General features: G+C 60.9%; 104 protein-coding genes and 1 tRNA gene (1 of these 105 only partly in view). 75 read left to right on the top strand and 30 right to left on the bottom strand.

The genetic code is table 11. The features are described 5' to 3' along the window. From secD to ybaL, 3 genes are all read right to left on the bottom strand, one after another. Positions 1–526, bottom strand: the start of a protein-coding gene (gene secD, locus G9X64_RS20900; RefSeq protein ID WP_168310525.1) for a protein translocase subunit SecD. Its footprint begins 2,024 nt before the window's first position; 526 of the gene's 2,550 nt are visible here — the first part of the coding sequence; its start codon is at positions 524–526; its stop codon lies beyond the left edge, outside the window. Positions 527–609: 83 nt separating this feature from the next. After that, on the bottom strand, positions 610–990 hold the full coding sequence (locus tag G9X64_RS20895; protein ID WP_168310573.1) for a hypothetical protein: 381 nt from the start codon (positions 988–990) through the stop codon (positions 610–612). A gap of 54 nt (positions 991–1,044) precedes the next feature. Then, entirely contained in the window at positions 1,045–2,865 is a 1,821-nt protein-coding gene (gene ybaL / locus G9X64_RS20890; RefSeq protein ID WP_171377352.1) for a YbaL family putative K(+) efflux transporter, read from the bottom strand. A 34-nt stretch (positions 2,866–2,899) separates the two neighbouring features. Here ybaL and G9X64_RS20885 point away from each other — a divergent pair, with 34 nt between their 5' ends. Next, complete coding sequence (locus G9X64_RS20885) at positions 2,900–3,199, top strand: helix-turn-helix domain-containing protein (RefSeq protein WP_168310523.1); 300 nt, start codon at positions 2,900–2,902, stop codon at positions 3,197–3,199. 234 nt (positions 3,200–3,433) lie between these two features. On the opposite strand, the gene G9X64_RS20880 is transcribed toward G9X64_RS20885, so the two are convergent. Continuing rightward, positions 3,434–4,855: an ArnT family glycosyltransferase gene (locus tag G9X64_RS20880; protein ID WP_168310522.1), complete on the bottom strand. Its 1,422-nt coding sequence runs from the start codon at positions 4,853–4,855 to the stop codon at positions 3,434–3,436. Positions 4,856–5,480: 625 nt separating this feature from the next. On the opposite strand from G9X64_RS20880, the gene G9X64_RS20875 reads away from it, so the two are divergent. From G9X64_RS20875 to visR, 13 genes are all read left to right on the top strand, one after another. Next, positions 5,481–7,115, top strand: coding sequence for a globin-coupled sensor protein (locus G9X64_RS20875; RefSeq protein ID WP_168310521.1), 1,635 nt, complete (start codon positions 5,481–5,483; stop codon positions 7,113–7,115). A gap of 63 nt (positions 7,116–7,178) precedes the next feature. Beyond that, the gene (locus G9X64_RS20870; protein ID WP_003545491.1) at positions 7,179–7,475 is read left to right on the top strand and encodes an STAS domain-containing protein; all 297 of its coding nucleotides are present in this window, start codon (positions 7,179–7,181) and stop codon (positions 7,473–7,475) included. Then, positions 7,472–7,837 carry a chemotaxis response regulator CheY1 gene (gene cheY1 / locus G9X64_RS20865; RefSeq protein ID WP_017958972.1) on the top strand — a complete coding sequence of 122 codons (366 nt, stop codon included), beginning with the start codon at positions 7,472–7,474 and terminating at the stop codon, positions 7,835–7,837. Before G9X64_RS20870 ends, cheY1 begins: the two co-directional genes overlap by 4 nt. Before the next feature lie 17 nt (positions 7,838–7,854). Continuing rightward, positions 7,855–10,125, top strand: coding sequence for a chemotaxis protein CheA (locus tag G9X64_RS20860; RefSeq protein ID WP_168310520.1), 2,271 nt, complete (start codon positions 7,855–7,857; stop codon positions 10,123–10,125). A gap of 3 nt (positions 10,126–10,128) precedes the next feature. After that, a complete protein-coding gene (locus G9X64_RS20855; RefSeq protein WP_012756045.1) occupies positions 10,129–10,596 on the top strand; it encodes a chemotaxis protein CheW in 468 nt (155 codons plus the stop codon). After that, positions 10,593–11,501, top strand: a complete 909-nt coding sequence (gene cheR / locus G9X64_RS20850) for a protein-glutamate O-methyltransferase CheR (RefSeq protein ID WP_129417923.1) — start codon at positions 10,593–10,595, stop codon at positions 11,499–11,501. Before G9X64_RS20855 ends, cheR begins: the two co-directional genes overlap by 4 nt. Next, complete coding sequence (gene cheB / locus G9X64_RS20845; protein WP_168310519.1) at positions 11,498–12,541, top strand: protein-glutamate O-methylesterase CheB; 1,044 nt, start codon at positions 11,498–11,500, stop codon at positions 12,539–12,541. Before cheR ends, cheB begins: the two co-directional genes overlap by 4 nt. Continuing rightward, positions 12,542–12,931 (top strand): response regulator, encoded by a 390-nt coding sequence (locus G9X64_RS20840; protein ID WP_003556488.1) that lies wholly within the window; start codon positions 12,542–12,544, stop codon positions 12,929–12,931. Then, entirely contained in the window at positions 12,928–13,482 is a 555-nt protein-coding gene (gene cheD, locus G9X64_RS20835; protein ID WP_168310518.1) for a chemoreceptor glutamine deamidase CheD, read from the top strand. The genes G9X64_RS20840 and cheD overlap by 4 nt, the downstream gene beginning before the upstream one ends. Positions 13,483–13,498: 16 nt before the next feature. Next, entirely contained in the window at positions 13,499–13,888 is a 390-nt protein-coding gene (gene cheT / locus G9X64_RS20830; protein ID WP_003545510.1) for a chemotaxis protein CheT, read from the top strand. A gap of 209 nt (positions 13,889–14,097) precedes the next feature. Further along, the gene (fliF, locus tag G9X64_RS20825; protein ID WP_168310517.1) at positions 14,098–15,789 is read left to right on the top strand and encodes a flagellar basal-body MS-ring/collar protein FliF; all 1,692 of its coding nucleotides are present in this window, start codon (positions 14,098–14,100) and stop codon (positions 15,787–15,789) included. Between the two features lie 377 nt (positions 15,790–16,166). Then, a complete protein-coding gene (gene visN, locus G9X64_RS20820) occupies positions 16,167–16,913 on the top strand; it encodes a transcriptional regulator VisN (RefSeq protein WP_168310516.1) in 747 nt (248 codons plus the stop codon). Positions 16,914–16,921: 8 nt separating this feature from the next. Continuing rightward, on the top strand, positions 16,922–17,668 hold the full coding sequence (gene visR, locus G9X64_RS20815) for a transcriptional regulator VisR (RefSeq protein ID WP_168310515.1): 747 nt from the start codon (positions 16,922–16,924) through the stop codon (positions 17,666–17,668). A 91-nt stretch (positions 17,669–17,759) separates the two neighbouring features. Here visR and G9X64_RS20810 read toward each other — a convergent pair whose 3' ends face one another. The 6 genes from G9X64_RS20810 to motA all read right to left on the bottom strand — a co-directional run bounded on the left by G9X64_RS20810 (position 17,760) and on the right by motA (position 23,067). Next, positions 17,760–18,203 (bottom strand): BspJ family T4SS effector nucleomodulin, encoded by a 444-nt coding sequence (locus tag G9X64_RS20810; protein WP_168310514.1) that lies wholly within the window; start codon positions 18,201–18,203, stop codon positions 17,760–17,762. 5 nt (positions 18,204–18,208) lie between these two features. Then, the gene (flhB, locus tag G9X64_RS20805; RefSeq protein ID WP_168310513.1) at positions 18,209–19,288 is read right to left on the bottom strand and encodes a flagellar biosynthesis protein FlhB; all 1,080 of its coding nucleotides are present in this window, start codon (positions 19,286–19,288) and stop codon (positions 18,209–18,211) included. Positions 19,289–19,521: 233 nt separating this feature from the next. Continuing rightward, positions 19,522–20,562 carry a flagellar motor switch protein FliG gene (gene fliG, locus G9X64_RS20800; RefSeq protein WP_168310512.1) on the bottom strand — a complete coding sequence of 347 codons (1,041 nt, stop codon included), beginning with the start codon at positions 20,560–20,562 and terminating at the stop codon, positions 19,522–19,524. Between the two features lie 28 nt (positions 20,563–20,590). Next, the gene (fliN, locus tag G9X64_RS20795; protein ID WP_168276727.1) at positions 20,591–21,178 is read right to left on the bottom strand and encodes a flagellar motor switch protein FliN; all 588 of its coding nucleotides are present in this window, start codon (positions 21,176–21,178) and stop codon (positions 20,591–20,593) included. A gap of 65 nt (positions 21,179–21,243) precedes the next feature. After that, complete coding sequence (locus G9X64_RS20790; protein ID WP_168310511.1) at positions 21,244–22,194, bottom strand: FliM/FliN family flagellar motor switch protein; 951 nt, start codon at positions 22,192–22,194, stop codon at positions 21,244–21,246. Next, positions 22,195–23,067 carry a flagellar motor stator protein MotA gene (gene motA / locus G9X64_RS20785; protein WP_168310510.1) on the bottom strand — a complete coding sequence of 291 codons (873 nt, stop codon included), beginning with the start codon at positions 23,065–23,067 and terminating at the stop codon, positions 22,195–22,197. A 254-nt stretch (positions 23,068–23,321) separates the two neighbouring features. Here motA and flgF point away from each other — a divergent pair, with 254 nt between their 5' ends. The 13 genes from flgF to fliP all read left to right on the top strand — a co-directional run bounded on the left by flgF (position 23,322) and on the right by fliP (position 32,461). Then, positions 23,322–24,056: a flagellar basal-body rod protein FlgF gene (gene flgF / locus G9X64_RS20780; protein WP_168310509.1), complete on the top strand. Its 735-nt coding sequence runs from the start codon at positions 23,322–23,324 to the stop codon at positions 24,054–24,056. A 107-nt stretch (positions 24,057–24,163) separates the two neighbouring features. Continuing rightward, on the top strand, positions 24,164–25,564 hold the full coding sequence (fliI, locus tag G9X64_RS20775) for a flagellar protein export ATPase FliI (protein ID WP_168310508.1): 1,401 nt from the start codon (positions 24,164–24,166) through the stop codon (positions 25,562–25,564). Positions 25,565–25,566: 2 nt separating this feature from the next. Then, entirely contained in the window at positions 25,567–26,109 is a 543-nt protein-coding gene (locus G9X64_RS20770) for a flagellar protein (RefSeq protein WP_168310507.1), read from the top strand. A gap of 264 nt (positions 26,110–26,373) precedes the next feature. Then, entirely contained in the window at positions 26,374–26,766 is a 393-nt protein-coding gene (gene flgB, locus G9X64_RS20765; protein WP_003545529.1) for a flagellar basal body rod protein FlgB, read from the top strand. Between the two features lie 4 nt (positions 26,767–26,770). Next, positions 26,771–27,187, top strand: coding sequence for a flagellar basal body rod protein FlgC (gene flgC / locus G9X64_RS20760; protein WP_168310506.1), 417 nt, complete (start codon positions 26,771–26,773; stop codon positions 27,185–27,187). Between the two features lie 2 nt (positions 27,188–27,189). After that, positions 27,190–27,531, top strand: coding sequence for a flagellar hook-basal body complex protein FliE (gene fliE, locus G9X64_RS20755; protein ID WP_168310505.1), 342 nt, complete (start codon positions 27,190–27,192; stop codon positions 27,529–27,531). 19 nt (positions 27,532–27,550) lie between these two features. Beyond that, complete coding sequence (flgG, locus tag G9X64_RS20750; protein WP_168310504.1) at positions 27,551–28,339, top strand: flagellar basal-body rod protein FlgG; 789 nt, start codon at positions 27,551–27,553, stop codon at positions 28,337–28,339. Between the two features lie 16 nt (positions 28,340–28,355). Further along, on the top strand, positions 28,356–28,838 hold the full coding sequence (flgA, locus tag G9X64_RS20745) for a flagellar basal body P-ring formation chaperone FlgA (RefSeq protein WP_003545535.1): 483 nt from the start codon (positions 28,356–28,358) through the stop codon (positions 28,836–28,838). Then, on the top strand, positions 28,835–29,956 hold the full coding sequence (locus G9X64_RS20740) for a flagellar basal body P-ring protein FlgI (RefSeq protein WP_168310503.1): 1,122 nt from the start codon (positions 28,835–28,837) through the stop codon (positions 29,954–29,956). The genes flgA and G9X64_RS20740 overlap by 4 nt, the downstream gene beginning before the upstream one ends. Continuing rightward, entirely contained in the window at positions 29,953–30,495 is a 543-nt protein-coding gene (locus G9X64_RS20735) for a MotE family protein (protein ID WP_168310502.1), read from the top strand. Before G9X64_RS20740 ends, G9X64_RS20735 begins: the two co-directional genes overlap by 4 nt. After that, positions 30,492–31,208 carry a flagellar basal body L-ring protein FlgH gene (gene flgH / locus G9X64_RS20730; RefSeq protein ID WP_011650477.1) on the top strand — a complete coding sequence of 239 codons (717 nt, stop codon included), beginning with the start codon at positions 30,492–30,494 and terminating at the stop codon, positions 31,206–31,208. The genes G9X64_RS20735 and flgH overlap by 4 nt, the downstream gene beginning before the upstream one ends. Before the next feature lie 12 nt (positions 31,209–31,220). Beyond that, on the top strand, positions 31,221–31,727 hold the full coding sequence (locus G9X64_RS20725; protein ID WP_003545539.1) for a flagellar basal body-associated FliL family protein: 507 nt from the start codon (positions 31,221–31,223) through the stop codon (positions 31,725–31,727). Then, positions 31,724–32,461 carry a flagellar type III secretion system pore protein FliP gene (gene fliP / locus G9X64_RS20720; RefSeq protein ID WP_168310501.1) on the top strand — a complete coding sequence of 246 codons (738 nt, stop codon included), beginning with the start codon at positions 31,724–31,726 and terminating at the stop codon, positions 32,459–32,461. Before G9X64_RS20725 ends, fliP begins: the two co-directional genes overlap by 4 nt. A gap of 140 nt (positions 32,462–32,601) precedes the next feature. On the opposite strand, the gene G9X64_RS20715 is transcribed toward fliP, so the two are convergent. Both G9X64_RS20715 and G9X64_RS20710 read right to left on the bottom strand, forming a co-directional pair. Then, the gene (locus tag G9X64_RS20715; RefSeq protein ID WP_168310500.1) at positions 32,602–34,575 is read right to left on the bottom strand and encodes an O-linked N-acetylglucosamine transferase, SPINDLY family protein; all 1,974 of its coding nucleotides are present in this window, start codon (positions 34,573–34,575) and stop codon (positions 32,602–32,604) included. Positions 34,576–34,597: 22 nt separating this feature from the next. After that, positions 34,598–34,762 carry a hypothetical protein gene (locus tag G9X64_RS20710; protein WP_171377351.1) on the bottom strand — a complete coding sequence of 55 codons (165 nt, stop codon included), beginning with the start codon at positions 34,760–34,762 and terminating at the stop codon, positions 34,598–34,600. 241 nt (positions 34,763–35,003) lie between these two features. Here G9X64_RS20710 and G9X64_RS20705 point away from each other — a divergent pair, with 241 nt between their 5' ends. The 26 genes from G9X64_RS20705 to folD all read left to right on the top strand — a co-directional run bounded on the left by G9X64_RS20705 (position 35,004) and on the right by folD (position 60,532). Beyond that, positions 35,004–35,912 (top strand): flagellin N-terminal helical domain-containing protein, encoded by a 909-nt coding sequence (locus G9X64_RS20705; RefSeq protein ID WP_168310499.1) that lies wholly within the window; start codon positions 35,004–35,006, stop codon positions 35,910–35,912. A 278-nt stretch (positions 35,913–36,190) separates the two neighbouring features. Beyond that, a complete protein-coding gene (locus G9X64_RS20700; protein WP_168269007.1) occupies positions 36,191–37,102 on the top strand; it encodes a flagellin N-terminal helical domain-containing protein in 912 nt (303 codons plus the stop codon). A 247-nt stretch (positions 37,103–37,349) separates the two neighbouring features. Continuing rightward, positions 37,350–38,258, top strand: a complete 909-nt coding sequence (locus G9X64_RS20695; protein WP_168310498.1) for a flagellin N-terminal helical domain-containing protein — start codon at positions 37,350–37,352, stop codon at positions 38,256–38,258. A 299-nt stretch (positions 38,259–38,557) separates the two neighbouring features. Beyond that, positions 38,558–39,520, top strand: coding sequence for a flagellin N-terminal helical domain-containing protein (locus G9X64_RS20690; RefSeq protein ID WP_168310497.1), 963 nt, complete (start codon positions 38,558–38,560; stop codon positions 39,518–39,520). Between the two features lie 201 nt (positions 39,521–39,721). Then, complete coding sequence (locus G9X64_RS20685) at positions 39,722–40,351, top strand: hypothetical protein (protein WP_171377350.1); 630 nt, start codon at positions 39,722–39,724, stop codon at positions 40,349–40,351. Further along, positions 40,348–41,679 (top strand): MotB family protein, encoded by a 1,332-nt coding sequence (locus G9X64_RS20680; RefSeq protein WP_168310495.1) that lies wholly within the window; start codon positions 40,348–40,350, stop codon positions 41,677–41,679. Before G9X64_RS20685 ends, G9X64_RS20680 begins: the two co-directional genes overlap by 4 nt. A 4-nt stretch (positions 41,680–41,683) precedes the next feature. Next, positions 41,684–42,979 carry a chemotaxis protein MotC gene (gene motC, locus G9X64_RS20675; RefSeq protein ID WP_168314447.1) on the top strand — a complete coding sequence of 432 codons (1,296 nt, stop codon included), beginning with the start codon at positions 41,684–41,686 and terminating at the stop codon, positions 42,977–42,979. After that, the gene (fliK, locus tag G9X64_RS20670; RefSeq protein ID WP_171377349.1) at positions 42,976–44,409 is read left to right on the top strand and encodes a flagellar hook-length control protein FliK; all 1,434 of its coding nucleotides are present in this window, start codon (positions 42,976–42,978) and stop codon (positions 44,407–44,409) included. Before motC ends, fliK begins: the two co-directional genes overlap by 4 nt. Then, positions 44,357–44,914, top strand: coding sequence for a transglycosylase SLT domain-containing protein (locus tag G9X64_RS20665; protein ID WP_168314717.1), 558 nt, complete (start codon positions 44,357–44,359; stop codon positions 44,912–44,914). Before fliK ends, G9X64_RS20665 begins: the two co-directional genes overlap by 53 nt. Before the next feature lie 280 nt (positions 44,915–45,194). Then, a complete protein-coding gene (rem, locus tag G9X64_RS20660; protein ID WP_003545558.1) occupies positions 45,195–45,866 on the top strand; it encodes a transcriptional activator Rem in 672 nt (223 codons plus the stop codon). Between the two features lie 122 nt (positions 45,867–45,988). Continuing rightward, complete coding sequence (locus G9X64_RS20655) at positions 45,989–47,290, top strand: flagellar hook protein FlgE (protein WP_027666401.1); 1,302 nt, start codon at positions 45,989–45,991, stop codon at positions 47,288–47,290. 19 nt (positions 47,291–47,309) lie between these two features. Then, positions 47,310–48,797 carry a flagellar hook-associated protein FlgK gene (gene flgK, locus G9X64_RS20650; protein ID WP_171377348.1) on the top strand — a complete coding sequence of 496 codons (1,488 nt, stop codon included), beginning with the start codon at positions 47,310–47,312 and terminating at the stop codon, positions 48,795–48,797. 3 nt (positions 48,798–48,800) lie between these two features. Further along, complete coding sequence (locus tag G9X64_RS20645) at positions 48,801–49,853, top strand: flagellar hook-associated family protein (RefSeq protein WP_168310491.1); 1,053 nt, start codon at positions 48,801–48,803, stop codon at positions 49,851–49,853. A 34-nt stretch (positions 49,854–49,887) separates the two neighbouring features. Beyond that, positions 49,888–50,235, top strand: coding sequence for a flagellar biosynthesis regulator FlaF (flaF, locus tag G9X64_RS20640; RefSeq protein WP_027666404.1), 348 nt, complete (start codon positions 49,888–49,890; stop codon positions 50,233–50,235). Beyond that, positions 50,232–50,681 carry a flagellar biosynthesis repressor FlbT gene (flbT, locus tag G9X64_RS20635; RefSeq protein ID WP_003556571.1) on the top strand — a complete coding sequence of 150 codons (450 nt, stop codon included), beginning with the start codon at positions 50,232–50,234 and terminating at the stop codon, positions 50,679–50,681. Before flaF ends, flbT begins: the two co-directional genes overlap by 4 nt. Next, positions 50,672–51,115, top strand: coding sequence for a flagellar hook assembly protein FlgD (gene flgD / locus G9X64_RS20630; RefSeq protein ID WP_168314442.1), 444 nt, complete (start codon positions 50,672–50,674; stop codon positions 51,113–51,115). Before flbT ends, flgD begins: the two co-directional genes overlap by 10 nt. Before the next feature lie 98 nt (positions 51,116–51,213). Next, positions 51,214–51,480: a flagellar biosynthesis protein FliQ gene (gene fliQ, locus G9X64_RS20625; protein ID WP_009992823.1), complete on the top strand. Its 267-nt coding sequence runs from the start codon at positions 51,214–51,216 to the stop codon at positions 51,478–51,480. A 90-nt stretch (positions 51,481–51,570) separates the two neighbouring features. Further along, a complete protein-coding gene (flhA, locus tag G9X64_RS20620; protein ID WP_171377347.1) occupies positions 51,571–53,658 on the top strand; it encodes a flagellar biosynthesis protein FlhA in 2,088 nt (695 codons plus the stop codon). Beyond that, a complete protein-coding gene (locus tag G9X64_RS20615) occupies positions 53,655–54,407 on the top strand; it encodes a flagellar biosynthetic protein FliR (protein ID WP_171377346.1) in 753 nt (250 codons plus the stop codon). Before flhA ends, G9X64_RS20615 begins: the two co-directional genes overlap by 4 nt. A gap of 7 nt (positions 54,408–54,414) precedes the next feature. Next, on the top strand, positions 54,415–54,828 hold the full coding sequence (locus tag G9X64_RS20610) for a hypothetical protein (protein WP_151520224.1): 414 nt from the start codon (positions 54,415–54,417) through the stop codon (positions 54,826–54,828). A gap of 32 nt (positions 54,829–54,860) precedes the next feature. After that, entirely contained in the window at positions 54,861–55,424 is a 564-nt protein-coding gene (locus G9X64_RS20605) for a rod-binding protein (protein WP_168310486.1), read from the top strand. 11 nt (positions 55,425–55,435) lie between these two features. Then, positions 55,436–55,801, top strand: coding sequence for a hypothetical protein (locus tag G9X64_RS20600; RefSeq protein ID WP_003545575.1), 366 nt, complete (start codon positions 55,436–55,438; stop codon positions 55,799–55,801). Next, on the top strand, positions 55,801–56,340 hold the full coding sequence (locus G9X64_RS20595) for a hypothetical protein (protein ID WP_027666408.1): 540 nt from the start codon (positions 55,801–55,803) through the stop codon (positions 56,338–56,340). Before G9X64_RS20600 ends, G9X64_RS20595 begins: the two co-directional genes overlap by 1 nt. 403 nt (positions 56,341–56,743) lie before the next feature. After that, positions 56,744–57,583 (top strand): WecB/TagA/CpsF family glycosyltransferase, encoded by an 840-nt coding sequence (locus G9X64_RS20590; protein ID WP_171377345.1) that lies wholly within the window; start codon positions 56,744–56,746, stop codon positions 57,581–57,583. Between the two features lie 156 nt (positions 57,584–57,739). Beyond that, positions 57,740–59,512 carry a GumC domain-containing protein gene (locus G9X64_RS20585; RefSeq protein ID WP_171377344.1) on the top strand — a complete coding sequence of 591 codons (1,773 nt, stop codon included), beginning with the start codon at positions 57,740–57,742 and terminating at the stop codon, positions 59,510–59,512. Positions 59,513–59,632: 120 nt separating this feature from the next. After that, positions 59,633–60,532, top strand: coding sequence for a bifunctional methylenetetrahydrofolate dehydrogenase/methenyltetrahydrofolate cyclohydrolase FolD (gene folD, locus G9X64_RS20580; protein ID WP_020048498.1), 900 nt, complete (start codon positions 59,633–59,635; stop codon positions 60,530–60,532). On the opposite strand, the gene G9X64_RS20575 is transcribed toward folD, so the two are convergent. Continuing rightward, the gene (locus tag G9X64_RS20575; protein WP_171377343.1) at positions 60,533–61,558 is read right to left on the bottom strand and encodes a LacI family DNA-binding transcriptional regulator; all 1,026 of its coding nucleotides are present in this window, start codon (positions 61,556–61,558) and stop codon (positions 60,533–60,535) included. A 309-nt stretch (positions 61,559–61,867) separates the two neighbouring features. Here G9X64_RS20575 and G9X64_RS20570 point away from each other — a divergent pair, with 309 nt between their 5' ends. The 6 genes from G9X64_RS20570 (at position 61,868) to G9X64_RS20545 (ending at position 68,950) form a co-directional block, all read left to right on the top strand. Next, positions 61,868–63,229: an ABC transporter substrate-binding protein gene (locus G9X64_RS20570; RefSeq protein WP_168310482.1), complete on the top strand. Its 1,362-nt coding sequence runs from the start codon at positions 61,868–61,870 to the stop codon at positions 63,227–63,229. Positions 63,230–63,415: 186 nt separating this feature from the next. Continuing rightward, the gene (locus tag G9X64_RS20565) at positions 63,416–64,429 is read left to right on the top strand and encodes a carbohydrate ABC transporter permease (protein WP_129417954.1); all 1,014 of its coding nucleotides are present in this window, start codon (positions 63,416–63,418) and stop codon (positions 64,427–64,429) included. Between the two features lies 1 nt (position 64,430). Next, positions 64,431–65,594 (top strand): carbohydrate ABC transporter permease, encoded by a 1,164-nt coding sequence (locus tag G9X64_RS20560; RefSeq protein ID WP_168310481.1) that lies wholly within the window; start codon positions 64,431–64,433, stop codon positions 65,592–65,594. Positions 65,595–65,628: 34 nt separating this feature from the next. Next, the gene (gene bglA, locus G9X64_RS20555; protein ID WP_168310480.1) at positions 65,629–67,281 is read left to right on the top strand and encodes a beta-galactosidase BglA; all 1,653 of its coding nucleotides are present in this window, start codon (positions 65,629–65,631) and stop codon (positions 67,279–67,281) included. 50 nt (positions 67,282–67,331) lie between these two features. Continuing rightward, a complete protein-coding gene (locus G9X64_RS20550; protein ID WP_168310479.1) occupies positions 67,332–68,420 on the top strand; it encodes an ABC transporter ATP-binding protein in 1,089 nt (362 codons plus the stop codon). Between the two features lie 176 nt (positions 68,421–68,596). Next, on the top strand, positions 68,597–68,950 hold the full coding sequence (locus G9X64_RS20545; RefSeq protein ID WP_018445791.1) for a hypothetical protein: 354 nt from the start codon (positions 68,597–68,599) through the stop codon (positions 68,948–68,950). Between the two features lie 83 nt (positions 68,951–69,033). Here G9X64_RS20545 and edd read toward each other — a convergent pair whose 3' ends face one another. The 5 genes from edd to G9X64_RS20520 all read right to left on the bottom strand — a co-directional run bounded on the left by edd (position 69,034) and on the right by G9X64_RS20520 (position 75,997). Next, on the bottom strand, positions 69,034–70,857 hold the full coding sequence (gene edd, locus G9X64_RS20540; protein WP_168314433.1) for a phosphogluconate dehydratase: 1,824 nt from the start codon (positions 70,855–70,857) through the stop codon (positions 69,034–69,036). A gap of 74 nt (positions 70,858–70,931) precedes the next feature. Then, positions 70,932–71,630, bottom strand: a complete 699-nt coding sequence (pgl, locus tag G9X64_RS20535; protein ID WP_168314432.1) for a 6-phosphogluconolactonase — start codon at positions 71,628–71,630, stop codon at positions 70,932–70,934. Between the two features lie 10 nt (positions 71,631–71,640). Beyond that, complete coding sequence (gene zwf / locus G9X64_RS20530) at positions 71,641–73,116, bottom strand: glucose-6-phosphate dehydrogenase (RefSeq protein WP_129417961.1); 1,476 nt, start codon at positions 73,114–73,116, stop codon at positions 71,641–71,643. Between the two features lie 135 nt (positions 73,117–73,251). After that, the gene (locus G9X64_RS20525) at positions 73,252–74,550 is read right to left on the bottom strand and encodes an NAD(P)/FAD-dependent oxidoreductase (RefSeq protein WP_171377342.1); all 1,299 of its coding nucleotides are present in this window, start codon (positions 74,548–74,550) and stop codon (positions 73,252–73,254) included. A 10-nt stretch (positions 74,551–74,560) separates the two neighbouring features. Beyond that, entirely contained in the window at positions 74,561–75,997 is a 1,437-nt protein-coding gene (locus G9X64_RS20520; RefSeq protein WP_168310475.1) for a glutamine synthetase family protein, read from the bottom strand. An 88-nt stretch (positions 75,998–76,085) separates the two neighbouring features. Here G9X64_RS20520 and G9X64_RS20515 point away from each other — a divergent pair, with 88 nt between their 5' ends. The 4 genes from G9X64_RS20515 (at position 76,086) to G9X64_RS20500 (ending at position 82,600) form a co-directional block, all read left to right on the top strand. After that, positions 76,086–77,309, top strand: a complete 1,224-nt coding sequence (locus tag G9X64_RS20515) for a BaiN/RdsA family NAD(P)/FAD-dependent oxidoreductase (protein ID WP_171377341.1) — start codon at positions 76,086–76,088, stop codon at positions 77,307–77,309. 214 nt (positions 77,310–77,523) lie between these two features. Next, positions 77,524–77,667 (top strand): hypothetical protein, encoded by a 144-nt coding sequence (locus tag G9X64_RS20510; RefSeq protein ID WP_168310473.1) that lies wholly within the window; start codon positions 77,524–77,526, stop codon positions 77,665–77,667. A 311-nt stretch (positions 77,668–77,978) separates the two neighbouring features. After that, positions 77,979–80,510, top strand: coding sequence for a methyl-accepting chemotaxis protein (locus G9X64_RS20505; RefSeq protein ID WP_171377340.1), 2,532 nt, complete (start codon positions 77,979–77,981; stop codon positions 80,508–80,510). Positions 80,511–80,752: 242 nt separating this feature from the next. Beyond that, positions 80,753–82,600, top strand: a complete 1,848-nt coding sequence (locus G9X64_RS20500) for a methyl-accepting chemotaxis protein (RefSeq protein WP_168310471.1) — start codon at positions 80,753–80,755, stop codon at positions 82,598–82,600. Here the strand turns inward: G9X64_RS20500 and G9X64_RS20495 are convergent. Beyond that, positions 82,573–82,809, bottom strand: coding sequence for a hypothetical protein (locus G9X64_RS20495; protein ID WP_168310470.1), 237 nt, complete (start codon positions 82,807–82,809; stop codon positions 82,573–82,575). The two genes, G9X64_RS20500 and G9X64_RS20495, sit on opposite strands and share 28 nt — an antisense overlap. A gap of 90 nt (positions 82,810–82,899) precedes the next feature. Here G9X64_RS20495 and G9X64_RS20490 point away from each other — a divergent pair, with 90 nt between their 5' ends. Continuing rightward, a complete protein-coding gene (locus G9X64_RS20490) occupies positions 82,900–83,769 on the top strand; it encodes a LysR family transcriptional regulator (RefSeq protein ID WP_168310469.1) in 870 nt (289 codons plus the stop codon). Between the two features lie 142 nt (positions 83,770–83,911). Here G9X64_RS20490 and G9X64_RS20485 read toward each other — a convergent pair whose 3' ends face one another. Both G9X64_RS20485 and aceA read right to left on the bottom strand, forming a co-directional pair. Further along, positions 83,912–84,148 (bottom strand): SMc00767 family acetate metabolism repressor, encoded by a 237-nt coding sequence (locus G9X64_RS20485; RefSeq protein WP_168310468.1) that lies wholly within the window; start codon positions 84,146–84,148, stop codon positions 83,912–83,914. 21 nt (positions 84,149–84,169) lie between these two features. Further along, a complete protein-coding gene (gene aceA / locus G9X64_RS20480; protein WP_168310467.1) occupies positions 84,170–85,459 on the bottom strand; it encodes an isocitrate lyase in 1,290 nt (429 codons plus the stop codon). 189 nt (positions 85,460–85,648) lie between these two features. On the opposite strand from aceA, the gene G9X64_RS20475 reads away from it, so the two are divergent. The 5 genes from G9X64_RS20475 to G9X64_RS20455 all read left to right on the top strand — a co-directional run bounded on the left by G9X64_RS20475 (position 85,649) and on the right by G9X64_RS20455 (position 91,249). Then, positions 85,649–87,058, top strand: coding sequence for a helix-turn-helix domain-containing protein (locus tag G9X64_RS20475; RefSeq protein ID WP_168310466.1), 1,410 nt, complete (start codon positions 85,649–85,651; stop codon positions 87,056–87,058). Positions 87,059–87,183: 125 nt separating this feature from the next. Then, positions 87,184–88,281, top strand: coding sequence for a polyamine ABC transporter substrate-binding protein (locus tag G9X64_RS20470; RefSeq protein WP_168310465.1), 1,098 nt, complete (start codon positions 87,184–87,186; stop codon positions 88,279–88,281). Between the two features lie 90 nt (positions 88,282–88,371). After that, complete coding sequence (locus G9X64_RS20465) at positions 88,372–89,514, top strand: ABC transporter ATP-binding protein (RefSeq protein ID WP_168310464.1); 1,143 nt, start codon at positions 88,372–88,374, stop codon at positions 89,512–89,514. Positions 89,515–89,518: 4 nt separating this feature from the next. Then, positions 89,519–90,430 (top strand): ABC transporter permease subunit, encoded by a 912-nt coding sequence (locus G9X64_RS20460; protein ID WP_171377339.1) that lies wholly within the window; start codon positions 89,519–89,521, stop codon positions 90,428–90,430. 3 nt (positions 90,431–90,433) lie between these two features. After that, positions 90,434–91,249, top strand: a complete 816-nt coding sequence (locus tag G9X64_RS20455; RefSeq protein ID WP_171377338.1) for an ABC transporter permease — start codon at positions 90,434–90,436, stop codon at positions 91,247–91,249. A gap of 16 nt (positions 91,250–91,265) precedes the next feature. Here G9X64_RS20455 and G9X64_RS20450 read toward each other — a convergent pair whose 3' ends face one another. Next, positions 91,266–93,158 (bottom strand): AsmA family protein, encoded by a 1,893-nt coding sequence (locus tag G9X64_RS20450; RefSeq protein WP_171377337.1) that lies wholly within the window; start codon positions 93,156–93,158, stop codon positions 91,266–91,268. A gap of 275 nt (positions 93,159–93,433) precedes the next feature. On the opposite strand from G9X64_RS20450, the gene G9X64_RS20445 reads away from it, so the two are divergent. Next, the gene (locus G9X64_RS20445) at positions 93,434–95,386 is read left to right on the top strand and encodes an acetoacetate--CoA ligase (protein ID WP_171377336.1); all 1,953 of its coding nucleotides are present in this window, start codon (positions 93,434–93,436) and stop codon (positions 95,384–95,386) included. A 478-nt stretch (positions 95,387–95,864) separates the two neighbouring features. Here the strand turns inward: G9X64_RS20445 and G9X64_RS20440 are convergent, their stop codons facing one another. Continuing rightward, a complete protein-coding gene (locus tag G9X64_RS20440; protein WP_171377335.1) occupies positions 95,865–99,740 on the bottom strand; it encodes an ATP-binding protein in 3,876 nt (1,291 codons plus the stop codon). Positions 99,741–99,953: 213 nt separating this feature from the next. On the opposite strand from G9X64_RS20440, the gene G9X64_RS20435 reads away from it, so the two are divergent. After that, on the top strand, positions 99,954–100,403 hold the full coding sequence (locus G9X64_RS20435; protein WP_168310459.1) for a phasin: 450 nt from the start codon (positions 99,954–99,956) through the stop codon (positions 100,401–100,403). A gap of 130 nt (positions 100,404–100,533) precedes the next feature. Then, positions 100,534–100,610: transfer RNA gene (locus G9X64_RS20430), tRNA-His, on the top strand. A gap of 342 nt (positions 100,611–100,952) precedes the next feature. Here G9X64_RS20430 and G9X64_RS20425 read toward each other — a convergent pair. Next, positions 100,953–101,948, bottom strand: coding sequence for a nucleotidyltransferase and HEPN domain-containing protein (locus G9X64_RS20425; RefSeq protein WP_171377334.1), 996 nt, complete (start codon positions 101,946–101,948; stop codon positions 100,953–100,955). Positions 101,949–102,269: 321 nt separating this feature from the next. Between G9X64_RS20425 and traA the strand changes: the two genes are divergently transcribed. Beyond that, positions 102,270–106,907 carry a Ti-type conjugative transfer relaxase TraA gene (gene traA, locus G9X64_RS20420; protein ID WP_171377333.1) on the top strand — a complete coding sequence of 1,546 codons (4,638 nt, stop codon included), beginning with the start codon at positions 102,270–102,272 and terminating at the stop codon, positions 106,905–106,907. 482 nt (positions 106,908–107,389) lie between these two features. Here traA and G9X64_RS20415 read toward each other — a convergent pair whose 3' ends face one another. Together G9X64_RS20415 and G9X64_RS37395 are read right to left on the bottom strand one after the other, a co-directional pair. Then, positions 107,390–108,304: a nucleotidyltransferase and HEPN domain-containing protein gene (locus G9X64_RS20415; protein ID WP_168312557.1), complete on the bottom strand. Its 915-nt coding sequence runs from the start codon at positions 108,302–108,304 to the stop codon at positions 107,390–107,392. Positions 108,305–108,565: 261 nt separating this feature from the next. After that, positions 108,566–108,817 (bottom strand): Y4oE-related protein, encoded by a 252-nt coding sequence (locus tag G9X64_RS37395; RefSeq protein ID WP_512700256.1) that lies wholly within the window; start codon positions 108,815–108,817, stop codon positions 108,566–108,568. Positions 108,818–109,140: 323 nt separating this feature from the next. Between G9X64_RS37395 and G9X64_RS20410 the strand changes: the two genes are divergently transcribed. Beyond that, positions 109,141–109,824 (top strand): winged helix-turn-helix transcriptional regulator, encoded by a 684-nt coding sequence (locus G9X64_RS20410; protein ID WP_168312558.1) that lies wholly within the window; start codon positions 109,141–109,143, stop codon positions 109,822–109,824. 124 nt (positions 109,825–109,948) lie between these two features. Then, positions 109,949–111,190, top strand: a complete 1,242-nt coding sequence (locus tag G9X64_RS20405; protein WP_171377332.1) for an 8-amino-7-oxononanoate synthase family protein — start codon at positions 109,949–109,951, stop codon at positions 111,188–111,190. A gap of 48 nt (positions 111,191–111,238) precedes the next feature. Here G9X64_RS20405 and G9X64_RS20400 read toward each other — a convergent pair whose 3' ends face one another. The 4 genes from G9X64_RS20400 to G9X64_RS20385 form a co-directional block, all read right to left on the bottom strand. After that, positions 111,239–112,294 carry an extracellular solute-binding protein gene (locus G9X64_RS20400; protein WP_171377331.1) on the bottom strand — a complete coding sequence of 352 codons (1,056 nt, stop codon included), beginning with the start codon at positions 112,292–112,294 and terminating at the stop codon, positions 111,239–111,241. A 34-nt stretch (positions 112,295–112,328) separates the two neighbouring features. Further along, on the bottom strand, positions 112,329–113,099 hold the full coding sequence (locus G9X64_RS20395; RefSeq protein ID WP_168312611.1) for an ABC transporter permease: 771 nt from the start codon (positions 113,097–113,099) through the stop codon (positions 112,329–112,331). Positions 113,100–113,169: 70 nt separating this feature from the next. After that, a complete protein-coding gene (locus G9X64_RS20390; RefSeq protein ID WP_171377330.1) occupies positions 113,170–114,078 on the bottom strand; it encodes an ABC transporter permease in 909 nt (302 codons plus the stop codon). Position 114,079: 1 nt separating this feature from the next. Continuing rightward, the gene (locus G9X64_RS20385; protein ID WP_171377329.1) at positions 114,080–115,189 is read right to left on the bottom strand and encodes an ABC transporter ATP-binding protein; all 1,110 of its coding nucleotides are present in this window, start codon (positions 115,187–115,189) and stop codon (positions 114,080–114,082) included. Positions 115,190–115,343: the final 154 nt, after the last annotated feature.

Here is a 115,343-nt window from a genome sequence, read left to right as displayed (position 1 = left end):
AGACGCCGACCTGGTCGACGCGCTGGCGGATGACTTCAAGGCTCTGCTGGACGGCATTGTCGACATTGGCGGCGATGCCGGCCCGCGAGAAGCCGACGGTGATGGTGGCGCCGTTCGCCGTGACATCAAGATCCGCCTGGCCGGCGCTGAGGCCGGTGCTGATCGGGTTGGCAAGCGTCTTGAGTTCGGTGACGGCAGCATCGCTCTGTGAGGCATCGGCGAGCGTCACGACGATCTGGTTCTGGCTGCGGACCACGGCTTTCGGCTGGATGCCCTTTTCGCGCAGCACGCGGCGCGCGTCCTGAAGCAGCGATTGCAGCCGCTCCTTGGTCAGGTCGGCTTCGTCGACTTCCAGAACGAGGTGCGAACCGCCGCGAAGGTCGAGGCCGAGCGACACCTGCTCATGCGGCAGCCAGGCCGGCAAGCGCTGGAGGACGGATTGCGGCAGGACGTTCGGCAGGGCGATCAATAGGCCGAGTAGGATGATCACCGCATAGGTGACCACCAGCCATCGTGAAGTACGCATGTTGTATTCCTTGATATCGAGGGCCGGCGCTCGGGCGCTGGCGGCATGTCGTCAATGGTCGGAAGCGCCGATCGGCGCGAGCGTCAGGCAGCGGCCGGCGGTGCGCGCGGCTGATGGGTCCTGAAGACTGCGGCATGAAGCGAAGCTTCAAATGCCGGAAGAGGCGCGGCCATGGTCCAGCCGGAAAGATCGACAGCCGGGGCGGCGGCAAGGGCAAGCGGTCCGGCGTCATGCGCCGCCTGCTTTGGTGCAAGCTTGCGTTCACTGGCAAGCAACCCGCGCACGGCATCGCGCGCAGTCAGCTGCGCTGGCTGCGAATCCCGATCGGAAGAGGAAAGCGTATTGGCGGCGGCGGCCGGCGAGATCACCAGATTGCCGCCGAAAAGCAGGCCGAGATAGGCAAGGACGGCGACGAGGAGGGAAGCGGCGATACGGCTCGTCAGACGGCGCTGGTCCAGCTCCACCTTCTCCGTCCCGGCGATGTCACTCCCGTATCGGCTCAAAAGCGCGCCAATCTCTCATTCTTTTTCCGGCGGAGGGTCATCCGTCGGCATAATTGTATCAGGCCCATGCCCGTCTTCATAGGGCACACTCTCATGATGCACTTGAGCGAGCCGGTCAACCATGCCCAGCGCGATTTCACGCTCGCCCATGATGACGGTGTCGGCGCCATATTGCTTCAGCTCATCGACCTCGGCGTCGGAATGGGCGCGGGCGACGATGAGGATCGATGGATTGACGCTGCGGGCCTGCTCGGCGATGCGGCAGGCTTCGAAGGCGTTCGGGATGGCGATGGCAATGCTGCGGGCGCCAGAGAGATTGGCAAGGTCGAGCGTTTCCCGCATCACCGCATTGCCCGACAGAGTTTCGATACCCTGCGCCTTCAGCTCGCCGATGCGCTTGTCGGAGTCCTCGATGACGAGAAAAGGTGTGGCAGACGACTTGAGATTCTGTCCGACGATGCTGCCAACCCGCCCGTAGCCGACGAGAATGGAGTGGCCGATGAGGGCGGTCGGGTGCACCTCGTCGTCTTCGGGCGGTATCTCCTCCTGCGCTGCTGTTGCATCTGCAGTGGGAGCAGGATCTGCCACGACGTCTTCGCGCTTTGCACCATCCAGCAGCGGCCGCATGCGGTCGCAGAGGAAGAACAGCAGCGGATTAAGGATGATCGAGATGATGGCGCCGGCAAGGATCAGATCGCGGCCCTCCCCCGGCAGCAGCCCAAGTTCGACGCCGAGGGCGGCGAGGATGAAGGAGAATTCGCCGATCTGGCCGAGGCTTGCCGAAATCGTCAGCGCCGTGCCGAGCGGCTTCTTGAAGGCGAGCACGATCAGGAAGGCGGCGACGGATTTGCCGATGACGATGATGAAGATGGTGGCGAGGATCGGCAGCGGCTTGTCGATCAGGATGTTCGGATCGAACAGCATGCCGACCGAGACGAAGAACAGCACGGCAAAGGCGTCGCGTAGCGGCAGGCTTTCCTGCGCGGCTCGATGGCTGAGCTCGCTTTCGGCAAGCACCATGCCGGCAAAGAAGGCGCCGAGCGCCAGCGACACGCCGAAGAGCTTCGCCGCTCCGAAGGCGACGCCGAGTGCGATCGCCAGCACGCCGAGCCGGAAGAGTTCCCGCGAACCGGTATGGGCGATGCGGTGCATCGTCCATGGAATGAGCTTACGGCCGAAAACCAGCATCAGCGCCACGAACAGCGCCACCTTCACCAGCGTCATGGCGATCATGCCGCCGATGCCGAGATCGAGGTCGAACAGGTGGTTGAGCCCGGCCGAGAGCGGCTCGACAGGAGCGTGACCCTCACCGCCGATGCTGGCTGCGGCCGGGATCAGCACCAGCGCCAGCACCATGGCGAGATCCTCGACGATCAGCCAGCCGACGGCGATCCTGCCGCGCTCGGTTTCGACGAGGCGTCGCTCCTGCAGCGCCTTCAGGAGCACGACGGTGGAAGCGACCGAAAGCGCCAGGCCGAAGACCAGGCTGCCGCCGGTCGGCCAGCCCATGAAGGCGCCAAGCCCCCAGCCGAGCAATGTCGCGAAGGCGATCTGCACGATCGCGCCGGGCACGGCAATGCCGCGCACCGACAGCAGATCTTTCAGGGAGAAATGCAGCCCGACGCCGAACATCAGCAGGATGACGCCGATTTCGGCAAGTTCCGGCGCAAGATTCTGATCCGCCACATAACCTGGCGTATGCGGCCCCACAAGCACGCCGGCGATCAGATAACCGACGAGCGGCGGCATACGCAGTCGATGGGCGAAGGCGCCGAAGATGAAAGCCAGTACGAGGCCGCCGACGATTGTCGAAATCAAGGGCGTATCGTGTGGCATCGTTGTCTCCCGATCTGGAAATCCCGTTCCTAATATGACATATATGGTCTATATCGACCAATATGGGCAACTTGAAATCATGGGTCAAGGCGCAAGAGAAACAATTCTCACCCCCGCTCTCTGCCGCGCGGCGCGCGGCCTGCTGGACTGGACCCAGACCGACCTTGCCGCAAAGGCCGCCGTCTCGCGCAGCACCATCCGCGATTACGAGGGCCGACACCACGACATCCATCGCGCGACGGAGGCGCAGCTGCGCCTCGCCTTCGAGGAAGGCGGCGTAAACTTTGTAGAGATCGAAGGGGTGGGCATAGGCCTCTGCCTGGCCTCTGCTTAATTCCTTAGAGCCTTTCCGGATTAGATTGAAGCATTCTGCCGGAGCAGGTTTTCGCCAGGGCAAAGGCGATTGGCGAAGGGCATATCTCTGGTACGTCCGAGCCGATCGCCTTTGGCCGGCTTGGCCGTAGAGCTGGGCTACGACGCGCGCCGGCCGGTCGACCATCCGACTCCGTTTGAGCCAACAGAATGCTGCAATCTAACCCGGAAAGGCTCTAAATCGGAATCGATTGGCTCAGGGCGCTAGGCAGGCGGCAGAGACCTTGTAAACGGAGAGCGCTTTGCCCTTGTAATAGCCCTCCGTCGGCTGCCAGTTCTTCAGCAGCTCGGGCGTCTCGGTGGCGCAGCTGAAGGGACCGTCCGTCAGGAAAAGCACCTTGCCGGTGACGTCGGCCGGCAGTGCGAATTCCTGCTCGTAATAGCTCTCTGGAAGGCCCGCCGGCGCGCGCGCATAGATCCTGTAGGATGTGTCGCGCAGCGTATAGAAAAGATCGGCGACCATGTCGCGATTATTGGTGACGATGATGTCGGTGCCGGCCTGGCCGGCAAGTGCTGCGGCCTCGCGGCTGACCTCGGCGCGGCCGAGATAGCGCTTCATCAGCTCGTCGCCGTTCGGCAGCAGCAACTGATGCGGAAAAATCGTCGCCAGCGGAAAGAGCAGGCTGGCGATGCCGTTGATGGTCAGCGACAGCCTGAGCCCCTTCGGCCACATCCGGTAAAGCAGCCAGACGGCAAGGATGGTGCCTGCGACATAGGCAGTCACCGCCCAGTTGGCATAGGCCTTGGCGACCGTTGCCTGCAGCGTGATGAGCACCACCACCGGCATCGACAGCCAGACCAGCATCCTTTCCCGATCGTCGCTCCTGCCCCTGATCATGCGGTAGACCGCCCAGAGCATCGCGAAGAAGATAATCGGCCCGACGACGCCGAACTGGGCAGCGAAGAATTCAAGCCCGCGCCGGAGATTAATGCCGAGTTCGCTCCAATGGGCGATGTCCTGGGTATGCCGCACCGTCGTGTTGTCGTGCTGCAGGTTCCACCAGAGGTTCGGCAGTGCGACGACCGCCGCGACCGCGACCGCGATGATGAAATCCCGAATGGCGATGCGCGCCGCTGGAATGAGGAGGAGGGCAATCGCGCCGCCCGGAACGACGAACAGCACGGCATATTTCGTCAAAAAGGCGAGGCCGACGCCAAGGCCCATGACCAGCGCCAGCCCGACCGAGCGCCGCTGCGTCAGGCCGAAATAGGCAAGCAACGCGATCGCGATGAAGAATAGCAGGATCACGTCGGTCGAGAAGAACACCGAAGAAAGCGCCACACCGGGGAGCGTGATGTAGGTGGCGCCCGTCCAGCCTTCGATCTCCGGCCCGACGAAACGTTTTGCCGTCTTCATCAGCACCAGTGCCGCCGCCATATGGATCAGCGGTCCGAGCAGCCGGATCCAATAGATGGCGTTTGAGCCGGAAAGCTCGGTCATCGCCCGGATCACCCACGCAATCATCGGCGGCTTGGAATAATAGCCCAGGTCGAGGTTTTGCGACCAGAACCAGTACTGCGCCTCGTCGACGAAAAGGTCCGTCGTATCGAAATTGAGCATGACGACGCGCCAAAGCGTGAAGCCAAGAACGATAAGGAGACCAGATCTGGGGGACATGAACCGATAGTTCCGCTGACATGAAAGGCGCGAGTGCGATACACTAAAGGTGCCGGACTGCCAACGGGGAAGGGTGGGTTTTAGAACACCCGAAGGGCGCGGATATCGCGGTTTGCGGCGAGGGAATCGAGGCGGGCGACGGCTGCAAGCAGCGTCATTGCAATCACGCAGGCACCCAATCCGAGAACAATCATTGCTCTGTCCTTGTCGACGTCATGTCTTGGTTATCGACCGGCATATAACACGGAGCTTGCGTGTGCCTTGTAGCAGCCATGCAACTCCGCAACAGTATTTGCTGCGAACGGCCTTGAATTGCTTCAAAAGCCTGCACCGCGAAAGGCTTATTAACCTTCAAGCAAGGAATTAACCATAAACATTGGTGTACACGTCGGAATGGGAAGATGCACTCGTTCCCACCAGGCATGACGCCGTCCCGCCGTACCGGGTTGATCCGGTATCCATCTCTTCAGACAGCTCCGAAACATAGCTGATCAGGGGGTTTCGATCCGCCGGTTGTAACCGGTGGTGAGGACCGTCTTAACGCTTCGCGTTCAACGGATGCTGCGCAAGTTTTTGGCCGGGCCTTCGCCCGGAAAGTGGTTGGGGACAGGCGTTGAGGCAGGACATGCCATCAGATCAGGCTCGTGGAGCGCAGGCAGGCAGCTTGCGTGACCGCCTGCGCTTTGCCGGTCTCGATGCCGAACAGTGCGAGCTGGTGCGTCGGAACCGGCCGGCGCTCGAAGCGCATCTGAAGGCAGGCCTCAGGGATCTCTTCCATAGATTCCAGTCATTCCCCGATGCGTCGCGCAATTTCGAGAGCGAGCGTCAGGTCGAGCGCCTGCACGATCTGCAGTCCTCGCATTGGGACGTGCTGACGGATGCGCGGTTCGACAGCCTCTATGCCGAGCGCGTCAAGGTTCTCTCCGATACCGAGAGCAAGATGGGCCTCGACCCGCGCTGGCACGTGGCCGGCCACGGCGTCATGCTGGAGCATGTCGTTTCCGGCCTCGCCGAAGAGATCGCCGGCCGTCCGCTGCTGCCGTCGGCCAAGCGCCGCGCCCGCGAAATCTCCGATCTGATGACGGCGATCATCCGCATCGTCATGGTCGATGTGGAAATCGCCGTCTCGCTCCGCTTCAATGCGCTGCGCGCCGCCCAGAGCCGCGCGCTCGCTGGTCAGCGCGCCGACAACGAGGCCGAAATCGCTCGGATATTCGGCGATGTCATCGAAAGCCTGTCCGCACGCGACCTGACGCGGCGCGCGCCCGTCGACGGCGAAGGCGCCTATGGCGGCATCGCCGCCGCGCTGAACGGCGCGTTGGACGGCCTCCAGGCCGAGTTCACCGCCATCACCGAGCGCACGCTCAAGGCCGAAGCGGCGACAGGCTCGCTTGCCGGTCTGTCCAGGCAGTTCGCCGGCACGGCTTCCGGCCAGGCCGACCGGCTGCAGCTTTCAGCCGCTGCCCTTGCCGATATCGCGGGCAGTGTGCGCGACGGTGCCGCCGACAGCCGCGCTGCCGAACAGGCGGCCGCCACGACGCGCGCCGCCGTCGAGGAAAGCGGCGAGGTCGTCGGCCGCGCGATCAGCGCCATGGCCGATATCGAGCAGTCGGCCGAAAAGATCGGCCAGATCATCGGCGCGATCGACGAGATCGCCTTCCAGACCAATCTTCTGGCGCTGAATGCCGGCATCGAAGCGGCTCGCGCCGGCGATTCCGGCCGCGGCTTTGCCGTCGTCGCCCAGGAAGTCCGCGCCCTTGCCCAGCGTTCGGCCGAAGCCGCCCGCGAGATCAAGACGTTGGTGACGACGACCAAGGCGCAGGTCGACGCCGGCGTGCAGATGGTCGGCCGCACACAGGATTCGATCGGCAGCATCGTGCGTCAGGTCACCGATATCAACGCCGCTATCGCCGGCATCGCCACCCGAACCGGCGAACATGCCGCCAGCCTCGACAGCGTGACAGCCGACGTCAAAGGCTTGGGTGGCGAGGTGGCCGATAGCGCCGGCCTTGCGGAGCGCTCGGCCGAAGGCGCCGACCACCTCCACACCGTCATTCTCGAGCTCGGCCAGACGATTCGCGAATTCCGCATCGCCCGGGAAAACGCCACTGCCGGGCGCCCGGCGCCGGCGCGCGTGACACCGCCGCGCGCCCTTGACGGCGCGACCCGGCCGGCACCGGTCGTGGACGAATACGAAAATGACGATTTTGGCCTTCCGCAAGCGTTCGCAAGCGTCGGAGGTGGGCGGAATGTTTACTAACCTATCGGATGATTGCCTCAGCTCGTCTTTTCGGGCCGGGGACACGGGGACAAGGAAAAGCTGATGGCAGCAAAGAAGAGTGGCAAGACGCTGGATTTGACGGCGGTGCTCGACCTCAACGAGGCTTCCGCCTTGCGCGATAAACTCCTCTCGCTGCGGGGTAGCGGTCTTTCGATAGACGCTTCCGGCGTCGAACGGATCGGTGCTCTTTGCGCCCAGGTTCTGATGTCCGCCGAGAAGACCTGGGAGCAGGACAAGCAGCCGTTCACCTTCTCCAAGGTGTCCGACGCATTTCAGAAAACCATGCAGCTGGTTGGCGTCAATATTGACCACCTGCTTGCCAAGGAGATTCGGCAATGAAGAAAAAAGTGCTGACCGTGGATGATTCCCGCACCATCCGAAACATGCTTCTCGTGACGCTGAACAATGCCGGCTTCGAGACGATCCAGGCGGAAGACGGCATCGAGGGCCTCGAGATCCTCGAAGAGTCCAATCCTGACGTCATCGTGACCGACATCAACATGCCGCGCCTCGACGGGTTCGGCTTCATCGAAGGTGTCCGCCGGAACGAGAAATATCGGGCGATCCCGATCCTGGTCCTGACCACCGAAAGCGACGCGGAAAAGAAGAACCGCGCCCGCCAGGCCGGTGCCACAGGCTGGATCGTCAAGCCTTTCGACCCGGCCAAGCTGATCGATGCCATTGAGCGTGTAACCGCTTAAACCCAGGATTTGCTCCTATGGATATGAACGAAATCAAAGAGATCTTTTTCCAGGAGTGCGAGGAACAGCTCGCCGAATTGGAATCCGGTCTTCTGAAAATGAATGATGGCGATCGCGATCCGGAAACCGTCAATGCGGTGTTCCGTGCCGTCCATTCGATCAAGGGTGGCGCCGGCGCCTTCGGCCTTGACGATCTGGTCGCCTTCGCCCATGTTTTCGAGACCACTCTCGATTGCGTTCGATCCAACAAGCTTGAGCCGAACCAGGACGTCCTGAAGGTGATGCTGAAGTCGGCCGATGTGCTGGCCGACCTGACGAATGCTGCGCGCGACGGCGGCAGCGTCGATGAAAGCCGCAGCCGCGGCCTCGTCAAGGAACTCGAGGCGCTGGCCAACGGCGAATTGCCGTCTCCCTCGGCGTCAGTCGAGGCGCCTGCGCCAAAGGCCGCTCCGGCGCCGACCCCGAAGCCGACTGACGACAGCGGCTTCCAGCCGGTCCCCTTTTCCTTCGACGATTTTGGCGGCGAAGACGATGCGGGCGGCATGCCGACCTATGAAGTTATCTTCAAGCCGCGCTACGAACTCTATTCCAAGGGCAATGACGCCACCCTGCTGCTGCGCGATCTCTCGCGCCTGGGTGAAATGACGATCTATTGCAATACGGATGATCTGCCGGGTCTCGAGGAACTCGATCCGGAAGGCGCTTATTTCTTCTGGAACGTCACGATCAAGACGGACAAGGGCGAGGACGCCATCCGCACCGTCTTCGAATTCGCCGAGTGGGATTGCGAACTGACGGTAAAGCCGGTCGAAGAAGCACGAGCCGACGCGACGAGCAACGACGAACTGCCGATGGTGCCGGTTCCCTTCGATCTGTCGATCCTCGACGAAACGGGTGCAATGGAAGAGGTTTCCGCCTCAGACGCCCGGGCCGAGGAGACGGCCGCAGCCGTTGCTGCCGCCGAGACTGCCTCCAACGTCACGCAGATGGCCGCAGCCGCCGCCCGTGTCGAGAAGAAGGAATCGGCAGCCGCCGCAGCGGCCGCTGCAAGTGCTGCCGCCCAGAACAATGCCGCTGGCGCCGGCCAGACGATCCGCGTCGATCTCGACCGTGTCGATCGCCTCATCAACCTCGTCGGCGAATTGGTCATCAACCAGGCGATGCTGTCGCAGAGCGTCATCGAGAACGACACGACCGGCACCTCCTCGATCAATATGGGCCTCGAGGAGCTGCAGCAGCTTACCCGCGAGATCCAGGACTCGGTCATGGCCATCCGCGCGCAGCCGGTGAAGCCGGTCTTCCAGCGCATGTCGCGTATCGTCCGCGAAATCGCCGACATGACCGGCAAGTCGATCCGCCTGATCACCGAAGGTGAAAATACCGAAGTCGACAAGACGGTCATCGACAAGCTCGCCGAACCGCTGACCCACATGATCCGCAACGCCGTCGACCACGGCATCGAAACGCCCGAAAAGCGTGCGGCCGCCGGCAAGAATACCGAAGGCACCGTCCGCCTGACCGCCAAGCATCGTTCGGGACGCATCCTGATCGAGCTTGCCGACGACGGCGCCGGCATCAACCGCGAGAAGGTCCGCCAGAAGGCGATCGACAACGACCTCATCCCGGCCGATGCCAACCTGTCGGACGAGGAAATCGACAACCTGATCTTCCTGCCGGGTTTCTCGACGGCCGACAAGATCTCCGACATTTCAGGCCGTGGCGTCGGCATGGACGTCGTCAAGCGTTCGATCCAGGCGCTCGGCGGCCGTATCAACATCACCTCGAAGCCGGGCCACGGCTCGGTCTTCACCATGAGCCTGCCGCTGACGCTCGCCGTCCTCGACGGCATGGTGGTCACAGTCGCCGGCCAGACGCTGGTCGTGCCGCTGACGGCGATCGTCGAAACCTTGCAGCCGGAAGCGGCCGCGATCCACTCCTTCGGTGCGAACCACCGACTGATCTCGATCCGCAACTCGTTCTGCCCGCTCGTCGATGTCGGCCGTATCCTGAACTTCCGCGCCACCCAGGCGAACCCAGTCGAGGGCGTGGCGCTTCTGGTGGAATCCGAAGGCGGCGGCCAGCGCGCCCTGATGGTCGACGCCATACAGGGTCAGCGCCAGGTGGTCATCAAGAGCCTGGAAGCGAACTACACGCACGTGCCGGGCATTGCCGCCGCCACCATTCTCGGTGACGGTCGCGTCGCTCTGATCCTCGATGTCGACGCGGTTGTCGGCGCTTCGCGCGGCCAGTCGCTCAAAGCGGAAATGTCGTTAGCAGCGGTGGGATAAGGAATGTCGTACACTGTAAAAAATCTGAACGAGGGGGATCGCGAGCTGATCGCGTTCCGCATCGGGGATCAGGAATTTTGCGTGAACATCATGTCGGTTCGCGAAATCCGCGGCTGGACCCCGGCGACCGCGATGCCGCATTCGCCTGGCTATATGCTGGGCGTCATCAACCTGCGCGGCGCGGTGCTGCCGATCATCGATCTTGCGGCTCGGCTCGGCATGAAGCCGGCCGATCCGACCGCCCGTCATGTCATCATCGTCGCCCAGGTCCGGCGCAAGGTCGTCGGCCTGCTGGTCGATGCCGTTTCCGATATCCTGACGGTGACCGACGAAACCATCCAGCCGACGCCCGAAATCTCCTCGGAACTCGAGCGTCAATTTGCCCGCGGCATTCTCGCCATCGAGAAGCGCATGATCTGCCTGATCGAACTCGAATCCCTCTTTCCAGAGACCGAAAGCGAAGCCGCATGAATGTAATGGGCGCAAAAGATCAGAGGCAGGGATCCGACGAGGTCCTGGCAAGCGGAGAATATCCGCTGACACGCCGCGACCTCACCGAGATCGCCGCGATGATCTATTCGGATGCCGGAATCTTCCTCAACGAGACGAAGGCTTCGCTCGTCTATTCGCGCCTGTCGAAGCATATCCGCAATCTCGGCCTGTCCGGCTTCCGGGAATATTGCGACCTCGTCGCTTCGCCGGCGGGTGCTGCGCCGCGCCGCGAGATGCTTTCGCATCTGACGACCAACTTTACCCGCTTCTTCCGCGAAAACCACCATTTCGACCATTTGCGCGACCATGTCCTGCCGGAGCTTCTGCAGCGGGCGAGATCGGGCGGCAGGGTGCGCATCTGGTCGGCCGCCTCTTCCGACGGGCAGGAACCCTATTCGATCGCGCTGACGGTGCTGTCGCTGATGCCGAATGTCGCGGATTACGACTTCAAGATCCTGGCGACCGACATCGATCCGAAGATCCTCGCGATCGCCCGGGCCGGCGCCTATGACGAAAATGCGCTCGAAACCGTGTCGCCGGCCATGCGCAAGCAATGGTTCAGCGAAGTCGAGGTGCAGGGCCGCCGGAAGTTCCAGGTCGACGACCGCGTCAAGCGGCTGATCACCTACAACGAACTGAACCTGATGGCGCAATGGCCGTTCAAGGGCAAGTTCGACGTCATCTTCTGCCGCAACGTCGTCATCTATTTCGACGAGCCGACGCAGATGAAGATCTGGCAGCGTTTCGCCGGCCTGCTGCCGGAAGGCGGCCATCTCTATATCGGCCATTCCGAGCGTGTGTCGGGTGAGGCAAAACACGTCTTCGACAATATCGGCATCACGACCTATCGCTACACGGCCAAAGGTCTCGGGAGGAAGGCATGAGCGCGCCGGCAAGGGTTCTCGTTGTTGACGACTCGCCGACGATGCGGGGGTTGATCACCGCCGTGCTGAGTTCCGACCCCGAGGTCAACGTCATCGGCCAGGCCGGCGACGCGCTGGAAGCGCGCGAGGCGATCAAGCGGCTGAACCCCGACGTCCTGACGCTCGACATCGAGATGCCGAATATGAACGGTCTCGATTTCCTCGAAAAGATCATGACGCTGCGTCCGATGCCGGTGATCATGGTATCCACGATGACCCATCGCGGCGCCGAGGCGACGCTTGCGGCGCTGGAGATCGGCGCGTTCGACTGCGTCGGCAAGCCGGCGCCGGGCGAACTCAGGCCTTTCGGCGACCTCGCCGAGAAGGTCAAGGCCGCCGCGCGCACGCAACGCCAGTATTCCCAGCCCGTCGCCGCCGTCGCGCCACCGCCCTCGGTCGCCGATTTCCGCGTCGGCCGCAAGATCGTCGCGATCGGCTCGTCGACTGGCGGCGTCGAGGCGCTGATTGCCGTGCTGCAGAAATTCCCGGCGAATTGCCCGCCGACCGTCATCACCCAGCATATGCCGCCGACCTTCACCAAGAGCTTTGCCGAACGGCTGAACCGCCTCTGTGCGCCGGTGGTGCAGGAAGCGACCGACGGTGCCCGTCTCGAAATCGGCAAGATCTATCTGGCGCCCGGCGGCGAGCGTCACCTGCAGGTCAGCGGCGCCTCGGCGCCGTGCTGCCGTCTCGTTGACCGGGCGCCGGTCAACGGTCACCGCCCCTCGGTGGACGTGCTATTCGATTCGGTCGCGGAACTGGCGGGGCGTAATGCCGTCGGCGTGATTTTGACCGGAATGGGCCGCGATGGCGCCGCCGGATTGTTGAAAATGCGCCACGCCGGCGCCAGAACGCTCGGCCAGAACGAAAAAACCTGTGTCGTTTACGGAATGCCAAGGGTTGCTCATGAACTTGGCGCCGTTGAGCAGCAGCTGCCGCTGTCTGCCATCGGTGAAGAAATATTGAAAATGACAGCCGCCCGAAAGGAAGGGACCGAATAAATGTCGATCGCGGAGAAAATCAAAGTTCTGATCGTCGACGATCAGGTAACGAGCCGGTTGCTGCTCAGCGACGCGCTGACCCAGCTCGGTTTCAAGCAGATCACGTCGGCCGGCGACGGTGAGCAGGGCATGAAGATCATGGCCGAGCAGCCGCACCACCTGGTGATCTCGGATTTCAACATGCCGAAGATGGATGGCATCGGCTTCCTTCAGGCGGTTCGCACCAACCCCAACACCAAGAAAGCGGCCTTCATCATCCTGACCGCCCAGGGCGACCGCGCACTGGTGCAGAAGGCGGCCCAGCTCGGCGCCAACAACGTGCTCGCCAAGCCATTCACGATCGAGAAGATGAAGGCGGCCATCGAAGCCGTGTTTGGAGCCCTGAAATGATCACTGAGGGGGCAGCCCGCCGCGTGCACATCATTCAGGGCGAGTACAAGGTTCTGAACGATCCGAATGCGGTCCTCTCGACCATTCTCGGTTCGTGCGTGGCTGCGTGCCTCAGAGATCCTGTCGCCGGTGTCGGCGGCATGAACCATTTTTTGCTGCCCGGTTCGGCGACGTCGCCGACATCAGGCGGCGATGCCACGCGCTACGGCGTGCATCTGATGGAACTTCTGATCAACGGTCTTCTGAAGCAGGGCGCCCGGCGCGACCGGCTGGAGGCAAAGATCTTCGGCGGCGCGAAGACGATCTCGACATTCTCCAATGTCGGTGAGCAGAACGCGGCCTTCGCCATGCAGTTCCTCAGGGATGAAGGCATTCCGGTGGTCGGTTCCTCGACCGGCGGAGAGCATGGACGCAAGCTTGAATATTGGCCGGTCTCCGGTCGTGCCCGGCAATACCCCCTGACCGGCGCCGAAACGCAGAGAACCGTCGCTCTCGAGCAGCGCCCCGCCGCTCCGCAGAAGCCCGTCGAAACCAGTATCGAATTTTTTTGATGGCGAGGATTTTCATATGACATTTACCCAGATGATGGAGCCGCCTGCGCCAGTCGAAGCGCTGAGCGACATCCTGATGCGCATCGTGTCCGAACTGCACGATGTCGCCTACCTCATCGAGCGCATCGAGCCGCAGCTTCTCGAAATCGGCGGCGCCGAAATCCTGAACTCGCCGGATGCCATGAAGGTCATGCAGGGCATCGATCTGGCCGTGCAGAAATCGCGTGGTCTTGCCGAATTTATCGACACCATCACCGGCGAAATCCCGCACGGCTGGGCAGTCGACGTCGCAACCGCGCTCAGCCTCGTCAAGCTGGCGGAAATGCAGAAGGCATTGGGCGGCGCTACACGCCACGGCCATTCCCAGCCATTGAGCAAGGCAGCTGGCGACTTCGATTTCTTCTAGAACGTCTCCGTTTTTCTCCGAGTCACGGAAACGCTCTCTCCTTGTTCTTGCGCAATTCCGGACGTAAACCGCTGCGCACTTTTGCTGGAATTACCTTAGGCCTTTTCGCTCCCGCACGCTCTCACGAAACGCTCGCACAAGTTTCGCCGACTATTCGTCTGATGAGGCAATAAGCCTGCTTTGTCTTTGACGGATCGTGCGAGAACAGAATGAATCTGTTAAATCAATTAGTTCAGATCTTTAAGAACTTCGGTTCCCTGGGCCGAACACGCCTGATGATTCTCGGAGGCGTCGGTGCCGTTTCCATTGCAATCGTCCTTGCGGCCGCCCTTTTCGTCAACAAGCCGGCACAGGAAACGCTCTATGTCGGTCTGGACTCGCCGGATCTCAACCAGATCAGCATGGCGCTTGCCGAAGCCAACATCAATTTCCAGGTTGGCACGGATGGCTCCAGCATCAGCGTTCCCGCGGGGATGACGGGCAAGGCCCGCCTGATGCTTGCCGAGCGCGGCCTGCCGAACAGCGCCAATGCCGGTTACGAACTCTTCGACAATGTCGGCTCCCTCGGCCTGACCTCCTTCATGCAGGAGGTGACGCGGGTTCGAGCGCTGGAAGGCGAAATCGCCCGCACCATCCAGTCGATCTCGGGTATAACAGCCGCGCGCGTCCATATCGTCATGCCGGAGGTTGGAAACTTCCGGAAGGCGGAGCAGAAACCGACTGCCTCCGTCATGATTCGCGCAAGCGCCACCACCGGGCGCAGCGCGGCGACCTCGATCCGCCACCTCGTTGCCTCGGCCGTTCCGGGGCTTGACGTCGATGACGTGACGATCCTCGATTCCGCCGGCCAGCTGCTCGCTTCCGGCGACGAGGCGAGCAACAGCTCGCTGAACCGCTCGCTCAACATCGTCCAGAATGTTCAGCAGGAAGTCGAATCCAACATCGACAAGGCGCTGGCGCCCTTCCTCGGCATGGACAACTTCCGCTCCAGCGTCACCGCCGATCTCAACACCGACGCCCAGCAGATTCAGGAAACGACCTACGATCCCGAATCCAAGGTCGAACGCTCGGTCCGCTCGACGAAGGAAGCCCAGCAGTCGCAGCAGAAGCAATCCGATAGCGCGACGACGGTCGAGCAGAACATTCCGCAGGCGGCTCCCGAGGCCGGCGGTTCTGCCGGGCCCGAATCGCAGGACAAGTCCGACAAGCGCGAAGAGCAGACCAACTACGAAATCAACAGCAAGACGACGGCGACGACCCGCAACAGCTACAAGGTCGAAAAGCTTTCGATCGCCGTGGTGGTCAATAAGGGCCGCATCGCCAAGATGGTCGGTGAGCCCGCCGACCAGACCAAGGTCGACGCCTATCTTGCCGAAATGCAAAAGATCGTCGCTTCGGCGGCCGGCATCGACGCCAAGCGCGGCGACGTCGTCACCGTCACCGCCATGGACTTCCTCGAGAACCAGCTGCTTGAAGACGCCACCGGTGGCGTCCGCGTCATGGACATGCTGAGCCGCAACCTTGCCGGCATCATCAACTCGCTCGCCTTTGTCGCGGTCGCCTTCGTGGTGGTCTGGATGGGCCTGCGACCTCTGGTGCGCAGCGTCAGCGGCAACGGCAGCTCCCCGGCTTTCGGCGACGCGACGCCGGAAGCGGCCGGCCTCGAGCTGCCGGACTTCGCGCCTGCATCGGGCGCACCCGGCGGCGCTCTCATGGACGGCTTCGGGTCCGACTTCGGCTTCGACAGTACCGAGGATCTGCTCAGCCTCGGCGACGACGATGGAAACTTCAATCGTCGCGTCAAGGAAGGCCCGGAACGCAAGCTTTCCCGTATGGTCGAAATCAACGAGGAACGCGCCGCGAAAATCCTCAGGAAATGGGCGATCGACGACGCAGCGTAAAGGTAAGGCCGGGCAACCGGCCTTTTTTCATATCGGTACCGAACTCGATTACCTAACCGCTGTGCCGAAAAGCCGTGACTGAAATGCGGCTTTAGGGTGATGTGATGAGATGGACTCGCGTAAAACGCGAAGCAAGTTGCGATACCGCCAGAATCATCTTAGCCTCCTTATATCTTGAAGGCTGGAACGAGCGGTCGAATCAGTGCATTGGCGACAGCGAAAGTAAATCCCTAGAAGTCGGAGATGGTGATTTGCATCGGCTGGCTTACCCTTAGGTGATTCGAAATGGGATTCGAGCGGGACTTGGCCTGAATCCTTTACAGAAAAATTGCTGTTGCACCGAGTTCGATCGTTTCTCAGCCGCAGGACATTTGCCAATGGATATGAATGTAATTCAGGCGAGCAAAGGCGAGAGGCAGATGGCGAATTTCGCGAGTGCGGTGGTGCCGGATCTGTTGCCGCGCGATGAGCTGCTCCAGCGCCTCCACGGTGTCGCCAGCACCGGCAGGTTGCAGTCCGGTCTGCGCGCACTGACGGACTACGTGGGTGCTTCGCACTACCTTCTGGCGCGCTGTGATCTCATCCAGGAAAGTGGCCTCGATTTCATCGTTTCGTCGGACTGGCCTTTCGATCTGGTCAGGGACATCGCCAATGATCTGGTCCGCGGCTATGCGCGGTCGACGGAGCTGGAAAAATGCATGCAGGTGTTCCAGCCGAATTTTGCTCTTCTGCCTGACAGTGCCGAGATTCCGGATGGCGCCAGCCGCCAATATTGTTCGGTGACCTTCAATGTCGGCCGGTCGCGGCTGGCCTTGATGTTCCTGTTCGGCGAGGGGTTCATCCTTTCGCCGGAGCGCCTGCGGGATGTCGGCCTGCTTGCAGGTTATGTCGCGAGCTTCCTGCGCTGCGGTGGTACGAAGGTCGATCGCGATTTCGAATTGACCGACCGCGAGCTGGAATGCCTGTTCTGGATCGCCGAAGGCAAGACCAGCGACGAGATCGCGATGATCCTCGGAATCTCCCGCAATACCATCAACAACTACATCACCAGCGTGATGCGCAAGACGGCGACCAAGACCAGGTCCGAGGCCATTGCCTTCGCCGTCCGCAATAATCTCGTATAGGGGGATCCATGGGTTATCCAGCAGGCAGGACGATGAGCAGCGCCGAGCAGCTGCGCATGGTGCGTGTGAACAGGATTTCCAGCCGGTCCGATCTTTTCCCGCGGCTGATCGCGATGCAGAAGCTGGCCGACGCGCAAGGCTTCGCGATCTTCCGCGTCAACGGCTCGGGCCTTCCGGCAAAGCAGAGGCTTGTCTGCGAGCTCGAGAACTGGGGGTCTTCCAATGCCGGTTTCGGCAAGGCCTTCACGGATGCCTACGGCGATATTCTTCTCGATCATATCGACAAGTCGCTGCTGCCGCTCTCATGGGCCGGCGGTTACGACCGTGCGGCACCCGGTCCGGCAGACTTCTCGCCGTTCATGACGCGACTGCAGGACGGTATTCTGCCTTTTTCCGGCCTTGCCTTTCCGGTGCGGCTCGGCGCCGTCGGCAATGGTTTCATCCTTTTCACCGGCGATGAGATCGATCCCTCGAGCGATACCATCGTCGAGCTGCACGGTCGCTGCTGCCATATCATGATGGATCTGCTCTCGCTCGACGAACGCCGCACGGCTGCCGCCGAGGCGCTCAGCGAACGCGAGATCGCCTGTCTGCAGCTTGCCGGCGACGGACGCATCAGCGAAGAGATTGCCGACAAGCTCGGCCTGTCCGTGCACACCGTGAACGCCTATCTCGGCTCGGCGACCATCAAGCTCGATTCCGTCAATCGCATCCAGGCGATCGCCAAGGCGATCCGGCTCGGTTATATCAGCTGAACCCACGCAGTGCTTTACAGCGTCGCGCATCCTTTAAGACACGCAAAGGGTGCTGTAAGCCGAATAAAAGCTCGAATGTCTTGAAAGAAAGTCAGCCGGCCAGCGCCTGCGGCGGCTGGTTGACGCTGTAACGCGCTTCCCGAAGGCTCTTTTTGAGGAAGATGGTGTTCTCGTCCGGATCGGCCGAGGGCTCCTGGAAAGCGATATGGCTGATCTCGATGCCGGCATGATCTTCGGCAAGGGTGAGTTGTGCGTAGACGGTGACGCCGCGCGGCTTGATTTCCAGATCGAGAACGACTTCGGGCTTGCCGCCCCAATCCAGCGTATAATTGCCGCCCAGGCCGAAATTCACCGTGCCCGGATGAAAGAAAAGCTCCGCCGCCGAAGCGACGAGATCGGAAAGGTTGCCGTAATACTCGAAGCGCAGCAGGGAAATAAGGTCAGAAGCATCCAGAAGGCGCAGTTCAGTGGCGACCGGGCTGATCGCGTCTGCGAGGATCTTTTCACGCTGGGTAGAGTGGGGGCATTTTTTCATTCGGCTTATCTTACCCGTTTGTTCTTGGCGTCCGCAGCGTAGACCCGGTGGATGAGCTCCGCTACCGCCTTATAGAAGACTGACGGTATGACACTATCGATCGAGACTTGCGCAAACATGGAGCGCGCAAGTGGCGGATCTTCGAACACCGGTATGCCGTTCTTTTCGGCGATCTCCCTAATTTTGAGCGCAATCAGGTCCTGACCCTTGGCCAGCACCACCGGCGCATCGTTCTCTTCACGCGCGTAACGCAGCGCCACCGCATAGTGCGTCGGGTTGGCAATCACCAGCGTCGCGCGGTCAACGTTGGCGATCATGCGCCGGCGCGCCCGGTCGCGCATCAGCGAGCGCTGCCGGCTCTTGACGAAGGGGTCGCCCTGAGCCTGCTTGTTTTCTTCCTTCACCTCGTGCCGCGTCATCTTCAGCTCGGTGAACCAGTGATGGCGCGTCCAGAAAAGATCGGCAATGGCGACGATCGCGGTGGCGATCAGCATGACGATGATGATCTTGCGCATCGCCGCCATCATTCGCACCAGAATCGTCTGCGGATCGGAGAACATCGCGTCGATCGAGCCGAAATATTCGCTCCTGAGCACGAAGAACAGGATCACCCCGACGACGACCACCTTGAACAGCGATTTTCCGAATTCGACCAGGCCGGGCAGGCTGAAGAGCCGTGACCAGCCTTTGATCGGCGAGATACGCGAGGTCTGCGGGCGGATGCGCTCAAGCACCAGTGTCGGCAGATTCTGGAAGACGGAGGAGGCGACGCCGAACACCATGAACAAGATGAAGGCGGGCGCCAGCAGCGCGGCACTTGCCCAGCCGATCCGGACGAACAGCGCCAGGACATCTGGTCCCGTCTCGATCTTCCACTGGTCGGGCTGTTCGAAGATGTCGCGCAGCATTTCAGTCATGCGTCCGACGCTGTCGGGAAGGAAGAATACGAGGTAAATGAAGGTCGCAAGGATGGTCGCAAAGATCGAAAGTTCGCGCGAAGACGGTACGTTGCCCTTTTCCGCGGCATCGCTTTGCTTTTTCGCGGTTGGGGCTTCTGTTTTGCTGTCCTTGTCATCGTCTGCCAAGTCGCGGCCCTCCGTCAAAGAAATAAGCCGCAGCCAATGCATGTCGCCCAAAAACGTGCAGCGCTTTTGGGATGACGACATGCATCAGAACAAAGACTTAAAGCGCGTCGCAAGAACCGAGTTCTATGCGACACGCTTTAGCGCGCGGTCCGTTGCTGGAAGGGTAGTCGCCTGTGGCACGGCGATCAACAGCCACCGTTCGGCATGCCGGATTTGTCAACAGTCTCGACGTGTTAGGCGGCCGCCGAAGCGTCGCCTTCCTTTTCCTTGAGCTCGATCTGGCCGGAATTGGCCAGGCGAATCGCTTCCTGCGCCACGGCGCGGCGGGCAATCGCGATCTCGCGCGGATTGACGCCGCCCATGCCGCTCTGCAGATCCGATTCGATCATGCGGCGCTGGCGTGGGCTGATGGCGGAGAGAACCGATTCGCGGATCTCGGGGGGCGACCCGCGCAGCGCGACGGTGAGTACGTCCGCCGAGATGTCGTTGAGCAGCATGACGCGGCTGCGCTGCGGCATATACATGAGGTCCTCGAACAGGAAGATCTTCGGGCGAACCTTGTTGACCGACTCGCGGCTGATCGATTCGAGCGAGGTGAGCAGCGTGTCGACCTGCGGCTTGTCGAGTTCGTTCATCAGATCGGCAACCTTCGTCGAGCCGGCCGCATTGCGCTCTGCCTCGACCTCGGCAAGCAGCGTCATGACCTGGTTTTCGATGATCTGCGCAGCCTTCGGGCTGACCGCCTTCATGTTGACCGTTCTGTTCATGATGTCGGCGCGGCGGTTGTCGGGAAGCTGCAGCAGCACCTTGGCGCCGAAGGCGGAGGGCATCATCGAAAGAATATAGGCGACGGTCTGCGGATGCTCGCGCAGCAGGAACTGTGCGACGAACGTCGGCTCCGCCTCGCTGAGGCGATCCCAGATCGAGGTTTCGTAGGCCTGGAATGCAGTGCGGCGGCCGAGCAGGCTGTCGACCTCGTCGGGCGTCAGGCCTTCTTCAAGAATGGCCTCGATCGCCTTGGCGTTGTCCATCAGTCCGGCGCCCTCGGTGAAGAGGTCTTCGAACTCGGAGACGAGCAACAGGAGCTCGTCCGGCGGAATAGCGCGCAGCGACTGGGCGGATGAGATAATGGTCTGCAGTTCGGCCTGGGTGAAATATTTCAACAGCCGGCCGGCGACGCCCTTTCCCATGGCGAGAAGAACAGCCGCCGCCTTTTCAGCCTGGGTCAACGGTTTCCCGGCTAGTGCGCCGCCGAAATCGTCAAAGTCCATCATGGTCTAACCTCTCCGTCCCACACAGGGATCAGGCTTTTTTCGTACTCAAAACTTCAATCAGTTTCACACCGAATCGCGTGTCGTCGTTATCAAGCACCGTAATTTCACCGCGGGCAATCCTGCGGCCGTTCACCATGATCTCGACGGGTTCACCGATCTTCTTGTCGAGGGCGATCGTCGCCCCTTCATTGAGGTTCATCAGGCCGGAGACCTGCATGCGGCTGGTGCCGAGCATGATCTGGACGTCGATCGGGATGTCCATGATCAGGTCGAAGTTGGAATTCAAAGCGCTGCCGAGCGGGGCCGGCGACGCCTCGAAGGAGGGGCTGCTGCCGAAATCCATGCCGGCTGCCGGGCTGGCATCGCCGCCGCCGAAGTCGCCGCCGAAATCATCGCCGCCAAACGGGGTTTCCGAAGTCTCGCCACCAAAGGCCGCCAGATCCGTTCCTGCTGCGAACGGATCGCTCTGCAGGTCGCCGCCAAACTGCGACAGGTCGCCATCGGCATCCTGCTTCAGCACGCCGCGCAGATCGTCGATTGCCTGGTCGAGATCGGCTTCGCTGCCCGGAAGATCCAGGGAGAGGTCGCTGTTCTGCTGTGTTTTCTTCGTAGCCATGAAATCACTATTCCAGTTGAAACTTGCCTCAAACTGCCTTTGCAGCCCAAAAGCCAGAGAACCGATTAATTCATTAAATGACGGATGAGCTCGTCATCCGAGTTCATCGTATCCTTGACGCGAACCATGTAGTTTTCGCCTGAACGCCCGAACTCGCACACATACAATTCCTTGCTGTTGGCGCTGACCTCGACACGCACGTCGCCGTGGTCGCGGAACGGAATGACGTCGCCGACCATCAGCTTCGATATCGTGCGCAGCGTCAGATCCTGCAGCCTGATCCTGGCCTCGAGCGTGACATGTGAGCGGCGGACCTGGTCGCCGAGCTGTTCGGTCCATTCCGCTGAGTTGCTGCTGGCCTGGCGTTTCGGCTTCGGCGGCGTCACCTTTGTCTTGAGCAGTGCCGTCTGCGGAACGATCAACGAAAATTCCGAAACGATGCCGGCAAGCGTGATCGACATGTTGATGGCGGCCGCGAATTCATCCGGACGATCCTCCTGCGGCCGGGCGCGCATGTCATGGGAGTACGGGGCCGAAAGGCTCGGTTCGAAACCGCCCGGCGCGTTGACGGCCGATCGCAGCACCTTGGCGATCTTGTCGAAGACCATGACCGCCAGATCGAGCTCGATGATCGACAGCAGCCGGTCAGCCGGTTCCTCGATCGTATCGGCTGTGGCGCCGAGCAGATGCTCCATCAGCGTGATGACGAAGCCGTTGCCGCAGGCAAGCGTAATGTTTTGCGACCAGTTGCGCAGCGTCGCGTCGACGAGCGTGACGTTCGCGCTCAGGTCTTCGATCAGGTGGTTCTTGTAACCGATCTCGCAGCCGAGATAGTTGACCGTTACGTCGAGGCCGGTCTCGCTTTTGATGACGTCGGGAAAGAATTCGCTGTAGATTTCCCCGAAGGAGCTGCAGATCTTGGCGACCCTGCCTCTGTCGCCAAGCCCGCCTGTCAGCTTGGCGAGGAGGGCAGGATCCATTGCCGGTTTGTCATGCGAAGCATTGCTCATAGTCATTTAAGCCGCCTTGTTTTCGCCACCTGGGTTCATCATTTCCTGCTCGACCGCATCGATGGACGGACGCTCGTAAGCCGAGATCGTCTTGCGGCCGTATTCGAGAGCGACCTGCGGCACCGAACCGTTCATGTAGGCAAGCAGCGTCTGCTTGACGATGACGTAGAGGCGGTGCTGCTTGTTGCGCACGATCTTGATCTGGGAGACCAGCGGCGAGCAGACGCAGTAGGACAAGAGAATACCGAGGAAGGTGCCGACAAGCGCCGAGCCGATCAGGTGACCGAGCACTTCGGGCGAATCGTTGATGTGGGCCATCGCCTTGATGACGCCGAGAACGGCCGCGACGATACCGATCGCCGGGAAGGAATCGCCCATGATCTGGATCGCGTGGTAGGGCTTCATCTTGTCGTGCATGATGGTGTTAAGCTCTTCATCCATCAGCGCCTCGATCTCGTGGCTGCGGGCGTTGCCGATGATGATCAAGCGCACGTAATCGCAGATGAATGCCGTCAGTTCCTTGTTCTTCAGAACGGTCGGAGCCGATTGAAAGATCGTCGATTCGGCCGGATTGTCGATATGGGCTTCGATTTCGTTTCGCGACTTGGTGCGCAGGTCGCGCATCAGCGAATAGAGCACGCCGAGCGTATCGAGATAGTTGCGTTCCTTCGGCACGGCGTGTTTGAAGGCTTCGCCGAGCGCCTTGCCGGAATCCTTCACCACCTTCATCGGGTTCGCCATGATGAAGCTGCCGAGACCGGCACCGCCGATGATGACGAATTCGAAGGGCTGGAACAGAGCGTTCACGTCGCCGCCCATCGCCATGAAGCTGCCGATGACACAGCCGCAAGTCACTATAAATCCGATAATGATGTTCATCGTCAGCCCAATCTGAACGTTGCTTTTCTTTGAGACCGATAGGGTTTCTGCCTTGCGTGAGGCTGATGAAAGGCCCGATCGCGAGGCATTTCCGCGTGCCAGCTTCGCGCAAGCATCTACCGTCAGTCTAAAGGGGACGAATGGGTGCGCGCACCCGTTTCTGAGATGCCGCCTCAGCGAAATCCCGGCCGAACCACATGAGACGACGCCCGGCTTTTCGTTCCGTTCATCGCCAATGCTTGGAGCTTACCGACATGCAATCCGGTCTTTATGTTTCTCTGTCGTCGCAGATGGCTCTCGAAAAGCGTCTGACCACCATCGCAGACAACATGGCGAACGTGAACACGACCGGTTTTCGCGCCACCGAGGTGAAGTTCGACGAGATGGTGGCGGCCACCAGGAACAAGCTGAACACCAAGGTCGCCTTCGTTTCCCAGGGCAACGACTACCTGAACCAGGGAAATGGCGAATTGCAGCACACCGGCAACATGCTCGATTTCGCCGTCAAGGGTGATGCCTGGTTTGCGCTCGACACGCCGGCCGGCCAGGTTCTGACGAGGGATGGCCGCTTCACGATCAAGGATACCGGCGAACTTGTCTCAATCCGCGGATACCCGGTACTTGACGCCGGCGGCGCGCCGATCCAACTCAACACGACAGGCGGCGAGCCGGCCGTCGGCACCGACGGCATCATCTATCAGGGTGGCCGCCAGATCGGCTCGCTCGGGCTGTTCGAGGCCGATATCAGCAAGGGTTACCTGCGCTACGAAAACAGCGGCATCATGACCACCGACCAGCCGCGCGCCGTCGTCGACCGCTTCAATGTCGGTGTCGAGCAGGGTTATCTCGAAAACTCCAACGTCAACGCCATGCGCGAGATCACCCAGCTGATCGAGGTCAACCGCGCCTTCGAGAGCGTGTCATCGCTGATGCGCGACAGCGAAGATTCCTTCAAGGAAGCCGTCCAGACGCTTGGGGGCAGCCGCTAATGCATGTCGCTCAAAGTGTCCGGCGGTTTTGGGAGAACGACATGCACAAGAACAAACATCTAAAATACGTCGCTGCGCGCGACGTATTTTAGGGTGGGATTTGAAGCATGAGCACCACGCTACTATCAGCGGACGGCCTTTCTCCCAAGCTGGCGCATCTGGCGGGGCTCGTTGACCGATACGCATCGCCGGAGTTCGCGGTTGCCCATGGCGGCCGCGTGCAGACCATCGCTGCCGGCCACTACACGGTTCACGGTCTCTCCCGCCATGTTCGTCTCGGCGAGTTCGTGGCCCATAAATCGGCGACCGGCATTCATCTCGGCGAGGTCGTGCGCGTCGAGCCGGAACTGATCTATGTCTGCCCGATCGAACCCGGCGAGCCGATTGGCATCCACGATACCGTCATCCGCAAGGGCGCCTTCCGCATTTCACCGACGGACAGCTGGTGTGGGCGCACCGTCAACTCGCTCTGCGAGCCGATCGACGGGCTGGGGCCGATCACCGAGGGCCTCGATCGCCGCTCGATCTCCAATACCGCGCCGCCCTCGATGACCCGCAAGCGTGTCGAGACCGGCTTCAAGACCGGCGTGCGCGCGATCGACATCTTTTCGCCGCTCTGCCTCGGCCAGCGCCTCGGCATCTTCGCCGGTTCCGGCGTCGGCAAGTCGACGCTTCTGTCCATGCTCGCCCGCGCCGATGCCTTCGACAAGGTTGTCATTGCGCTCGTCGGCGAACGTGGCCGCGAGGTGCGCGAATTCATCGAGGATACGCTCGGCAGCAATATGAAGAAGGCGATCGCCGTCGTCGCCACCAGCGACGAGAGCCCGATGCTGCGCAAGATGGCGCCGCTGACGGCGGTCACCATCGCCGAGCATTTCCGCGACAAGGGCGAGAACGTCCTCTTCATCGTCGATAGCGTCACGCGTTTCGCCCATGCGATCCGCGAGGTGGCGACCGCCTCCGGCGAGCCGCCGATCGCGCGCGGTTATCCCGCCTCCGTCTTCACCGAACTGCCGCGCCTCTTGGAACGCGCCGGTCCCGGCCCCGAGGGCGCCGGCACCATCACGGCGATCATCTCGATCCTCGTCGACGGCGACAATCACAATGACCCGATCGCCGATTCGACCCGCGGCATCCTCGACGGTCATATCGTCCTGCAGCGCAGCCTCGCCGAAGAAGGGCGTTATCCCCCGATCGATCCGCTCGCTTCGATCTCGCGTCTTGCCCGCAAGGCCTGGACGCCGGATCAGGAAAAGCTGGTATCGCGGCTGAAGGTGCTGATCCATCGTTTCGAAGAGACGCGCGACCTGCGCATGATCGGCGGCTACCGTCAGGGTGCTGATCCCGATCTCGACATGGCGATCAAGCAGGTGCCGATTATTTACGACGTTCTGAAGCAGTCTCCAGGCGATCGCGACTCGCTCGACGCTTTCGCCGATCTCGCCGGCGCGCTCAAGGCTGCAGCCGGCATGGGCAATCAGGGCGGCCCTATTCAGAGGAGAGGCTAGACGTGGCTGATTTCGACGACGAACGTATCGCTTCCCTGAAGCCGCGCAGGAAAGCCGCCATCCTGGATCGGTTTCTGACCTTCGCCGGCCTGGCGCTTGCCGGCGCCTCCGCCTTCTTTCCCTGGTACGTCTTCTTCAACGCGGACAAATTCGGCATCAATGTCGCCGCCAGCGAGAATTCGCGTGAACTGCCGGATTGGCCGGCCCGCAACGTCTTCAGCGTCTCGCCGCTTGCCATGGTCAACAAGAACGAGGCGGACAAGAAGGCCCCGCCGATCGATCCGCTGACGACGGCGACGGTCTCCGATCTCGGCAAGGAGCGCGATGGCCGCGCCATACAGGAAAATCAGCCTTTCCCCGGCAAATCTTCCTTCCGCCTGCTGCATGTTTCCAACGGCCGGGCGCTGATCGAGGATCCGTCGGGCATGTACGTGGTGCGCATCGGCTCGATCCTGCCCGACGAAAGCCGCCTTGCGACACTCGAACAGCGCGACGGGAAATGGGTGATCGTCACCTCCAAGGGCGAGATCTACCAGAACAACTGAACTTGTCCACAAACGCCGAAGGCAACAGGGGCTCCGCCGCGAACCGGCCGCAGCCCCTTTTTTATTCCGGCATTCGTTGGACCGATTCCGATTTAAGGAATGACGTAGTAATTCAAAGAGTTACGGCGTCCTTGCGCGTCCGAAAGACGCGCGGCGCTGTCATAGCGGCGGCGTTCGGCGAAAACCGCCTCGAAGCCTGAATTCCCGTAAGTCCCACGCAAGATTACCGCACTAGGTTCGGGACAGTAAAAACGGAGAGTTCTCATGCAACCGATCCAACTTTTCGACTTGGCTTCGCGGCAGGCGGAATGGCTGACGATCCGTCAGCAGGTTGTTGCCGGCAACATCGCGAATGCCAATACCCCGAAATTCCGTGCCAAGGACGTTACGCCCTTTGACGCGGTGCTCGACAATTCCAATATCAACATGGCGCGCACCAATCCGGCGCATCTCAGCGGCAACGATTTCAGCGACAGCGGCGATATCGACGTCAAGGACGCCGCGCTCGACCAGGAAATCGGCGTCCAGGAATCCGGCAATACGGTCGGTTTGGCCGAAGAGCTCTCCAAGTCGGGCGATATCAAGCGCCAGTACGATCTGAACACCTCGCTGGTCAGTTCCTTCAACCGCATGATGTTGATGACCGTCAGGAGGTAAAGTCATGGATCCGCTTTCAGCAGCAATGAAAATCGCCGGTTCCGGGCTCGAGGCGCAGTCGACGCGCCTGCGTATCGTTTCGGAAAACATTGCCAATGCCCGCTCGACCGGCGACACGCCCGGTGCCGACCCCTACCGCCGCAAGACGATCACCTTCGGCCAGCAGATGGATCGTACCAACGGCGTCGAGACTGTCAACGTCAAGAAGGTCGGCGTCGACGAAGGCGACTTCAGCACTGAATTCGATCCCAGCAATCCGGCTGCGGACCAGAAGGGCGTCGTCAAACTGCCGAACGTCAATATCCTGGTCGAGATGGCCGACATGCGCGAAGCCAACCGCTCGTATGACGCCAATCTGCAGACCATCAAACAGACCCGCGATCTCATCTCCTCCACGATCGACCTCCTGAAGAGCCAATAATAATGATCAGCAGCGTCCAGAATGTCAGCAACCTTTCGATGACCCGTGCGCTCGGCGCCGTTGACACCGAAAATTCCGCCTCGTCGTCTGTCGCCACTATGCCGGGCGCCGCAGGTGCGCCCAATGGCATGAGCTTCGCCTCCGTCATGGGCAACATGGCGAGCGACGCGGTCAACAGCCTGAAGGGTGCGGAAAGCATGTCCTTTGCCGGTATCAAGGGCACGGCGTCGACGCGCGAAGTCGTCGATTCCATGCTCCAGGCCGAGCAGACGCTGCAGACCGCGATTGCCATCCGCGACAAGGTCGTCTCGGCCTTTCTCGAAGTCACCAAGATGCAGATGTAACTGATTTGAGGACGAACACATGAGAGCGCTCGCCATCGCAGCAACGGGCATGGATGCCCAGCAGACCAATCTGGAAGTCATCGCGAACAACATCGCGAACATCAATACGACCGGTTTCAAGCGCGCCCGCGCCGAATTCTCGGATCTTCTCTACCAGACCGAACGTGCCAAGGGTGTCGCCAACCGCGCCAACCAGGCCGTCGTTCCGGAAGGTGCCAATATCGGCCTCGGCGTCCAGACCTCGGCGGTCCGCAACCTGCATCTCCAGGGCGAACTGACCCAGACCGGCAACGATCTCGACGTGGCGCTGATCGGCAAGGGCTTCTTCCAGATCCAGTCGACTGACGGTACGACGCTTTACACCCGCGCCGGCGCTTTCAACAAAAACGACCAGGGCCAGCTCGTCACCATCGACGGCTACGAGGTCCTTCCCGGCATCACCATTCCGACGGGCTCGACCGAACTGACGATCAGCCGCTCCGGCCAGGTCTCGGCGAAGCTGCCGGGAGCGACGGAGGCGACCGAGCTTGGCCAGTTGACTCTTGCCGACTTTGTCAACGAGGCGGGCCTCCAGCCGCTCGGCGACAATCTCTTCCAGGAAACGCCGGCCTCCGGCGAAGCCGTCATCGGCAATCCTGACGAGGAAGGCTTCGCCTACATGAAGCAGGGTTACCTGGAATCTTCGAACGTCGACCCGGTGAAGGAAATCACCGAGCTGATCTCGGCCCAGCGCGCTTACGAAATGAATTCCAAGGTGATCACCACCGCTGATGAAATGGCCTCCATCGTCAGCAAGAACCTGAAGTAAAGGGAAGGGCCGAAACATGATGTTTTGCCGGGCAGGACACATCTCAGGATGGGTGGCGGCAGCCACGATCGCAGTCGCGGGCATTTTCCTGCCCGCGGACGTGGATGCAGGCATGGGTTATGCCGTCGTCCCGACGACGATCATCTATCCCGGCGACACATTGTCGTCGAGCCAGCTTCAGGAGGTCGAGGTCACCAATCCCAACCTCGCCGGCGATTATGCCAAATCCATTTCCCAGGTCGAAGGCATGGTCTCCAAGCGCACGCTGTTGCCGGGCCGCACGATTTCGGTTTCGGGCCTGCGCGAAGCCTATACGGTGACGCGCGGCTCTTCGATCCGTCTGGTCTTATCGCTCGGCGCGATGACGATCTCCGCCGCCGGCACGCCGCTCGAAGACGGCACGATCGGGCAAGTCGTTCGCGCGCGCAATATGGACTCCGGCGTTATCGTCAGCGGCACGGTGCTTGCGGACGGCACGGTCCATGTGAGGGCAAAATGAGATTGTTCTTCCGTTTCCTCACCCTTGTCGCGGTTCTCGCCATGAGTTTGGCTGATGTCGCGCCCGCCTGGGCGCTGACCTCCCGCATCAAGGATATCGCCTCCCTTCAGGCCGGGCGCGATAACCAGTTGATCGGTTATGGCCTCATTGTCGGCCTGCAGGGAACCGGCGACGGCTTCCGTGCCTCGCCCTTCACCGAGCAGTCGATGCGGGCGATGCTGCAGAATCTCGGCATCTCGACGCAGGGCGGTCAGTCCAACGCCAAGAATACCGCGGCCGTGATGGTCACCGCCAACCTGCCGCCCTTCGCAAGTCCCGGCAGTCGTATCGACGTGACGGTGAGCTCGCTCGGCGACGCGACGTCGCTGCGCGGCGGCACGCTCGTCATGACCTCGCTCTCCGGCGCCGACGGTCAGATCTACGCCGTCGCGCAGGGCGCCGTCATCGTCTCCGGTTTCCAGGCGCAGGGCCAGGCGGCGACCGTGACCGAAGGCGTCACCACCGCAGGCCGCGTGCCGGGCGGCGCGATCATCGAACGTGAACTGCCGTCCCGCTTCAAGGACTCGGTCAATCTCGTCCTGCAGCTGCGTAACCCAGACTTCTCGACGGCGATCCGTATCGCCGACATCGTCAACGGTTACGCCTCGGCGCGCTTCGGCGGCCCGGTCGCCGAAGCCAAGGATTCGCAGGAAGTCGTGATCCAGAAGCCGCGCGCGGCCGATCTCACCCGGCTGATGGCCGACGTCGAAAACCTCATCGTCGAAACCGACACGCCGGCCAAGGTGGTCATCAACGAGCGCACCGGAACGATCGTTATCGGCTCCGACGTCCGCGTTTCGCCGGTCGCCGTCAGCTACGGCACCTTGACTGTCCAGGTCACCGAGACGCCGCAGATCATCCAGCCCGAACCCTTCTCACGCGGCCGGACAGCCGTCCAGCCGCAGACCGATATCGCCGCCGAGCAGACCGGCGGGCGCGTCGCCATCATCGATGGTCCAGATCTCAGGACCCTTGTCGCCGGCCTCAACAATATCGGTGTGAAACCGGATGGCATCATCGCCATTCTCCAGGGCATCAAGTCGGCAGGCGCTCTGCAGGCGGAGCTTGTGCTGCAATGATAAAGATCATCAACCCTGACATGACGGTTCTGCAATTGCTGCGCCGGCTGGCGTTGCCGGCCGCGGGCCTCGTCCTTCTGTCGATCCCCAGCGCCTTCGCGCAGGAACATGCGTCGGCAGGCGACATCACCTCCCAGGATGAGATCAAGCAGTTCTGCACCAACATCGCCGAGCCCGCCCGCGACCAGCGTTACCTCCTGCAGAAGCAGGAATTGGAAAAGCTTCGCGCCGATATCGACGCCCGCATCGCGGAAATGGACAAGCGCAAGGCCGAATACCAGGACTGGCTGAAGCGCCGCGACGATTTCCTGAAGCAGGCCGAAGCCGGCCTCACCGAAATCTACAGGAAGATGAAGCCGGATGCGGCCGCACTTCAGTTGCAGGACATGAAGATCGAGGTGGCCTCCGCCGTGATCATGCGGCTCGGCCCACGTCAGTCGAGCCTCATCCTCAACGAGATGGACCCTGAGAAGGCTGCGGTCATCGCCAGCGTCATCGCCAGTGCGTCCGATCCCAATACGTCGAAGGATCCTTCATGAATATGCGTTTCCCGGCCGCGATCGCCGCCCTCGCACTCCTTGCAGGTTGCCAGTCTCCGACGGCGGTCAGCGAGATCGGCCGTGCGCCTGCCATGAGCCCGATCGGCAGCGGCCTCGCCTACGGCCAGACGCCGCAGATGGCGCTTTATCCAAAGCAGCCGCGCGCCGTGGCGCAGGGCTATTCGCTGTGGAGCGATTCACAGGCCGCCCTCTTCAAGGATGCGCGCGCGCTCAACGTCGGCGACATCTTGACCGTCGACATCCAGATCAACGACAAGGCCTCCTTCGACAACGAGACCAACCGCAGCCGCACCAATTCGAGCGGCATGAACTGGGATGTCAACGCTCAGATCTTCGGCTGGACGCCGGAGTCGAAGACCGACCTGACTTATGGCTCCGACACCAGCACCGACGGCAAGGGCAAGATCGAGCGCACCGATAAGCTCACCCTTCTGGTCGCCGCCGTCGTCACCGGCATTCTCGAAAACGGCAACCTCGTCATATCAGGCTCGCAGGAAGTTCGCCTGAACCAGGAGCTGCGCATCCTGAATGTCGCCGGTATCGTTCGTCCGCAGGACGTCAATGCCGACAACCAGATCTCCTACGACAAGATCGCCGAAGCCCGCATCTCGTACGGCGGCCGCGGCCGCCTGATGGAAGTGCAGCAGCCTCCGCGCGGCCAGCAGGCCGTCGATCTTTTCTCGCCGCTTTGAGGCTGAACGACGATGGCAGAGCCAGACGCAAGCGCAGGTCAATCGCAGAAGAAATCCGGCTCGCTGATGACGATCATCGGCATCGCCGTCCTGACCCTGCTCGGCGCCGGCGGCGGCTGGGCGGTCGGCACGATCGTCGCGCCCAACATCAAGGGCGCCAAGGAGGTCGAGCAGGCCAAGGATGCGGAGGCGAAGAAGAAGGCCGAGGAAGGCCTGGCGCGCATCTCGACCGAGGCCAACAACGTCGTCCAGCTCGAGCCGATCACCTCGAACCTCGCCTACCCCTCCGAAAATTGGGTGCGACTCGAAGTCGCGCTGCTGTTCAATGGGCCGCCGGATGTCAAGGTTTCCGAGGATATTCACCAGGATATCCTCGCCTATATCAGGACTGTTTCCCTCCAGCAGATCGAGGGGCCGCGGGGCTTTCAATATCTCAAGGATGACATACAGGAACGTGTTGACCTTCGCTCGCAAGGGCGGGTATCGAAGGTCATGTTCAGGACATTTGTCATCGAATGATTCGTCTCATAGTTTTCCTTGCCGCCATGATGGCGGTACCGGAACTGGCGGTGGCACAGCAGCTGCCGACTGACTTGTTGAATATACCGGTCGATGGCTCCGTCGCCGCCTGGATCATCCGCACATTCGGCCTGCTGACCATTCTTTCGGTCGCGCCGGGCATCCTGATCATGGTGACGAGCTTTCCGCGCTTCATCATCGCTTTTTCGATCCTCCGCTCAGGGATGGGCCTCTCCTCGACGCCCTCCAACATGATCCTGCTGTCGCTGTCGCTGTTCATGACCTTCTACGTCATGTCGCCGACCTTCGATCAGGCCTGGCAGAACGGCGTGCAGCCACTGCTTGCCAATCAGATCAACGAGACCGAGTCCGTCCAGCGCATTGCTGAACCCTTCCGCACCTTCATGGCGGCCAATACCCGCGACAAGGATCTGGCGCTCTTCGTCGATCTGGCGCGCGAGCGCGGACAAAACATCCAGACGACCGAACCGATCGACTACCGCGTGCTGATCCCGGCCTTCATGATTTCCGAGATCCGCCGCGGCTTCGAAATCGGCTTCCTCGTCGTGCTGCCGTTCCTCGTCATCGACCTCATCGTCGCGACCATCACCATGGCGATGGGCATGATGATGCTGCCGCCGACCTCGATCTCGCTGCCATTCAAGATTCTCTTCTTTGTGCTGATCGACGGCTGGAACCTGCTCGTCGGCAGCCTGGTGCGCTCGTTCAGCTGACCGGCTGCCGCCGCTTGGATATTCGCCAATGAAAGAACCCGCCGGACTGCTCTGGCGGGTTCTTTCATTATGCAGCAATTCAAAGTGCTACGGCGTCCTTCACGCGCCTGAAAGACGCGCGCTGTAGCGGTCGAAAAGCCTCACTCGGCCGCGAACGGCGCCGTGCGCGGCGGCAGCGCCGGAATGTCCATGTGATCGGGTGCAAGACCCTGCCTGGCGCGCTCGGCCATGATTTCATAGGCCTGCTCCAGATGGTCGCAGAACCGTTCGGCATCGAAGAGCGGCGCGATATAACGCTTCTCCTTGAGATGCGCCTTATACTCAGCGATCCGTCCGGGATTGTTAGCCAGCTCGACAGCCATATCCTCATAGGCCTGCAGGTCGGCCGCAACGAGATCGGGTAGGTCGATGGCCCTGAGCAGGCTCTCGCTGACGCGTGAGGCGAAGTTGGTGCCCTTGACAGTCAGGACCGGCAGGCCGCCCCAGAGCTGCTCCGAGGTGGTCGTATGGCCGTTGACGGGGAAGGTATCGATGCCGAGGTCGGCCGCCTGCTGACGGTCGATATGTTCTTCATAGGGCGCGCGCGGGCAGAAGATGATCCGCTTGGGCGAAATGCCGGCCGTCTGGAATTGCTTCAAGAGGTTCGTTTGGTTGCGCGGCGTATTTGCCATCAGCCAGAGCACGCTGTTCGGCGCGCGCTTGAGAATGCGGCACCAGCTGTCGATCGTCTCCGGCGTGATCTTGCGATTGCCGTTGAAGGACGCAAAGATGAAGGCCTCTTCCGGCAAGCCGAGCTTTTCGCGGGTGACGGGGCGGGGCTTCGGGCGATGCATCGGGTCGTTCGGCTGGTAGCTCTCCGGCAGCCGGCAGAACTTCTCGTGATAGAAGGGCTTTGCTACATCGGGCAATACCGAATGGTCGCCGATGACATAATCGAGGTCGATATTGACCGTGCTGCCGGGAAAACCGAGCCAGCCGACATGCACCGGCGCCAGCGGCAGGTTGAAGGCCGTCGCGCGGCTGCCTGACGTATGGCCCTTTAGGTCGACCATGATGTCGATATTATGCTGGCGCACCGCTTCCAGCACCGCCTGGTCGGAGAAGCCGTGAACGGTGACGATCCTGCCCCAGCGGCTGCGGTTGGTATCGTTGTGCTTCAGGAACTCCGGTTCGGTATGGCAGAAGAGCGTCACATCGAACCGGTCCTTGTCGTGCAGTTCTAGGATGCGCTGCAGGAGCTTCATCGTCGCGTGGCGATCCCAGAAGTCCGATGACATGTAGCCGATCCGGATCTTGTCCGACCAGCTGTGCGGCTGGCTGCGACGGAAGGACACCCGTTCCGGGTTGAGGGGCGTGGTGCCGATCGTCGCATACCGGTTGAAATCCTCGTTGCCGCACCAATGCAGATGATAGAACGGGTTGTCCTTGCGCAGGATCTCGATATCGCCCTTTGCAAGGGTGGCGTCGATCACTGCCTGATGCTTGCTCGCCTCTTCGAACTCGTTGAATTCCCGGGCGAAAACAAGATGAAGGAAGCGGAATGCGAGATTGCCGGGGAAACGTTTGAAGAGGTTGCGCGCCAGGGCCTGGTTGGTTGCGTCGTGCAGATCGTCGCTGAGAAGCAGGGCTGCCAGACGCATGTGATCGGGATTTTGGCTCTCCGACAGCACCGTCTTGAACGGGCGGATGATATCCCGCTGCTGGCGCTTCAGATAGATCGCGGTGATGATGAATGCGAGTTCCGGGTCTTCCTGCGCCTTGCTGAGGTTTCGCATGGCAATTAGCAAGGCATCGTCCTCGCTGCCGGTCTCGTAGTGCAGCTTGGCAGCCTGTTTCTGATATTCGTAGGCGTTCGGTCCTTCGCAGTTGCCGGCCAGGCCATAAGCTTTCGCGGCATCGGCCTTGAAGCCGAGCTGCACGAGGTTCTTGGCCAGCAGCGCATAGGTCTTGGCGTCCTGCTGAATATCCATGAGCTGGTTGAGCGTCGCCAAGGACTGTGTGTAGCGGCCCATCTGGTAATCCTTGGATGCCGCAGAGAACGAAACTTTGCTGTTCAAAACCCAACTCCGTGAAGGAAATGTTCTGGCATGGCTGTCGGTCGCCGAAGAGCCCATGGATCGTCCTCCCAAAACGGGGTCAGTCCGATGATGCTATCCCGGCATCTGCCATATTGGCATTCGAAGCTTGCTTGAAACCGGTGGCGCGATGACCGCCTGCTTTGTCCGGAAAGCCTTGACCGCCCCAGGAAAGCGCTCTTTTCGCCGGTAAAGTTCGCTTTTGCCGCTCGAATTCGGATGCCATAAATTGTCTTCAGCAGGCATTAACTAAGCCTTGTGAGAAGGCATTAACTATGCCCTGCGAGGAGCCTACAGGGAGTCTGTCATTTTAAGAAGTTGGCAAGCATTGGCTGCGAAATTGCCCTGGACATGACGGGTTTGGGCCAAACAAAAGGCGCCGAGTAGCATGAAGCTGGTCCGTCATCGCCGGTACTATAGTCCGGTATGTCCTCCTTTTTGTATCTTGTTTTCCAGGGGACAGACTTATGACAAGCATTAACACTAATTCTTCCGCAATGGCCGCTCTCCAGACGCTGCGTGCCGTCAACCAGGGCCTCAACCAGACGCAGAACCACGTTTCGTCGGGCTATCGCGTCGAAAAGGCTTCTGACAACGCGGCTTACTGGTCGATCGCGACGACCATGCGTTCGGACAACAAGGCACTCTCGGCTGTTTCCGACGCTCTCGGCGTAGGCGCTGCCAAGGTCGACACCGCTTACACTGCAATGGACAGCGCCATCGACGTCGTCAGCGACATCAAGGCCAAGCTCGTTGCCGCAACTGAAAACGGCGTCGACAAGGCCAAGGTCCAGGAAGAAATCGGTCAGCTGCAGCAGCAGCTCCTGAGCATCGCTCAGTCGGCTTCCTTCAACGGTGAAAACTGGGTTGCTGGCGCAACCGGCACCAAGAGCGTCGTTTCCTCCTTCGTCCGTGACGGCTCCAACGCCGTTTCGATCAAGACGACCGACTATGCTCTCTCGAGCGGTTCGCTCGGCAACGTCCTGTTCGGCATGACCACTGCCGGCGCGGTTGAAACCTCCACGGGTATCCTCGGCACCTCGTCGGGCGCGACCGGTTCGATCTACGCGATGAGCATCACCAACTTCACCGCCGGCCAGATCCAGTCGGCTTTGACCAACGTTGAAGCGGCTCTGAAGGCCATGACCAGCGCCGGCGCTGCTCTCGGCTCGCTCTCCAAGCGTATCGACAGCCAGGACGACTTCGTCAACGCGCTCAGCGACTCGATCGACTCCGGTGTCGGCCGCCTCGTTGACGCCAACATGGAAGAGGAGTCCTCCAAGCTCAGCGCTCTGCAGACCCAGCAGCAGCTGGCGATCCAGTCGCTGTCGATCGCGAATTCCTCTTCGCAGAACATCCTCTCGCTGTTCCGCTAGGACCGGCCCAAGACTTCCAAGTTTCGCGGCCGGGGTCATCCCCGGCCGCGAAATGTTTTAATATAAGGTTAATCAAAATCCTCCTAACTATCAGATATTTTTACGCTATTTCCAATTTGAATTTAGCTTTCCTTAACCATCTTGCTGTCATCTAGGCCCATCGAAACGGCGAGTTAACCCTAACAGGAATGGTTAACAGGCATGATGCTGATCGCTGTGGGCCGGCCGAAATCCGGAATGTCCCTTCTTAAAATCTGCCAACAAGGGGCACGCAAACTATGACGAGCATCAACACCAATAACGCTGCAATGGCAGCTCTCCAGACTCTCCGTGGCATCAATCAGGGTCTCCAGGAAACCCAGTCTCATGTTTCATCCGGCTATCGCGTCGGTAAGGCCTCCGACAACGCGGCTTACTGGTCGATCGCAACGACCATGCGCTCGGACAACAAGGCACTCTCGGCTGTTTCCGACGCTCTCGGCCTTGGTGCCGCCAAGGTCGACACCGCTTACTCCGCCATGGACAGCGCCATCGACGTCGTCGGTGACATCAAGGCCAAGCTCGTTGCCGCAACTGAAAACGGCGTCGACAAGGCCAAGGTCCAGGAAGAAATAAGCCAGTTGCAGCAGCAGCTCCTGAGCATCGCTCAATCGGCCTCCTTCTCGGGTGAAAACTGGGTTGCTGGCGCAACCGGCACCAAGAGCGTAGTTTCCACCTTCGTCCGCGACGCCTCCAACGCCGTTTCGGTCAAGACGACCGACTATGCTCTCTCGAACGGCTCCATGGGCAACGTCCTGTTCGGCATGACCACTACCGGCGCGGTTGAAACCTCCACGGGTATCCTCGGAACTTCGAATGGTGCGGTCGGCTCGGTCTTCGCGATGAGCATCACCACCTTCACGCTCGGCCAGATCCAGTCGGCTTTGACCAACGTTGAATCGGCTCTGAAGGCCATGACTAGCGCCGGCGCTGCTCTCGGCTCGATCTCCAAGCGTATCGAGCTGCAGGAAAACTTTGTCAACGCTCTCAGCGACTCGATCGACTCCGGTGTCGGCCGCCTCGTTGATGCCAACATGGAAGAAGAGTCCTCCAAGCTCAGCGCCCTGCAGACCCAGCAGCAGCTGGCGATCCAGTCGCTGTCCATCGCGAACTCTTCTTCGCAGAACATCCTCACGCTGTTCCGCGGCTAATAACCCTCGGAAATATCGGCCCGCCGGTCTCCGGCGGGTATACAGGAATAGAGCCGCGCTTCGATGGAGCGCGGCTTTTTGATTTCTATTAACCAATGATTAACCATAATGCTGTCTTCTGCGGTCAACGAGACGGCGGGTTAACCAAGTTTAAGAACCGGTTAACAGGCATGAGGCTGGTACCCCGTTCCCGGTAGCTTTCCGGAATGTCCCTTTTTTCCATCTGCCGACAAGGGGCAAACATTTCATGACCAGCATTTTGACGAACGTCGCGGCGATGGCCGCTCTTCAGACACTTCGCGGAATCAACGATAGCCTCGAGGATACGCAGAACCGGGTATCGTCGGGTTACCGCGTCGAAAAGGCAGCTGACAACGCCGCCTACTGGTCGATCGCAACGACCATGCGGTCGGACAATAAGGCTCTCTCGGCCGTTTCCGACGCTCTCGGCCTCGGCGCCGCAAAGGTCGACACCGCTTACTCCGCCATGGACAGCGCCATCGACGTCATCAGCGAAATCAAGGCGAAGATCGTCGCCGCGACCGAAAAGGGTGTCGACAAGACCAAGGTCCAGGAAGAGATCAAACAGCTTCAGGCACAGCTGATGAGCATTGCCCAGTCCGCATCCTTCTCCGGCGAGAACTGGGTGGCCGGCAATTCGACGAAGAGCGTCGTTTCGACCTTCGTCCGCGACGGCAACGGCAATGTTTCGGTCAAGACGACGGACTACGTCCTGAGCTCAGGCTCCATGGGCAACGTTCTCTTCGGCATGACCTCGGTTGGTGCGATCGAGACGACCTCCGGCATCATCGGCACATCAAGCGGTACGATCGGTTCGATCTACACGATGGACATCACCAGCTTCGGCTCGACCGAGATCTCCATGGCGCTGACGGCGATCGAGGCGGGCCTGGAAGCAATGACCAAGGCTGCCTCGCAACTCGGCTCGATTTCCACCCGCATCGACCTGCAGGAAAATTTCGTCGCTTCTCTCAGTGATTCGATCGACTCCGGTGTCGGACGTCTGATCGATGCCGACATGGAAGAGGAATCGAGCAAGCTGACGGCGTTGCAAACGCAGCAGCAGCTGGCCATCCAATCGCTGTCGATTGCCAACTCCAGCGCTCAGAACATCCTCACGCTGTTCCGCAGCTAAGTCGGAGCTGAAACTGGACCGAATCTTGCGCCATCGTCTGGCAGCAAATGAAATGCCTCCTGGACCGCGCCCAAAACGGTGCGGTTCTTTCTTTTATATCAATAGCTTGATCGATATGACGGTCGATGCGCCACGCTCAGTGTTGCGCTCTTGCCCAACAGGTTGATATCGAGTTACCTTCGCCTCGAGTTGATTTGCTTTTGCGATACACCGGCGGAAACCCTGCCGGAGGCATGATGCCACCTCAGTCGCCGCCGGGAATCCGGCCTGCCCTTTCACCTTATTCCGAGACCCTGTCGATGACCGTTAAGATTACCAGCGCGTCCGCGGTGAATGCGCTTGCGGTGCTGCGCAGCATCAACAAAGAAGCCAGCCAGACCCAACAGCAAGTGTCCTCGGGATATCGTATCGAGACGGCCGCCGACGATGCGTCGTACTGGTCGGTCGCGACCGTCATGCGCTCGGACAGCACCAATCTCGGTACGATCGGAGATGCGCTCGGTCTTGGCGCGGCCAAGGTCGATGCGACCTACACGGCGATGACCTCGTCGATCGACCTCCTAAGCCAGATTCGTGCCAAGCTGGTTTCGGCAAGAGAGCCCGGCGCCGATAAGAACAAGATCAACGCCGAGATCAGCGAATACAAGGAGCAGCTGCAGACGATCGTCGAATCGACGTCGTTTGCGGGGGAGAACTGGCTGCTGAACGGCGACGCGGCTGCGCCGCCGACATGGTCGGTCATCTCGAGCTTCGTGCGCGCTCCGACCGGCGAATATCAGGCCCGGACCATCGATTTCCCATCGTCGCAGACCATTCTCATTGACAAGAACAATGCGAATGGCGGCCTGTTGACCAAGTCGGTCGATGCCAACGCGATCAACAACAGCGGCGCGACGTCGCGCAACTACTACCTTTTGAACGCCAACTCGACCACGCCGGCGACAGGTACGGAAATTGCGATCGGCACGAACACGACCGATGCGCAACTCGTCGACATGCTTGATGTGACCGATGCGCTGCTTTCCTCGCTGACGACGACGGCCGCTTCTATCGGCGTGATGAAGGCGCGTATCGACGATCAGATAGACTACACCGCCGATCTGTCCGATTCGATCGACAAGAGTGTCGGCGCGCTCGTCGATACCGACATGGACGAGGCTTCGATCCGGCAGAAGGCGATCGAAACCCAGAAGCAGATGGCGGTCGAAGCGATCTCGATCCTCAACACGGCCGCAAGCAAAATTCTGATCCTGCTGGAATAGGGGTGGGCGCGACCACGGTTGGCCGGCGCCATTCATCCTCGCGCAAGTTTGACTGCCTAGTTTCCGGCACGAAGGCATCGTCCGAATCCGTGCCGGCGCAAGGTCAGCCCCTTGCCCGTTCCGAAGGGGATGCCGGCGCGCAGGGTCACTTTAAGCGGGGGCGGGTATGCCGCATGCCTCCCGAATGCTGGATGGTTTTTTATGAGCATTACGCTTTCCCGGTATTTGAAGGATTTCGGTGAACCGGAATCGTCAGCGCCGATCCTCGACATGAATGACTTCGGCGGCGACGATTTCCCCGAAATGCCGAACGAACCGGCGATCGACATCGAGGCGGAGCGCCGCGAAGCCTATGCGGAAGGTCATGCCGCAGCGACTGTGGAATTGACCGAGAGATACGAACGCGAGGCGCGGACGCTGGCGGAGGTCCATGCGCGGGAACTCGAGGAACTGAAGCTTCGCTACGAGGTCGAGGCGGCGGCGGTCATTGCGTCCCGCATCCGCGATATCGCCGAAGAGGTCGCTCAGCTGGTCAGCGCCGGCGCCGCTGAGGCGATCGCGCCTGTGATGACGGGCGCGCTCGCGGCCAAGGCTGCCGAAAGCCTCGCCGCCCTGCTGCGTGATGCGATCCTCGAAGGCGCGGCAGGAGCGATCGTCGTCAGGGGCCCGACCCGGCTTTTCGACATATTGAAGGCCGAGCTCGGCGAACATGCAGCCGCGGTTCGCCACTTTGAGACCGACGATATCGATCTTGCAGTCGAAATCGGTGATTCCGTCATCGTCACCCGTATGTCCGCCTGGGCGGCCAGCTTGAAGAAAGTTCTGGAATGAGCGAAGGCGAAAACCACCACCACGGCAAGAACGAGATCATCATCGTCAAGAGACATGGCGGCGGTGATCACGATGGCGCCCATGGCGGTGCGTGGAAAATTGCCTATGCCGACTTCATGACGGCGATGATGGCGTTCTTCCTGGTGATGTGGCTGGTCAATGCCGCCAACGAGGAGACCAAGGCCTCGGTCGCGACCTATTTCAATCCGATCAAACTCTCCGACGAAAAGCCGACCCAGAAGGGCCTGAAGAAGCCCGTCGACAACGCCGAGGGCGAGGAGAAGCAGGAGAAGTCGAAACAGAAGGAAGAAGATCCGAACGACGGCAAGGCCGCGGCGGATGGTGACGATCAGACATCGACCTCCGGCGACCAAACCAATTATTCCGAGGCCGATTTCTTCGAAAACCCATATTCGGTTCTTGCCGAAATCGCGCAGGAGGTCGGCCAGCAGGCCAATGTCAGCGCCAAGGGCGATGGCGGTGCCGCCGATTCCGGGCCGGCCACCGGCGCCGATGGCGGCGAGGCCTATCGTGATCCCTTCGATCCGGATTTCTGGACGAAGCAGGTCGAGGTCACGATGGCCGGCAAGCCGTTACCGCCTGGGAAGAGCGACGAGCAGGCGGTCGAGAGCGAGACGACCGAGATCGCCAAGCTTGAGGACGCCAAGCCGATACCGCTGACCACCGATCAGAAGGTCGCCCAGGAGACCAAAGAAACCAAGGAAACCAAGGGCGCGGTCGAGGCCAAGGACGGCAAGACGTCGGGTGGCAAGTCGCCCGAAGACAAGAAGGCCGAAGCTCAGAAGGACGCCGATCATCAGAAGGATGTGGACAAGAGTACCGCCGAGGCCGAGCAGAAGCAGCAGAAGGAAGCCGAGCAGCTGCAGGCGCAGATCGCCCAGCAGATCGGCGGCGTGGCCGGCAAGCTCGCCGAAGGCCTGACCGTGACGGCGTCCGAAGGCGGATTGCTGGTCAGCATCTCCGACCAGACCGACGATTCGATGTTCAATATCGGTTCTGCGGTTCCGCGCCAGGAGATGGTGCTCGCCATGGAAAAGATCGGCGCGATCCTGAAGGAGAGGGGTGGTGCGGTTGCCATCCGCGGCCACACGGACGGTCGCCAGTATAAGGGCACGCAGAACGAGAACTGGCGGCTTTCGATGGACCGCGCTCAGAGCGCCTACTACATGCTTGTGCGCGGCGGGCTTGATGAGAAACGCATCTCCCAGGTCTCCGGCTTTGCCGACCGTCGACTGAAGCTGCCGTCTGACCCGTTCAACGCGACCAACCGCCGGATCGAGATTCTGGTGCAGGCGGATCAAGGATAGTCGAATGGCGCGTCGGCAGCATCGTTACGTCGGATTTGTGGCCCTCGGCCTGGCGATGCTTTCGCCGGCCGCAGCCAATGCGCAGGACCCGGACGATCTCGCACCCTACAAGATGCTGCGCTCGCTGCAATTCGTGCAGGATTCCGTCGTCACCGGCGATCATTCGGCCGGCGAGATGCAGCGCTTCATGCTGGGCACGATCGACGAGCGGCTGCGCACCGTCAATCCTTCGATCTTCGACGACGACCGCAACGTCGACGCGGCGCTGATCTACACGATGAGCGGCGGCAATCCCCAGACGCTCGAATATCTGATCGCCCACGACGTCAACGGCTATTTCGACAACCGCGTCACCGATGTGCTGCGCAAATATCTGAGCGGCAAGGGGCTCCTCGTCGCCAAGACGCTGGAGGAGACGGCCAAGGAATATCGCGACAAGAAGATCGGCCCCTACCTTGCGCTGATCGGCGGCAACGTGCTGATCGCGACGAAACCGACAGACGCGCTGGATCTCTACGACCAGGCGCGTCTTGCCGCCCCGGGTACGATCGTCGAGGAGGCGGCGTTGCGCCGGTCAGTCGCCATTTGCGTCGACAAGGGGATGCTCGACAGGGGAATGGCCTATTCGCAGCGCTATGTCAGACGCTTCTTGCATTCGCCCTATGCCAGCCAGTTCGCCGATCTTTTCGTCACCCTCGTCGTCGGCCACGATCACGACGTGAAACCGCAGGATGTCATCGACATCCTGTCCTTCATGGACGCACCGCGCCAACGCGAGGTTTATCTGCGCATCGCCCGCGCCGCGGCGATATCAGGCAAGCCGGAGCTGGCGCGCATGGCAGTCGGACGTGTGCAGTCGCTGGGCGGCGGCACCGACAATGCTTTCGGTCCGCTGGCGGATTTCTATGGCGGCATGGCCGGCCTGCCCACGGAGGATATCGATCAGGCAGCGAAGAATGTCAGCGGTATCGACGGCAACGCGCTTTCGCCGCGGGATCAGGCGCTGCAGGAAGCGGCGCGATCCGTTGCCGAGCAGATCCTGCGCGCTCCCGACCCGGCAAGCTTGACGCAAGCCTCCAATCCTAACACTGATCATCAAGAAATCACTTCTGAAAAGGCTGCGGCGATAGCCACGCAACCGGGAGCGCCAGGCGCGCTTCCCGAGCCTGTTCCGGGAGGTGTGGCATCGACTGGCCAAAGCCAGGATACCGACCCCTCATTCAACGCATTTGTGACGACCAATCGATCCAAGCTCGACGAGATCGACGGTCTTCTGGCGCAGGAAGGCAACGAACAATGATGGATATAAGCGTCTCGGGCGGAGCCTCCGGTACGGAGACGGCTGCGGTTGCGAAATCCGCGCGGCCGGCCGGAAAAGGTGATGCAGCCGGCCAAAAGGACGGCTTCTCCGATGTGCTTGCCAAGGCAAGCGGCGGTACCGTCACAGACGAGGCCAATGATGCGCAGCCGGATCAGGGCGTGGTTGCCGATGCCAGTGCCGAGAAAGCGGCGCGGACGATCCGTAGCCGCAACAGCGCAAAGCCGTTGATCGACCTGAGCGATGCCGCGCTGAAGGCACAGGCGGAGGTGCAGCCGGAAACGATTGCCAGTGTTGAAAAGGCCGTGGCTAAGCCCATAAAGTCTGAGGTTAAAATGCCGGCCGAGCTCGCCTTCGGCAAGCCCGATCCGAAGGACAGTCCCGCAGACGAGGTCGCTCCGGCGGCCAAGGGTGGCAAACACACCAAGGCCGACGTGCTGGAAACCGATACTGACAAGGTCAGCGACCATGATGACGGCGGCATTTCCGATGTTCTGGGTCTGCTGAAGCAGGAGCCTGCCGACGGGACCGTGACTTTGCCGGCGACTACAGCGCATGACGTCTCCGCCAAGGTCGACGAGGCTGGAGCGGGCGACAAGAAACTCGACGGTATCGAAGCCAAGGCGGGCGGCCATGCGTCGGACGCTCTTGCCGCCGTCAGCGGCAACGTCGAGAGCGGCAAGGCGGATGATATCAAGGCCCCCGGATCGGAGACTGCCGAAGCCGCCGATGGCAAGACATTCAGGATCAGCCGCGCCGATGGCCGCGGCGTGTCGATGGATGTTCATATCGGCACGGATCAGGCCGGGCCGAAAGATGGTTCGAAGAAGGCCGATGTCGAAAACGTTTCGGTGCTCGAATCGCGCCGCTATATCGGCTTGATGCAGAATTCGAATTCCGCCGCTGTCACTGCCGCTCTCTCCGGCGATTCCGAATGGGCGCGCGCCATGGAGCCGAGCTCGGCGCTCTCCAACGCGGCGGAATGGACGAGCACCGGCAAGGTGGTCAATACGTTGAAGATCCAGATGAACCCGCTCGATCTCGGCCTGGTAACGGCGACCATGCGCCTGTCCGGCGACGCCCTCAACGTCGATCTCAAGGTCGAAACCGGGGCGGCCTATCGTCAAATGAAGGAAGATCACGGCAAGATTCTCGAAGCTCTGCGCAGCCAGGGTTACGCCGTCGAAAACGTCACCATCAGCATGGCGCCGGTCGAGCGTCCCGACGCTGGCAACCAGGGCCAGGCCTCCCAGCAGCAGTCGCTCCCTCAGCAGGGGCAGGGCGGCGAGGCGCGCGATCGCCAAAATCAGACGGCACAGCGGACGGACGGAGGCTTCAATGGCGCAGGTGATACCGGTATTGAAGACGCTCGTTCTGGCGGCAGCAGCGGCGCTGGCGGCGTTTACCTCTGAGGCGATCGCCTCCACCGGCGCCTGCGAACGCGAGATCCAGTCGGCAGCGGCCAAATACGGCATCCCGGAAGGCATCCTCTATTCGGTCGGTCTAACGGAGACCGGCCGCAAAGGCTCGCTCTATCCCTATGCCATGAACGTCGAAGGCAAAGCGATCTTTCCGCCCTCGGAGCAGGACGCGATGCGGCTGTTCGATGTCGCCCGCAACAGCGGCGCGAAGCTCATCGACATCGGCTGTATGCAGATCAACCATTACTTTCACGGCGAGAATTTCCGCTCCGCCGAGGAGATGTTCGACCCGCATCGCAACGTCGAGTATGCGGCAAAATTCCTCCGCAACCTGCATGACCGTCATGAGACATGGACGATGGCGGTAGCCAGATACCATGCCGGACCCAACAACGATCCGGCGCAGAAGCAATATGTCTGCCGCGTCATCTCCAATCTCGTCGCCACGGGTTACGGCAAGTGGACTCCCAATGCGAGTAACTTTTGTCGAAATTGATTCAACCAAAGATGGAAGTGGCGTATTGTGACCAAACTGTGTCACAATGTGGCAGGAATCCGGCGTGAATCCCCCGCGCAAGCCATATTTAATCGACCGTTAACTTTTCCACGAAATTTTGGTGTGTATAATCCGACATACCCACTAGATATAGATCAAATCGCTATCAAGATCTTAATCAATTATTAGTTTCTGCCATTAACTTTAACGAGTTGTCGCCGATTCGTGCGATTCGTACCCATAGATCATCGAAGTGCCACACTGATTCGGAGGCGGACGAATGATCGTAGTGGTTGATGAGCGTGAGCTCGTGAAGGATGGATACACATCTCTGTTCGGTCGTGAGGGCATTCCCTCCACCGGCTTTGATCCAGCGGAATTTGGCGAGTGGGTACAGACCGCTGCCGATTCCGATATAGCTGCAGTCGAGGCCTTTCTGATCGGCCAGGGCCAGCGCAACTTCGAACTGCCCCGGGCGATCCGGGATCGGTCGATGGCGCCGGTGATTGCGGTCAGCGACCAGCACTCGCTCGAAAACACTCTTGCGCTTTTCGATTGCGGTGTCGACGACGTGGTGCGCAAACCGGTGCATCCCCGCGAGATCCTCGCAAGGGCGGCTGCGATCCGCCGCCGGCTGAAGGCGATCACCAATTACACCGAGATCGGCGGGATCCGCGTCTTCTCGGATGGTCGTGACCCCGAGATCAACGGCGAGGTCTTCGCACTTCCCCGGCGCGAGCGCCGCATCCTCGAATATTTGATCGCCAATCGCGGCCGCCGGGTCACCAAGACCCAGATCTTCAACGCCATCTACGGCATCTTCGATGAAGAGGTCGAGGAGAACGTCGTCGAAAGCCACATCTCGAAGCTGCGCAAGAAGTTGCGCAAGAAGCTCGGCGTCGATCCGGTCGATTCCAAGCGCTTCCTTGGTTACTGCATCGATTGGGCCTGATTTCTCGGCCGGGCGGCGCCCGGCTGAACTTCGATATCCGGCCTCGCCGCTCGCATGACAGACAGCTTCACGCAAGGCCCGACAAATACTCTCGTGCATAACAGGTAAAACGAGGTTTTCAGATGAGCATTTTCGGCAGCATGAAGACGGCAGTATCGGGGATGAACGCTCAGGCCAACCGCCTCAGCACCGTCGCCGACAACATCGCCAACGTTAACACCACCGGTTACAAGGCTGTGTCGACGAGCTTCTCGTCGCTGGTTCTGCCCTCCTCGGGCGGCAATTACAATTCCGGCGGCGTTCAGACCTCCGTTCGTCAGGCCGTCTCCGACCAGGGTGATATCTCCTACACAACGTCGAGCACCGACCTTGCAATCTCAGGCGACGGCTTCTTCATCGTCCAGGGTCCTGACGGCACGCCGGTGCTGACCCGCGCCGGCGACTTTACCAAGGATGACGAGGGCAACCTCGTCAACGCCGCCGGCTTCATGCTGATGGGCTATTCCTACGATTCCGGCGCTCCAGCCGTCGTCGTCAACGGCTTCGATGGTCTCGTTCCCGTCAATGTCAACCAGGATGGTCTGACCGCCATTGCCTCGACATCCGGTATCTTCAAGGGCAACCTCGATTCCAACGCCAAGATCGCTCCGGTCGCTCCCGCGACGGCTCCAAGTGCAAACCTCGCCACGACGACGACCGATACCAAGAAGGTCTCGATGGTCGCCTATGACCGTCTCGGCAACAAGGTGATGTACGACTTCTACTTCACGAAATCCTCAGTCGCGGCAGCGCCGCCGCCGGCACCTCCGGCTACCGCTGCCACCTGGGAAGTGGCGATGTTCCGCAACGCCGATGCTGCGGTCGGCGGCGCGACCTCCTTCCCTTACTCCACCGCCGCTGTCGGCACCGGAGCGCTGACCTTCGACCGCGATGGCAAGATGACCTCGACCGGCGCCGTTAACATTGTCGATCCAGTGACTGGCCAGACGATTGCCATGGATTTCTCGGCCTTCACACAGCTCGGTGCCGACTTCTCCGGCACCGGTACGCCGAACGGCCAGGCAGCGACCCCGGTCAAGGACGTGACGGTTGACGGCGACGGCATCGTCTACGCGAAATACGAAGACGGCAGCACCAAGCCGCTTTATCGCATTCCGCTGGCCAATGTCGCAAGCCCCGACAAGCTGACGCTGATGAGCGGCAACGTCTACAGCGCCAACGGCCAGTCGGGCGTCACCGTCACCGGCTTCCCGCAGACCAACGGTCTCGGCACGATCAAATCAGGCGCTCTCGAAGGCTCGAACGTCGACCTCGCCGGCGAGCTGACCGAGATGATCGAATCGCAGCGCAGCTATACCGCCAATTCCAAGGTGTTCCAGACGGGATCCGACATTATGGACGTTCTCGTCAACCTCAAGAGATAAGCAAGGTACCGGGTAAGCCATGTCGCTCACGTCAGCACTTAATACCGCGCAGAACATATTCAACAATACGGGCACTCAGAGCAGTGTCGTGTCGAACAATATCTCGAATGCGGGCAACAAAGATTACGTGCGCCGGCAGGCGATGCTCACCACGTCCTTGAATGGCGCGCAGGTCGTCAAGATCGACCGCGCGCAGGAAGAGGCGCTGCTGCGCCAATATCTGAAGACATCCTCTCAGGACAGTGCCCAGCAGGCATTGCTCGGCGGTCTTGAGGACCTCAAGTCGATCGTGGGTGGCAACGACTACGAAACGTCGCCATCCACCTATCTCGGTGTTTTCCAGCAGAAGCTTCAGGCCTTCCGCACAACGCCGGGCAGCACCGTCGCCGCCCAGGGCGCCATCACCGCCGCGCAGGACGTCGCCAACTCGCTGAACAATGCCTCGCAATCCGTTCAGAACGTTCGCGCCGCTGCCGACAAGCAGATCGCCACCGACGTCGATAAGCTGAATACGCTTCTTAGCGACTTCGAGAAGGCCAACAATGCGGTGAAGACCGCCACGGCCTCGGGTGCCGATGCATCCGGCGCCCTCGACGAGCGTGAGAAGGCTCTCAAGCAGATTTCGCAGATCGTCGGCGTCAACGCAACGACGCGCGACAATAACGACATGGTGCTGAGCACGTCTGACGGGACGATCCTCTTCGAGACGATACCGCGCAAGGTGACGTTCAAGTCTCAGGATGTCTATACCGCGACCATCACCGGCAATTCGGTCTATATCGACGGTGTGGCACTTCCACGCGGCAGCGGCTCGACGACGACGGGGCAGGGAAGTCTTCAGTCTCTCCTCCAGGTGCGCGACGAAATCGCCCCGAACTTCCAGAAGCAGCTCGACGAAGTCGCCCGCGGGCTGGTCTCGCTCTTCAAGGAGCAGAACACGGTGGCCGGTCCGGCCTATGTGCCAGGCCTCTTCACCTGGAGCGGCGGCGCGGTCGATACCGGCGCCACCGCGGTTGCCGGCATGGCGGCGACCATCACGGTCAGCAACCGCGTCATCACCTCGCAGGGCGGCGATCCGATGCGCCTGCGCGATGGTGGCGTCAACGCCACCGGCCTCGTCCTCAACACGTCAGGCGCCAGCGGTTATACGACTGAACTCGATCGTCTCTATACCGCGTTGGGCTCCGACATCGATTTCGATCCAGCGGCGGGGACGCCGGTCGGGTTCGACGCCACGACCGGCATCGATTCAAACGTCAGCATCATGGAATTCGCCACGAATTCGCTCGGCTGGCTCGAGCAGTACCGCAGCAACGCCACGACGGCGGCGGAAAACACCTCTGCGGCGCTGTCACGCTCCGACGAAGCCTATTCCAACGAGACGGGCGTCAACCTCGACGAGGAGCTGACGTTGCTCCTCGACATAGAGCAGTCCTACAAGGCGGCGACCAAGATCCTCAACGCCGTTGACGAAATGTTGAAGTCATTGCTGGATATTGCGAGTTAAGCCATGAAGAGCTCATTTATTTCAAGTTCGGCCATTCAGAATGCGATGCGGTTGACGATCCGTCAGGCGCAGAACCAGATGACGAAGGCGACGATGGAAGCGACGACGGGAGTCTATGCCGATATCGGTGTGTCGCTCGGCGGCAACGCCGCCAGGAGCGTGGACTTCAGCCGCGAGGTCGACAGGATAGCGTCGATCAAATCAAGCAACTCGCTTGTCACCGCGCGCATGGAATCCTCGCAGCTCGGCCTTTCCAAGATGAAGGACGTCGGCGACGGCCTCGTTTCGAAGCTGACGGCGCTCCAGGGCAGCCACGATCCCGGCAGCATCACCGTCGCCATCCAATCGGCGACCAGCGCCCTGTCCACGATGATGGATACGGCCAACACCATGGTAAACGGCGAATATCTCTTCTCGGGCATCAATAGCGATGTGCAGCCGCTGACAGACAAGACGGCCGCGACGAGTGCCGCCATCGTCACGCAGTTGAATGCCTACGCCGCCGCTCTTGTCCCGCCGAAGGCAGTCAAGGATCTGACCGGCGCCGAAATGAGCACCTTCATCACCACGACAGTGGAGCCGATGTTCAGCCAGGCAGCCTGGACCGATCCGACGACTGGTTGGTCGCAGGCATCGAACCAGAACATGACGAGCCGCATCAGCAACTCCGAAGTGATCGAATCCTCGACCAATGCCAATTCCGAGGGCATGCGTTACTTCGCGCTCGCCTCAGTGATGACCTCGGCACTGTTGGGTCAGACCCTGAGCACCGATGCGATGAGCACGGTGTCCAAGCAGGCGATCAGCTATACGGCGAAGGCGACCAGCGGCCTGGTTACCCAGGCAAGCCAGCTCGGCCTTTCGCAGGAGCGTGTCAAGAAGTCCAACGACGCTCTCGACGCTCAATCGAACATCATCAAGAACAAGCTCGTCGATCTCCAGGGCGTCGATCCTTACGAAGCCTCGACCCTCGTCAAGACTTTGGAAACGCAACTTGAAACGGCTTACACGATCGTCTCGAAGATCCAGCAGTTGAGTCTTGTAAACTACCTTTGATGAGCAAAGGCGCGCAATAAAGAAGGATGCATGAATGTATCAGTTCTCATATGCCGAAGTCATGCAGGACTCGGTGGCCGACGCAAAAGAGCGGGAATGGCAGGTTCTTGACCGGTCCATAGATCTGCTGTCGTTGGCGCGCGAAAAGGAAAAATACGGCCGGGAAGCCATTGAAGCCCTGTTTTATACGCGCCGGGTCTGGATCAGCTTCATCGAGGATCTCAAACATCCCGACAACCAGCTGGAGATCGGGCTCAGGGCCAACCTCATCTCGATCGCGATCTGGATATTGAAGGAATGCGACAGGATCAGAAAACGTCAGTCTAATAACTACCAGGGCATCATCGACGTTACCACCATCATCAGGGATGGACTTAAATGAAAAGTACACTTCGCATTTCTCTGAAAGCCGGAGAAAGAATCTTCATCAACGGCGCCGTCCTGCGCGTCGACCGCAAGGTCGCGCTGGAATTCCTGAATGATGTGACGTTCCTTCTCGAAAACCACGTCCTCCAGCCGGAGGGCGCCACGACACCGCTGCGTCAGCTCTATTTCATCGCGCAGATGATCCTCATTAACCCCGAGGGCAAGGACCACTCGACGGCGTTGTTCCGCAAGTCGATCACCATGCTGCTCTCCTGCTTCAAAAACGAGGAGATCCTCGCTGAGTTGAAGCGCATCGATGCGCTCGTCTCGACGGGCCGCGCCTTTGACGCGCTCAAGGCGATCCGCGGCCTCTACGCGATCGAAGACAATATCCTCAACAACCACGAAATGCCGCCGACGATGGTCGAGCAGATTCGTAGGGAGATCGCACCATGGCGGTAGATGCAACATCGAACGTGAGCACGTCGAGCACGACAAGCACGACGAGTACGGCCCAGACGAAGGCGACGCTGAACTACGACAATTTCCTTCAGCTGCTCATCGCGCAGATGAAGAACCAGGATCCGACCGATCCGATGGATGCCAGCGAGCAGATGTCGCAGCTGGCAAGCTTCTCGCAGGTCGAACAGACGATCCAGACCAACACCAAGTTGGACACACTTCTGGCAAGCTCGAGCCTTACTCAAGCCAGCAGCTACGTCGGCAAATACATGGAAAGCGCCGACGGTAAGGTCAAGGGCACCATCGAATCCGTCAAGGTTTATTCCGACGGAATCATTGCGACAACCACGGCTGGCGGGAATATACTCGTGCAGGCGGGAATCACTATAGCCGACAAGGCGCCGACCACGTCGACCGACACCAGCGATACCTGATACCCACGGCGCCGCTGCGCGCATAACTGGGGTGATACCAACCAATGGCGGTCCGGCCACGGCAGGGCCGCTTCAAGGCGATATGAGGTTGCCTTCGGATGAATGAAGCTGATGCATTGGATCTGTTTCAGGCGGCAATCTGGACCGTCCTGATTGCCGCCGGTCCCGCCGTCATCGCGGCAATGGTGGTGGGTCTCGTCATTGCCTTGATCCAGGCGCTGACCCAGGTGCAGGAAGCGACACTGACCTTCGTGCCGAAGATCGTCGCGGTGCTGATCACGGTCGGGGTCACAGCACCCTTCGTCGGCTCGCAGATCTCGATTTTCACCAATCTGGTCTTCTCGCGCATCCAGTCTGGCTTCTGAGCCACCTTCGCGCAAGCTTCGCCATTTAACTCTCGATCCGAATTGGGCGGGCTGCATGTCCGCCTCCTCTCATGAAGAGACGGAATCGTCATGGCGCAACCACCTGCACTCCCCCTTCCAAAAGTCGCCCCGAGCCTGCGCGATGTCGGTTTTGCCCTCGGCATCATCGGCATCATCTGCATTCTCTTTCTGCCGATCCCGCCATTCCTGATCGATATGGGACTGGCCTTCTCGATCGCCTTCTCGGTGCTGATCCTGATGGTCGCGCTGTGGATCCAGAAACCGCTCGATTTCTCGTCTTTCCCGACCATTCTGCTGATCGCAACGATGACCCGGCTGGCGCTGAACATCGCGACGACACGCGTGATCCTCTCCCACGGTAATGAAGGCCATGACGCAGCTGGCGGCGTCATCGCCGGTTTTGCAAGCCTGGTGATGTCCGGCGACTTCGTCATCGGTCTGATCGTCTTCCTGATTCTCATCACCATCAACTTCATCGTCATCACCAAGGGCGCCACGCGTATCGCGGAAGTCGGCGCGCGTTTCACCCTCGATGCCATCCCCGGCAAGCAGATGTCGATCGACGCCGATCTCTCGGCCGGCATCATCGATGAGAGGGAAGCCCAGCGCCGGCGCAGGGAGCTCGAGGAGGAAAGCTCCTTCTTCGGTGCGATGGACGGTGCGTCGAAATTCGTGCGCGGCGATGCCGTCGCCGGCCTGATCATCACCTGCATCAACATCTTCGGCGGCATCATCATCGGCTATTTCCGCCACGACATGCCGATCGGCGAAGCCGCTGACGTCTTCGTCAAGCTCTCGGTCGGCGACGGCCTCGTCTCCCAGATGCCGGCTCTCATCGTCTCGCTCGCCGCCGGCCTTCTCGTCTCTCGCGGCGGCACCACCGGCTCCACCGACCAGGCAGTCGTCAATCAGTTGAGCGGTTATCCGCGTGCGCTTTCCGTCTCGGCGGTGCTGATGTTCATCCTGGCCTTGATGCCGGGTCTGCCGTTTGTGCCCTTCGTGGTCCTCGGCGGTCTTCTCGCCTTCGGCGCCTGGTTCATCCCGCGTCAGGTCGAGGCAGAGAACATGCTTCGCCGCGAGCAGGAAGAAAAGAAGGTCGTCCAGAACAAGGAACTGGAAAAGGATTCGGTCAAGGCAGTGCTGCGCACCTCCGAAATCGAGCTCGCACTCGGCAAGATGGTCTCGACGCGCCTGCTTGGCGCCCACCAGGAGCTCGCCTTCCGCGTCGGCAAGATGCGCAAGAAATTCGCCACGCAATACGGCTTCGTCGTGCCCGAGATCAAGGTGACCGACGATATCGCCATCGCTGAAAAGTCTTACCAGATCCGCATCCACGGCACGACGGTCGCTTCCAACCTGCTGCGCGTCGGCGAAGTCCTCGTCGTGACCGGTGCCGGCCGCCGGCCGAGCATTCCCGGCGACGAAATTCGCGAGCCCGCTTTCGGCATGCCTGCCGTCTCGATCCTCGAAAACTTCGCCGACGATCTGAAACGCGAGGGCTTCCAGCCGATCGACAACGTCTCCGTCGTGCTCACTCATATGAGCGAGGTCATCCGCAACAACCTGCCGCAGCTTCTGTCCTACAAGGACGTCAAGGTGCTGATCGATCGGCTCGATCCCGAATACAAGAAGCTCGCCGACGAAATCTGCTCGTCGCATATGTCCTATTCCGGCCTGCAGGCGGTGCTCAAGCTGCTGCTTGCCGAACGTGTCTCGATCCGCAACCTGCACCTCATTCTCGAGGCGGTGGCCGAGCTCGCCCCGCATGTCAGGAAGACCGAGCAGATCGTCGAGCATGTCCGCATCCGCATGGCCCAGCAGCTTTGCGGCGATCTCGCCGACAACGGCGTGCTGCGTGTGCTGCGGCTGGGCAGCAAATGGGATCTCGCTTTCCACCAGGCGCTGAAGCGCGACGCCAAGGGCGAGGTGATCGAATTCGACATCGATCCGCGCAGCCTGGAAGAGTTCAGCGAGCAGGCCACCAAAGTTATCCGTGAGTTCATGGATCGCGGCCTGCCATTCGCACTTGTCACGTCGCCGGAAACACGCTCCTATGTGCGCATGATCATCGAGAGGCTGTTCGCCACGCTGCCGGTCCTGTCGCATGTCGAACTGGCCAAGGGCATCGAGATAAAGATTTTGGGCTCTATTTCATGATAACAGACCCGCAAGGGACCGTTCTCGCGCTGTTTCTGGTTTTCTGCCGGATCGGCGGCTGTGTGCTGGCTCTTCCGGGTTTTTCCTCGGCGCGCGTGCCCCAACAGCTGCGCGTCTTCATCGCCAGCGCACTCTCGATCGCCGTCATGCCGTTGCTCTGGGATACTGTCTATCCGGCCGTTCACACCGGTGCCGGAACCTATATCGGCCTGATCTTCAGCGAATCGCTGATCGGCGTGATGTATGGCATGCTGGCGAGGATCTACACGCTCGGCATGCAGTTCGCCGCCTCGATTACCGCCATGATGGTCGGCTACACCCAGCCGGGTTCCGCCGACATCCTCGAAGACACGCCGGAGACCAGCCTGTCGGCCTTTATCACCTTTGCCGGCATGATGATCCTCTTCATCATGGATTTTCATCACATCGTTTTCCGCGCGCTGATCGATTCCTACACGACCATGCCATTCGGAGGCATGATGCAGATGCGCGCGACGCTGATCTCCTTTACCGACACGCTGGAGCAGACCACCTACATCATGCTGCGGCTGGCGAGCCCGTTTTTGATCTACGGCCTGATCTTCAACGTCTCGATCGGTTTCATCAACAAGCTGGCGCCGCAGATCCCGGTCTACTTCATTTCCACGCCCTATCTGCTGATGGGCGGGCTCTTCCTGATCTATTTCTCGATTGCGGCGATGGTCAGCCAGTTCGGCCAGTCCTTCGGCTCGATCTATATCGGGCGATGAGGCTGTCATGGTCGAAAAGAGCCGCTCCCAAAAGCTCAAGCGACTGCTCTCGGTGCAGCGGCATATCGAAAGAATGGCCGAGAACGACCTAGCCGAAACCAGCCGCCAGCGTGTCGAGGTCAATGTGGCGATGGACGACGTCATCCTCGCGCTCGGCTCGATGGACCCCGTCCACCATGCCTTCTCGCAGAATTACGCCGACCGATTCGGCAGGCTCAGCATCAAGGACCAGCAGCTGACCGGCATGCAGCAGATCCACGAGATGCGGCTGGCGCGCGAGCGCGCCAAGGGTGACCGCTTTGAAGAGGGCATGAAGGAAGCACTCGAGGCCGAGCGCCGCGAGGCCGATGACAACGCCGTCTACGATGTCATCGATCAGCAATTCGCAACGCCAGCCTCCAGCAAGCTTCAAAAACCATAGTCGTTACGATCTTAAATTCAGAGGATTGTAACGTGGCTATTTCGCCCCCCAGTGATCTGGTCCTGGACGTTGTCAAAGCTGCCGACCCCATGGAGGTTCAGGCGGCTCAGGAAAAGTTGAAGGCAAATCGTGCGGCCTTTGCCGCAACGAGCCTCGCCGAGAATGGCAAGGGCTTCTCCAATACGGTCGACGTTCTCGATCATGTCGGCCAGAAGAGCGGCCTCGCCAACATCCAGAACCGCACCAAGACCGAGGAAGTTCCGGAAAGCTACCGGAAGTTCGAGGCCATGGTCCTGCAGAATTTCGTCAAGTCCATGCTGCCGAACGAAAGCGAAGATGTCTACGGCAAGGGCGCGACCGGCGATATCTGGAAAGGCATGATGGCCGAACAGCTTGGCAACACCATGGCCAAAGGAGACGGCATCGGCATCGCCAAGCAGATGTACAGCGAGCAGTTGCGCCGCCAGGAAGGCAAGATCGTCAATGCCTCCACCGACGACGATGACCGCAACACCGCGCTCAGCATGATCGATGACTTCCAGCGCAAGACCTTTGGCACGCCGACGGCGGAAGCCAAGACGGCAAGCGACGCATAATCGAGGATACAATGGAAATAATTTCGAACGAATACAGGATCAAATCCGTTCTCGGACGCCTCGAAATGATCATCGACAATGAGAACACCCGGATCGGCAACGATCCGCAGTTCGATCTCAAGGTCTCCAATGCGCATAAGAGCCGCTGCCTCTACGAGCTGTCGATGCTTTTCCGCGATACTGATCCAGCCGAGCTTGCCGCTGCCCACCTCGATCAGCTGCATGGCCTGAAAAAGAAGCTGGTTCTCAATGCCCGTCGCGTCGAGGCGCATCTCGAAGCGGTTCGCGCTGTCGCCGACCTGCTGAAGAACGCAGTTCAGGACGCCGATGCCGACGGCACCTATTCCCAGGAACAATTCGCCGCGCGTGGAAACTGATGATCAAGCTCGTCCTCACCGGTGTCTGGGTTTGCGCCATCACCTTGGCATCGGTCTATTTCTCGGTGTACCTGGCGACCGCGCCGGCGCCCGCGGCAACAGATTCCAAGCAGAGCGCGCTCGAACTGGTGAAGGGTGAAACGATCACCGTGCCAATCATCGGCAACGGTGCGATTACCGGTTATTTCCTCGGCCGCGTTTCGTTCATGATGAACAAGGACATGCTGAAAGGCGTGACGCTGCCGCTGAGCGAGATGACGACGGACGAGCTTTTCAGCTTGCTGGTAGGCAACAAGATGGTCGATATCGCCCACATCAAATCCTTCGATCCGAAGGCTTTCCGCGAGGAGATCAAGAAGGGCATGAACGAGCGCCTCGGCGGCGAATACGTCGCCGACGTGATGCTGGAGCAGCTCGACTATCTCTCCAAGGAAGAGGTCAAGGAAAGCTCCGCCGGTCAGCCGAAGAAGGTGGGCGCGCCCGTCAAGATCGTCGAGACCGCACCGGCCGCCGAAGCACCGGCGCCAGCGGCCCATTAGATCCGGATGATTTTAGGCCGGATCGGCCTAAAATCTGAATCCGGCTCTAAATCAAAGACGTAGAGCATGATGCCGTCCGAAAGCCGCTGACACTTTTTGGCATCATGCTCTAAACATCATTCGATCATCGACGACAATCGGCGCCAGAGGGCGCCGTTTGTCGTTGGCGCGCGTGGTTAATAAACCACTTATACGAGCATAGAAATTCAAGGAATTTTCCTAAGGGTTGTTTGAAACCGTCCTGTTATATCAGCTGTCACAGCTTGGCATGCGCCGCTTATCCGGGATCGGAGCGACGCCCCCGGCGGGACGCGACCGGGTCCTTTCGAGACCTCCGGTGCGGAAATATAGGCTTGTTTTCCGGGATGTCGGGCGCATGCAGCACCCTCGGCAGGAGGTAGGAATGAATCTGATTGCAAACTTCGCGGTGCTCGCATCGCGGCGGACGATCTTCGATCTGCCGGTCTGCGATCTCGGCTGGGACGACGCCCTCGTTTTCATCAACGAGCTGGCCTCCATTCCCGTCGGCCAGACCGTGGTTTGCTTCGTCAACGCCCACAACATGCTGACGACGCTGCGCGACGACGAATATTACCGGATCATGTCGCACAATCTAGTGCTGCCGGATGGCATCGGCCTCAACATCGCATCACAGATCGCCCATGGCGCGCCGTTTCCCGCCAATCTGAACGGCACCGATTTCGTGCCGGCTTTCCTGACCTTCATGGAGGCTCCGCGCCGCATCGGTCTCATCGGCGGCAAGCGCTCGGTCGTCGAGGCGGCGGCGGAAAATTTCCGCAAGCACACGCCCTGGCACGAATTCGTCGTTGTTTCCGACGGTTACTTCGACAAGGTCGATTCCACTGAAGTCATCGAGGAGCTCGAGCACCAGAAGCTCGATATCCTGATCGTCGGCATGGGAACGCCGCTGCAGGAGAAATGGGTTCACCACAATATCCGCGCCGATCATGCACGCCTGGTGCTGACCGTCGGCGCTCTCTTCGACTTCGTCTCCGGCGCCGTCCCGCGTGCGCCGAAGACGGTGCGGATGATGCGCCTGGAATGGGCCTATCGCTTGCTGCAGGAGCCGGCGCGCCTCTGGCGCCGTTACATCATCGGCATCCCGGTCTTCCTCTTCCATGTTCTGCGCTACCGCTTCCGCCGGCGCGAAAGGATACTCAGCCATCCGGAAGAGCACGGCAGCGAGCTGCAGCCGCGGGCGGAGCGTAAGAAGGCGAGCTGACCTAATAGCGCCGCGTGTCTAACAGGACGCGCGGCTTAGCAATTCTTGCCCGCTGCGGTTAACCATTTCTTTGCCATGAATATTTAGAGTCACTTAATCATCTGCATTCGAGCGGATGAGCGAACTCGGCCATCATGTGCATGAGATGTGGCGCAAATGTACGATATCAGGGCCAGAAACAGTTTCCAGGATCGCGCAGCCGCAGGGCCGCGCGCCCATGACGATTCCTACGGGGCGCCCCAGTCGAGCCGGCCTGATATCGCGCCGCCCGAGGCCGAATTGCTGCGCGCCATCGGCCGCGCGCTGGAAGAACAGCGCGCAAGAGCGGCGCGCACCGCACCGCTGGTTGACCGCATCGAAACCATCCTCGGCAACCGCCTTCGGGCAGCCAACGACGTCGGCCATCCGCTTCTTCAGGAGCCGGCGGGCGATGAAGAACTGAGCGCTCCGACCGACGAGCCGATGATCTCGCCCGAACCATTGGCCGCGGTCCATGAAGAACCCGCCGAGCTCCGGCCGGCAGCGCCGCGGCGTCGAGCAAGCGGGATCGGCCTTGCGATGATGGTGGCCGCCGCGACGATCATCGGCGCGGGCTTGCCGGCGCTGCTCCCATCTTCGCCAGTCCTCTACCGTGCCGAGGCGACGCTTGCGGTGAAGAGCGATGCCGCAAGCCGCGCTGCCTTCACTCAGGCAGCAGTGAGAGGGCTGCTGTCGGCGAGGGTGGTTGCTTCGACGGTTGTCGCCCTGAAACTCGATCATGATCCCGAATTTGCCGGTGCCAGCGCCAATGCGCTCGGCGTCGCTCTCGATCTCCTCTCGGCGACCGGCGCTGCTGCGGATCCGGCTTCGCGCGCCGAGGCCACTTTGAAACATGCGGTCGAGATACTGCCCGATGCCGCCGCCGGCACCATCCTCGTCAGGGTGACGACTGCCGACAGCGGCAAATCCACGCGCATCGCTGCACGGCTTGCCGAAGCGGTGTCCGCAGCAGACGGAGCCGGCGGCAACGTCGAAACCGACGCCGCCTCGCGTAAAGCCTATGACGAGGTCAAGGCGGAGCTTGCCGCCTTCACGGCGAAGAGCGGCGAGGGCAACGTCAAGGTGGCGATCGATCTTCGCCGCCAGATCGACCGGCTTGATGCCGATCTGAAAGCCGCCGACCAGAACATCCTTGCCGCCAAGGCGCAGGCCGACCGGCTCAAGGCCGCAAAACTTGCCGAAGTGCTCGACGGTTCGCTGCCCTCCAATTTGCTTTCGCCGGCTCTGCAGGACTGGCGCGACAAATATGCCGTCGCCAAAACGACGCTTGCGCAGCTTTCGGCCGATCTCGGCCCGCGTCATCCGCGCCTCGTGCAGCAGCAGGCCGAAACTGACGGTCTGAAGGAGAATATGGGCAAGGAGCTTACCCGTCTTGCCCAGGCTGCCAACCTCGCCGCCAAGGCCGCCGTCGATGCACGCAAGGGCCTGAACGATCGCCGCAACACGCTGATCGCCCAGAGCCGGGACACCGGCGTCGATCTCTCCCGCCTGACCGAACTCAGCGACAAGGCGAATGCCGCGCGTTCGCGCCTGGCAGACGCCGCTTCCGCTTCGGCGGAAACGGCCGCCGACGGCCGTATCGTCCTTCTGAAGCCGGCGCTGGCGACGGCGGTATCGGCAACGGATGGCTGGATCGGCCGCTCGCTGATAGGGGCTGCCGCGGGCCTTGTGTTCGGTCTTGCCGCGGCTTTTCTGCTGCGCCTGCCTAAGACCGTCATCGCTCCCGCAAGGGAAGAGATGCCGGTATACCAGCCGCCGGCTTCTCCGCCGTCGGCACCTCAGCCCGTTCCGGCGCCGGTCGACGAAATGGAGCTGCTGCGCTCCGAAATCTCCGGCCTGCGCGACCGGCTTCGTGTTCATGGGCTCGAAGCGCGGCAGCCGCTGCGCTGAACGAACATTTCCTTGCAAGCTTGCTATTGCATTGCCGCTTTCCGACAGGATAGGGCGTTAGCGGGCAATTGACGCTCGCCGAGTATCCATAGATTGACGCGAAACAGGGCGGAGAGACGTGTGACGACAGTAATCGACGGAAAGAACGTAGCTGCATCGGTCATTCAGACGGTCAAGAGTGCGACGGCGGCGCTGGAAAAGAGCAGCGGCGTCACCACCGGCCTTGCGGTCGTCATCGTCGGCGACGATCCGGCAAGCCACGCCTATGTCGGCTCCAAGGGCCGCATGGCCAAGGAGTGCGGCTTCAAGTCCGTTCAGCACACGCTGCCGGCCGAAACGAAGCAGGAGGATCTGGCAGCTCTCGTCGCCACTCTCAACGCCGATCCGTCGATCCACGGTATTTTGGTGCAACTGCCCTTGCCGAAGCCGCTCGACAGCGAGGCGATCATCCAATCGATCCTGCCGGAAAAGGATGTCGACGGCCTGAGCGTCGTCAATGCCGGCAAGCTCGCCACCGGCGACCTGAAGACCGGACTGGTCTCCTGCACCCCGGCCGGCGCCATGGTCTTCGTCCGCCGCACCCATGGCGAGGATCTCTCCGGCCTAAACGCCGTCGTCATCGGCCGCTCCAACTTATTCGGCAAGCCGATGGCGCAATTGCTGCTCAACGCCAATGCGACGGTGACGATTGCTCATTCCAGGACCAAGAATCTCGCGGAGGTCTGCCGCAACGCCGATATCCTGGTGGCCGCTGTCGGCCGGCCGGAGATGGTCAGGGCCGATTGGGTCAAGCCCGGTGCGACGGTCATCGACGTCGGCATCAACCGTGTGGCGGCTCCCGAAAGAGGCGAGGGCAAGACCCGGCTCGTCGGTGACGTCGCCTTCGAGGAGGTCTCGGCGGTCGCCAGCACCATCACACCGGTTCCCGGCGGCGTCGGGCCGATGACCATCGCCATGCTGATGGCCAACACGGTCATCGCCGCCCATCGCACCGCAGGGCAGACACCGCCCCAGTTTTGATTACGGCCGCGGGGCAGGACCGGTCGAGGCCCTGACGATCAGCTCGGTCTTCCAGAGTTCCTGGTCGGGGAAGGGACCGGCCTGCTTTACCGTGCCGATCAGCCGCTGGGCGATGCGAACGCCCGCTGCCCGCAGTGAAGAGCGTGTCGTCGTCAGCGGCACCGAAAAGCTTTCCGGTTTCAGCAGCGGCAGCACGTCGTCATGGGCGATCAGCGAGATATCCTCACCGAGCCGCAATCCGGCTTGGTTGACTGCGCGGATCGCGCCGAGCGCCAGTACCGTGCTGGAGCAGAGGATCGCCGTCGGCCGCTCTGGCAATTGCAGGAAGTGTTCCATCGCCAGCAGGCCTTGTTCGTCCGTCATCAGCGCGTGGCTCATGCAACCCTCCTCGAGCGTGAGCCCGCGCTCGGCAAGGGCTGATATGACGCCGTTCTTCCTGCGGATGGCGAAATCGAGATGCATCGGTCCGTTCATCAGCGCAAAGCGCGTATGGCCGAGCTGCAGCAAGAGCCGCGTCGCATCGTAGAAGGCGCCTTCATTGTCGATGTCGAGATAGGGATAGTCCGGCTCCGAACCGAAGGACCGGCCGTGCACGACATAGGGCATGGAAAGCGATTTCAGCATGGCGAGCCGCGGGTCGTGGCCGCGCATATAGGCGACGAACAGGGCATCAACATTGCCGCTGATCGCAAGGCGGCGCAGCGCCGCCACCTCGTCATCCGGGTCGGCCGGCATGATCACGAAGTGGAAATCATGGCGCACGGCCTCTTCGCCGAGCCCGGCCAGGAATTCACCGAAATGAACGTCGGACTGGTGGCCGGGCGCCGTCGGCATGACGAGGCCGATCGAGCCTGCCTTGCCGGTCGCAAGCCGCTGCGCCGCCTTGTTCGGCCTGTATCCTGTTTCCTTGACCGCCTGAAGCACGCGCTCCCGGGTCGCCTCATTGACCTCGGGATAGCCGTTCAGCGCCCGGCTCACCGTCGTCTGCGACAGCCCCAGCAATTGCGATAGCTGTTTGAGATTCACCTGCTATGCTTCCTCCCAGCCCGCCCCGTTAGCCGTCTTGAAAAGGCCTGCCGCCTCCCAGCGACATCCAAAGCGCTTTCAATTATGTATCATCTGGCGCGCTTGACTCAAGAAAAATCGATCCATATTTCCCGATAGGCGCTGCTGCGCCGCGATATGCCGCGATATCCGGCATGTTCACAGCGGGTTTTCGCGAATTGACTTGACTCCATTCCACCGAAAGTGGAATGAGTTGGGTGTCAAAGCGCTTTGAAATTTCTTTATTGAGGGAATTCAGCGCAGTTGGGATTGTGATGGGAGGATGATCACATGAAAAAGTCATTTTTGATGGGCGTTGCCGTGGCAGCGCTTTTTGCCGGTGCTGCGTCTGCGGCCGATCTGAAATTTGCGCCGGGACAGGATGCCAAGTTCAACTGGAAGAGCTATGACGAATTCAAGGCTGCGCATGCCGATCTGAAGGGTCAGCCGCTGACGATCTTCGGGCCGTGGCGCGGCGAGGACGAGGCGTTCTTCATGAGCGTGCTTGCCTACTTCACCGAAGCCACCGGCATCGATGCCAAATACTCCTCTTCGGAAAACTACGAACAGCAGATCGTCATCGACACGCAGGCGGGCTCGCCGCCAAACATTGCCATTCTGCCGCAGCCGGGCCTGCTCGCCGATCTCGCCAGCAAGGGCTTCCTGACGCCGCTCGGCGACGACAATTCCAAGTGGATCAAGGACAATTACGGCGCCGGCGACAGCTGGGTCGGTTACGGCACCTACAAGGGCAAGGACGGCAAGGAAGCCTTCTACGCCTTCCCTTATAAGGCCGACGTCAAGTCGCTCGTCTGGTATGTTCCGGAGAACTTCGAGGAAGCCGGCTACAAGATCCCGACGACCATGGAAGAGCTGCATGCCCTGACCGACCAGATCGTCAAGGATGGCGGCGTCCCCTGGTGCATCGGTCTTGGTTCCGGCGGCGCCACCGGCTGGCCGGCGACCGATTGGGTCGAGGATATCATGCTGCGCATGCAGCCGCCGGAAGCCTACGACAAGTGGACGACCAACGAGCTGAAGTTCACCGATCCGGCCGTCGTCGCCGCGATCGACGAATTCGGCAAGTTCGCCAAGAACGAGAAATACGTCGACGGCGGCGTCGCGGCCGTGGCCTCGACCGATTTCCGCGACAGCCCGAAGGGCCTCTTCGCGGTTCCGCCGAAGTGCTACATGCACCATCAGGCCTCGTTCATCCCGTCCTTCTTCCCTGAGGGCACGAAGCTCGGCCAGGATGCCGACTTCTTCTACATGCCGACCTTTGCTTCGCATCCCGAACTCGGCAAGCCGGTTCTCGGCGCCGGCACGCTCGTCTCGATCGCCAAGGACTCGAAGACGGCCCGCGCCTTCATCGACTTCCTGAAGACCCCGATCGCGCATGAGGTCTGGATGGCGCAGTCGAGCTTCCTGACGCCGTATAAGAGCGTCAGCACCGAGGCCTATGCCAACCCGCAGATGAAGAAGGAAGGCGACATCCTGACCTCCGCCACCACCTTCCGCTTCGACGGCTCCGACCTGATGCCGGGCAAGATCGGCGCCGGCGCCTTCTGGACGGGCATGGTCGATTTCGTCGGCGGCAAATCCGCTGAAGAGGCCGCTGGCGAAATCCAGAGCGCCTGGGACGGCATCAAGTAATCCTCGAAATTATGCCGCCGGCTTACCGGCGGCATGGCTTGCATGACTGGCCGGGCTCGCAAAGAGCCCGGCCATCGCAGGATATATTGTGATTGGGCTATACAAACAGATTGACGGTGACCGGCGTTGACCCGTCACAATAAAAACCGGTCGGTATAAGATCAGGGGAAGCAGGGGAGGGACGAAATGCTGTCGCAGATAGTGTCCGCTTTGGGCGTCGTGGTCGTCGCGGTTTTCGCGTGCTCGGCCTATTTCTATTTTTCGAACAAGATCCTGGACCTCGCTCTGCCGGTGAAGGATGGCGACATCCGCGCCGCATCGCGCAATCTGAACCGGCGTGCACTTGTCCGGCCTTGGTTGTTCATCGGCCCGGCGCTCTTCCTGCTCATCGTCTATCTCGTCTATCCCGTCGTTGCGACCTTCATCCTCTCCTTCTACGATCGTGCCGGTCTGCAGTTCGTCGGCCTCGCCAACTACAAATGGGCGCTTGGCGACCGCGAATTCCGCCAGTCGATCTTCAACAACATCCTCTGGCTCGCCGTCGTGCCGGCCGCCTGCACCTTCTTCGGCCTCGTCATCGCCGTGATGACCGATCGCATCTGGTGGGGCAATATCGCCAAGAGCATCGTCTTCATGCCGATGGCGATCTCCTTCGTCGGCGCCTCGGTCATTTGGAAATTCATCTATGAATATCGCGGCGGTAACGACGTCCAGATCGGCCTGCTGAACGCCATCGTCCAGACTTTCGGCGGAACGCCGGAGGTGTGGATCTCCATTCCCTTCTGGAACAACTTCTTCTTGATGATCATTCTGATCTGGATCCAGACCGGTTTCGCCATGGTCATTCTGTCGGCCGCTCTTCGCGGCATTCCGGAAGAGACGATCGAGGCCGCCGTCATCGACGGCGCAAATGGCTGGCAGATCTTCTGGCGTATCATGGTACCCCAGATCTGGGGCTCCATCGCCGTCGTCTGGACGACGATCACTATCCTCGTCCTCAAGGTCTTCGACATCGTGCTGACCATGACCAACGGCCAGTGGCAGACGATGGTGCTGGCGAACTTGATGTTCGACTGGATGTTCCGCGGTGGCGGTGATTCCGGCCGAAGTGCCGTCATCGCCATCATCATCATGCTCGCCGTCACGCCGATCATGGTCTGGAACGTGCGCCGCGCCAATCGCGAATTGAAGGGCCACTGAGATGACTGCTATCGGAAGCTACTTCAAAATCGGCCCCGCCCGTCTCTTCGTCCACCTCGCCGTTTTGCTGATCGTCATCGTCTGGCTCATCCCAACGCTCGGCATCTTCGTCAGCGCGTTGCGTGACAAGGACCAGATTGTCGTCTCCGGCTGGTGGACGGCCTTCGTCGGCTCGACGCAGACCGTCGCCGTGCGCTTGGGCACGCCGGACCAACAACGGCAGGAAGGTACCACCTACGTCATCTCAGGCAATGTCCTGGAAGGACAGACCGGCCGTTCAGTCAAGGCCTTCGGCAATCGAGTGCAGCAGCCTGCAGCGTTTGACGCGGGCATGACGGCCGATCTGGGCGACGGTGAAACCCTGCAGATCAACAGCGACGGCAGTTATCGCTACGTGAAGAACGCCGCCTTTTCGCCCGACCAACGCCCGCGGCGCATCTATGCATCCGTCTCGGCGCCGCCGGAATTCACGATGCAGAATTACAAGACGGTTCTGACCGGCGAGGGCATCGGCCAATCCTTCATCAACTCGCTGACCGTGACGATCCCGGCGACGATCATCCCGATCCTGATTGCCGCTTTCGCCGCTTATGCCCTGAGCTGGATGGAGTTTCCCGGCCGCGCGCTCCTGATCGCGCTCGTTGTCGGCCTCATCGTCGTGCCGCTGCAGATGTCGCTGATCCCGCTGCTGCGTCTCTATAACGAGATCGGCAACATGCTCGGCCAGCCGTCGAAGACCTATCCCGGCATCTGGCTGGCTCATACCGCTTTCGGCATGCCGCTCGCCATCTATCTCTTGCGGGCCTATATCGCCGGCCTGCCGAAGGAGATCATCGAATCCGCCCGCGTCGACGGCGCGAGTGATTTCGAGATTTTCGTCCGCATCGTTTTACCTCTGTCCTTCCCGGCACTCGCCTCCTTCGCCATCTTCCAGTTCCTGTGGGTGTGGAACGACCTGCTCGTCGCCATGGTCTTCCTCGGCACCGACAAGGACCACATCGTGCTGACCGGCAGCCTGAACGCGCTGCTCGGCTCGCGCGGCGGCAACTGGGAGATTTTGACTGCGTCAGCCTTCGTCACCATCATCGTGCCGCTGCTCGTCTTCTTCGGGCTTCAGCGTTACCTGGTGCGCGGTCTGCTGGCGGGTTCGGTCAAGGGAGGATGACCATTCCCGAACGTGACTTCAAACAGGATATTCCATGAACGTGGCTTCCCAATCGATCTCGACCCCTGACAAGGACTGGTGGCGCGGCGCGGTGATCTATCAGATCTACCCGCGCTCCTACCAGGATTCGAACGGCGACGGCATCGGCGACCTGAAGGGCATCACCGCCCGCCTGCCGCATGTGGCAAACCTTGGCGTCGATGCGATCTGGATCTCGCCCTTCTTCACCTCGCCGATGCGCGATTTCGGTTATGACGTTTCCGACTACGAAAATGTCGATTCGATCTTCGGCACGCTGGTGGATTTCGACACGATGATCGCCGAGGCCCATCGCCTCGGCATACGCGTGATGATCGACCTCGTCATCTCCCACAGCTCGGATCAGCATCCCTGGTTCGTGCAAAGCCGGTCCAGCAAGACCAACGCCAAGGCCGACTGGTATGTCTGGGCCGATGCCAAGCCGGATGGCACGCCGCCGAACAATTGGCTGTCGATTTTCGGCGGCTCGGCATGGGCGTGGGATCCGACGCGCATGCAATATTACATGCACAACTTCCTGACCTCGCAGCCGGATATGAACCTGCATAACCCGGAAGTGCAGGACCGTCTGCTCGATGTCGTGCGCTTCTGGCTCAATCGCGGCGTCGACGGCTTCCGCCTCGACACCATCAATTTCTATTTCCATGACACGCAACTGCGCGACAATCCGGCGCTTGCGCCCGAGCGCCGCAACGCCTCGACGGCGCCGGCGGTCAATCCCTACAATTTTCAGGAGCATCTCTACGACAAGAACCGGCCCGAAAACCTTGCCTTCCTGAAGCGCTTCCGCGCCGTTCTCGAGGAATTCCCGGCGATCGCCGCCGTCGGCGAAGTCGGCGACAGCCAGCGCGGCCTCGAAATCGTCGGCGAATACACCTCCGGCAACGACAAGATGCATATGTGCTATGCCTTCGAGTTCCTGGCGCCCGATCCGCTGACGCCGGAGCGCGTCGAAGAGGTGATGCAGGATTTCGAAGCGGCGGCACCGGATGGCTGGGCCTGCTGGGCCTTCTCCAATCACGACGTCATGCGCCATGTCAGCCGTTGGGGCGGGCTGGTCGCCGACCACGACGCCTTTGCCAAGCTTTATGCTTCGTTGCTGATGACCATGCGCGGCTCCGTCTGTCTCTATCAGGGCGAGGAGCTGGCATTGACCGAGGCCGATCTCGCCTATCAGGATCTGCAGGACCCCTATGGCATCCAGTTCTGGCCGGAATTCAAGGGCCGCGACGGCTGCCGCACGCCGATGGTCTGGGACAGCCAGGTCGCCCAGGGCGGCTTCTCGACGGTCAAGCCCTGGTTGCCGGTGCCGGTCGAACATATCCTGCGTGCCGTCAGCGTCCAACTGGGCGACGAGACTTCCGTGCTGGAGCACTATCGCCGCTTCATCGCCTTTCGCAAGCTGCACCCAGCTTTTGCCAAGGGCGAGATCGAATTCGAGGAAACACAGGGCGATACCCTGGTCTTCACCCGTGAATACGGCAATGAGAAGCTTCTCTGCATCTTCAACATGAGCCCGGCCGAGGCCGGCGTCATCTTACCGGCGGGAGAATGGCAGGCATTGACGGGCCATGGCTTTACCAGCAACAACTATGGCGACAAGATCGATATTCCGGCCTGGGGGGCGTATTTCGCCCGTCTTGCCTAAGGAACATAGGCCTAAGGAAACACAGGCCCAGGGAACACAGGGAGAGAGAAATGACTGGACTGACGCTGAAGGATATCCGCAAATCCTACGGTTCCGTGGATGTTCTCCATGGTATCGATCTCGATATCAAGCAGGGCGAATTCATCGTCTTCGTCGGTCCGTCCGGCTGTGGCAAGTCCACGCTTCTGCGCATGATCGCCGGTCTCGAGGCGATCACCGGCGGTGAGATGTATATCGATGGCCATCTCGTCAATGACGTGCCGCCCTCCAAGCGCGGCATCGCCATGGTCTTCCAGTCTTATGCGCTCTACCCGCATATGACTGTCTTCGACAACATGGCGTTCGGCATGAAGATCGCCGGCGAGAGCCGCCAGGAGATCGACCGCCGCGTCCGGGCGGCGGCCGAGAGCCTGCAACTGACCCAATATCTCGATCGCCTCCCGAAGGCGCTTTCCGGCGGCCAGCGCCAGCGCGTGGCGATCGGCCGCGCCATCTGCCGCGATCCCAAGGTCTTCCTGTTCGACGAGCCGCTCTCCAACCTCGATGCCGCGCTGCGCGTCGCGACCCGCATCGAGATCGCCCGTCTGAACGAACAGATGGCCGATACGACGATGATCTACGTCACCCATGACCAGGTCGAGGCGATGACGCTTGCTGATCGCATCGTCGTTCTCTCCGCCGGCAATATCGAGCAGGTCGGCGCGCCGCTGGACCTCTACGAGCGCCCGGCAAACCTCTTCGTCGCGAAATTCATCGGCTCGCCGGCGATGAACATCATTCCGGCGACGGTCGCCGGAACCGGAAGCCAGACGACGGTGACGCTGACCGGCGGCATGTCGGTGACCCTCGATGTGGCGACCGATGCGTCGGAAATGGGCAAGCAGGCAAGCTTCGGCGTGCGTCCGGAGGATCTCCGGGTTGCCGATGGCGCCGACTACCTGTTTGAAGGTGAAGTGTCGATCGTCGAAGCGCTCGGCGAAGTGACGCTGCTTTATATCGAGGGCCTGGTTCCCGGCGAGCCGATCGTCGTCAAGCTGCCCGGCATCTACGATGTGAAGAAGGGCCAGAGGATGCGGTTTGCCGCTGACAGGCAGAAGTTGCATCTCTTTGATGCAACCGGTCATACCTACCGAAAGTAAGGCGGCCATTTTTGGGGTAATCACCCCAGGAATTGTGCGGGACGGACCGAATTCTCACTTTCTGTTAAAGATCGGCTGCTACCTTTTCCTCGTCAATTTATGAGGGGGATAAGCAGGTGGCCGCTTCCAATCCGTCACAGCCAAAATCTCATTTCCTGAGCAAGGAAGAATCCTTCATGTACGACCGCGAGGCGCGGTTCAAGATGGAGGACACGATGAATGCCGCGCGCATCGAATATACGGAAAAGGGCGTCATGCACGCGGCTTCGCGCCGCTGCGACATTGTCCGGATCTCGATGAGCAGCGCGACACTCGCGATCCTCACCCAGTTCAGCCTGCCGAAGCAGTTCTATCTGGATATTCCTGATGCCCGCATCACCAAGGTCGGTTGCCTGCTGATGAAGGTCAACGCCAACAATACGATCGACGTCCGCTTTCTGCGCCTGCTGACGCAGAAGGAGCTGAACAAGATCTTCGTCTACAGCACCCATCCGGCGCACCGCGACTACGTTCTCGATATCCGCGCCTAACGGGTATCACTGCACCGATATCGAAAACCCGCGGGGTGCTGCGCGCCCCCCCGCGGGTTTTTGTTTGCCAGAAGCCATCACGCTCAGTGGTGGAAGAGCACGCTCGCACCCTGATCCGAAGGTCCGACGGCGCGGCGGAACGGCGCGAAGAGCTCGCGGCCCATGCCGAATTCATTGTCGGAGAGATCGACGGTCACCGGCTCCCGCTCAGCCAAGTCAGCCGCATCGACGAGCAGCTCGAGTGTGCCCTTGATCGCGTCGAGGCGAATGATGTCGCCCTCGCGGATGCGGGCGATCGGGCCGCCGTCGACCGCTTCCGGCGTGACGTGGATTGCGGCCGGCACCTTGCCGGATGCGCCGGACATACGCCCGTCGGTGAGCAGCGCCACGCGGAAGCCGCGGTCCTGCAGCACGCCGAGCGGCGGCGTCAGCTTGTGCAGTTCCGGCATGCCGTTCGCCTTCGGGCCCTGGAAGCGCACGACGGCGATGAAATCGCGGTTGAGCTTGCCTTCCTTGAAGGCGTCCTGCAGTTCCTGCTGGCTGTGGAAGATGATTGCCGGCGCCTCGATGATGTGACGCTCCGGCTTGACGGCGGATATCTTGATGACCGCCTTGCCGAGATTGCCGCGCAGCATCTTCAGCCCGCCATTCGCCTGGAACGGCGTCTCGATGCTGGAGAGAACCTTGGGATCGACGCTTTTTTCCGGCGACGGCTCGCGCAGGACGCCGCCGTTTTCACCGAGACGGGCGTCGACCGTATAGGCTTGGAGACCCTGGCCGAAGACGGTGCGCACGTCGTCGTGCACCAGACCGTGCTTCAACAGTTCCTTGATGAGGAAACCCATGCCGCCGGCCGCCTGGAAATGGTTCACGTCGGCAAGCCCGTTCGGATAGACGCGGGCAAGCAGCGGGACGACTTCCGAAAGCTCGGCAATGTCCTGCCAAGTGAGCTGGATGCCGGCTGCCCGCGCCATGGCGACGAGGTGCAGCGTATGATTGGTCGAGCCGCCGGTCGCATGCAGGCCGACGACGCCGTTGACGACCGAGCGCTCGTCGATCATTTCGCCAGCCGGCGTGAATTCGTTGCCGAGGGCGGTAATCGCCAGCGCCCGCTTGGCGGCTTCGCGCGTCAGCGCTTCGCGTAGCGGCGTGCCGGGATTGATGAAGGACGAGCCGGGCATGTGGAAGCCCATGATCTCCATCAGCATCTGGTTGGAATTGGCGGTGCCGTAGAAGGTGCAGGTGCCGGGGCCGTGATAGGATTTCGATTCCGCCTCCAGCAGTTCGGCGCGCCCGACCTTGCCCTCGGCAAAGAGCTGGCGCACGCGCGACTTCTCGTCGTTCGGCAGGCCTGTGGTCATCGGACCAGCCGGAACGAAGATCGACGGCAGGTGCCCGAAGGAGAGCGCCGCGATCACCAGACCGGGCACGATCTTGTCGCAGACGCCGAGGAAGAGGGCGGCATCGAACATGTTATGCGACAGGCCGACGCCCGCCGACATGGCGATCAGGTCGCGCGAGAAGAGCGAGAGCTCCATGCCGGGCTGTCCCTGGGTCACGCCATCGCACATCGCCGGCACGCCGCCGGCCACCTGCGCCACGCCGCCTGCTTCGGCCGCTGCCTCGCGGATGATCGCCGGATAGGTCTCGAACGGCTGGTGGGCCGAGAGCATGTCGTTATAGGCGGTGATGATGCCGAGATTGGGGATGCGGTCGCCGGCGAGCGCATCCTTGTCGGCGGGGGAACAGACCGCGAAGCCGTGGGCAAGGTTGGCGCAGCCAAGCACGGAGCGCGCGACACCCTGCGAGGCGGCGGCGCGCAGGCGTTCCAGATAGCGCTCGCGGGTGGGTTTCGAGCGTTCGACGATGCGATCGGTGATCGCAGAAATGCGTGCGTGAGCGGACATGGAATATCCCTGCCTTGTTCGTTGTCTCTATCTGTTTCGGCTCCGGCCTAAAATCTCAATGGATCTAAGGCAGATCAGGGAGCCCAGTAGATCTCGACCGGGGAAGTAGCCCGGCGCAGAACGGCGCGGATCGGCATTTCTGCCTCGTCACCGCTGCCTTCCGCCTTGGCGAGAACGTCTTTTTTGCCTTCGCCCTCAATATGGAGAACCAGGAGTGCGGCATCCTCAAGACTGGAGAAGGTGAAGGTCAGGCGCGGCTCGCCGGCTCCTTCCGCTTCCATGGTGATGATGCCGCGCGGCGTCGATGCATCGATCGCCTTGGCAAGATTGCTGCCGCCGGGAAAGAACGAGGCCGTGTGGCCATCGCCGCCCATGCCGAGGATGACGATGTCGAAGGGTGAACTGATCGCCTTGGTCTTCTCTGTTGCGAGCCTTGCTGCCTCCTCCACGGAGGCCACATCCTGATAGAGCGGCAGGAAGCGTGCCGCCTTCGCCTTGTTCTGCAGCAGATTGGCGTCGACCAGCAGATGGTTCGAGCGCGGATTGTCGGCCGGCACGAAGCGTTCGTCGACAAGCGTGATCGTCACTTTTTCCCAGGCGATGTCGCGTGTCGAAAGCGCCTGGAAGAAGGCCTTCGGTGTGGAGCCGCCGGAAACGGCGATGGAGGCCGTTCCGCGGGCGGCGATCGCTGCCGAAAGCGTATCCGCGACCTTATCGGCGAGACTGCCGGCGAGGTCTGCGGCGCTGGCGAAGGAATGCAGGGTCGATGCCATCGATTTCGTCCTAGATTTCGTCATGCCAGGTGCGGCCGTCACGCTCGATCAGCGCGATGGCCTGGCTCGGCCCCCAGGTGCCGGCCGTATAGCCCTGCACTTGCTGGCCGGTCGTTTCCCAACCCTTGAGGATCGGATCCACCCATTTCCATGCGGCTTCCACTTCGTCGCGGCGCATGAACAATGTCTGGTTGGAGCGGATCACGTCCATCAGCAGACGCTCGTAGGCGTCGGGATTACGGACATTGAAGGCCTGGGCGAAGCTCATGTCGAGCGAGACATTGCGCAGGCGCATGCCGCCTGGACCCGGATCCTTGATCATCAGCGACTGCTTGACGCCCTCGTCCGGCTGCAGGCGGATGATCAGCTGGTTGGCGACGATGCGCCCGGCCGCCTGGTCGAAGATCGCGTGCGGGATCGGCTTGAAGGTGATGACGATCTCGGACATGCGCCCGGTCAGGCGCTTGCCGGTGCGGATGTAGAAGGGAACGCCGGCCCAGCGCCAGTTGTTGATCTCGGCCTTGATGGCGACGAAGGTCTCGGTGTTCGAGACGCCGCCTTCGAGCTCTTCAAGGTAGCCCTTGACCGGGCCGGTGCCCGATGCGCCGGCGCGATACTGGCCGCGGACCGTCGCCTGCTCGACGTTGGAGGCATTGAGCGGCTTCAGCGCGCGCAGCACCTTCAGCTTCTCGTCGCGAACGGCCTCCGAATCCATCGACGAGGGCACTTCCATCGCCGTCAGGCAGAGCAGTTGCAGGATGTGGTTCTGCACCATGTCGCGCAGTGCACCCGCAGTGTCGTAATAGCCGGCGCGGCCTTCGAGGCCGACCGATTCAGCCACGGTGATCTGCACGTGGTCGATGTAGTTGGCGTTCCACAGCGGCTCGTAGAGCGCGTTGGCAAAGCGCAGCGCCATCAGGTTCTGCACCGTCTCCTTGCCGAGATAGTGGTCGATGCGGAAGATCTGCTCTTCCTTGAAGGCGCGGCCGATCGTGTCGTTGAGCTGCAGCGCCGAGGCGAGGTCGCGGCCGATCGGCTTCTCGACGACGATGCGGGTCGACTTGGTGATCAGCTTGTGGTCGTGGATCTTCTGCGAAATGTCGCCGAAGATGCCGGGCGCAACCGCCAGATAGAAGGCGCGCACGCGCTCCTTGCCCTCATCCAGCAATTTCTTCAGCTGATCCCAGCCGCTGTCGGTGCGGGCATCGACCGAGACGTAGTAGAGGCGGGCACAGAACTTCTCCACCTCAGCCTCGTCATATTCGCCCTTCTTCAGGTGTTCCTTCAGCGCATCGCGGGCAAAATTGCGGTATTCCTCGTGGGTCAACGGGCTGCGCGAGGCGCCGATCACGCGGGTCGGTTCGCTGAACTGGCCTTCGATCTGGCGATGATAAAGGGCGGGCAGCAACTTGCGCTCGGCAAGGTCGCCGCTGCCGCCGAAAACGACGTAATCAAAAGGCTCAACGGGAATAATCTGGCTGCTCATGAGCTTGTCTCTCAATCAGGCTTGGTTGACGGCTCTTTTAATCTAATCGATTTAAAAAAGCCAGTGTGCAGTGCAATGAATCTCTCAGGCACCGGTTTTAGAGCGAATTTCCGGAAGAGGAAATCCGCAATCGGACTAAAACTTGTCGCGAAGCGCAAACCACGACAAGGCGAGGAAAAGCAACGGCGCCCGCATGCGCGCACCACCGGGAAAGGCTGGAATATCAAGCGATGTGAAGAGGTCGAGATCGCGAGATTTTCCAAGCACCGTTTCCGCGTAGAGCTTGCCACAGTAGTTTGACAGCATGACGCCATGGCCGGAATAACCGCCGATCGAGATGACGCCGGGCATGACCTCGCGCACGAAGGGCTGGCGCGGCAAGGTGATGCCGACGCTGCCGCCCCAGGCATGGGTGATCTCGATGTCCTTCAGGTCCGGATAGATCTCGGCGATCTGCCGGCGGATGTGCTGCGAAATGTCCCGCGGATTGTCCGAGGTATAGGCCTCGCGCCCGCCGAACAGCAGGCGGCCGTCGCCGAATTTGCGGAAGTAGCGCACGACGAAGCGCGAATCGGCCACAGCCTCGCCCCCGGGCAGCACATCGGGATGCCCGTCGAGCGGCGCCGTGGCGCCGATGAAGGAGCGGATCGGCATGACATGGCTCGCCGTCACCGGCTCGAGGTCGCCGATATGGCCGTTGCAGGCGATCAGAGCGCGCTCAGCGGTGATCGTCCCCCTTTCGGTTTCGATTGTCACCTTGCCGCCGCTTTGGCGGATCGCCGTTGCCTTGGTCATCTCGAAGATTTCAGCGCCCGCGTTGGCGGCGACCCGCGCCAGCCCCACCAGCAGCTTCAGCGGATGAATGTGGCCGGTGCCGACATCGCGCACGCCGCAATGGAAACGCTTCGAACCGAGCCTCTCCTGCGTTTCCTCCTCGTCCATGAAGCTGAGATGCGGATAGCCGTAGCGCTCTGCGGCGATTTCAGCATTTTCATAGTAGTCGCGTTTGTAGCTCGCCTTGTGTGCGACATTGAGCTGGCCGGGCACATAGTCGATCTCGATCTGGTGCTCGCGGGCGAAATCGATGAGATGGCGCTTGGCCGCCTCGGCAAGATCGAACAGCGCCTTCGAGCGTTCGTAGCCGACCTTCTCCTCGAGTTCTTCCGGCCACCATCGCTGACCCGTGCCGAGTTGGCCGCCATTGCGCCCGGACGCCCCGTCGCCGAAGCGGCAGGCGTCAATCAGGACCACCGAAACGCCTGACTTGGCAAGATTATAGGCGGCCTGCAGGCCGGTATAACCGCCGCCGACAATCGCGACGTCGCATGTTCTCGATCCGTCGAGAGCGGGGTAGGTGGGCCGCTCCCCCACGGTTGCCTGATACCAGGACAGCCCGGGCGCGATCGGGCTCTGCCACGTCTCCTGCGATGCCATGATGCTTCCCTCACACGTTGAGCAGAAGGAATTCCCGCTCCCAGGGGCTGATCACCTGCATGAAGGTCTCGAACTCGCCGCGCTTGACGCCGGCATAAAGGCCGATGAACTGCTTGCCGAATATCTCCTCGAAGGCGGGTTCGTCCTCGAGCAGTGCCACGGCTTCCAGCAGGCCGCGCGGCAGGTCGATCGAACCCTCATTGGCCGAATCCTCGGTCGGCGCCGTCGGCTCGATCTCCTTCATGATGCCGAGCAGGCCGGAGGCGAGCGAAGCGGCGAGCGCGAGATAGGGATTGGCGTCCGAACTCGGCAGCCGGTTTTCCACGCGCCGCGCCTGTGGATCGGAGACCGGGACACGGAAGGCGGTCGTCCGGTTGTCGTAACCCCAGGCATTGTTGACCGGGCAGGACATATCGGGCTGCAGGCGCCGGTAGGAATTCACATAGGGCGCCAGCATCGCCATCGCGCTCGGCACGAATTTCTGCATGCCGCCGATGAAATGGAAGAATTCCTTCGAAGCCGAGCCATCGGGATTGGAGAAGATGTTCTTGCCGGTCTCGATATTGACCACCGATTGGTGGATATGCATCGCCGAGCCCGGCTGGCCCTGCATCGGCTTAGCCATGAAGGTCGCGTAGATGTCGTGTTTCAGCGCCGCCTCGCGGATCGTCCGCTTGAACAGGAACACCTGGTCGGCAAGCTCGATCGGATTGCCGTGGCGCAGGTTGATCTCGAGCTGTGCCGGTCCCTCTTCATGGATCAGCGTATCGATCTCCAGCCCCTGCTTCTCCGAGAAATGATAGACGTCGTCGATCAGTTCGTCGAACTCGTTGATGCCGGCGATCGAATAGCCCTGGCCGCCGAGGATCGAGCGGCCGGACCGGCCTTTGGGCGGGTGCAGCGGATAGTCGGGATCGTCGTTCTTGGCGACGAGATAGAATTCGATCTCGGGCGCCACGATCGGTTTCCAGCCGCGCTCATGATAGAGGCTCATGATCCGCTTCAGCACGTTGCGCGGCGTATAGGGCACTTCCCCACCGTCCGAATCGACGATATCGCAGATCACCTGTGCCGTCGGGTCGGTTTCCCAGGGCACGACGGAAAGCGTCGAAAGGTCGGGCATCAGCTTGAGGTCGCTGTCGCGCGGCTCATAGCGGAAGCTTTCCGTCTCGTCGGGATATTCGCCCGAAATCGTATGCCGGTAGATCGCCGACGGCAGCGCCAGCGAGGTGTTCGAAGTGAATTTCGAGCTCGGCATCATCTTGCCGCGCGGAACGCCGGCAAGGTCCGGCGTGATGCATTCGATGTCTTCGATGCCCCTGTCCCTCAGCCACCGCGCTGCTTCCTTCCAGTTCGCAACGCCGCGCAGGGATCCGGGCTCCGGGGGAGTTTTCTTCGAGGCGGGTACGTTTCTGGCAGGCTTCAGCGTCGTCTTTTTTGGGGACATGACACACCGGTTTGCGTTGATCGTGGCGCCATCATAACCAGACTTTGCCAATTGGCGAGGGGTGGCAAACGTTGACTTTCGCCCTTTGATGGAAAAAGAAGAGGTGATTTTGATCGGGGAAACGGGTTTGCAGCGCAAAAGCGACGTTATCGTCATCGGCGCCGGGGCGGCGGGCATGATGGCGGCCATCCGTGCCGGAAAACGCGGCCGCTCGGTCGTCATCCTCGACCATGCCAGGGCGCCTGGCGAGAAGATCCGCATATCAGGCGGCGGCCGCTGCAATTTCACCAATATCCATGCCGGACCGAAGAATTTCCTCTCCGCCAACCCGCATTTCTGCAAGTCGGCGCTTGCCCGTTTCACGCCCGCCGATTTCATCGCCATGGTCGACGGCCACGGCATCGCCTGGCACGAGAAGACGCTGGGCCAGCTTTTCTGCGACGATAGCGCCAAAGACATCATCCGCATGCTGCTGGCGGAGATGCGCATGGCCGGTGCAGTGCTGCATCTTGGCACCGAAGTATCAGGCGTCGAAAAGACCGAAGCCGGCTTCCGGGTATCGACGAGCGAAGGTCACTGTGAAGCATCGTCGCTGATCGTCGCCACCGGCGGCAAGTCGATCCCGAAGATGGGCGCCACCGGCTTTGCCTATCGCCTTGCCGAGCAGTTCGGCTTGGCCGTGCTCGAAACCCGACCCGGCCTCGTGCCGCTGACGCTCGATCCCGGCCTGCTGGAAAGCATCGCGCCGCTCGCCGGCATTGCCGCCCCGGCCGAAATCCGCCACGGCAGGACCGCCTTCCGCGAAGCGCTGCTCTTCACCCATCGCGGGCTGAGCGGCCCCGCCATCCTGCAGATCTCTTCCTATTGGCGCGAGGGCGACGAGGTCGTGGTCTCGATCGAACCGGATATCGACATCGCGGCCCATCTGAAGACGGCAAAACAGATCAATGGCCGTCAATCGCCGCAGACGGCACTCGGCGATATCCTGCCGAAACGGCTGGCCCAATTTCTCGTCGAGCGCGAAAAGAAGATCTCCGGCAACATGGCCGACCTGCCCGACAAGGCGCTGCTGCGTCTTGCCGCCGGCGTCCAGAACTGGGTGGTTAAACCGTCCGGCTCGGAAGGTTACCGCACCGCCGAAGTGACGCTCGGCGGCATCGACACGTCAGCGCTCGATTCCCGCAGCATGGAAGCAAAAGCCGTGCCCGGCCTTTATTTCATCGGCGAATGCGTCGACGTCACAGGCTGGCTCGGCGGCTATAATTTCCAGTGGGCCTGGGCTTCCGGTTTTGCCGCCGGCGAATGCGTCTAAAGCTCTTTGTTTTGATGCATGTCGTGGGCCCAAAACCGCTGCACATTTTTTGACATGCCTAGGAAGTATCTGGAGATACCGATTCAAGACTTCTTAATAGAGGTGCGCCATCCTGTCTCAATTGGCGGTTTGTAAGGTCGTCCCTAAATTAAGCTTTACCGGCAAGCCGATTTGTTGGATTGTTGTTGTGTCAGAGAGAAGTGAGGTTTCGACCATGGACAGAAACGCACGACGCGCCCGCGCCATCGCAATTGCCGAGGCAAAGCCGAACGCCCGGATGGTCGCCCTGCGCTATCTGATGCTTGCAGCTGGCGCCACTGCCGCCAGCCTCGCGCTGCTGCTCTCGCACTTCATCTGATCCTGTCCGCAGACCTGGAACCAACGTTGCGACATGCTCATTGTCGCACCGCGGCGTCGCGGCCCATAACTTGCAACTATTTCACGGCCTTGGCTTATCCCGCCATAGCCGCTTATCCGAAAATTAATATCTAATCTGACACAATTGCTCGCGAATATTTGGGCATATCCAAGTTGTTTGGACGTGAACTGGCAATGACTGCCGCCTGGCCTCCGGGTTCCCCAATGTAAATAAGGACAGCTCGATGTGCACCCGGCTGGCGCCATGTGGCCGCCTGCGGGAGGAGTGGTGTATGAAAGGCCCGGAACGCCATGCTGATTGACAAAATTCTTTCCCGCTTCAGGATCAAGACCAAGGTTCTGATCTTCGTTCTGCCTTTCGTCGTCACCATTTCGGCGGTGGGCCTGACGGGCCTCTATGCTTCCGGACTTCTGCAGGGCCGCATGGAAATATCCAACAGCGTGCTGCAGTCGTTGAGCGGCTTCAAGGATCTCTACGGCTCGATGGACGATTTCCTGCGCGTCACCAGCCAGCAGGCGCGCGACAAGCTGATCGCGGATCTGAAGACCCAGCAAGGTGTGCTCGACCAGACCCTGAGCCAGGTCGGCGACGAGGCCGCCGGCCGCGACAGCCTTGCGGAGGCATCGCGACGCACCAAGGAGATTTCGGGCGTCGTCGACAAGCTCTGGGCGCTGCACGAGCAGGAACAGGCATTGCATGAGCAGATCGACGCAGCGCAGAAGAGCGTGATCAGCACCCGCTTCACTGTGTCCTACCAGGCCGAGGAATTGCAAAATACCGTCCAAAGCGATGAGAGTGCCGCCACCGCTACCCTTCGCACCGCTGATCGCCTGCTGAAGGGCGGCGATTTTCTCGGCACCATCGCCAGCGGCTTCAGCAAGCCGCAGACACCGCAGGACAAGATCGCCTTCATCAACGAACAGATGCCGGAGATCGTCAAATCTCAGCGTCTGATTGCCATCTCGGTTCCGAGCAACCAGAAGAATGTCGTCGACGCGCTGGCTGCGACCATCGACGGCATCAAGACGATCGCCCAGACGCCCAATCCAACCGACGAGACCGCCACCGAACTCGGCCGTCTCGTTTCGCGCTTCCGCCAGACCGCGACCTATACGCAGTTGACCGCGACGCAGAAAATGCGTGACGCGACGCAGGAATTCGCCGCGCTCGACGGCCGGATTGCCCAGGCCAATTCGGTCCTGCAGGATACGAGACGTCTCGAAAATTCCGTCTATTCGCTGCAGATCGTTCTTTCCGATTTCCTCGCCGATTCCAGCAAGGAAAATCTCGTCCGCCTGCAGCAGCAGGCCGGCACGCTCGGCAAGGACATGCAGGTGCTGGTCACCAGCGCCAAGGGCATGGGCTTTGCCGAAGGCATATCCGGCGCGATCCAGCCGGCGCTGGACGTCATCTCCGGCGGCGGCTCGAAGATCGTCGACACGATCGGCGAGCGCGTCGCGGCCTATGCCGCGGCCCGCCAGGAGCTTGACCAGATCTGGAAAAAGCTGACCGATTTTGCCGAACTGCAGAAGCAGACGGCCGGCACCGAGCGCACCCAGGCAAACAGCATCTCCGTCATGACCACCGGCCTCGGCATCCTTGTGTCGATCCTCGGCGGCATTGCCCTTGTGCTGACGCTGCAGCGCCCGATCAGCCAGATCACCGCCGCCATGCGCCGCATTGCCGAAGGGGCGCTGGAAACCAGCATCTCCGGCGAGCAGCGCCACGATGAAATCGGCGACATGGCTCGCGCGCTCGGCATCTTCAAGGAAAACGCCATCTCGAAGATCCGCATCGAGGAGCAGAGCGACGAGGAACGCGCCGCCGCCGAACACGAGCGCCAGCGCAACGACGCCGAAAAGCGCGAGATGGATCGTCAGATCGAATTCGCGGTCAACGCGCTTGCCGCCGGCCTCGAACGCATGTCGCAGGGCGATATCTCGACGACGATCGGAACGCCCTTCATCGGCCGTCTCGAACAGCTTCGCCAGGATTTCAACGGTTCGATGATGCGCCTGCAGGCGACGATGAGCCAGATCCGCGACAATGTCGAGCTGATCCAGGGCAACGGCAACCAGATGGCCCAGTCGGCCGAGGACCTCTCCAAGCGTACCGAACAGCAGGCAGCCTCGCTCGAAGAGACCGCGGCTGCGGTCGACCAGATTACCGTCACGGTTCGCTCGTCGGCTGAACGCGCCAAGGATGCCGACCAGATCGTCCGTCAGGCCAAGCGCAGCGCCGACGATTCCGCCGTCGTGGTCAGCAATGCTATCGACGCGATGAGCCGCATCGAAGGTGCCTCGCGCCAGATCGAGCAGATCATCGGCGTCATCGACGAGATCGCCTTCCAGACCAACCTCCTGGCACTCAACGCCGGCATCGAGGCAGCGCGCGCCGGTGAAGCCGGCAAAGGCTTCGCGGTGGTCGCGATGGAGGTCCGCGAACTGGCCCAGCGCTCTGCCGCCGCGGCGCAGGAGATCAAGGGGCTAATCAACAAGTCGACCAACGAGGTCAATTCCGGCTCGCAATTCGTGCAGGAGACCGGCACGGTGCTCGCCAAGATCAGCGCCCAGATCGTCACGATCAGCCAGCATGTCGAGATGATCGCTCGCGCCAGCCACGACCAATCCAACGCGCTGCAGAGCGTCAACGCGACGGTCAACCAGATGGACCAGATGACCCAGCAGAACGCCGCCATGGTGGAGGAGACGACTGCCGCCAGCCGCGAACTGGCCGACGAGGCCGATTCGCTACGCAGGCTCATCCAGCAGTTCAAGATCGACGGCGAAGCCACCGGCGCGCCGGTCTACCGTGCCGCCTGATTGTTGACCGGCCCCTCTTATTCGAACGGCCCCGGATTTTCCGGGGCCGTTCTTATTTCTGAAAAATTGCGCCGCGACTGAGAAGATTTGAGAGGTCGAATGCCGGGCAGTCTATCAGGCCGGGATAATCGTAAAACGCCCGGGAATGAGGCGATGGATATCTCCGGCGGTCATGATTTACGGAGAATCTTCCTTAACGCTTTTAGTCTAATTTGACCTTGGTCTATCTACCGGGGGTCTCGATGCTGCGCCTTTTCTCTACGTCGATCGTACGCCAGATCGTTGCGATCACGCTGTTTCTGCTGGCGATCAGCACGGCCGCCATTGTCGGCGTGACCTATTACAATCTGAGCCACCATGTCATGGATGGGGCTGTCGCCGATGCGAGGGAAGCCACCCGCGCCATGGCCGTCCTCTACGGCGCGGCCGATCAGGCGGCAAAGATCGAGCTGAAGGACAACCAGCTCTCCGCTGTTACCGAAGACGCCATTCCGGCCCTTGCCGATCATTCGCTGGTCGACCGCACGGCGCAGTCGATCGCCGGTGTTGCGACCATCTTCCAAAAGCAGGGCAGCGACTACGTCCGCATATCCACAAACGTCAAGAAGGAAAACGGCGACCGCGCCGTCGGTACCAAGCTCGTCGCCGAACACCCCGCCCAGCCGGTTCTCGCCAAGGGCGAGGCCTATTACGGCCCGGCGGTGCTTTTCGGCCGCCAGTTCATCACTGGTTACTTCCCCATCAAAAACGCGTCGAGCGCCAATGTCGGCATTCTCTTCATCGGCATTCCGATGGAGGTCTATTACCAGCGCCTGTATGAGCTGCAGATGCTTGTCCTCGGCGTTGGCGCCATCGTCATGCTGATCGTCGGTGTTGTCGCCTTCTATGCGATCCGCCTGTCGGTGAAGCCCTTGCAGGCGCTGACCGCGAGCGTTCACGCGATTTCCGCGGGCGATCTCGAAGGGGCGATCCCGTGTGTCGACAAGAAGAACGAGTTCGGCGATATCGGCCGGGCGCTGGCGCTTTTCCGCGACAGTGCCCGCGCAAGGCGCGACCTGGAAACCCAGGCCGCCGAACAGCGCGCCTTGAGCGATGCCGAACGGGCCAGGAACGATGCCGACAAGCGCTCGCTTGACGACCAGATCGACTTTGCCGTCAACCAGCTTGCCGCCGGCCTCGGGCGCTTGTCGCAGGGCGATGTCTCGCAGACGATCGGCACACCCTTCGTCGGCCGGCTGGAGCAGCTGCGCGTCGATTTCAACGCTTCTCTTTTGCGGCTCCAGGATACGCTATCCGGTATCCGTGATAGCGCCGCGACGATCCAGCGCAACAGCGGCGCCGTCTCCACCTCTGCCGGCGAGCTTTCGAAACGCACCGAGGCGCAGGCGGCCAACCTCGAGGAGACCGCAGCGGCGGTGGAAGAGATTACCGTGACGGTTCGTTCTTCCGCCGAGCGTGCCCGTGAAGCCAACAATGTCGTGGCTGCGACCAAGAAGACGGCCGACAATTCGGGCGCCGTCGTCGGCGATGCCGTCGCCGCCATGGATCGCATCGAGCAGGCTTCGCAGCGTATCGAACAGATCATCGAGGTAATCGACGACATCGCCTTCCAGACCAATCTACTGGCGCTGAATGCCGGCATCGAGGCGGCGCGCGCCGGCGAGGCGGGCAAGGGTTTTGCCGTCGTCGCCCAGGAAGTCCGCGAACTCGCCCAGCGCTCGGCCGATGCGGCGCGCGAGATCAAGTCGCTGATCGAGACATCAAGCCGCGAAGTGACGGCAGGGTCCGAACTGGTCCAAAAGACCGGCAGCGTCCTTGCCTCGATCAGCCAGGAGATCATCGCGATCAGCGGCCATGTCGAGACCATCGCCACCGCCAGCCGAGATCAGTCGGCCGCGCTGCAGGAAGTCAACGGTTCGGTCAACGCCATGGACCAGATGACCCAGAAGAACGCGGCGATGGTTGCCGAGACGACGCAGGCAAGCCGCCTGCTTGCCGGCGAGGCCGATACGCTGATGGCGCTGATCGAGCGGTTCCGCATCGTTGCAGAATCGGCTCCGGCTCATCTCGGAGCAAGAAGAGTCGCCTGAACCGCGCAGCCGCAGCCGCTGCGGGATTGCGCCGCGGCCTTGCGGCGCTTTCTGAGGTTGAGGTCGAGCGACGTCAGCCAGGCGGTAAAGCCAATGAGGCTATCGTTCCCGAACTCGGCATAGAATCTGTCCTCTTCCGCCTTGCAACCGCTTCGCTGGGGATAATGCCGATAGCCGATAGTGCCTGCGATGGTGATCATGTCGATCATGACAATGTCCTTTCCTGTGTAAGACATCACCTGATCTAGGCGTCGAATTTCTCTTTATAAACGGGAAAAATCCCGCTATGTTTTTCATTGATGAAAAACGAAAGTTGGGATTCCTATCAGCTTTTCCTGCAGGTCGCCCGGCTCGGCGGGCTGACGGGGGCGAGCACCGCAAGCGGGCTCAGTCCTGCGACCGTCGGCCGGCGCATGCTCGATCTCGAGCAAGAGATTGGCCGCGCATTGTTTTCGCGCAGCCAGACCGGATACCGTCTGACCCAGGATGGCCAGGCGCTGCTCGATCACCTGCAGGAAATGGAGGCCGCCGCCCGCAAGGTGGCGGCGTGGCGGCAATCCGGCGAGGGCGCCACGACCGTCAGGGTCGCCGCCGGCACCTGGCTTGCCTGGCTGCTGACCGAGAATTTCGCAGCAATCCGCATGCCGGGCGATGCCTTCGCCATTTCGCTCACCATCGGCGAGGCGCGGGCGAGCCTTGCCTATCGCGAGAGCGACATCGGTATTCGCGCCTTCGAGCCTGAGGAGGCCAATCTTGCCGCACGTCTGCTCGGGGAGGTGGCCTATGCCGTCTATATCAGGCGCAACGCCGCCGAGACCGACGAGCGCTGGATTGCCGTCGCTGAGGAAGAGGCGATATCGGCCTATCTGCGCTGGCCGCACGCCCATGCCGGGACGGCGATCGTTGCCACCGTCAATCGGCCGCGTTCGCTGCCGGATCTGGTGCGCGCCGGTGCCGGCAAGACGGTGCTTCCCTGTTTCGTCGGCGATCTCCATCCCGAATTACAGCGGCAGGGCGGCGAGTTGCCGGAATTGCGCCACCGGCAATGGATCGTCATGAATGCCGAGGACCGCCACCGCCCGGAGATCCGCACGGTCGCCGACCGAATGACCAAGCTGATCAAAAGTTATGCCGATCTCTTCGCCGGAAAACGACCGAGCCGCGGCTGAAGCAAGTCGCCTAAACCTGTGCAGCGGTTTTGGGACCACGGCTGCATCAACTGGAGACAGTAAAGCGCCGCGCGTCCGATAGGTCGCGCGGCGATTGACGAAGCGGGCCAGCGTCATGGGCCCCAGCGCCGGTCGGCTTTGGTCAATGCCGGTTGGTAACGACGATCGGGATCAGCAGGTCGCCCCAATTGCCGTCGCCGCCGTGATGACGGGCCGAGCGCACCAGTTCGACCGAGACGCCGGCCTCGACGGCTTTCATGACCGATTGGTTCAACCGATGCAGGTCGTTGGCGAGCATGCGGATCGTCGTCTGCTGATCCTCGCTCATGCTGGTCGTCTGCTCTTCGGCCCGTTCCCGGACGCGTGTAATGGATGCCATGATCTTCTCCTCCTTTTCGGGTTATTCCGCAGCCGGCTTGAACTGCGCATGTTCAGTTGAATCGTGCATCGCCGTGGTCGAAGACCGGCCGCCGGTGATGGCGAGCGACACGGCGTCGAAATAGCCGGTGCCGACCTCGCGCTGATGTTTGGTGGCGGTATAGCCATTGACCTCGGCGGCGAATTCCGCCTGCTGCAGCTCGGAATAGGCCGACATCTGCCGCTGCTTGTAGCCGCGCGCCAGTTCGTACATGCCGTAATTCAGCTGGTGGAAGCCGGCGAGCGTGATGAACTGGAACTTGTAGCCCATCGCGCCGAGCTCGCGCTGGAACTTCGCGATCGTCGCCTCGTCGAGGTTCTTCTTCCAATTGAAGGAAGGCGAGCAATTATAGGCGAGCAGCTTGCCGGGATGGACCTTGTGCACGCCTTCGGCAAAGCGCCGCGCCTGCTCGAGGTCCGGCTTGGAGGTCTCGCACCAGATGAGATCGCAATGCGGCGCATAAGCGACGGCGCGCGCGATGCACGGCTCGATGCCGTTTCGCACTTGATAGAAACCTTCGACCGTGCGGCCGGCATCGTAGTCGACGAAGGGCTGGTCGCGCTCGTCGACGTCGGATGTCAGGAGCTTTGCCGCTTCCGCATCGGTGCGGGCGATGACCAGCGTCGCAACGCCCATGACGTCGGCGGCAAGCCGTGCGGCGTCGAGATTGCGGATATGGGCGGCCGTTGGGATCAGCACTTTGCCGCCGAGATGGCCGCATTTCTTCTCCGAGGCGAGCTGGTCCTCGAAGTGAACGCCAGCGGCGCCGGCCTCGATATAGGCCTTCATGATTTCGAAGGCGTTGAGCGGTCCGCCGAAACCGGCTTCCGCATCGGCAACGATCGGTGCGAACCAGGTTTCGACGGAAAGCCCCTGGGCTTCCGCAGTCTCGATCTGATCGGCGCGCTGCAGCGTGCGGTTGATGCGTTTGGCCAGTTCCGGACCGGCATTGGCCGGATAGAGGGACTGGTCGGGATACATCGCCGATGCCGTATTGGCATCGGCCGCCACCTGCCAGCCGGAGAGATAGATCGCCTTCAGCCCGGCGCGCACCATCTGCATCGCCTGGTTGCCGGAAAGTGCGCCGAGCGCATTGACGAAATCCTCCTGATGCAGAAGCCGCCACAACCGGTCCGCCCCCATTTCAGCCAGCGTGTGGCGCAGCGCCACCGAGCCCCGCAGCCGCTGCACGTCATCGGCCGAGTAGGGTCTCTCGATGCCGTCGAAACGACCAGCCGATGTGTTGGGGACAAGTTTGTAAAAATCGGTCATGCTGCTCTCCTCACTAAAAGCACGACAAAGGTGCTGCGTGACAAGATTGACAATATGACGCGCTTTGACCAGAAAAACCTTTGATTTCCTGCCTGGAAAGAGGTTAAGATGAGGAGTATTGACAGAGCGGCGCTGTGAATTTGTAAAATTTTGTAAATATGAGCGCTCCTTCCTGTCAAAGGGTGTGACATGGCGGAACGAAAGATATTCGCAGGCCCGAAAGTCAGGCGCATCCGCAATGCGCTGGCACTGACGCAGACCGCCATGGCCGAAGCGCTTGAAATATCGCCGTCCTACCTGAACCTGATAGAGCGAAACCAGCGGCCGTTGACGGTGCAGCTCCTTCTCAAGCTTGCAAGCGTCTACAGGGTCGATCTGGAAGAGTTGCGGGGACAGAGCGGCGGCAGTCTCGGCCAACTCAAGGAGGTTTTTGCCGATCCGCTGCTTTCGGGCGAGCTGCCGGGTGATCAGGAGTTGGTAGAGGTGGCCGAGGCCGCACCCAACGCCGCGAGCGGCATGATCAAGCTCTACCGCGCCTATCGCGAGCAGGCGGCAAGGCTGTCCGATCTGACGGCGCTGATGGCCGCCGAAGGGCATGCGCCGGTCGCCGCCGGCCGCTTGCCGCTGGACGAAGTGCGCGAGACGCTGGAGCGCAGGTCCGGTTATTTCGGACAGATCGAGACGGCGGCGGAAGCCTTTGCTGCAACGCTCCCCGGCGGCCTCGATCTTGCCGCCGGGCTGAAGGACTGGTTGCGTTCCGAGCGCGGCATCGCGGTACGTGTCCTGCCCGTCCACGTCATGCCGGATCTGCGCCGCCGTTTCGATCGCCATTCGATGCGGCTTTTCATCTCGGAGCGCCTGTCACAGGCCGACCGTGCGCATGAGATATCAATCGAGGCCGCGACTCTGGCTTTGCTGCCGGCAATCGATGCCGAACTCGCCGATCTCTCGCTCTCCTCCGCCGAGGCACGCCGCATCGCTCGCTTCGAGCTTGCCCGTATCGCCGCGCTCGCGCTCGCAATGCCTTACGAGGCCTTTCTTTCGGCGGCGAAGGCGACGCGCTACGATATTGATATTCTGCGTGCGCGCTTCGGCGTCTCCTTCGGCCAAGCGGCCGCGAGGCTTGCCATGCTGCAGCGTCCCGGGGCGGCCGCCATTCCCTTCTTCCTGATGGAGATCGATGCCGCCGGCCACCGGCTGCGCAGGGCAGGCGCCCAAGGTTTTCCGCAGGCCCGTTTCGGCGGTGGCTGTCCGAAGCTCAATATCCATGCCGCCTTCCTGCAGCCGGGCCAGATCCTCGCCGAAACGGTCGTCATGCCTGACGGCGCATCCTTTCTGACGGTTGCCCGCACCCTGGAGGGACCGAGCGTCGAATTCGGCGAAAGGGTCAGGCGCACCGCGATCCTGATCGGCTGCGATGCCGCCCTTGGCGACGGCGTGGTCTATGGGCAGGCGATGGCGCTCGAGCCGGTCGCGGTCGGTCCGGCCTGTCGCCTCTGCGAGCGGCGCGGCTGCCTTTCCCGCGCCGAGCCGCCGGTGACGAGACCGCTCGGGCTCGACGAGATGGTGGCAGGCCTCAGCGCCTTCGATTTCCAGTGATTGTGAAATCATTGAGGGCGCAGGATTTTACGCTTGTGGGCTGTGAAATTCCTTCTTAGTCTGCGTCGAAAACCAGAGGGAAAAGATGCCCCGGGTGCGGAATCTTTGAACAAACAGGAGAAGTCATGAGGTCAACCATCCTATGCGTGACGGCCGCCGCCGTTACCGCAGTCCTTGCTGCCGCGCCGGCCTATGCGCAGGAGCGCGTGGTCAACGTTTACAATTGGTCGGATTATATCGACGACTCCATCCTGACCGACTTCACCAAGGAAACCGGCATCAAGGTTGTCTATGACACCTTCGATTCCAACGAGACCGTGGAAACCAAGCTGCTTGCCGGCGGCACGGGTTATGACGTCGTCGTTCCCACCGCCGACTTCCTGCAGCGCCAGATCCAGGCCGGCGTCTTCCAGAAGCTCGACAAGTCGAAACTGCCGAACCTTTCCAACATGTGGGATGTGATCCAGCAGCGCACCGCCGAATATGACGCGGGTAATGAACACGCGGTCGATTACATGTGGGGTACGGACGGCATCGGCTACAACGTCAAGAAGGTCGCTGAAATCCTCGGTCCAGATGTCAAGCCCGGCCTCGAAGTGATCTTCGATCCGAAGGTCGCCGAAAAGTTCAAGGATTGCGGCATCTACGTTCTCGACACGCCGAAGGACGTCATCTCCACCGCGTTCCGTTATCTAGGCCTCGACCCGAACTCCACAAAGGCTGAGGATTTCAAGAAGGCCGAAGATCTGCTGACGGCCGTCCGCCCCAATATCCGTAAGTTCCACTCGTCCGAATACATCAATGCGCTTGCCAACGGCGACATCTGCATCGCCTTCGGCTATTCGGGCGACATGCTGCAGGCTCGCGATCGTGCGGCCGAAGCCAAGAACGGCGTCGAGGTCAATTATTCGATTCCCTCGCAGGGCGCCCAGATGTGGTTCGACATGATGGCTATCCCCGCCGATGCGCCCCATGTCGCGGAAGCGCACGAGTTCCTGAACTACATGATGAAGCCTGAGGTCATCGCCAAGGCGAGCGACCACACCTTCTATGCCAACGGCAACAAGGCTTCGCAGCAGTTCGTCAGCAAGGAGATTCTGGAAGACCCGGCGATCTATCCGACCGAAGAGGTGATGAAGAACCTCTTCACGGTTAAGCCGTGGGATCCGAAAACGCAGCGTCTGGGGACGCGCCTCTGGACGAAGGTCGTCACCGGCCAGTAATTCAGCCTAAGGCCCGGACGGAAACGTCCGGGCCTTTCAATTACCGGCCGGGGGTGGAGGCCGGCAGAACCTTGTATTTCGGGGAATAATATGAAGTCTCTCGGCAATATCCGCCGCGCTTTTGCGCCTTGGACCGATCCGTCTGCAAAACCCTTCATTGCTTTCAAGAATGTCACCAAGCGCTTTGGCGATTTTACCGCCGTCGACGATCTGTCGCTGAACATCTATCACCGCGAGTTCTTCGCGCTGCTCGGCGCTTCGGGTTGCGGCAAGTCGACGCTGCTGCGCATGCTCGCCGGTTTCGAACAGCCGACCTCGGGCGAAATCGTGCTCGACGGCACCGACATGGCCGGCACGCCGCCCTACAGGCGGCCGGTCAACATGATGTTCCAGTCCTATGCGCTTTTCCCACACATGACGGTCGAGAAGAATATCGCTTTCGGCCTGAGGCAGGACGGCATGTCGAAGGACGAGATGGCCGAGCGCGTCTCGCAGATGCTGAAGCTAGTCAAGCTGGAGCAGTTCGCCTCCCGCAAGCCGAACCAGCTTTCCGGCGGCCAGCGCCAGCGCGTGGCGCTGGCCCGCTCGCTTGCCAAGCGCCCGAAGGTGCTGCTGCTCGACGAACCGCTCGGCGCGCTCGACAAGAAGCTGCGCGAGGAAACCCAGTTCGAGCTGATGGACCTCCAGCAGAACCTCGGCCTTACCTTCGTCGTCGTCACCCACGACCAGGAAGAGGCGATGACCATGGCCGATCGGATCGCCGTCATGAGCCACGGCAAGGTCGTGCAGGTCGCGACGCCGGCGGAGATCTACGAGGCGCCGAATTCCCGCTTCGTCGCGGATTTCATCGGCGACGTGAACATCTTTGACGGCAGGGTCGCCTCATCGGGCAACGGCACCATCGAGATATCAATCGACAGCGGCTTCAGCGTGCGCGTCGCCACCGCCGAGACACCCTCGACCGGCAGCGCCGTCGGCTTCGCCATCCGGCCGGAAAAGATGCGGGTCGGGCGCACGCCCCCCGCCAACGCTTCGGTCAACGCGGCCAGGGGCGAACTCTGGGACATCGCCTATCTTGGCGACATGACCGTCTTCCATGTGAAATTGCAGAGCGGCACTGTCGTTAAGGCCTCGTCCCTCAATGCGCAGCGCTCCGTCGACGACCCCTTCACTTACGATCAGGAAGTCTGGATCTCTTTCGATGAGAACGCCGGCATTCTGCTGAAGGATTGACATCATGGGCAAGCTCACATCCGGCCTCTACAATCGCCTCGTCATTGCCATCCCCTATACTTGGCTGCTGCTGTTCTTCCTGGCGCCCTTCTTCATCGTTTTCCGCATTTCGCTCTCGACGACGGCAATCGCCATGCCGCCTTACGAGCCCGTCTTCTCGCTTGCCGACGGTTGGGCCGGGCTCTGGAGCAAGATCGGAGAGCTCTCCTTCGACAACTACAGCTACCTCACCGAGGACTCGCTCTATTTCAATGCCTATGTCTCGAGCGTGGTGATTGCCGGAATCTCCACCTTCCTCACACTGCTGATCGCCTATCCGATTGCCTATGGCATGGCACAGGCGCCGCGCACCATTCGCCCGACGCTGGTGATGCTGGTCATCCTGCCGTTCTGGACAAGCTTCCTGATCCGCGTTTATTCCTGGATCGCGATCCTGAAGCCGGAAGGGCTTTTCAACCAGCTTCTCCTATCGCTGCACATCATCGACAGCCCGCTGATCATCCTCAACACCAATACCGCCGTCTATATCGGCATCGTCTATTCCTATCTGCCCTTCATGGTGTTGCCGCTCTATTCGACTCTGGAAAAGATGGACGGTACGCTGATCGAGGCGGCGCAGGATCTTGGTTGCACGCCGATCAAGGCCTTCTGGCGCGTCACCTTTCCGCTGTCGATCCCCGGCGTGGTGGCCGGCTGCATGCTGGTCTTCATTCCCGCCGTCGGTGAATTCGTCATTCCCGACCTGCTCGGCGGTTCGCAGACGTTGATGATCGGCAAGACGCTCTGGAACGAATTCAATGCCAATCGCGATTGGCCGGTTTCCTCGGCGGTAGCAACGATCCTGCTGATGATCCTGGTGATCCCGATCGTCTTCTTCCAGAACGCCCAGGCCAAGGCCGAAGAGCGGGGGAAATAAGTCATGCTGAAATGGACCCGTTTCAACATCATCTCCGTCACGCTCGGTTTTGCCTTTCTCTACCTGCCGATCGTGCTCCTGGTGATCTTCTCCTTCAACGAATCGAAGCTCGTCACCGTCTGGGGCGGCTTCTCCACCAAGTGGTATGTCTCGCTGCTCTCGAACCAGGGCCTGCTCGACGCCGCCTGGGTGACGATCCGTGTCGGCCTGCTGTCGGCAACGGCCGCAACCATCCTCGGCACGATGGCTGCGCTGACGCTGGTGCGCTACACGCGCTTCCGCGGCCGCATGCTGTTTTCGGGCATGATCTACGCGCCGCTCGTCATGCCTGACGTCATCACAGGCCTGTCGCTGTTGCTGCTCTTCGTCGCGATTGGCTTCGACCGCGGCTTCTGGACGATCACGCTCGCGCATACGACGCTGACCATGTGCTTCGTCGCCGTCGTGGTGCAGTCGCGCCTGTTGAGCTTCGATCAATCGATCGAGGAAGCGGCGCAGGATCTCGGCGCGCCGCCAGTGCGGACTTTCTTCGAGATCACCCTGCCGATCATCGCGCCGGCTGTGCTCTCCGGCTGGATCCTTGCTTTCACCCTGTCGCTTGACGATCTGGTGATCGCCAGTTTCACATCGGGGCCGGGCGCCACCACGCTGCCGATGAGGATCTACAGCCAGGTGCGCCTCGGCGTGACGCCGGAAATCAATGCAGTGTGCACGATCCTGATCGCGATCGTGACCGTTGGTGTCATCTGCGCCTCAGTCGTCACCAAGCGCCGTGAAATCCAGCGCCAGCGGGACGAGCGTGCGGCAGCCGACGCCTGATGCCGTGCGGCGCGCTTTATTGCGCCTGAGGCGTATTGCCGAAAAGCGGAACCGGCGAGATCACCGGGTTCGGCCATGAGCCGCCGATGAAGAACGGCAGAAGCGGCAGCTCCGCTGCCTTGGCCGGATCGGTCGCCGCCAGCGATCCGGAAAGCGCCAGCCCATTCGACTGATAGGTGATGACGCCGGAAAGCGTCAGCGTCTGGGTGGCGCCGTCGATGCGGGCGTCGTGCATTTCGGCGGAGCCGTTGGCGAAATCGGCCTGAAGGTTGAGCTGGTTGAAGGCGAAGGCGCCGCCTGCTGCCGCGCTCAGCGGAAAGAACGGTTTTTCGGCTGCCTGCGTCCTTATTGCTGCGGCATCGATGCCGGGAATCGTGCCTTCCCTGGTCCAGAAGTGCAGCCTGCCGGTGACATCGGCAAGGCCCGTCGTCCAGATCGCCTTCGGCGACTGCAGGTCGAGATCGAGCGATCCTGTCGCTAGCGGCAGCGGACCCTTCAGCTGCAGGCGCTCGGCAAGGGCTGCGAAGTCGGCATTGCGGATCGACAGCTGCAGCTTGCCGCCGCCGTCGAAGTCGCGCTGCGTCGCCTCCAGATGCGCGGTCATTTCACCGCCTTCGAACTGGCTGTCGCCGATATCGAATTTCGCCTCGCCGCCGGCAACGATCATGCTGGCGCCGACATCGGAAAGCTCGAAGAGACCCATCTGCGCGCGCCGTGCCGAAAGCCTGACGTCGACATCGAGCACCCGCAGCTGTCCGCTTATGCCGGCGGAGATTTCCTCCGCCTCGCCGGCGGCCAGCCTGAGCGCGAAGGCGTCGAGGAAGGGCTTGAGGTTCATCTGGTCGAAGGCAAGCGTGCCGCCGATCTTCGGTCGTTTGCCGGGCTGGGTGAAAAGGTCCATCACCCCGGTGGCGCTCGCTTCGTTCAGAGAGAGGCTGAGATTGTTGAAACGCAGCCCGTTGCCCGACGACATGATATCGGATTCCAGCGAGGCGCTCTTCAACGTTGCGATGCCGGGGATCGATTTGCCCGACCATGTCAGAAGTGCGGGCACATCGGGAATGCTGGCGGTGATATTGCCGGAAAAGGCCGAAAGGCTGGCGATGCTGGCAATGCCCTGGAAGTGCGCGGTCAAAAGGTTTGATGTGAGCGACGTCCGTGTCTCGGCATTCCTGCCGGCAAAGGCGAGCAGCGGCTGGCGCGAGGCGAAATCGACTTTCAGGTCCTCGCCGTTGATACGGGCGATGACCACCGCCGAGATCGCGCCGGATAGTCTCGGCCAGGCGATATCGGCGGTGACGCTGTCGAAATGATAGGTCGTGGCGGACTTGATGTCGGTGACCACAAGCGTGCCGTCCTCGACGGTCACCGCGCCGATCTCTGCATCGAGATCGGGATCGAGCACCTCAGCTCCGTTTTCGTAACGTACGCCGCTAATCGCGCGAGCGAGCAGGCCGGCATAACTCCAGTCGATCAGCCCTTTTTCGTCGCGCGTCAGCGCCAGCTTGGGGCGCACCAGGTGGAATTCGTGGAAGCTCGTCCGGCCTCTCAACGCGTCGATGAGGCTGAAATCGGCCGACAGGCTTTCAATGCTGCCGAGCAGCTTATCGCCGCTTTCGCGCGGTTGGCGGATGGTGATCTGGTTCAGCGTGATGCGTGGCGTCGGCCAGAATTCGAGAACCGGACTACCCTTGATCTCGGCATGGTAGCCCGTCCATTTGGACAGCGTGTCCTCGATGCCGGAGCGCACGAAACCGGTTGAGATGAGATAGGGGGCGGCAACCCTGAGCGCCACGAAAAGCGCCAGCGCGATCAGCAGGAATACCGTCGACAGGCGGGCGAAGGCCGGAAGCCAGCGCGAAACGGGTCCGATCTTCCTGCGCCACCTGCGATGTCTTGACGTGCTCATGATCTCCGCCGGCAAATTCAGCCGGTCATCCCGTTATGCGCTGATTTCGCCGGATATAGGAAATATCAGGCATATGCAAATCCCTACAGCGCCGCGCGTCTTTTCAGACGCGCAAAGGACGCTGTAGCACTTTCAATTAAATAGTTGGAGCATGATGTCGTCCGAAAATCGCTCACACTTTTCGGCATCATTCTCCAGGCGTCGGAACGCGTCGGTTCCGCGCTTTATAATGCAATGCAGCATGATATAAGGACAGCATTGGGGAGGAGGATTGAATGCAGGATAACAGACCACTTTGGGTACCCTCGCAGGATGCCGTTGCAAAAAGCCCGATCCATGCCTTCATGGAGCGCTGCAATGCCGATTTCGGGCTTTCTCTTTCAGGCTTTGAGGATCTGCATGCATGGTCGGTGGCCGAGCGGGAGAATTTCTGGTCGACCGTCTGGGATTTCTGCGGCGTCAAGGGAGAGCGTGGCGCAGAGGTGTTAGCCAATGGCGACCGCATGCTGGAAGCCCGCTTCTTTCCCGATGCGACGCTGAACTTCGCCGAAAACCTGCTGTCGGGCCGCGGTGAGGGTGATGCAATCATCTTCCGCGGCGAGGACAAGGCCGAGGACCGCTGGTCGTGGGACCGGCTCCGCGTGCTAGTCTCGAAGCTGCAGCAGGCCTTTGCAGCACTCGGCATCGGCAAGGGCGACCGCATCGCCGCGATGATGCCGAACATGCCGGAGACGGTCGCCGCCATGCTCGCCGCCGCCTCGATCGGCGCCATCTGGTCGTCTTGTTCGCCCGATTTCGGCGAGCAGGGCGTGCTCGATCGCTTCGGCCAGATTGAGCCAAGGCTGTTCATCGCCTGCGATGCCTATTGGTATTCCGGCAAGCTGCAGGATGTCGGCGCCAAGGTCACCACGGTCGCAAAAAGCCTGGGTGTCCCGACGGTCATCGTTCATTACGCCGGCGATGCGGAGGCCGTGGCGCGCAAGACGCCGGGGGCTTTAACGCTTGAGGCCTTCGTCGCGCCCTTTGAGGCAAGGGAGGTCGAGTTCACCCGGCTTGGCTTTTCGCACCCGCTCTACATCCTCTTCTCGTCAGGCACGACAGGCGTGCCGAAATGCATCGTGCATTCGGCCGGCGGTACGCTGCTGCAGCACCTCAAGGAGCAGCGGCTGCATTGCGGCCTGCAGGCGGGCGAAAAGCTGTTCTATTTCACCACCTGCGGCTGGATGATGTGGAACTGGCTGGTCAGCGGGCTGGCCAGCGGCGCAACGCTCTGCCTGTTCGACGGCTCGCCCTTCGCCCCCGATGGCAACGTGCTGTTCGACTATGCCGAGGCGGAAAAATTTGCCATCTTCGGCACCTCGGCGAAATATATCGACGCGGTGCGCAAGGGTGGGCTGACGCCGCGCGTCAGCCACGATCTCTCCAGCCTGCGGCTGATGACCTCCACCGGCTCGCCGCTGTCGCCGGAGGGATTCACCTTCGTCTATGAGGGCATCAAGGAAGACGTACAGCTCGCCTCGATCTCAGGCGGCACCGATATCGTCTCCTGCTTCGTGCTCGGCAATCCGCTGCAGCCGGTCTGGCGCGGCGAGATCCAGGGACCTGGCCTCGGCCTTGCGGTCGACGTCTGGAACGATGACGGCAAGCCGGTGCGCGGGGAGAAGGGTGAACTGGTCTGCACCAAGGCCTTCCCCTCGATGCCGGTGATGTTCTGGAACGACCCCGATGGCGCCAAATATCGTGCCGCCTATTTCGACCGGTTCGACAATGTCTGGTGCCACGGCGATTTCGCCGAATGGACGGAGCACGGCGGCCTTGTCATCCACGGCCGCTCGGATGCGACGCTCAATCCTGGTGGAGTGCGCATCGGCACGGCCGAGATCTACAATCAGGTGGAGCAGATGGAGGAGGTGGCCGAGGCGCTATGTATCGGCCAGGACTGGGACGACGACGTGCGCGTCATCCTCTTCGTCCGCCTTGCCCCGGATGTGACGTTGACCGAGGATCTCGTCAAGGCGATCAAGACCCGCATCCGCACTGGCGCCTCGCCGCGGCACGTGCCGGCGAAGATCATCGCGGTTGCCGATATTCCCCGCACCAAATCCGGCAAGATCGTCGAGCTTGCCGTGCGCGAGGTCGTACACGGCCGGCCGGTGAAGAACCAGGAAGCGCTTGCCAATCCAGAGGCTCTAAGACTCTTCGCCGGGCTAAGCGAGCTGAAGGATTGATAGTACTCTTAAGAAGAGCCTTTCCGGGTTAGATTGCAGCATTCTGTTGGCTCAAACGGAGTCGGCCGGTCGATCAGCCGGCCCGTTTCAGCCAACCCGAAGGGCCGGGCATCTTTCCGCCAGGATCAGAGGCGATCGGCTCGGACGTACCAAGGGGTATGCCCTTCGCCAATCGCCTCTGCCCTGACGAAAACCTGCTCCGGCAGAATGCTGCAATCTAACCCGGAAAGGCTCTAGAAGCTTTCACCATCTATCAATCTTCTGTCATGGAAACCTTTCGTTAAGAAAGGTTTGTCAAATGTAAAGCTAACTTAGGGCCGCACATGAACGAGGCGGCTGGAGCCTTCGGGCTTACAACATGACGTTGATCGACTGAGCTCTTGTTGAACAGCACCAAATTCCAAGGCGGCCTCGTGGCTGCCTTTTCTTTATGGCGCTGAAAGCGCGCCAGTCTTCCAGATGCGCAAAGGGCGATGCGTTAGCCGGCCAGCACCCGCTGCGACGGGAAGGTGATCTCGACGAGCGTGCCCTCGTTCGGCGCCGAATTGATCGAGAAGGTCGCCCGGTTGGCATCGACCATCGCCTTGGTCAGCGGCAGGCCGAGGCCGGTGCCGTCGCCGCGATGACGGGATTGGGTCGAGGAGACCTGGCGGAACGGCTTCATCGCCTGGTCGAGTTCGCTGCGCGTCATGCCGATGCCGGTATCGCGGACCCTCAACACAACGCTGCCATTGGCCTCATAGGAGGTGGAAACGACGATCTGCCCGCCTGACGGGGTGAAGCGGATGGCGTTCGACAGGATGTTGAGCGCGATCTGCTTGATCGAGCGCAGATCCGCCACGACCTCGGGCACTGCATGCGACAGCGCCGTGCGGATGATGACGCGCTGGCCGTTCGCCTGCGGCTGTACCAGAGCCACGGCCTCGGAGACCGCCTCATTGAGACCGACGGCGGCAAAATCGAGATCCATCTCGCCCGCCTCGATCTTCGAAATGTCGAGTAGGTCGTTGACGATATCGAGGACGTGCCGGCCGGAGCGGCCGATGTCGTTGGCATATTCGATATAACGCGGATGGCCGATCGGCCCGAAACGTTCGCCCGCCATCATGTCCGAAAAGCCGATGATGGCGTTGAGCGGCGTGCGGATCTCGTGGCTGACGCGGGCGAGGAAATCGGTCTTGTGGGCGTTGGCGGTTTCGGCCGCTCCCTTGGCGTTGCGCAATTCGTCCTCGGTGCGCTTCCACTGGGTGATATCGCGGATGACAGCGCAATAGCCGTTGGAGGAGGTGAGCTGGCCCATCGTCATGAACAGCGGCACGAAGCCGCCGGCGGCCTCGCGGCCGATCACTTCGCGCCCGTCGTTCAACACGCTTGCCACGCCATGGCCGGAGAGGCCGTTCAGATAGTCGATGACTGCCTTCTGGCTCTCATGGGCAAACAGCATGACGAAGGGTTTGCCGCGCGTCTCCTGTTCGTCGTAATTGAAAAGCGCGCTGGCCGACCGGTTCATCGAGCGGATGTCGCCCTCCGTGCCGATGACGACGACGCCGTCGGTCGCCGTTTCCAGGATCGAGCGCAATTCTTCCACTTCGACCTGGAGTTTAGCGACCTTCTCGACCATCCGCTCGGGGCGGCCTTCAGAACGGCCCTCGGACCGGCTTGCGTCGCTGCGGCCATCTTCCTTGCCTTCCACCGGCATCAGCGCCAGCATCAGGGCGTTGGCGTCTTCCCAGCGCACCGATTGCAGCCGCGCGGTCACCGGCGCCAGCGTATCGTCGGCCTTGACGAGCATCATGGTGCCGGAGCCTGCGGCCTTCTCCTCGAGTTCGCGGCGCTGCAGCAGGGCTTCGATGCCGCCCACTTCGCGCAATGCCTCGAGTGAACCGTAGCCCGTCAACCGCATGAATTCCGGATTGGCATGGATCAGCGCATCGCCGATATGGATGAGCACGGCAACTGGCAGCTGGTCGACCGTGCCCACTGAAAGCCCGTCCGTCATCTTGATCCGCGGCGGGATGAAGCTGGTGAGAACCTCGATCTGGCTGGCCGTCTCCTCAAGCCCTTCCGTCGCCTCGTCCTCGACGATGACGGCCGGCTCTTCGGCGGCGCCATCGTCTTCGCGCTCCGCCTCGACGGCATTCTCGAAGATCGCCTCTTGCGGCGCGATCTCCTCGGGCGAGGCTATGTCAGCCTTGTCGGCGGGAGTTTCGGCCTCGAACTCTTCAGGTCCAGAGGCCTCTTCGAAGCTGGCCATGTCGGCGACGGTAGGTTCCGCCGGCACCGGGGCTGCGGGTTCCATCGACGTTGGAGCGGCGGGCTCTTCCTTGCGCGTGCCGAAGGCTTCCAGGCGCTTGGCAATCTCGCGGAAATTCGCCTGTTCGGCGGCCGTCAGTCCGGCGCCGGTGTTGTGGAGCTGAACGATCTTGTCGGAGAAACGGCGATTGGGCGTTTCCGAAATCCGAAGCGCCGGCGGCTCGTCAGAAGGATCCGCTGCCGGCCCGGCGGCAGGCGCTTCGTCGACGACGGTTGCTTGTTCTTCTACGGCATTCTCCGGCGCTGATGTCTCGGCGATCGTCTCTTCGGCAGTGATTTCTTCCGATCCTGTCTCTTCGGTGTCCGGGGTCTCCGGCTCGGCTGCCGTAAACGCCTGGTTGTCGCTCTCTTCCGCTGCGATGGCTTCGGCCGAGACCTCTTGAGGTGCTGCTTCCGCTTCATCGGCCACGTCGGCGGCCGGCTCGGCCACCGGGCCGAGGCTCGCTGCATCATGGCCGATAGCATCAGGGCCGAGTGTCAGGCCGAGCGCCAGCGGATCTTCCTGTGCATCGGAAAGCCGGACGACGCCGAAGCCGCGGAAACCATCGAAGTCGCGGTTGCGGGTATAGGTCGGCAGCGCGGCCAGATCGACCGGAACGACGAGGCTGGTGCCTTCGACCGGCCAGAGGATCGTCTTGCCCGACCATGTGTCGCGGCGGGCGAGCGCCTCGGAAAGCTTGCCGTCGGGATCGAGATTGAAGAGGGCGGCGACATCGCCGAAGGCAGAGCCGATGATGTCGGACGCATGCGGACCGACGGCCTCGGCAAATTCGTGGCTGACCTCGTTGAACCGGCCTTCGGCGTCGATCTTCCAGACGAAGCGTGTGGCACGGCTGTTCGGCCTGAAGACGAAGCCGGGCTCAGCCGCAAGCTGAGGGGCAGCATCGGCGACCACAGGCGTTTCAATGGCTGGCTCTTCGTGGACCGCTTCCGGCGTGTCTTCGATAGGCGTTTCGCTGGCCTCAACAGGCGGTTCCGCCGCCGTTGCCGTTTCCACCGTCTCCGCAATGGAAGTCAAATCGTCCTCGATGACCGCGGCGGGCTCGGTGGCCCCATCCGCGCTGCTATCGATCATGCCGCCGTCGCTCTCCGGCTCCGCATCCGAATGCGTCTCTTCAATCGCCTCGTCTGCGGATGCCGCGGCTGTCTCGGCCGGCTGTTCGTTTTCGCCGGCGATCTCCTCGAGCGTTTCCTCGACCTCTTCGATCCCCGAAACCGCGTCGATGATTTCGGTGAAGCCTGTAGCGGCGACAGGTTCGTCCTGAAGCACTTCGGCCGCCGTCGCGCCTTCTTCCTCTGCGGGCGCATCGATTGAATCGAGCGCGGGCGTATCGACCGGGTGGAGCGCGGGCGCATCGATCGCGTCGAGATGACCGATCGCAGTCTCCACGGCAAAGAGCAGATTGAGCGCCGGATCGTCGCTGAGCTTGCCGACCGCGGCCGGAAGATTGCCTCTGCTGGTGGCGACAGGTCGCTTCACCAATCGGTCGGGATGAGCGCCGGCAAGGTTGATCAAGGTCTTTGCCGTCTGCTCGGAGATCCCGAGCGAGGCAAAGCCCGGCGAAGCCGCGATGACCTCGCCATTGGCGCCGATCACCGCCATATGCGTGTCGGGATCATCAAGTCCCTGCAGCATCTGAGCGGCCGATGCGCCGGCCGCGAGTGGCTTTGCCGAGACCGGCACCGAAAACAGGATGGCCTTTTCGCCCTGGGAAAGGCGGATCAGTTCGGTCGCCGCCTGCACCTGTGCACGCTGGAAGCCCTTGGCGATGCGGATCATCAGGCTTCTGTTGTCACCGATATCGGTCAGCTGGCGCGCGGCGGTTTCCAGCTGACGGAAGGTGATGTCGGTGCGGTCGACCCCCTGATCGAGCAGGTCATAGACTGCCGAATGGCCGAAAAGCTCCGCACCTGCACCATTCGCCCAGAGCAGGCGGGCAAGATCGGCCGAAAACAGCACCATGGCCTCGCCGCGTGAAAAGCGTTCCCGCACCCGTGCATGCACGGCGATATCGATGAACGGATATTGGACTGCGGGCATGTTCGAACCTTGTCGCTGTCGGCCTTCTTAAATTAACGGCTTATTAATAACTGCGGGGCGCATGCCGGTCCAGAAGAGGAGGGGGTTTTCGGCCGGAAAGGTTAACGTCTTGTGCGCTGCACAATAATTGTTGCAATGCACAATGAAATGTCTTATATAAGCATCATCCAACTATCGCAGGCAGCGGCTGCCTCAACCCAAAGGATGCGACCCATGGCTACCATAAAGACCGACGACGTTTTTTCAATTGCTTCTTTCGACCCATCCAAGTTCACGGAATCTTTCCGTGAATTCGCCGAAAAGGGCGCTCAGCAGTCGAAGGATGCCTATGCCAAGCTGAAGACCGCTGGCGAGGAAGCCGGCAAGACGCTCGAAGCCACTGTCCAGACGGCACAAGCCGGCTCGGTCGAGATCGGCCTGAAGGCGATCGACATCCTGCGCATCAATTCTGAGAACTCGCTGTCGCACTTCGAAGCGCTGCTCGGTGTCAAGTCCCCGGCCGAATTCTTCGAGCTGCAGACCTCGTTCATCCGCAAGCAGGCCGAACTCACCGTCGAGCAGGCGAAGTCGATCCAGGAAACCACCAAGCAGGTGGCCGAGAAGCTTGCAAAGCCCTCCAAGGACGCCGCCGAAAAGGCCATGGCTTCCTTCAAGGTTGGTTGATCGGTCTTTACCGACCAAAAATAAAAGGCTGGACCTCGCGTCCAGCCTTTTTGTATATTGACGAGGAATGGGGCTTGAATTCATCTCCAAGTCCTCGTATGTGACCCCCGTCGCGCCAAGCGCGATTTATGCGGTTGTAGCTCAGTTGGTTAGAGCGCAGGTTTGTGGCACCTGAGGTCGGAGGTTCGAGACCCCCCAACCGTACCATCTCCCCCTTGTCCATATCGAAGACATCGGTAACAGATCGTACCTAAGACACGGGTGACAACCTCGGGTCGAACGGGCCGTCTATCGCTCCCAAATTCTCTGTTCGACGGCACGCGCACATCGCCGTCCAGGCGCTAGACCAGCGGCTCTCTGATTTTCCTGGCACTCAAATGCGGCTTCTTTTACGAGATGATCAACGCCTCGACTGGCTCAAGCAGTGGTTGGCGCAACGCACCGGCTGTCGCGACGGATCTGTCAGGGCCTCTAGGCCGTCATCTTTGTAGCAATTGAAGATATGTCGCCGGTCGTGCCCGAGATGACGAATTCCATTCACGCAGCTGGTCAACCGCATGACAGCGAATCTCGCTTGATTATGTCGCTGCCAACTATTCCTTTAAGGAGCTCCAAGTGCCCTTCGCAAACCGTCCGCACCAGTTCGAGCAGTAACGCGGTTTGTTCCGCGAGCCAGCCAAGCGCTTCCTCGCTGATTTCGAAATGTTTCGAATAGCGCGCCTTCACATATGCCTCGTTCAACGTGTTGAACCAGGCTCGCTCACGATGCTGATCCCGAGGAAAAGCCTTAGCTAAGCGCCGATCCTGTTCTTCGGCAAGGGAGCGAAGGAATTTGATGTTGTGGGAAGGGGGGCCATAATTTGTTAGGGTAAGGAGAACGCAGGAATAGGCTTGTTCCAACGCCTGATGGAGCTGGAAGGCTGCGACCCGGAGTTCCTTTTCGCTAACGCAAGATATTGCTATCTTTAGAAAAGACCGCGAAAGTGTTAGCCGATCCTCGTAATGTTCTTTCGCAATTCGGAGTCGATCCTCCGACGAAAGCGGTTCGGGCTCGGCCAATAGCTCATCGTCCAGTTCGTAGAGAACGATGCCTTCCTTGCGAATGTCAGAGAAGAAATACTGCCCTTCCTTGAGGTAGGTGTTCACCTCGCGTCTGGAGTGGACGATGAAGCTCACCGGTGTTTCGATCGAGGCTTCGTGGATCAACCGGTCGGCTGCCTTGTACCAGTACTCGGCGAACTCGCAGAGCTTGCGATTGTTGACGACGATGAGCAGATCGAAATCGGAGCGATACCCCTTCATGGTAAAGGGTTCATCGACCCATCCGCCCTTGGCGTAGGAGCCGAACAGGATGATCTTCAAGATCCTGCCGCGCTTCTTGAAATCGGCCGTGCCTTCCTTCAGCGCGTCCTCGAATTCCTCGTGAAGGATTTCCAGGACGCGGCCGAGTTCTCGCTGCTTGCGAAGCGGCATATGTTCAAGCGACGATTTCATAAGCAATCGATAGGCGAAAGATCCAATATCGTCTACTGGCAATTTTAGCATCGCTCAACTCCTGTTTTGCCCTTATGTCCCATCCGGTTGCCACCCAGCGCTGGGGATTGATGAAACGCGTCAAGCGCTTAGGGACAACGAGCGTCTGATTCCCACGTAGTCCAAACGCCGTGCCCTAGGGCGAACAAAGCGTGAAATAGGGTTCAGATTATACTATCTTGAATAAAACAGTTAAATCGCCTATTTGTCGCAGTTGATGGACCCGCGCGAAAACCGGAGACAAGCGCGGAGCGCGTCAGTCGCTCGGTCTGACTATTGTGAAAGAGCGATTTCGCTCGTTGGTGCAACTGCTCCGAATATGCGAGGACAATCATGGCGATCATGTTCGTCAGAGCGCAGGTGATCAGCCGGGGAGCGGGACGCAACATCGTCGCGGCCGCCGCCTATCGTCATCGCACCAGTATGATGGACGAACTGGCCGGCACGTCGTTCAGCTATCGGCGCGGCGCCTCCGAGCTGGTGCACGAGGAACTGGCCCTGCCGGATCAGGCGCCGGATTGGCTGCGGTCGGCGGTTGAGGGGCGTTCGGTCGCTGGTGCCAGTGAAGCGCTGTGGAATGCTGTTGAAGCTTTCGAGAAACTGGCAAACGCGCGGCTGGCGAGAGAGCTGATTATCGCGCTGCCGGAAGAGCTGACACGGGCCGAGAACATCGCACTGGTGCGCGAATTCGTCCGTGATAATTTCACGTCCGAGGGAATGGTTGCCGATTGGGTCTACCACGACAAGGACGGCAATCCGCACATCCATCTACTGACGACCGTGAGACCGCTGACGGAAGAGGGCTTCGGGCCGAAAAACGCTCCTGTTTTGGGAGAGAATGGCGAGCCATTGCGTTTTGTCACGCCCCGGCGGCCCACAGGTCGGATTGTCTATAAGTCCTGGGGCGGCGACAAGGAGACCTTGCAGGCCTGGAAGATCGCCTGGGCGGAGACGGCCAACCGGCATCTGGCGCTTGCCGGCCACGAGATCCGGCTTGATGGCCGCTCCTATGCCGAACAGGGGCTTGATGGCATTGCCCAAAGACATCTCGGCCCGGAGAAGGCGGCACTCTCCCGCAGGGGCGCCGAGATGTATTTTGCTCCGGCCGACCTTGCCCGTCGCCAGGAGATGGCCGACCGGCTGCTTGCAGATCCTGCGCTTCTGCTGAAGCAGTTGAGCAATGAACGCTCCACCTTCGACGAGCGCGATATCGCCAAGGCGCTGCATCGTTACGTCGACGATCCCGCCGTCTTTGCGAATATCCGCGCGCGGCTGATGGCGTCGGACGATCTGGTCATGCTGAAGCCACAGCAGATCGATGCCGAAACGGGCAAAGCGAGCGAACCCGCCGTCTTCACCACGCGCGCGATCCTTCGCATCGAATATGATATGGCGCGGTCGGCGCAGCTTTTGGCGGAGGGCTGCGGTTTCGGCGTCTCCGATCGAGTGGTTGCAGCCGCGATCAGAAACGTCGAGGCCCGGGATCCGGAAAAACCCTTCAAGCTAGATCCGGAGCAGGTCGACGCCGTCCATCATGTCACCGGCGACAATGGCATTGCCGCCGTCGTCGGTCTTGCCGGCGCCGGCAAGTCCACCTTGCTTGCCGCCGCACGCGTCGCCTGGGAACACGATGGCCGCCGGGTGATTGGTGCTGCCCTTGCCGGCAAAGCCGCCGAAGGGCTGGAAGACAGTTCCGGCATCAGGTCGCGAACACTGGCTTCATGGGAACTCGCCTGGGCCAGCGGTCGCGAGTTGCTCGAACGTGGCAATGTGCTTGTCATCGACGAGGCCGGCATGGTGTCGTCGCAGCAGTTGGCCCGCGTGCTTGACATCGCCGAGCAAGCCCAGGCGAAAGTCGTGCTGGTCGGCGATGCGATGCAGCTACAACCCATCCAGGCGGGTGCTGCGTTCCGGGCGATCACCGAACGCATCGGTTTTGCCGAACTTGCCGGTGTGCGCCGCCAGCACCAGCAATGGGCGCGCGAGGCGTCGCGGCTTTTTGCGCGCGGCGAGGTCGAACAAGGCCTCGATGTCTATGCCCGACATGGCCACCTGATCGAGGCAGGGACACGCGCGGAAACGATTGATCGGATCGTTGCCGATTGGAGCCAAGCGCGCAAACTGGCAATCCAAACGTCGGTCCGCGAAGGCAATGACGGTCGTCTTCGCGGTGACGAGCTTCTTGTACTCGCCCACACCAACGAGGACGTAAAGCGTCTGAACGAGGCGCTGCGAACGGTGATGTCGGAAGAGGGCGCGCTCAGTGAGAGCCGCGCTTTCCGGACCGAACGCGGCGCGCGAGACTTCGCCGCCGGTGACCGCATCATCTTCCTGGAGAATGCCCGTTTCCTCGAACCACGTGCTCCCCGTTTCGGTCCGCAACATGTCAAGAACGGCATGCTCGGCACAGTCGTTTCCACCGGGGACAAACGTGGCGACCCACTGCTGTCGGTGCGTCTCGACAATGGCCGTGATGTCGTCATCAGCGAGGACAGCTATCGCAATGTCGATCATGGCTATGCCGCGACCATTCACAAGTCTCAAGGGTCGACCGTCGAGCAAACCTTGGTGCTTGCCACCGGCATGATGGATCAGCACCTGACCTATGTGTCGCTGACCCGGCATCGCGACCGCGCCGATCTCTATGCGGCAAGGGAAGACTTTGAGGCGACGCCGGAATGGGGACGGAAGCCGCGTGGCGATCATGCCGCCGGCGTCACCGGGGCGCTCGTGGAAACCGGACTAGCCAAGTTCCGCCCGAATGACGAGGATACCGACGATAGTCCCTATGCTGACGTCAGGACGGATGACGGCACCGTCCATCGTCTTTGGGGCGTGAGCCTGCCGAAGGCATTGGAGGAGGGCGGCGTGTCGGAAGGCGACACGGTGACCCTGCGCAAGGATGGAGTGGAGCGGGTGACGATCAAGGTTCCGGTCGTCGACGAGCAAACCGGCCAGAGGCGGTTCGAGGAAAGAGAGGTCGACCGCAACGTCTGGACCGCCAAACGGATCGAAACCAGCAAAGAACGCCAGCAACGCATCGAGCAGGAAAGCCATCGACCGGAACTGTTCAAGCAGTTGGTAGAGCGCCTGTCGCGCTCCGGCGCCAAGACGACGACGCTCGATTTTGAGAGCGAGGCGGGTTATCGCGCCCAGGCGCAAGATTTTGCGCGACGCCGTGGTCTCGATCATCTTTCGCTTGCCGCAGCCGGGGTGGAAGAAAACCTTTCCCGGCGGTGGGCCGGGATCGCCGAGAAACGCGAACAGCTGGCGAAGCTCTGGGAGCGGGCGGGCGTGGCGCTCGGCTTCACGATCGATCGGGAACGGCGGGTCGCCTATAGCGAGCAACGGGCCGAACCCCAACCCGTCTTGGAGGCAGACGTTGTTGGTAGCCGATATCTGATTCCGCCCACCGCAGGCTTCGCCAAGAGCGTGGAGGAAGATGCGCGGCTGGCTCAGCTTGCGTCGCCCGCCTGGAAGGAACGGGAGGCGATCCTGCGGCCGTTGTTGGAGACGATCTATCGTGACCCGGATGCAGCACTTGTCGCGCTGAACGCCCTGGCATCGGATACGAGCATCGAACCGCGCAGGCTTGCCGACGATCTCGCCGCAGCACCGGAGCGGCTCGGCCGCCTGCGTGGTTCTGATCTCATCGTCGATGGTCGTGCGGCACGCGACGAACGAAATGCCGCGATCACCGCCTTGGCAGACCTGCTGCCGCTCGCCCGCGCCCATGCGACGGAGTTCCGAAGAAACGCCGAGCGGTTCGAAAGCCGCGAGCTGCAGCGCCGCGCCCATATGTCATTGCCAATCCCGGCACTCTCCGAAAAGGCGATGACACGTCTTACGGAGATCGAGACGGTGCGCAGGCAAGGTGGTGACGACGCCTACAAAACCGCCTTTGCGCTTGCCGCCGAAGACCGCTCGATCGTCCAGGAGGTCAAGGCGGTCAGCGAGGCGCTGACCGCTCGCTTCGGCTGGAGCGCTTTTACCGCGAAGGCCGATGCGGTTGCCGAGCGCAACATGATCGAGCGTATGCCGGTAGACCTCGCGAGCATCAGAGGCAAGAAGTTAACCCGGCTGTTCGAGGCCGTGAAGCGCTTTGCCGACGAGCAGCATCCTGTCGATCGGCGGGATCGTTCGAAGATCGTCGCCGCGGCGAGTGCCGATCAGGGGATGGAGGCAGACAGGGAGAGTGCCGCCGTGCTGCCCATGCTTGCAGCCGTCACCGAGTTCAAGACCCCTGTCGACGAGGAGGCGAGGTCTCGCGCTCTCGCCACACCACTGTATCGCCAGCAGCGCGCCGCGCTGGCCGACGTGGCATCAACGATCTGGCGCGATCCAGCCGGCGCCGTCGGCAAGATCGAAGACCTGCTTGCTAAAGGTTTTGCTGGCGAGCGCATCGCCGCCGCGGTAACCAATGATCCGGCCGCCTACGGCGCATTGCGCGGTTCCGATCGACTGATGGACCGAATGCTGGCCGCCGGACGGGAGCGCAAAGAGGCGGTGCTGGCCATGCTTGAAGCTGAGGGTCGGCTACGCGCACTCGGTTCGGCCTATGTCAATGTGCTCGAGGCCGAACGTCAGGCTGTGACCGAGGAGCGTCGGCGCATGTCAGTCGCCATTCCCGGCCTCTCGAAGGCGGCGGAAGAGGTGCTCATGCGGCTGACCGCCGAGGCGAAGAACAACGGCCGCAAGCCGAGCGCCCCTGCCTCGGCGCTCGATCCCGGCATCCGCCGCGAGCTTGCCGCCGTCAGCACCGCGCTCGATGAGCGCTTCGGCCGTAGTGCCATCATTCGCGCCGAAAAGGATGTCATCGCCCGCGTGCCACACGCACAGCGCCATGCCTTCGAAGCGATTCAGGAAAAGTTGAAGGTCCTGCAAGAGGCCGTCCGAAGGGAAAGCAGTGAGCGGATCATCTCGGAACGGCGTCAGCGGGTTGTCAGCCGTAGCCGTGGCATCGATCTTTGAAGTCCATCGAAGAACCGAAGGATCGTTGCGATCAAATCGTATGTCGACGTAGGCATCAAGGAAGCTTATCGCGATTTGCCGCCGGCCTCGCGAGTGTAATAATCCGCGGCATTCTCGACATCGTGTGGCGAGGAAAGACAGGGTTGACGGTCACTTTGAGCTTTTTCGCGAGGCGCGGTTTCGCAGATTATCGAAATAGTTGGGCATCAACCGGCTCTATCGTTTCGGATGAAGGACCCTCAAGCGGGAGCGTAGGCAAATGCTCACGATCTTTGTCGCGACTAATCAATTCTCGTTCGTATTCGCCGCTGGGTGCCATAGCCTCGCCCTGCGCGACCTGTTGATCGACGAACTGTTTCAGGTTATCCGGCGCGAGATATGCATAGAAAAACAGCCAGGATGGCAAAAGTTGGCAGGGTGGGAACTCCGGGTCGAAGTCGCCGTTCGAGGGTGCGCCACTCTCGCGAAATTAAATGGCAAGTTCAAATATCTCCAGCGTCTTTTTGAAGCTTGGTTAGATGTTCCTCGCACACGGTCTTGACCAGAATATGCAGGTCGGCCGCACGTTCGCCGAGCCAGGTCAACGCCTCTTCGTTGACTTCGAAGTGCTTCGAATAGCGGGCCTTCACGTAAGCCTCATTGATAGTATTGAACCAGGCACGATAGCGCTGTTGGTCGCGCGGCCAAGCATCCACCAAACGGCGATCGCGGCTTTCCGCCAACTTACGCAGGAAAGTCAGATTATGGGAGGCGGGGCTATAGTTGGACAGCGTCAAAAGTGCAGCCGAATAAGCGTGCTCGATGACTTGATGAAGGAAAAAGGCTGCGTGCTTGTAGCGCCGCTTTTCAACGTACAGCTTGAAACCGTCCAACAAATCAGTTGAGAACGGGAACCTCTCTTCAAAATGCTCCTTGGCAGCTCGGTACTCCTCGGCCTTCGAGAGTGGCTTCGGTTCGGGCAGCGCTTCATCATCGAGCTCGTAAAGGACGATGCCCTCGCGGCGGATGTCGGAGAAGAAGTATTGCCCTTCGTGAAGCGCCGTGTTGACCTCACGCCGCGAGTGAACGATGAAGCTGACAGGCGTCTTGATACCGCGATCGTGGAGAAAGCGGTCGGCCGCCTTGTACCAGTAGGTGGCGAAGTCCGACAGCTTCCTGTTGTTGACGATCACCAGCAGATCATAGTCGGAACGGTAGCCTTTGAGCGTGTGCGGCTCGTCGACCCAGTCGCCACGGGCGTATGATCCAAACAAGATGATCTTGAGGATCCGCCCCATTTTCTTGAACTCGGCCGAGCTATCCTTCAGCGCGTCCTGAAACTCCTCGTGCAGAATATCGACAACGCGGGCCAACTCGCGCTGTTTACGCTCGGGCAGATGGTCGAGGCTAGATTTCATCGGCGGTGGGCATCTTTCATGACAGAACTTTTAGTCATCGTGTTCCAAGAAAACCAGTCCCCCTGCGCTTGCTGCGTGGATCATGATCCTTCGCTTCGGCGACCCTCCGTCTGCCCACGCCTACGTGTCCGTCCTCGATCTCGGCCGTCAAACCGAGCGGCGTGCACGATCAGTGCGAAACCGGCCGACCTATAAAACCGGCCAGATTCATGGTGCCGGATGCTGTCGGAACGAATATCCGCCCGACATAACTTTCAAAATCTATGACCCGCGCCTTTGTTTTCGGATTTCCACAATCCCCTCTGTCCCCAGACGCTCGAAAACCCGGACCCAAAATTTGAAATCGCCCGAGCGACCGTCGGAGCGCGCGCCTATGGCACACCAGGCCGCCGCTGTTTTCGCATGGCGTCCGTAAAGCGAACGGACAGCAGTACATATGTCCCCAACATCTGCATCACTCCAAAAATCCGGTGTGGCCGCGGCGGCGCAGCCGGTTGAAAACCTTTCGAACATTTCGCGCATTAAAAAGCCCCGTAACCGTCCGGAAACAGGCCATCAAAGTATGCCGGACGTCGATCCCACCGAGTGGGCCACGATCACGTGCCGTCCCTGGCAAATATGCGCTTCTGTGCGAAGTGCTTCTCACACTCAACATTATGTTGTAACAAAATGAAATGGCAAGCTATAAAAATACCCGCAGTGCGAGCGCTTTCGCGATTCTTTCGCGATATTTTACGAAGGAGGCTTGATGTGCCACTGAGAGTGAGGCAAGCCGGTGTGAGTTTTGTCGTATCAAAATTAGATATGATGGGGTCAACAGCTGGCGGGGCGAGCCGATGAGCGCACTTCTGACGATCGTATCCCAGGATGCCGACTATTATTTGATGCTGTCATACATCTTGAGAGGGGCCGGATACAGGACGATGCTCGTCGATATTCCAAACGAGGCCGTAGCGATCGCTGAGGAGCGCGGCGCTGCAGCCATCATCATCGACTGCCAGCCGGGTTCACAAATTCTGGCTGATATCGCGTCGAGCCTGGAGGAAAGGGGGCTTGCCGACGACCTCACACTCATCGCGCTCGTTGCCGAAAAGGCCGCCTATCTCGACATCCTGAAAGCCAACGTCGATGAGAGTTTTACAAGGCCAATGCCGCCGGAACGGCTGCTGTCTTACCTTCACGGTGCAATAGGCAATTCCTCTGGCGAAGCGACTAGCCGCCTCGTTCCAATATTTGACGATGTGAAGCTGGACGTCAGCAGCCGGCGTGTTCTGGTGCGAGGCACGCCGGTCAATCTGAGCCCGATCGAGTTTCGTCTGTTGAGTGCCCTTATGGGTGACGCGGGGCGCGTTCTCAGCCGTGCGGAACTGATAGCCGCTGCCTGGCCACAGCCGGTATTCGTCGAGCCGCGAACAGTCGATGTTCATATCGGCCGCCTCCGGCGTGCGTTGAAGCGTGTCCTTGGCCGCGATGTGATCCGCACCGTGCCGAAGGAGGGATACGCGTTCGACATCTCCTAAAGCATGTGAACTTCGCCACGTTCACATCTTCACCGAAACGTCCCGAAAATTTGCTGTCGCCTTCGTTGCATAAACGACGATCACGCGCATAGCGTGAACTCCGTTGAACATTTGGGAGCACAACATGCAAGAGGCAGTTTCGGGCGCCGGATCGGCGAAAACATTCCACAGAAACACCGCGGGCCTGATCAGCCACGCGAGTCCCCACTTTGCCGCCGCCCATCTCGACGGTTTGATGGCCCTCTATGTCCATCCGTCTGACGGTCGAGCGGTGGAGCTGCCGGTTTCGGAGCGCCTATCGGAGCGCGTCGTCGACTTCGTCCGCTGCTCGTATCTCGGGCTCGACAATCACCCATCAATTATCGAAGGCGCAATCGAAACCGTTCGCCGCTACGGAACACTGCACTGGTCCTGCGCCCGGACGCGGCTCAATTTTGCAGTCCTCGGAGACCTCGAGGATGCTCTTTCTGATCTCTTCGGCGCGAGGGTGATCACCTACACAACAGTGCTTGCCGCCAACTTAAGCGCGCTTCCGCTGATTGCGTCCGGCGTTCTGACGGGCGGCAAAAAACCAGTCATGGTATTCGATCGTCTCGCGCATGCAACGCTCGCCTTCAATAAGCCCGTCGTTGCCGAAGAATGTGAGGTCCGAACCATAGGCCACAACGATCTTCAGGCGCTCGAAGAAATTTGCCGGCAGAACGATACGGTCGCCTATGTTTGCGACGGTGTGTATTCCATGGGCGGCTGCGCCCCGATCAAGGAGTTGCGCGAGCTTCAGGAGCGATACGGCCTCTTCCTTTACATCGATGACGCTCACGGCATATCGATCTTCGGCGAAAGAGGCGAGGGTTTTGCCCGTTCGCAAATGCCCGAGGGTCTCGGTGAACGGACGATCATCGCAGCCTCGCTCGGGAAGGGCTTCGGAGCCTCGGGCGGCATGCTGATGCTCGCAACGGCGTTCCAGGAAGAGATCTTCCGGCGCTTTGCTCTCGCGCACGCCTTCTCGGCCTCCATCAATGTTGCCGCGATCGGTGCAGCCCTCGCCTCTCAGTCGCTCCATCGCACACCGGAGCTCGGCGTGCGGCAAAGGGCACTTGCAGAACACATATCTCTTTTCGACGAACTGGTGCCGACCGCACAGGCAGGGTCCCGACTCCCGATCAGGACCGTCGTCGTCGGTGACGAGCTTGCGGCAATCGGCGCTGCCAGACTGGTGCTTGATTCCGGTTACTATACGTCGGCCATTTTCTTCCCGACCGTGGCTAAAGGAAGGGCAGGGCTGCGGATATGCCCGACAGCGGGCCACACGGCTGCCGAAGTGCGCGACGTCGCAGCTGCTGTCAATCGTGCTCTCAAGGGATAAGATCTGTCTCCGCACCTCCGGGCGGCAGCGCCGCCCGATAGGGGATCGTCATCGGATCCAGGCATTCCAACGCTCGAGCATCATCGCGGCATTGTCGTTGATCCATTTAGCATCCGGGATGACGATGTAATCGCGGATGTCCTCGTCGCTCGGCAGTGCGGCGCGTGCAGTCGGCGACATCAACTCGATCGCCTTGAGGCTCGGCGGCGTGCAAAGGAGTTCGTCGCACACCCCGGCCTGCGCCTCCGGATGATCAAGCCAGTAGCCGACCAACTTCAACGCATTTCCGCGGTTCGGCGCATCCTTGATGATCGTCAAGCGATCGCCGACGAGGAACGAGGCCTGCTTGGACCAGGCGATCTGGCGTCCCTCAGCCTTCAGTGTATTTGCGCGCGTCAGCCAGATCTGCCCGATGCTGTAGTCGCCGTTGCGAAAACCCTGAACGCTCTGATCACCGGTCTTCCACCAGAGCGATATCGCCGGGCGGATCTCCTCGAGCTTGTTGAGGGCGCGGTCGATGTCGAGCGGAAAGAGTTTGTCGCGCGGAACGCCATCGGCCAGCAGTGCGGCAGCCATGACCCGCCATGGATCGTCGAAATTTGGAAAGGAACGACCACCGGGAAATTTCGCCTGGTTCCACATATCGGCCCAGCTCAACGGATTCCCATCCTTGAAGGCAGCCGGGTCGTAGGCCATCAGCGTTGCGGTCGAAAAGAGCCTGGCCCCGGCGCTGACGCAGGCATCCTCGACCAGATCTGGCCGGCCCTGGAAAGACTTACAAAACTCTGTCAGGTCTTCAGATGTCAGCCGATGCACTTCTGCGCTCGCCTGGATCTCGCCGTCCGGGTAAAGGTCCCAGGTCACATTGCCGGTCTTGACCATGGCCGCAGCTTTCGCGCGCATCTCGGCATTCGTTGCCGCAACCGAAACAACCTTGATGCCGGTCTTTTCGGTGAACGGATCGAACCAGAATTTTCGAAGCGCGGCATCGTAGGCGCCGCCTGTGGTCGCAATGATGACCTGCTCCTCGGCTTGCGCCGCCCCCGCACCAGCAAGCATGAGGCAAGCCGCAATCAGTGGCTTGATCTTCGTTCGCTTTTTCATCGCGTGTTCCTTTGTCCGGATGAATGTGGCCACGTTAATCCTCCCCGCGGCCGGTAAGGAGATGAATGCTCACCATGAGCAGCAGCGATACCGCGACGAGCAGCGTCGAAACCGCCGCTATGACTGGGGTAAGATTGAAATCGATGTCCTCGAACATCTTGCGGCTGATCGTTTTTCCGCCGGTATCGGAAATGAAGAAGGCGACTGTTGCCTCATCAAACGACGCCAGAAACGCAAAGACCGAAGCCGCAGCCACCGCCGGAGCGATGTTAGGAAGCACAATGCTGAAAAAGGCGCGGCTCCGGCTTGCCCCGCAATTCAGTGCGGCAAGCTCGAGCGACGTATCGAAGCGCTCGAGTGCCGCCGACACGGTGATGATCACGTAGGGAACAGCAAGTACGGTGTGCGCGATCAGGAAACCAGTAAAATTGCCGGTCAGCCTGAGCGGAGAAAAAACCAGATAAAGGGCGACGCCAAAGACGACGTGGGGAACGATCATCGGCCCTAGCGACAATGCCTGCAGAAGGGTCTTTCCCGGTAGATTGCCACGAACAAGCCCGATGGCGGCCAATGTCCCGATGACCGTCGAGGCAATCGTCGTCGCCAGCGCAATCTTCAGACTGAAGATCGTTGCCGCGCGCCAGTCCGGATCGGATAGAAAGTCGATATACCAGCGAAGCGTCAGGCCCTTCGGCGGGAGCTCGATATAGCTGCTGTCGTTCAGTGAAATCGGGATGACGAGTAACGTCGGCAGGACCAGGAAGAACAGGATTGCTCCGATCAGGAAACCACCAAGGAGCCGCAATGCCGCTTTGCCGTAGGGCCGATGGGTGCTGTTGACGGGAGAGGGGGCGAATGAGGCGGTGACTGCGGGCTCAATTGACACTGTTCATTCCTTTGCTAACGGAAAGCGCCTTGCGGAACACAAGGACAAAGATCAGCGTCGTGGTCAGAAGGACGGTCGCGAGCGCTGCGGCAAATGGCCAGTCAAGCAGAACGGTGGTTTGCTGGCCGATCAGTGTTGCCATCATCAATGCTCCAGGCCCGCCGACGAGTGCCGGCGTGATATAAAAACCGATCGCCAGGATGAAGCACATGACGCATCCGGCAAAGATTCCAGGCAAGCTGAGCGGCAAGGTCACGCGCAGGAACGCGTCAAGCTGGCCGGCGCCGAGATTGCGGGCGGCTTGGGCGTAGTCGGCAGGAATAGTGCGAAGAACGTTGTAGACCGGCAGGATCATGAAGGGCATGAGAACATGCGTCATCGCAAGGATCACCGCGCCTTCGGTGTAGATAAGCTTCAACGGACTGCCAATGAGGTCGCTCTCGATCAGCAGACCGTTAACGATGCCGTTTCGCTGCAGCAGCACGATCCAGGCGTAGGATCGCACCAGCACTGAGGTCCATAGTGGCAAGAACACCGCGGCCGATACGATCATCGCAATCTTGCCTTTGGCACGCGCCATGAGAAGGGCAACCGGATATCCGAGCAGCAGGCTCGCCACTGTTACGATTGCACCCGTCTGCAACGTGCGAAGCAGCACTTCCATGTAGAGTGGCTCGGTGACGATCCGCTCGTAATGCTCTAGCGTGAATCCTGGCGCCATTAGGCTCAAAGAGACGAGCCGCCCAATTGGATAGATGAAGCCTCCGGCCAGTAAGAGCATCAACGGTGCAATAAGCAGGAGCGTCAGCGCGTGCGAATACTGGCGCGCCGAGCGTGAGAAAATCCAGCTTGCTGGACGGGTTGGTGCAAGGGGTAGATTATCGATGGCCATGGTCATTTCATGCCTCCGCGACCGCAAAGAGCCGTAGGCCGTCGCGTTCGGCGATGACATCCACGAGTGCCCCCATTGCAAAGGGCACCCGCTTTCCATCAGCAGGGATCTGGACCTGAATGATCTCTCCGCTTCCGAAATCGGAGCGAACGAGATGAAGGTCGAAGGAGCCCGCAAAGACCGACGTTTCGATCCGGCCAGGGAGGGCGTTCTGTCCCCCTGCGCCACGCGCTGCAAGGCCAAGGCGCTCAGGCCGCAGCGCGAGCCGAACGCGATCACCTATCTTTGCCGAACCCTCGAAACCATGGGCAGCACCGGGCGTATCAATGACCACGTCGTCACCCAGTCTGATCGTCTGGCGGCCAGCGGTCTCGCCCAGGAATTCTCCAGTCAGGAAGTTCATCTTGCCGATGAAATCGGCCACAAAGGCACTCTGCGGATTACAGTAAAGGTCCGCCGGGGTTCCGAGCTGCGCGAGTTGCCCCTTTGCCATAACGGCGATCCGGTCGGACATCGTCAACGCCTCCTCCTGATCGTGCGTCACATAGATGACCGTTGCACCGAGGCGCCGCTGAAGCTGCTTGATCTCGATCTGCATGGATTCGCGCAGCTTCTTGTCCAGCGCCCCGAGTGGCTCGTCCATCAAGAGAACAGGCGGTTCGAACACGATTGCTCGCGCGACCGCCACCCGCTGCTGCTGGCCGCCGGAAAGTTCGTGGGGATAGCGCTTGGCATAGTCCGGGAGTTGGACGAGGTCGAGCGCCCGGCCAACCCGTTCTGCTCTGAGGTCTTTGCGGATGCCGCGCATCTTCAGGGGAAAGGCAATATTTTCGGCGACGGTTAGATGCGGGAACAAGGCATAACGCTGGAAGACCATCCCGATATTGCGGCGATCGGGCGATACCGCGGTGACATCGCGCCCGTCGATGATGATGCGTCCGGCAGACGGGCTTTCGAAGCCGGCGATCATTGTCAGAAGCGTCGTCTTGCCCGATCCGGAGGGACCGAGGATCGACAGGAATTCGCCTGCCGAAATGTCCAAGGTCACTGCGCCCACGGCAGTCTGGCTGCCGTAGGCCTTGCCTATGCGATCGATAAAAACAGGCGCACCAATCAAAATGGTATCTCCTTTTGTGTGCTTTGAGATGCATTGAACCCTCCCGGCTCCGCCTGCGCGGCGCCAGGTGCTGTGAGTGTCATGCCGGCAAGGCCGGGAGCTGTTCAGGCATGGCCGAAAGGGCCAAGGCGTTGCTAATATTCACGATCCCGTT

Origin of the sequence: Rhizobium sophorae, assembly GCF_013087515.1 — a bacterium.
Classification (GTDB): Bacteria; Pseudomonadota; Alphaproteobacteria; order Rhizobiales; family Rhizobiaceae; genus Rhizobium; species Rhizobium sophorae.
This window is presented reverse-complemented; position numbering and strand designations above follow the sequence as displayed.

What these genes read in the sequence shown, in the direction of transcription:
- G9X64_RS20715 (WP_168310500.1), bottom strand. Translation starts at nt 34,575, where the DNA reads ATGGGCTCTTCGGCGACCGACAGCCATGCCAGAACATTTCCTTCACGG.
- G9X64_RS20680 (WP_168310495.1), top strand. Translation starts at nt 40,348, where the DNA reads ATGAGCGAAGGCGAAAACCACCACCACGGCAAGAACGAGATCATCATC.
- G9X64_RS20520 (WP_168310475.1), bottom strand. Translation starts at nt 75,997, where the DNA reads ATGTCCCCAAAAAAGACGACGCTGAAGCCTGCCAGAAACGTACCCGCC.
- G9X64_RS20645 (WP_168310491.1), top strand. Translation starts at nt 48,801, where the DNA reads ATGAAGAGCTCATTTATTTCAAGTTCGGCCATTCAGAATGCGATGCGG.
- fliK (WP_171377349.1), top strand. Translation starts at nt 42,976, where the DNA reads ATGATGGATATAAGCGTCTCGGGCGGAGCCTCCGGTACGGAGACGGCT.
- G9X64_RS20500 (WP_168310471.1), top strand. Translation starts at nt 80,753, where the DNA reads ATGCTGCGCCTTTTCTCTACGTCGATCGTACGCCAGATCGTTGCGATC.
- G9X64_RS20435 (WP_168310459.1), top strand. Translation starts at nt 99,954, where the DNA reads ATGGCTACCATAAAGACCGACGACGTTTTTTCAATTGCTTCTTTCGAC.
- zwf (WP_129417961.1), bottom strand. Translation starts at nt 73,116, where the DNA reads ATGAGCAGCCAGATTATTCCCGTTGAGCCTTTTGATTACGTCGTTTTC.
- G9X64_RS20490 (WP_168310469.1), top strand. Translation starts at nt 82,900, where the DNA reads ATGAAAAACGAAAGTTGGGATTCCTATCAGCTTTTCCTGCAGGTCGCC.
- flgF (WP_168310509.1), top strand. Translation starts at nt 23,322, where the DNA reads ATGCAATCCGGTCTTTATGTTTCTCTGTCGTCGCAGATGGCTCTCGAA.
- fliI (WP_168310508.1), top strand. Translation starts at nt 24,164, where the DNA reads ATGAGCACCACGCTACTATCAGCGGACGGCCTTTCTCCCAAGCTGGCG.
- motC (WP_168314447.1), top strand. Translation starts at nt 41,684, where the DNA reads ATGGCGCGTCGGCAGCATCGTTACGTCGGATTTGTGGCCCTCGGCCTG.
- G9X64_RS20875 (WP_168310521.1), top strand. Translation starts at nt 5,481, where the DNA reads ATGCCATCAGATCAGGCTCGTGGAGCGCAGGCAGGCAGCTTGCGTGAC.
- G9X64_RS20445 (WP_171377336.1), top strand. Translation starts at nt 93,434, where the DNA reads ATGCAGGATAACAGACCACTTTGGGTACCCTCGCAGGATGCCGTTGCA.
- G9X64_RS20615 (WP_171377346.1), top strand. Translation starts at nt 53,655, where the DNA reads ATGATAACAGACCCGCAAGGGACCGTTCTCGCGCTGTTTCTGGTTTTC.
- cheR (WP_129417923.1), top strand. Translation starts at nt 10,593, where the DNA reads ATGAATGTAATGGGCGCAAAAGATCAGAGGCAGGGATCCGACGAGGTC.
- G9X64_RS20600 (WP_003545575.1), top strand. Translation starts at nt 55,436, where the DNA reads ATGGAAATAATTTCGAACGAATACAGGATCAAATCCGTTCTCGGACGC.
- G9X64_RS20705 (WP_168310499.1), top strand. Translation starts at nt 35,004, where the DNA reads ATGACAAGCATTAACACTAATTCTTCCGCAATGGCCGCTCTCCAGACG.
- flgB (WP_003545529.1), top strand. Translation starts at nt 26,374, where the DNA reads ATGCAACCGATCCAACTTTTCGACTTGGCTTCGCGGCAGGCGGAATGG.
- fliN (WP_168276727.1), bottom strand. Translation starts at nt 21,178, where the DNA reads ATGGCTACGAAGAAAACACAGCAGAACAGCGACCTCTCCCTGGATCTT.
- G9X64_RS20410 (WP_168312558.1), top strand. Translation starts at nt 109,141, where the DNA reads ATGAGCGCACTTCTGACGATCGTATCCCAGGATGCCGACTATTATTTG.
- G9X64_RS20725 (WP_003545539.1), top strand. Translation starts at nt 31,221, where the DNA reads ATGGCAGAGCCAGACGCAAGCGCAGGTCAATCGCAGAAGAAATCCGGC.
- G9X64_RS20595 (WP_027666408.1), top strand. Translation starts at nt 55,801, where the DNA reads ATGATCAAGCTCGTCCTCACCGGTGTCTGGGTTTGCGCCATCACCTTG.
- G9X64_RS20390 (WP_171377330.1), bottom strand. Translation starts at nt 114,078, where the DNA reads ATGACCATGGCCATCGATAATCTACCCCTTGCACCAACCCGTCCAGCA.
- G9X64_RS20690 (WP_168310497.1), top strand. Translation starts at nt 38,558, where the DNA reads ATGACCGTTAAGATTACCAGCGCGTCCGCGGTGAATGCGCTTGCGGTG.
- edd (WP_168314433.1), bottom strand. Translation starts at nt 70,857, where the DNA reads ATGTCCGCTCACGCACGCATTTCTGCGATCACCGATCGCATCGTCGAA.
- G9X64_RS20590 (WP_171377345.1), top strand. Translation starts at nt 56,744, where the DNA reads ATGAATCTGATTGCAAACTTCGCGGTGCTCGCATCGCGGCGGACGATC.
- G9X64_RS20460 (WP_171377339.1), top strand. Translation starts at nt 89,519, where the DNA reads ATGGGCAAGCTCACATCCGGCCTCTACAATCGCCTCGTCATTGCCATC.
- cheB (WP_168310519.1), top strand. Translation starts at nt 11,498, where the DNA reads ATGAGCGCGCCGGCAAGGGTTCTCGTTGTTGACGACTCGCCGACGATG.
- G9X64_RS20710 (WP_171377351.1), bottom strand. Translation starts at nt 34,762, where the DNA reads ATGGCATCCGAATTCGAGCGGCAAAAGCGAACTTTACCGGCGAAAAGA.
- traA (WP_171377333.1), top strand. Translation starts at nt 102,270, where the DNA reads ATGGCGATCATGTTCGTCAGAGCGCAGGTGATCAGCCGGGGAGCGGGA.
- fliG (WP_168310512.1), bottom strand. Translation starts at nt 20,562, where the DNA reads ATGATGGACTTTGACGATTTCGGCGGCGCACTAGCCGGGAAACCGTTG.
- visR (WP_168310515.1), top strand. Translation starts at nt 16,922, where the DNA reads ATGGGTTATCCAGCAGGCAGGACGATGAGCAGCGCCGAGCAGCTGCGC.
- cheT (WP_003545510.1), top strand. Translation starts at nt 13,499, where the DNA reads ATGACATTTACCCAGATGATGGAGCCGCCTGCGCCAGTCGAAGCGCTG.
- G9X64_RS20455 (WP_171377338.1), top strand. Translation starts at nt 90,434, where the DNA reads ATGCTGAAATGGACCCGTTTCAACATCATCTCCGTCACGCTCGGTTTT.
- G9X64_RS20440 (WP_171377335.1), bottom strand. Translation starts at nt 99,740, where the DNA reads ATGCCCGCAGTCCAATATCCGTTCATCGATATCGCCGTGCATGCACGG.
- bglA (WP_168310480.1), top strand. Translation starts at nt 65,629, where the DNA reads ATGAACGTGGCTTCCCAATCGATCTCGACCCCTGACAAGGACTGGTGG.
- G9X64_RS20425 (WP_171377334.1), bottom strand. Translation starts at nt 101,948, where the DNA reads ATGCTAAAATTGCCAGTAGACGATATTGGATCTTTCGCCTATCGATTG.
- flgK (WP_171377348.1), top strand. Translation starts at nt 47,310, where the DNA reads ATGTCGCTCACGTCAGCACTTAATACCGCGCAGAACATATTCAACAAT.
- G9X64_RS20510 (WP_168310473.1), top strand. Translation starts at nt 77,524, where the DNA reads ATGGACAGAAACGCACGACGCGCCCGCGCCATCGCAATTGCCGAGGCA.
- G9X64_RS20525 (WP_171377342.1), bottom strand. Translation starts at nt 74,550, where the DNA reads ATGGCATCGCAGGAGACGTGGCAGAGCCCGATCGCGCCCGGGCTGTCC.
- motA (WP_168310510.1), bottom strand. Translation starts at nt 23,067, where the DNA reads ATGAACATCATTATCGGATTTATAGTGACTTGCGGCTGTGTCATCGGC.
- flhA (WP_171377347.1), top strand. Translation starts at nt 51,571, where the DNA reads ATGGCGCAACCACCTGCACTCCCCCTTCCAAAAGTCGCCCCGAGCCTG.
- G9X64_RS20465 (WP_168310464.1), top strand. Translation starts at nt 88,372, where the DNA reads ATGAAGTCTCTCGGCAATATCCGCCGCGCTTTTGCGCCTTGGACCGAT.
- fliE (WP_168310505.1), top strand. Translation starts at nt 27,190, where the DNA reads ATGATCAGCAGCGTCCAGAATGTCAGCAACCTTTCGATGACCCGTGCG.
- flgD (WP_168314442.1), top strand. Translation starts at nt 50,672, where the DNA reads ATGGCGGTAGATGCAACATCGAACGTGAGCACGTCGAGCACGACAAGC.
- aceA (WP_168310467.1), bottom strand. Translation starts at nt 85,459, where the DNA reads ATGACCGATTTTTACAAACTTGTCCCCAACACATCGGCTGGTCGTTTC.
- ybaL (WP_171377352.1), bottom strand. Translation starts at nt 2,865, where the DNA reads ATGCCACACGATACGCCCTTGATTTCGACAATCGTCGGCGGCCTCGTA.
- G9X64_RS20585 (WP_171377344.1), top strand. Translation starts at nt 57,740, where the DNA reads ATGTACGATATCAGGGCCAGAAACAGTTTCCAGGATCGCGCAGCCGCA.
- flgC (WP_168310506.1), top strand. Translation starts at nt 26,771, where the DNA reads ATGGATCCGCTTTCAGCAGCAATGAAAATCGCCGGTTCCGGGCTCGAG.
- G9X64_RS20450 (WP_171377337.1), bottom strand. Translation starts at nt 93,158, where the DNA reads ATGAGCACGTCAAGACATCGCAGGTGGCGCAGGAAGATCGGACCCGTT.
- fliF (WP_168310517.1), top strand. Translation starts at nt 14,098, where the DNA reads ATGAATCTGTTAAATCAATTAGTTCAGATCTTTAAGAACTTCGGTTCC.
- flbT (WP_003556571.1), top strand. Translation starts at nt 50,232, where the DNA reads ATGAAAAGTACACTTCGCATTTCTCTGAAAGCCGGAGAAAGAATCTTC.
- G9X64_RS20470 (WP_168310465.1), top strand. Translation starts at nt 87,184, where the DNA reads ATGAGGTCAACCATCCTATGCGTGACGGCCGCCGCCGTTACCGCAGTC.
- G9X64_RS20840 (WP_003556488.1), top strand. Translation starts at nt 12,542, where the DNA reads ATGTCGATCGCGGAGAAAATCAAAGTTCTGATCGTCGACGATCAGGTA.
- G9X64_RS20655 (WP_027666401.1), top strand. Translation starts at nt 45,989, where the DNA reads ATGAGCATTTTCGGCAGCATGAAGACGGCAGTATCGGGGATGAACGCT.
- G9X64_RS20880 (WP_168310522.1), bottom strand. Translation starts at nt 4,855, where the DNA reads ATGTCCCCCAGATCTGGTCTCCTTATCGTTCTTGGCTTCACGCTTTGG.
- G9X64_RS20870 (WP_003545491.1), top strand. Translation starts at nt 7,179, where the DNA reads ATGGCAGCAAAGAAGAGTGGCAAGACGCTGGATTTGACGGCGGTGCTC.
- flaF (WP_027666404.1), top strand. Translation starts at nt 49,888, where the DNA reads ATGTATCAGTTCTCATATGCCGAAGTCATGCAGGACTCGGTGGCCGAC.
- G9X64_RS20860 (WP_168310520.1), top strand. Translation starts at nt 7,855, where the DNA reads ATGGATATGAACGAAATCAAAGAGATCTTTTTCCAGGAGTGCGAGGAA.
- cheD (WP_168310518.1), top strand. Translation starts at nt 12,928, where the DNA reads ATGATCACTGAGGGGGCAGCCCGCCGCGTGCACATCATTCAGGGCGAG.
- G9X64_RS20545 (WP_018445791.1), top strand. Translation starts at nt 68,597, where the DNA reads ATGTACGACCGCGAGGCGCGGTTCAAGATGGAGGACACGATGAATGCC.
- fliQ (WP_009992823.1), top strand. Translation starts at nt 51,214, where the DNA reads ATGAATGAAGCTGATGCATTGGATCTGTTTCAGGCGGCAATCTGGACC.
- flgH (WP_011650477.1), top strand. Translation starts at nt 30,492, where the DNA reads ATGAATATGCGTTTCCCGGCCGCGATCGCCGCCCTCGCACTCCTTGCA.
- fliP (WP_168310501.1), top strand. Translation starts at nt 31,724, where the DNA reads ATGATTCGTCTCATAGTTTTCCTTGCCGCCATGATGGCGGTACCGGAA.
- G9X64_RS20610 (WP_151520224.1), top strand. Translation starts at nt 54,415, where the DNA reads ATGGTCGAAAAGAGCCGCTCCCAAAAGCTCAAGCGACTGCTCTCGGTG.
- G9X64_RS20400 (WP_171377331.1), bottom strand. Translation starts at nt 112,294, where the DNA reads ATGAAAAAGCGAACGAAGATCAAGCCACTGATTGCGGCTTGCCTCATG.
- G9X64_RS20475 (WP_168310466.1), top strand. Translation starts at nt 85,649, where the DNA reads ATGGCGGAACGAAAGATATTCGCAGGCCCGAAAGTCAGGCGCATCCGC.
- cheY1 (WP_017958972.1), top strand. Translation starts at nt 7,472, where the DNA reads ATGAAGAAAAAAGTGCTGACCGTGGATGATTCCCGCACCATCCGAAAC.
- G9X64_RS20560 (WP_168310481.1), top strand. Translation starts at nt 64,431, where the DNA reads ATGACTGCTATCGGAAGCTACTTCAAAATCGGCCCCGCCCGTCTCTTC.
- G9X64_RS20685 (WP_171377350.1), top strand. Translation starts at nt 39,722, where the DNA reads ATGAGCATTACGCTTTCCCGGTATTTGAAGGATTTCGGTGAACCGGAA.
- pgl (WP_168314432.1), bottom strand. Translation starts at nt 71,630, where the DNA reads ATGGCATCGACCCTGCATTCCTTCGCCAGCGCCGCAGACCTCGCCGGC.
- G9X64_RS20550 (WP_168310479.1), top strand. Translation starts at nt 67,332, where the DNA reads ATGACTGGACTGACGCTGAAGGATATCCGCAAATCCTACGGTTCCGTG.
- G9X64_RS20405 (WP_171377332.1), top strand. Translation starts at nt 109,949, where the DNA reads ATGCAAGAGGCAGTTTCGGGCGCCGGATCGGCGAAAACATTCCACAGA.
- G9X64_RS20810 (WP_168310514.1), bottom strand. Translation starts at nt 18,203, where the DNA reads ATGAAAAAATGCCCCCACTCTACCCAGCGTGAAAAGATCCTCGCAGAC.
- G9X64_RS20570 (WP_168310482.1), top strand. Translation starts at nt 61,868, where the DNA reads ATGAAAAAGTCATTTTTGATGGGCGTTGCCGTGGCAGCGCTTTTTGCC.
- G9X64_RS20695 (WP_168310498.1), top strand. Translation starts at nt 37,350, where the DNA reads ATGACCAGCATTTTGACGAACGTCGCGGCGATGGCCGCTCTTCAGACA.
- G9X64_RS20700 (WP_168269007.1), top strand. Translation starts at nt 36,191, where the DNA reads ATGACGAGCATCAACACCAATAACGCTGCAATGGCAGCTCTCCAGACT.
- G9X64_RS20855 (WP_012756045.1), top strand. Translation starts at nt 10,129, where the DNA reads ATGTCGTACACTGTAAAAAATCTGAACGAGGGGGATCGCGAGCTGATC.
- flgG (WP_168310504.1), top strand. Translation starts at nt 27,551, where the DNA reads ATGAGAGCGCTCGCCATCGCAGCAACGGGCATGGATGCCCAGCAGACC.
- G9X64_RS20885 (WP_168310523.1), top strand. Translation starts at nt 2,900, where the DNA reads ATGACATATATGGTCTATATCGACCAATATGGGCAACTTGAAATCATG.
- G9X64_RS20485 (WP_168310468.1), bottom strand. Translation starts at nt 84,148, where the DNA reads ATGGCATCCATTACACGCGTCCGGGAACGGGCCGAAGAGCAGACGACC.
- G9X64_RS20505 (WP_171377340.1), top strand. Translation starts at nt 77,979, where the DNA reads ATGCTGATTGACAAAATTCTTTCCCGCTTCAGGATCAAGACCAAGGTT.
- G9X64_RS37395 (WP_512700256.1), bottom strand. Translation starts at nt 108,817, where the DNA reads ATGTTCGAAAGGTTTTCAACCGGCTGCGCCGCCGCGGCCACACCGGAT.
- flgA (WP_003545535.1), top strand. Translation starts at nt 28,356, where the DNA reads ATGATGTTTTGCCGGGCAGGACACATCTCAGGATGGGTGGCGGCAGCC.
- rem (WP_003545558.1), top strand. Translation starts at nt 45,195, where the DNA reads ATGATCGTAGTGGTTGATGAGCGTGAGCTCGTGAAGGATGGATACACA.
- G9X64_RS20495 (WP_168310470.1), bottom strand. Translation starts at nt 82,809, where the DNA reads ATGATCGACATGATCACCATCGCAGGCACTATCGGCTATCGGCATTAT.
- G9X64_RS20565 (WP_129417954.1), top strand. Translation starts at nt 63,416, where the DNA reads ATGCTGTCGCAGATAGTGTCCGCTTTGGGCGTCGTGGTCGTCGCGGTT.
- visN (WP_168310516.1), top strand. Translation starts at nt 16,167, where the DNA reads ATGGATATGAATGTAATTCAGGCGAGCAAAGGCGAGAGGCAGATGGCG.
- G9X64_RS20740 (WP_168310503.1), top strand. Translation starts at nt 28,835, where the DNA reads ATGAGATTGTTCTTCCGTTTCCTCACCCTTGTCGCGGTTCTCGCCATG.
- G9X64_RS20735 (WP_168310502.1), top strand. Translation starts at nt 29,953, where the DNA reads ATGATAAAGATCATCAACCCTGACATGACGGTTCTGCAATTGCTGCGC.
- G9X64_RS20515 (WP_171377341.1), top strand. Translation starts at nt 76,086, where the DNA reads ATGGAAAAAGAAGAGGTGATTTTGATCGGGGAAACGGGTTTGCAGCGC.
- G9X64_RS20790 (WP_168310511.1), bottom strand. Translation starts at nt 22,194, where the DNA reads ATGACTATGAGCAATGCTTCGCATGACAAACCGGCAATGGATCCTGCC.
- G9X64_RS20415 (WP_168312557.1), bottom strand. Translation starts at nt 108,304, where the DNA reads ATGAAATCTAGCCTCGACCATCTGCCCGAGCGTAAACAGCGCGAGTTG.